Below are 112,034 nucleotides of genomic sequence, written 5' to 3' on the forward strand. Positions count from 1 at the left end.
CTGGCCACGCCGTCGCCGTCCGCGGATCCGTTGTGGCTCACCGTGCCCGGCGTGAAGATCTTCGCCGACGGCATCCCGCCGATGCGGTCCGCGTGGACGCATCACTGCTACGCCGACGGTTCCCATGGCGTGCTGCTCGTCGACGGCGATGACGACCCGGGGCGCGCGGGCAACCTCGCCGCGATGATCCGCCTCGCCCACGAAGCCGGGATGGTGGTCGCCGTGCACGCCACGGGGGATCGCAGCATCGAGGCCGCGCTCGGCTCGCTCCGCCGGGGCGACCACCTGGTGCACGGGGACCTGGTGACGGCGGACCAGCTGGCGCGGATGGCTTCCGAGGGGGTCGGCCTGACCACGCAGCCCGCGATCGCGGTGGCGATGCGCGGAATGCTGTCGGATGCACTCGGCGCGGAGGTCGGTGCCCGCGCCTGGCCGCTGGCGGAGATGCTGGACTCCGGCGTCCCGCTGACCTTGAGCAGTGACGCGCCGGTGGTCACCCCGGACTGGCGGGTGCACATCGCCGCGGCCGCCCGGATGCTGGAAGTGTCCGATGTGGACGCCACGCTGATGACCCGGCTGCTGCGCTGCTACACGGTCGCGGCCGCCGAGCAGGATGGCGCGGCGGGCTGGAAGGGATCGCTGACCGTGGGGCGGGTCGCGGACTTCTGCGTGCTGGCGGCGAATCCGCTCGAGGTCGCGTTCGCGGACCTGCCGGACGTCGGTGTCGAACTCACCGTGTCCGGCGGCCGCGTCGTGTACTCAGGTGAGCAGTTGCCCGCCGTCGACCTGGAGGCTCACCCCGGTGAGATGGCCGGCGTCGGCGGAGGCGAGGAACAGGACTGACGGCACCACGTCGGCGACGGAAGCGATGGTCCCCAACGGGATCCTCGCTTCCCACGCCGCGCGGGCGGCGGTGTCCGAGGCGAACCCGGCGGTCATCGGCGTGAGCACCGGGCCGGGCGCGACGGCGTTGACCCGGATGCCGTGCGGGGCCAGTTCGAGCGCCGCCGAGCGGGTGAGGGCCTCGACGGCGGCTTTGGTGGCCTCGTAATGGCCGAGTCCGGGGGTCGGCTGCCGGGCACCGATGGAGGTGATGTTGACGATGGAACCGCGGGTGCCCGCCTCGAGCATGTGCGCGCCGACCGCGCGGGTCATCAGGAAGGTGCCGCGGAAGTTCACCCGCATGCACAGATCGAAGACGCCGATGTCCAGTCCCACCAACGGGCCGCCGCCGCCGGCGAGGCCGGCGTTGTTGACCAGGACGTCCACCGCGCCGAACCGTCCGGTGATCAGCGCCAGCGCCGCGTCGACCGATCCCGGATCGGAGATGTCGAGTTCGACGTGCTCCGCGCCGAGCTCATCCGCCAGGTCGTGGGCCGCGCGCGCGTCGACGTCGGCGATGACCACGCGGTCGCCCGCGGACTGGAAGGCTTCGGCGACACCGCGGCCGATGCCACTGGCACCGCCGGTCACCACTACGAGTCTCTTGTTCATTCTACAATCGTAGACTAAAACTTGTTTCCGTTGCCAGCGAAAGGAAAACTCGTGCACGAGAAACAGAACGGACTGGGCTTCGCCACTTCGGCGCTGGGCCTCGGGTCCTGGAACACCTGGGACCGCATGGACTTCGACGACGCCGTGCGCCTGATCCGGCGCGCGATCGACGCGGGGGTCACGCTGTTCGACGTGGCCCACTACAACATGGGACCGCATTCCGAACAGTCGCGCACGGACATCCTCTTCGGCGAGGCGATCCGGGCCGCGGGGATCCACCGCGACGACTACCAGCTGTGCGGGAAACTCTGGCTCTGGGACTACCCGAACACCGGATTCGCCGAGCAGCTCGCGACCTCGTTCGACCGGATCGGCGTCGTCCACGCGGAAGCCGTCGTGGTCGGCGACTACTTCGGGGACCAGGACATCCCGCGGATCGTCACCGAGGTCGCGGAACAGATCCGCGTCGGCCGCTTCGACGTCTGGGGCGTGAACAACTGGCTCGCGTCGGATCTCGATCGCGCGCTGGAGTTCGCCTCTCGCGAAGGACTTCCGGCACCCTCGTTCGCTCAGCTGAAGTACAGCGTCGCGCGGCGTTCCATGGCCGAAGGTCCCTTCTACGGCCCGCATTTCGAGGCCGGACGGCTGACCTTGCAGGCGTCGGACATCTTCGAGGGCGGGGTGCTGCTCGGCAAGACCCCGGAGCGCAAGATCGGCGCGGATCCGGGCGGGATCCGGGAGTCGATCCGGGATGCCGCCTCGCGTGTCGCCGAGGTGGCCGGGGACTTCGGGGTGAGTCCTTCGCAGCTGTCTCTCGCGTTTTGTCTCGCCTACGAGCCGGTGGCGAACGTGCTGTTCGGCGTGAGCCGGCTGGCGCAACTGGAGGACAACTTGGGCGCTGTCGCGTTGGCTTCCGCGCACGGTGCGGAGGTGCGGGCGGCTCTCGAAGATCTCTGGCTGGACCGCTCGGTCGCCGCCGATGGGACCTTCTGAGGGCTGCCGGTGGTGCTATGAAAGGCCCGTTACTTGCAAAATTTGCAAGTAACGGGCCTTTCATAGCGCGCGCGAGCGGAGCGTCAGCCGAGAAACTCCAGCACGGCCGCCTTGAACTCCGGCCCCCGCAAAGCGCCGCCGTGATCCCCGGGCACCCGCACCAGCGAGGCCCCGGGCACCAGCTCGGCGAGAGTCTCGATGCCCTGGCTGATCGGATCGTCGGTACCCGCCACGAACCGCGTCGGCACCGAGACCGCACCCGCCACCGGCGAGAAAGGCTCGGCGCGCAGGTCCTCGATGCACCGGGCGAGCGCGGCCGGATTGCGTCCCGGCGCGGTGATCATGTGCGCGATCATTCCCGTCAGCGGATCCGCGGGCGCCTTCCCGCCGTCGGCGAACGCCAGCGCCGCCGCGACGTCGACGGCGCCGAACGGTTCGAACGGGCTCACCCCGGCCAGCACCAGCCGCCGGACCGGAGCCTGCGCGGGCAGTTCCCAAGCCAGCCGGGCACCGAGCGAATAGCCGACGACGTCCACTTCGGACAGACCCGAGACGAGCCGGGTCAGTTCGCCGGTGATCGCGACGGCTCCCAGCGAGCCCGCGGGAGCGGGGCTGGAGCCGTGCCCGGGAAGGTCGGGAACGAGCACCTCGCGGCCCGCGGCGGTGAGTGCGGCGGGCCATCCCGTGGTGATCCAGTCGGTGTGCCCGTCGGAGGCGAATCCGTGCACCAGCAGGACCGGCGGTCCCGAGACGGTTTGCGGAACGAACCGGCGCACGGCCAGAGAAGTAGTGGCAGACAAGGGAATCCTTTCTCAGCTGCCGGAGGGACGTCGGGTGCGCAGGCGCTGCATTTCGCTCAGCGTCCGCGCGCGGGCGTCGACGGCGATGCGCAGCGACGATCCGATGAGGTTCAGCAGGAAGACGCACACCATGATCGTCACGCCGGGCGCGATCACCAGCCAGGGCGCCTGCACCAGGTACGACCGGCCCTCGGCGATCATGTTGCCCCAGGTCGGGGTCGGGGGAGCGATACCGAGGCCGAGGAAGCTCATCGCGCCGTCCACCAGCATCGCCGCCGCGGACAGGATGACCACCTGCACCAGCGCGAGCGGCAGTACGTTCGGGAACACGTGGACGACGAGGATCTTCCGCTTGCTCATCCCCGAGACCCGCGCCGCGCCGATGTAGGCGCGGCCCGCGATCCCGAGCACCCGGCTGCGGATGACCCGGGCGGTGAACGGCGTGAAGATCACCGTCAGCGCGATCAACTCGGTCCAGATGCTCGCGCCGAGCGAGATCGCCAGCGCCATCGCGAGGATGATCGCCGGGAACGACATCCAGGCGTCCATCAAGCGCATCAGCACCGCGTCGGCCGCACGGAAGAACCCGCTGATCAGCCCGATCACCAGGCCGGTGAAGGCCGCGCAGAGGGTGATCAGGGCGGACAGCCCGAGCGACGCCCGGCCGCCGGAGACCAGCCGGGCGAGCACGTCGCGGCCGAACGAGTCCGTGCCGAGCAGATGCGCGGACGACGGCGGCAGCAGCCGGTTGACCGGGTCGGTCGCGCTGACGCTCGGCAGGAAGAACGGCAGCACGACCACGGTCAGGACGATCAGCGCCAGCAGCGCGGTGGTGATGACCAGCATCCGGTTGCGCCGGAACAGCTTGGCCGCGCGACCGGCCGAGGGCGCTTCACGCACCGGGGACGTCTTTTCCACCAGAGCCACGCTCACGAGACACGCACCTTCGGATCGAGCAGCGCGTACGACAGGTCCACCAGGAGGTTGACCAGCACGAACAGCACCGCGACGAACAGCGTCACACCCTGGATCAACGGGAAGTCGCGAGTGGACACCGCGCCCATCAGCAGATGGCCCAGCCCCGGCACGACGAAGATGGATTCGATGATCACGATCCCGCCGACCAGCATGGCGAAGTTGCTGCCCAGCTGGGTGATCAGCGGCATCAGCGCGTTCGGCAGGACGTGCTTGGTCATCACCTGCCGCTCGGACAGCCCCTTGACCCGCGCGGTGCGCAGATACGCCAGCGGCAGCTCACCGAGCAGGCTCTCCCGCAGGGTCAGCACGAACAACGCGGTCTGCCCGATGACCAGCACGGTCAGCGGGAGCACCAGCGCGGGCACCGCCGTCGGCGGGTCGGTGAACAGGTTTTCGTAACCGCTGGAGGGGAACCAGCGCAACGTCACCGAGAACACCAGCACGAGCATCAGCGAGATCCAGAAGTCCGGCATCGCCATGCCGAGCGCGGAGAGCCGGTCCAGCGCCCGCGCCACCGGATTGCGCGGCGACACCGCCTGCCAGGACGTGATCGCGACGGAGAGGAAGAAACTGATCACCGTCGACAGCACGGCCAGGGTGAGCGTCGGCAGGATGTGGTCGGCGACCACGCCGAGCACCGGCGCGTGATAGGTGATCGACGTCCCGAAGTCGCCGTGCAGCACGTTCCCGGCCCAGCTGAGGTATTGCTCCCACAGCGGACCGTTGAGCCCCATGCTCTCCCGCAGGGCGTCCACATCGGACGGTCGTGCGGTCGGGCCGAGGATGGCCTGCGCCGGGTCGCCGGGAATGAGCCGGATGACGAAGAACATCATCGTCCCGACGATGACCAGGATGATCACCAGATCGCGCAGCCTGCGCAGCAGCAGACCGGTCATGATGCCAGCCAGGTGTTCCAGAAGACGCGGTAGAAGTCGCCGTAGCCCTTGAGTTTGGGGGAGTAGGCCGCGTACAGCTTGGACTGGCTCAAGGTGATCACCGACAGCTGCTTCCAGGTGAACGCCTGGAGCTTGTCCACCACCGCTTTCGCCTGCTCGGGCGTCGTCGAGGCGTTGAACTCCGCCATGAGCCCGTCGAGCTCGGGCGAGGACGAACCGTTCAGCGTGCCCAGGGTGAGCGCGGGCATCTGCGCGGGCGAGGTCAGCGCCGAGTCGAAGAACAGCGTGGTGATGTCCCAGCCGCCCGGTTCCTTGGTCAGCGTGCCGAGCATGGTGGCGAAGTCGAAGGTGTCGATCTTGGTGTTGATGCCGATCTTCGACAGGCTGTCCTGGATCAGCACCGCCCACTTGCCGAACTCCGGGTACGAGTTCGTGGTGACGATGCGGATCGTCGCGCCCGCGGTGATGCCGACCTCGGCCAGCAGCTGCTTGGCCTTCTCCGGGTCGTGCTTCTTGTAGACCTCTTCGCCGGCGGTGGAATAGAACTGCTTGTTGTCCGGCGAGGCGAAGGCCCCGGTCTCGAGGGTGAGGTCCTTGCTGCCGCCGGTGGCCGCGTTGATCGCGGGCTTGTCCAGCAACAGGTTCAGCGCCTCGCGGGCCCGGGGGTCGGCGAACTTCGAACCGGTGTTGAAGTTCGGGATCACGACGTTGTCATTGCCGCCGGGGAGGTTGTGCACGACCACGGCCGGGTTGTTGCGCAGCGTCTCGAACTGGTCGTTGGTGGGCATGATGTGGTCCCACTGCCCGGTCTGCAGGCCGTTGATCAGCGCGTCCTGGTCGGAGACCACCTTGTAGGTCACGGTGTCCAGGTACGCGTGCTTGGCGCCAGCCTGGCCGCCCCAGTCCTCCTCGGTCCGGGACTTGTAGCCGGAGTACCGCTCCAGCACCAGTTCGCGGCCGATGTCCCAGCTCTTCAGCTTGTACGGCCCGGTGCCGATCGCCTTGTCCTGGGCGAAACCGGTCGGCGCGACGCCGGTGAGGTTCTTCGCCTCGTAGATTTCCGTGCCCGCGCCGGCGAGCTCGTTGATCAGCGGGTAGCGCGGCTGCTTGAGCTTGATGGTCACCGTCGCCGGGTCGGTCGGCGTGATCGCCTCGATGTCCGGGGTGACCAGCTGGCCGGTGCGGTGCACCTGCTGCCAGCGCTTGAGGCTCGCCACGACGTCCTCGGAGGTCAGCGCGTTCCCGTCGTGGAAGGTGACGCCCTGGCGCAGCTTGAAGGTGTAGGTGAGCCTGTCCGGGCTGGTGGTGAAGTCCTCGACCAGCATGGGCCGGGCGGTGAAGCCGCGGTCCACTTCGAACAGCTTCTCGTACATCATGTTGCCGATGTGGGCGGTCACCTGGCCGGGGTTGGCGACCATGTCGAGCGACTGCGGGTCGGTCGGCACCGCGACGTTCAGGTTGCCGCCGGGCTTCGGGGGACCGTCGGCGGCGCCACCGCCTGCCTGCCCTCCCATACACGAGCTGAGCAGCAGGACGGTCGCCAAGCCGAGGGCGGCCGAGGTCAGGGTTCGTCTCATGGGTTCCGCACTCCAGTGTGGGGGTGGGCGGGCAGTTCGGGGTTCGCCGCGAGGAGGCGGCGGGTGTAGTCGTGGCGGGCGCGAAGCCGGATCTCGTCCGGGTCACCGATCTCGATCAGTTCGCCCCGGTACATCACGCCGACGCGGTCGGCGACCGAGAGCACCAGGCTGAGGTTGTGCGTGATGAACAGGAAGCTGAGCGCACGGGTGCGCCGCAGTTCCAGCAGCAGGTTCATCACCTGGCCCTGCACCGAGACGTCGAGCGCGGAGGTGGGCTCGTCGGCGACGATGAGGTCGGGTTCGGCGGCGATCGCGCGGGCGATCGAGACCCGCTGCCGTTGTCCGCCGGAGAGCTGCGAGGGCAGTTTCTTCGCGGTGTCCGAGGGGAGACCGACCTCGTCGATCAGCTCGGTCACCCGGCGGTCGAGTTCGGCGCCGCGCAGGCCGGTGAGCTCCCGCAGCGGCTCGGCGATGATCCGGGCGGCGGTGTGCCGGGGATCGAGCGAACTCTGCGGGTCCTGGAAGATGAGCTGCGTGCGGCGGCGGAAGGAGCGCTCGTCGCCGTCGAGCCCGGACGGCGTGCACCGGTGCTCGCCGAAAGTGATGGTGCCTCCGGTCGGGGTCTCCAGCGCGCTCACCAGGCGGCCGAGCGTGGTCTTGCCCGAACCGGATTCCCCGACCAGGCCGAAGAACTCGCCGGGCGCGATCTCCAGCGAGACTTCCTTGACCGCGTGCACCTCGGGTTCGCGGCTCAGGGAGAACCGGCCACGGCGTCCGTACACTTTGGACACCGAGTCGATCACGAGCGCGGTGCCTTCGCCCGCGTTGTCCGCCTTGGCTCGGTTGAGGGGCCTGGTCTCGGTCGCGACCGCCGAATCGCCGTTCATCGCGGCTTCGAGCAGTGCTTCGGAGATGGTGGGGAAGCCGTCGCGCCTGCTCACCCCGAGCTTCGGGACGCAGTCGAGCAGCGCCTTGGTGTAGGGATGCTTCGGCGCGTGCAGAATGTCTTCTTTGGACCCGAGCTCGACCAGTTCGCCGCGGTACATCACCGCGATCCGGTCCGCCACCTGCGCGGCGACGCCCATGTCGTGCGTGATGAAGACGCACGCGGTGCCGTGGTCGCGGCGGACACGGTCGAACAGGGTGAGGATCTCCGCCTGCGTGGTCACGTCCAAGGCCGTGGTCGGCTCGTCGGCGATGAGCAGGCCGGGGTCGGCCATCAGGGCCAGCGCGATCATCACGCGCTGCTGCATCCCGCCCGACATCTGGTGCGGGTACAGGGAAAGCACCCGGTCGGTGTCGGTGAGCCCGACCTCCTTCAGCAGTCCGCGTGCCTTCGCCTCGGCCTCGCGGTGCAACGGCGTGCCCTTGCGCGCGGCCTGCCGCGGCAAGGAACCGGGCTTGCGATAGGCCTCGATCAGCTGCTTGCCGACCCGTTGGCTCGGATTGAGCGAATCCAGTGCCTCCTGGAAGATCATCCCGATCCGCGGGCCGCGGTAGGAGCGCATCTCGTCGGCGGAGAGGCGCGTGAGATCCACGCCGTCGACGGTGATCTCACCGCGGGTGAACACCGGCGCGACGAACTCCAGCAACCGGATGATCGACAAGGCCGTCACCGTTTTACCGCTGCCGGATTCGCCGACCACGCAGAGTGTCCGGCCTTGTTCGAGGTCGAACGAAAGTTCGCGGACCAGTTCGCGTTCGGTTTCGTCGGCGATCACGCCGACGGTCAGTTCTCGTAATTCGAGCAGGGTCATGAATCCCCTTTCCCGAGCCCGCCCGAAGCGGACCGCACAGCCGGGGAACGGGCCTCCGGCGGGGGTAGTTCTACGCATGTTGACACTGGGGGACGGCACTGTCAATGGGTATATTCTACGAATGTAGGAAGTTGATATCCGGCAGGTTTTGCCTGGCAGTGGGCGAAAACTTGCGCTGGATTCTTTTGTCTACGTCTGTAGACTCTCGGCGGAAACGAGCTAAGGAGGGCACCCGTGAGCGGGTCGACCAAGACTGCCGGTCCCGAGCGGATCGTGGACATCGCCGTGGGGTACATGGCGGCCAAGCAACTCTTCGCGGCGAGCCGGATCGGCCTGTTCACCGCGCTCGCCGCCGGGCCGTTGACGGCGTCCGAGCTGGCCGGGAAGACCGGCAAACCGGAGAAGATCACGCGCATCCTCGGTGACGCCATGTCATCACTCGGCCTGTTGTCCCGTGTGGACGGACATTACGAACTGGCCGCCGACGCGGCGGAGTACCTCGGCGGCGGTGAGCTCGATCTGGCGCCGTTCCTGACCTTCCTGGACACGATCAGCTACCCGCATTGGTTGCAGTTCGGTCACACGGCCGACAGCGGCGAGCCCGGGAAACTGGAAATGGACGACGCGCGCTGGGGCACGTTCATGTCCGGCGTGATGACCTACAACGCCCTGCACGCCAAGATGCTGGCCGGCGCGTTCGATTTCGGCCCCCACCGGAAGCTGCTCGACCTCGGCGGGCTGTCGAGCGCGTTCGCGGTCGAAGCCATGAAGGCCAACGAAGAACTGCGCACGACGTTCGTCTTCGACCCGGGCTTCACCGAGTCGGTCACCACCGCGGCGGCCCTGGCGGGTCTCGCGGACCGGGCGACCGTCGTCGGGGCGGAGACGCCCACCGCGCGTCCCGAGGGCGAGTTCGACCTGGTGATGGTCAACCACGTCGTGCATCGCTTCGACGCGAAGCAGAACGCGGAGATCCTGCGCAACGCCCGCGCGGCCGCGGCGCCGGGGGCGAGTTTGCTGCTGCTCGACTTCTTCCTCGACGACGACGCGCACCAGCGCCCGATCGACGCGCTGCACGCGGGGGAGTACCTGGTGATCGACGGGACGGTCGTCTACCCGGAGGCCGAGGTCCGCGAATGGCTGACGGAGGCGGGCTGGCGGGTCACCGACCGGCTCGCGCTGCCGGGCAGCCCGCGGGTGCTCGTCGCGGAAGCGGTGTGACCGTGACCCTCGATCCCGCCGTCAAGGAGCTGCTCGCCCGCAGCGAGCCGCCCGAAGCGCCCGCCTTCCCGCCGACGGCCGCCGAGTTGCGTGCCGCTTTCGCCGCTTCGTGGCAGGCTCCCGAAACGGTCGAAGAGGTCGCCTCGGTCACCGATCACGTCCTGCCCTCAGGTGTCCGGGTGCGGCTTTACCTGCCTGACGCCGCCGGGGCGGTCCCGGCTTTCGTGTGGATCCACGGCGGCGGGTGGACGATCGGCTCGATCGACGAGAACGAGGTCGCGTCGCGCGCGGTGTGCAACGCGGCGAAGGTCGCCGTAGTGGCGGTGGACTACCGGCTCGCGCCCGAGCATCCGTTCCCGGCGGCCCCGGACGACTGCTACGCCGTCGTCGAATGGCTCGCTTCGGGTGGTGCCGGGGACGCGGTGGACGCCGGCCGGATCGCGATCGGCGGGGAGAGCGCCGGCGGCAACCTGTCGACGGTGGTCTCGATGATGTCCCGCGACCGAAGCGGCCCGCCGCTGGCCGCGCAGGTGCTGATCTGCCCGGTCTACGGTCACCCGGACGACGGCTTCCGGTCCTACGCGGACTTCGCCGAGGGATTCGGCATGACGGCCGGGGCGATGCGGTTCTTCTTCGATCAGTACGTGTCGGATCCCGCCCAGCTGAACGATCCGTATCTGCTGCCGCTGCGGGCCTCGGACCTGACGGGGCTCCCGCCGGCGCTGGTGCTGACCGCCGAGTACGACGTCCTGCGGGACGAGGGGGAGGAGTTCGCGCGGCGCCTGACCGACGCCGGGACACGGGTGGAGATGACCCGGTATTCGGGGCAGATCCACGGTTTCTACGGCCTGTACACCGACCTCCCGGCTTCGCCGCGCTCGCACGCGCACGTGGCGAGCTTCCTGACCCGGGTGTTCGGCCGCGACCAGTAAGAGCTGAAGGGCGCTTTCCCCGCGTGTGATGCGGGGAAAGCGCCCTTCGTCGCGTCGGATGCGGGGAAAGTTCCCTTCAGCTCAGGGGCGGGCCAGGCGCGCGAAGAACGACTCGAGGTGCTGCCCCTGCAAAGCGATCGTCGAGAACTCCCCGGCGACCAGGCTCATCACGTTCGCCCCGGCGTTGATCAGGACGACCTCGTCGACCAGCTGCTCGTCGGGCGTCTCGGTGACGATGTCGCCGTCCTCCCGGCCCTCGGCCAGGTACCGGTGCAGCAGGCCCCGCCACGAGCGGATGTGCTCCAGGTACTTGTCCTGCAGCTTCGGGTTCGTCAGCGAAAGCTGCCAGAAGGTGAGCAGGACGCGCCCCGCGGCGATGCGGTCCTCGTCGATCGGCATCGACGAGACGCACAGCTCCCGGAGCGCGACCAGCCCGCGCAGTTCGTCCAGTTCCACGTACTCGCGCATCATGCCGAGCGCGCGTTCGTAGGTGGCCTGGATGATGTCTTCCTTGCTGGGGAAGTACAGCTTGAGCGCACCGTTGGCGAAGCCGGCCGCGGCCGCGATCTCGCGCATGGTGGCGGCCTCGATCCCGCCCTGGGTGATCAAATCCCAGGTGACGTCGACGATGTGACTTCGCCGTTCGTCATGGTCGATGATCTTCGGCATCGGCAGACCTCCCACACTGGTTCTTCTACCAGTGTAGGAGATCAGGCGCGGTGATACACGCGGTGCCCGGCGAACCACGTTTGCGTCACCTTTGTCTTGACGAGCGCGGAAGGATCGGTTTGGAACGGATCGCGGTCCAGGACGACGAAATCGGCCGATTTTCCGGGGACCAGCGAACCCGTGACGTCGCCCAGTCCCATCGCGCGGGCGGCGGCGAGGGTGAAGACCTCGACCGCTTCGGCCAGCGTGATCGCCTGCTCCGGCCACAGCGCCCCGGGGAAGGCGCCGGTCGGGTCCCGGCGGGTCACCAGGCCGTGGATGCCCTCCCACGCGTTCGGGGACTCGCTGACCGGCCAGTCCGAGCCGCCCGCGACCAGCGCGCCCTCGTCCAGCAGCGACCGGTTCGGCTGCATCCGTCCCGCCCGCTCACCGGGCAGGACCTCGGCGATGGCCGCCGGGATGACCCCGGGGACCCACAGGAACGGCGAGATGTCCGCGGCGACACCCAGCGCGGCGAAGCGCGGCAGGTCGTCGGGGTGGACGAACTGGCCGTGCGCGACCTGGAACCGCGCCTCGGTGAAGCCCTCGGCGCGGACCTTCTCGACGGCGTCCAGCGTCGCGCGCACCGACGCGTCCCCGGTGCAGTGGACCTTGGCCGAGAGCCCCGCCGCGGCCGCGGTGCGCAGCCAGCCCACGAGCTCGTCGCCCGGCATGGTGGTGGCGCCGTGATGACAGGCGCCGTGGGCGTCGTCCGGCAGGTACGGTTCCAGGAAGGCGGCGGTCCGCGTCGGCGGGACACCGTCGAGGAAGATCTTCACGAAGTCCGGCCGGTGGTGTTCGCTGCGGTACTGCCCGGCGACCTCCAGCAGCGGTGCCCCGATCGGGTCGAAACCGAAGATCGGGTCGTTGATCAGCAGCGACGACACGACCCACGCGCGCAGTTCGCCCGCGTCGTCGAGGGATTTCAGCGCGCCCAGGATGTCCGCGGAGACCCCGGCGTCCTGGAACGCGGTGACGCCGTACGAATGCAGGGTGCCGATCCCGTGCCGCGATGCCGCGACGTGCTGCTCCGCGGTGAGTGTCCGCGTCTCGCTGAGCGCCCGCTCGACGGGCACGCCCGCCGCCTCGAGCAGGACGCCTACGGGTTCGCCGGTCGAAGAGTCGCGGACGATCTCCCCGCCCGCCGGATCGGGCGTCGAAGCGGTGACGCCCGCCAGCTCCAGTGCCCGGCTGCTCACCCAGCGGTTGTGCCTGCTGTCGTCGGAGAGCATGACCGGCCGTCCGCCCGCGGCCTCGTCGAGCGCGAGGCGAGCCGAAGACCGCGAAAGGGTGCTGACCAGGGTGGACGCCCAGGCGCCGCCGACCACCCACTCGTCCGGGCCGAGTCCGGCCGCCCGCGCGCGGACCGCCGCGAGGATGTCGTCCAGGCCCGCGTCGAGGCCGAAGTTCAGCTCGAACAGGGCCGAGCGCCCGGCGAGGGCGTGATGGTTGTGCACGTCGACCAGACCGGGCATCACGAACGCGCCGTCGAGGTCGACGACCTCGGTGTTCGGCCCGCGTTCGATGTCCTCCAGGGACAGCACCCGGCCGTCCTTGATCGCCAGTGACGACGCCCAGGGCCGGGCACCGTCCACTGTGTACACCTTGGCGTTGGTGAGGATGAGGTCGGCGGTCAAGGCTCAGCTCCCGGCAGGGTCGTAAGCCTCGGGGTGCACGGTGGTGCTCAGCAGCTTGCCGTGCGCGCCGAAGGTGAAGTGGGTGGGCGTGTTCCCGGTGGCGTCCAGTCCGAAAAGGACGCCGTGCGAGCGCAGCCGCTTCGCGTCGCGGTGATCGGCGACGGTCACGGAGGCGCACGGGATCACCTTCTCCCGCCAGGCGAAGACGTAGATACCCGGCCGCAGTTCGTAGACCGAGTTCTCGTCGGTGTCCGCGAGCCCCTTCTCGGGCCCGGCCAGGCACTGCCAGGTGTACCAGTGCGGGCTGAGGTACACGTGCTCGTAAGCGTGCGCGGTGCTGTACACCCACAGCACCCGGCGCCCGACCAGCGACGTGGTCGGGGCGAGCGATTCACCGCTGGGCTCGATGCCGCCGATCGTGGCGGCCACGAAGGTCTGCGTGACCCGGGGCGCGGTGTCACCGATCTTGCTCAGCACGAGGAGCGCGCGGCCGCGGCGCAGGTCGAGCAGCAGGGTGAACGCCTCTTCCTGCCGCGCCTGCGGGTGGAACTGGACGTAGTACAGGTCGTCGTCGACCAGGAACGTCTCGCAGCGGTCGGTGCCGGTGCCGCGGTAGGTCCACTCGATCCGGGTACCGGAGAAGGCCGCGGTGAACCTGGTGCCGTCTTCGCAGGCGAGTTCGAAGGTTTGGCCGTGCAGGTCGCCGACCGTGGGGGCCTTGTTCGCGTCGAAACCGGGGGCGAGGCCGTCCAGCGGCAGCCAGGTGGACGTGTCGGACAGGGTCAGTTCGGGCATTCGAGGTCCTAGTGCTCGTGGGCGGAACAGTGATCGTCGGCTGCACCGGAGGGCAGGTCGAGGGCCGGGTTTCGGTCCAGGAAGCCGTAGGGGCGCAAGGTGAAACCGGAGTAGTCGACCGGCATGACCGGCCAGTCCTCCGGACGCGGGATGTGGGTCGGGCCGAAGACGTGCCACAGCACGAGGTCGGTGTCGGTGAGGTCCCGGTCGGCGGCGGTCCAGGCGGGCAGGCCCGCCCCGCCCGGATGCGCGTTCGGCCGGTCGCCCGCCGGGAAGCGCTCGTCCGCGCGGTACGGCGTCGCCCACAGGTGACGGGTGGCGAAGGTCGCCCGCTGGTGGACACTCGATTCCGGCTGCGCCATCAGCGTCGCGGACGGCCGGGGCACGAGCTGGTACGCCGTGGGGGTGCCGAGCCGGTTGGTCCGCTCCGAGCTGCGGATCTCCCAGACGCGCGCCTTGGCCGGATCCGCGTGGCGCTGCGCTTCCCGTTCGGTCCGCAGCGGGGTTTCCTTCCAGGTGAAGGCGTTCCCGTACGGGTTCTGCTCGCCCATCGGCACCCGCTCGACGTCGATCTCGACGAGCGAGTTGCGTTCGCCGTCGATCGCCACGTCCAGCCGCGCGCAGAACAGGTGCTGGTGCACCGGCGCGAACAGACCGGGCGCGATCTCGTTGGCGTGCGGGTGTTTCGTGCCGGAGTGCGCGGCGCCGGCGAACACGATCCCGGTGGCCTTCGCCTCCAGCTCGACGGTGCCGTCGAGGTAGAGGTACCAGAAGAACCCGTAGTCGTAGTTGCCGATGGTGGAGATGGACGAGATCACCAGGCGCCGCGAGCGGCGCACCTCGGCGCGGCCGTCGAGATCCGTGTGCTTCCACAGGATCCCGTAGTCCTCCTCGTGCATGCAGATCGCGCGCGGGATCTCGACCGGGTGGCCGTGGTCGTCGGCGACGAACGCGGGGAAGTAGTGGATGACGCCGAGACAGTCGCAGCCGAGCCGCAGGTCGTTGCCGTTCTTGCCGAGCAGGTACTCGCCCGCGTCGAAGTAACTGATCCAGAACCGGCCGGGCGCGGTGTCGCCGTAGGGCACCACCATCTCCGGTACCGACGCGCGGTGCAGCACCGACCGGTCCTGGAAGCTGATTTCGTGCAGTGTCAGGCCCTCGCGGGCGTTGAAGCCGACGCGGAGTTTCCAGCCCTCCCAGGTGACCTCGTGGCCGTCGACGGTGAAACTCGGGCCCTCGGGCTGGGTGATCTCGATCGGCTTGAGGGTGGTGCGGGCCGGGACGCCGTCGTAGCGGCCGTGCTCCGGCGGGACGGGCACGTCGCCCTCGTCCTCGACCCGGAGCACGCGCTGCTCGGTGAGGTTGATGTGCACGATCAGGCCCTCGACCGGATGCGCCCACGGGCTGTCGGACTCGTCGTCGCGCAGGAAGGTCAGCGACCGGATGACCCGGCCGGTTTCGTCAGGCCTGCCGAAGAAACCGGGCGCCAGGGGAGCGCAGAAGGCGTGCTCGATCCGGTCGGCGAGCCCACGTCGCTCCATCGCGGCCTGCCATTCCGGCGACGCCTTGGTGATCGACGCGGCGAGGTCGTACTCCTCGAACAGGTACGCGGGCTGGCCGTCGCCGCAGTCCTCGGACGAGACCAGCGCGCTCTTGGTCAGCGAGACGACGACGTCGCGGGCCTGCCCGGTCGCGGTGTCCAGGAGCGTGTACTGGACGCGCCGGTCGGCGTCGGCGTCGGCTTTGTCCGGCTCGACCGGCAGTACCGCCGGGAACCGCGTGGTCGCGGTGAGCAGGCCCTCGGCGGCCAGGATCTCGCGGCCTGCGGAGAGTTCGTCGGCGGTCAGCGGGTCGAGCGGATGCGGCCTGGTCATACTTCGCAGTCTTGCCGGTCCGCCCCCGGCTGAAAAGACCGCGCGGCCGTCGTGCGGCTGCGGACAAGAAGGATGCACTGACGGCCAACCTCCGCGAGCGGCCCGGACCGCAGGATGGCGCCATGCGACTGGATCTCGCGGGCAAGGCCGTGCTGGTGACCGGCGCGGCGTCCGGTATCGGCCTTGCCTGCGTCCAGGCGTTCCTGGCCGAAGGCGCGCGGGTCGGCGCCCTCGACCGGGCACCCGTGCCCACCCTGGCCGACGGCCTCCTGGCGGTCCACGCCGACGTGACCGACGAACGGTCGGTGGCCGCCGCGGTCGACGCCGTGGCCACCCGGTTCGGCGGGATCGACGTCGTCGTCGGCTGCGCCGGGATCTCCGGCCCGGTGGGGACACCGGTCGCCGAAACCTCGGCGGCGGACTTCACCGAGCTGATGGCGGTCAACGTCACCGGCCAGTTCCTGCTGGTCAAACACGCCGCGCCGTGGCTCACCGCGGCGAACGGCTCGGCCGTCCTGCTGGCCAGCGACTCGGCGTTCACCAGCGCGCCCGGCATGGTGCCCTACTGCGCTTCGAAGGGTGCCGTGGTCGCGATGACCAGGGCGCTCGCGGTCGATCTGCCCGGCGTCCGGGTGAACTGCGTCTGCCCGTCGGTGGTCGACACCCCGATGGCGCGCGGTGATCTCGGCGAGGCGCTCGACGATCCCGCCTTCCCGGTGCAGGCTCCTGAAGACGTCGCCGACCAGGTGCTCTATCTCGCGTCCGCGCGTTCGCGGACGATCAACGGCCAGGCCGTGCTCGCCGACTTCGGCGTTTCGGCCCGTTCGGGTTTTCCCGCTTAGAAAGGACTCACGCGAGTGAAGAAGGTTGTCGCGATCACGGGTGGCGGTACCGGTATCGGCGCGGCGGTCGCCCGCCGGTACGCCGACGAGGGCGCCCAGGTGGTGGTCCTCGGACGTCGGCGCGAGCCGCTGGAGAAGGTGGCGGCCGAAACCGGCGCGTACGTCGTCACCTGTGACGCCAGCGAACGCGAAGCGGCCGAGAGTGCCGTAGCGGAGATCGTCGGCAAGTTCGGCAGGCTGGACGTCGTGGTGGCCAACGCGGGCGGGCACGGCCTGTCTTCGGTGGTCGACACCGGTGACGAGGAATGGGAACTGGCGCTGCGCTCGAACCTGTCCAGCGCCTTCGTGTTCTGCCGGGCCACGCTGCCCTCGCTGGTCGAAACCGGTGGACAGGTGGTCATCGTGTCGTCGCTGGCCGGGTTGTTCGCCGGGCCCAACGTCGCCGGGTACACCGTTGCGAAGCATGCCCTGATCGGGCTGACCCGCTCGATCGCCCGCGACTACGGACCGAAGGGCGTCCGCGCGAACGCCGTCTGCCCCGGCTGGGTGCGGACCCCGATGGCGGACGGCGAGATGGACCAGTTCGCCGAGGCCGCGGGCTTCACCGGCGGGCATGCCGAGGGCTACCGCCGGGTCACCGCCGAGGTCCCGCTGCGCCGTCCCGCCGAGCCGGAGGAGATCGCGTCGATCGTGCGGTTCCTGGGCTCTTCGGAGTCGTCGTACATCACCGGCGCGGTGATCGTCGCCGACGGCGGCGCACACGCCGTCGACCTCCCGACGCTGGCCTTCGAACGGGCGGGCATGGGCTCTTAGCCGTTAGGTGGCTCGAAGTACATGAAGGCCCCCTTCCTTGCGTTAGGCGCAAGGAAGGGGGCCTTCATGTACTTCCCGAAAGGTGCTATTCGCCCAGGTAGGCCGAGTGCAGGGTGCCGGGGGAGTCCAGCAAGCCCTGCGCGGAACCCGTATAGGTGACACGTCCCGAAGAGACCACCAGCGCATCGCTTGCCACGCCGAGGGCGAGGTGCGTGAACTGCTCGACGAGCAAGATCGCGGCACCTTCCTCGGCGAACCGCGTCACCATCGGCAGCAGCCGCGTGAACACCACCGGCGCGAGGCCGAGCGACATCTCGTCGATCAGCAGGAACGACGGCCGCGCGGCGAAAGCGCGGGCGAGCACCACCATCTGCTGCTCGCCCCCGCTGAGCAGCGCCGCCGGCGAGTCCCGGCGTTTCTCCAGTTCGGGGAACAGCTCGAACAGTTCTTCCGCCCGCGCGCGGGTGCGTGCGGTGAGCATCAGGTTCTCCAGCACGGTCAGGCCGCCGAACACCGCGCGACCCTGCTCGATATGCGCCAGGCCCCGCCGCGCGCGGTTGACCCGCGACTGCTTGGTGATCTCGTCGGATCCGATGTGGACGGTCCCCGCCGAGGCGGGCACGACGCCGGAGACGGCCTCCAGCAGGCTGGTCTTCCCGGCGCCGTTCGGCCCGACGAGCGCGGTGATCCGGCCCGGTTCGAGGGTGAGGTCGACGTCCCGGATCACCGGTCCCGCGCCGCGGGTGACGGTCAGCCCCGCTATCCGCAATGCGTTCACAGCAGCTCCGTTTCACCCATGTACGCCTTGAGCACGGCCGGATCGGCGAGCACTTCGGCCTGGGGTCCCGACGCGAGCACGCGGCCGAAGTCGAGGACGGTGATCGTGTCGCAGACCGAGCGCACCAGATCGAGGTCGTGCTCGATGAGCAGCACGGACACCCCGAACCGCGCGGGAACCTGCCTCAGCCGCTCCCCGAACGCGACGTGCTCTTCGTGCGGGAGGCCCGCGGCCGGCTCGTCGAGCAGCAGGACCCGGGGCCGCGCCAGCAGATGCCCGACGACCTCGACCAGTCTCCGGGCGCCGACGTCCACTTGCGACAGTGGCGTGCGGGCGGCCGGACAGCCGAAGAAGTCCAGGGCGTCGCCGATCTCGTCGGCGGTGATCCGTCGCCTGGCGAGGAACTTGAGGTAGGCGCCGACCGTCAGTCCCGGCGGGACCCGGTCCTGCTGGAACGTCCGGCGCAGCCCGGCTCGGGCCCGGTTCGACGGCGACCCGGTCAGCGGCTCGCCGCCCAGTTCCACCGAGCCCTCGGCGTTCGGCAGGAACCCGCTGATCGCGTCGACCAGCGTCGACTTGCCCGCGCCGTTGGGCCCGATCACGCCGAGCACCCCGTGCTCCGGCACGGCGATGTCCACCGAGGACAGGGCCGCCACGTGCCCGAAGTTCACGCTCAGCCCGCGCACGGTGAGCACCGGCGGGCCAGGGGGCTTGGACTCGATCTCCACGGCCCCGGCGGCGAGATCGAGTTTCGCCGGTTCCTTTTTGGACCGCCGGTACCAGACCTGCCGCACCGTGGTTCCCAGGTTCCCGCCACTGGCCAGTGCCTGGACACCGAGCACGCCGAACACCACGAAACCCCAGTCCTGCGGGATTCCCCAGCGTTTCAGCAGTTCCGGCACGCCGACCCAGAGCACCGCGCCGAACACGGCCATGTCGATCAGATGCGCGCCCGACATGATCGCCAGCACGTACAGCGCCAGCGACTGGATCGCGGTGAAACTGGCCGGAAACGCCAATCCGACCTGCCCGGTGAGCAGGCCACCGCTGATCCCGCCGAGGGTGGCGCTCACCGCGAACGCGGTCAGCTTCGACGTCCGCACGCTCGTGCCCGCGGCCGCCGTCCCGCGCTCGGAGAACGCCACCGCCTGCCAGGCGCTGCCCCAGCGCCCGCGACGGAGGAAGTACACGGCCAGGCAGCACAGCACCAGCACCACGACGGCCAGCTGGAAGTAGGACCGGTCGTCGGAGAAGGCGTCCGGCCGTTCCACCGAGATCCCGCCGGAAACACCGGGGAACTGGAGCTGGACCAGCGCGAGGTCGGCCGCGGCGGCGAGCCCCAGCGTGACGACGGCGAGGTTGATCCCGCGCAGCCGCAGCGCAGGGAGCCCGACGAGCACCCCGACCACTCCCGCGGCGAGCCCGCCGAGCAGCAGCCAGACGAGGAACCCGCCGGGTGCCTGCGCCTCGTTCAGCGCGGACACCGTCCAGGCACCGACGGCGCCGAAGGTCAGCTGGCACAGCGAGATCATCCCCGCGCTGCCGGTGACCACGCCCAGCCCGAGCAACGAGATCCCGGCGACGACGGCGCTCATGCCCAGATAGACGAAGTACCCGTCGAGCCCGACGCTCAGTCCGTAGCCGACCGCGATCGCCACCAGGGCGACCACGAACGGCACCCCGGTGCGTACCCCGCGCTGTTCAGCGAGCCGCATCCCACACCTCCTTGCGCTGCGACCAGAGCAGCAGCGCGACGATCACTGCGAACGGCAGGAAGTACCGCACCACCGAAAGGCCGTCGACCTGCGCGGCCGCACCCTGGATCAGGCCGAGGCCCAGTCCGCCCGCGACAGCGAGGTCGAGGCGGCGGAACCCGCCGAGCAGGGCCGCCGCGGACGCCGGGACCACCAGCATCGCCAGCGACGTCGCGTCGTTCGACTGCGACGGCGCGACGATCGAGATGACCAGCGTGCTGACCACGCCGGTGACCGCCCAGACCGCGATGCTGAGCCGTTTCGCCGGGATGCCCAGCAGTTCCGCCGTCGTCGGGCGTTCGGACAGTGCCCTGAGCTGGACCCCTGCCGAGGTCCGGCTCAGGACGATCTTGCTGGCCACCGCCACCAGCACCGCCAGCGCGACGGTGACCACGGTGACCTGGCTGATCACCACCCCGCCGACGGTGAGCGCCGGGCCGTCCAGGATCGGATGGAACGGCTGCGGTTTGTTGCCGAACAGGATGAACGACAACGAGATCAGCAGGAGCAGCACGGCCACGGTGACCGCCGAGCGGGTGCCGGTGTCCGCCTCGGCGAGCCAGGTGGACACGATCCAGCCGAGCAGTGCGCTGAGCAGTCCGCCGAGCAGGATCCCCGCGATGGTGGCGAGCCACATCGGCAGTCCCCAGCCGACGGACAGGAACACCGCCACGTAGCAGCCGAACATCCCGGTGGCCGACTGGGCGAAGTTCACCACCCGTACCAACCGCGACATCAGCGTCAGGCACACCGCCAGTACCGCGTACAGTCCGCCGGCGGCCAGGCCGGCCAGCGCTCCCTGCAGCATCGTTTCCTCCTGTTACTTCTTGGGAATCCGCAGCCAGTCGTTCGCCACGAGCTCCCATTTGCCGGTGCCGGAGGCGAGCTTGATCGGCCAGCCCGCGGTGTTGTCGTGGTGTGTCTGGCCCGGTCCGAAGACATACGGCGTGCCGACCATCGGATCGGTGATCGGTTTCATCTCGCGCAGCGCCTTGGTCACCGACTCGCGGGTGACGTCACCGCTGATCCCGCGGACGACTTCGAGGAAGTACTTCGCCGCCAGGTAACCGCCCTGGCTGAACGACGTCAGGGGGATGTTGTTCTTGGTCATCAGGTCGTGCCAGTCCTTGTTCTGCGGGCTGGCCGTGTCGGTGAACGGGTAGAACTCGGCGGGCACGTACACCCCGGCGCCCGCGTTGGTGACGGCCTTGGCGTAGTTCTCGCTGTAGACACTGGTCAGCAGCAGCCAGGTGACGTCGTTCCAGCCCTGTGCGGCGGCGGCCTTGAGCTGCCCGATGGAGTCCGGCTCGACCGGGTTCACCGTGATCGCCTTGCACCCGGCGTTGCGGGCCTTGACGATGTAGGAGGTGTAGTCGGAACCGCCGTAGGGCACGGTCGCGTCGAGGTACTTGAGCTTCTTGCCGGTGATGGCCGTCCACTCGTCGATCGCCGCCTGGTACGAGGGCAGCGTGTTGCCCGCGATCTCCAGCAGCGCGCAGATGTCGTTCAGCTTCAGCGTTTCCGAGCCGTAGAGCAGCGTCAGCGTCATGTCGTGGTACGGGCCGACGTTGGCCGGGGCGATGTTGGGGCTGGAGAAGCACGCCGGGTCCACGCCGATGCCCTGGATGGACAGGATCTTCTGCTGTTCGTAGTACTTGTTGTTGATCTCGCACTCGATGAGGCTGGACGAGCCGACCAGCGCGACCGCCTCGTCGCGGCCGACGACCTCGCGGGCCGCGGCCGCGGCGGCCGCTGGGTCACCCTTGTCGTCCAGCGCCTTGTACTCGATCTGTCTTCCGTTCACGCCACCGCTCGCGTTGGCCGCGTCGAAGACGGCCTTGGCCGCCTGGGAGGCTTCGGGGAACGTGGCCGCGCCGCTCAGCGCGTTGACCGAGCCGACCTTGATCGGGCCGCTCGCACCGCTTTCGGCCCCGGCACAGCCCGCAGTGGTGAGCAGGACCGCCGCGGCGAGGGCGACGAGGCGCCGCGCGGGCTTCACCGGTTCTCCGAATCGTTCATGGCGTTCACGACGGGCGCGGAGTCGACGATCTGCTCGAACGAGGTGACCTTGCCGCCGTCGAACTTCCACACGTGCGCGACCCTGGCGGTGAACGAGCGACCGGTCTCGCGGTGCTTGCCCTGGTAGGTGCCGATGCCGATCACCGTGTCACCCGCGTCGGCGAGCTCGCCGAGGGCGAAACCGTAGCCGTCCCAGTCACGGGCGATCGCGCCGAAGACGTTGTCCCGCACCTCTTCCGGACCGGTGTAGGTACCGGCGTAGGGGAATCCGGCCGCCTCCGTCCAGGTGGTTTCGGGACCGAGCGGGGCCAGCATGCCCGCCAGATCGCCTCGGTCGCTCGCGGCGTAGTGCGCGGCGATGATGTCTAAATTGGACACTTGAAGCTCCTTAGACCGGTTGCGCGTCGGGGTAGGCGACGGCGCCGAGTGGGTAGATGTGCCCGCCCGCGCGGGAGTGTTCGGACCGGCCGTCGCCGGTGATGCCGAGGAAGACGCCGGTGGTCTTCAGCGCGTAGCCGAGGTCGTGCAGCCACACACTGGCCACGGCGATGCGGAATTCGCGGAAGCAGAACAGGTAGAGCCCGTCCTGGAACTTCCACACCGTCGACAGGTCCATGTCACCGTGGCCGCGCTGCACGCCTTCGAGGCATTGCCAGGCATAGCGTTGCGACGACACGTACACGTGCTCGTAGAGGTGTTCCGGGCTGTAGCGGTAGATGTTGCGCTTGCCGATCAGGTCGCGCGACGGCCCCGGCCGCTCGCCGGTCGGCATGCCCGCGTCGGTGGTGCCGGACCAGAACGTCTGGGAGACACGGGGAACACCCTCGACGTCTTCGGTGCCGATCACCGAGCGCACGGCGAGCGCGCGATGTGTCGTCGTGGAGAAGACGACGGTGAGTGCTTCACCTTCCACGCTGGCATGGGGGAGATTAACGAAGAAAACGTCTTCCCGGACGGCGACCGCGTCGTACGGATCCTTGATGCCGTTGCAGGTGACGGTTTCCGCGTCCTCGAACCGCAGCGCGAGCGCCGTCCCGTCGTCGAGGGTGACGGTGAGCTCGCGTCCCGACAGGTCCGCGTTCGGCAGGCGATAGGTGGCTATTCCGGCGGCGAACTCGTCATAGGTGCGCCACTGTTCCTCGGGTGCTTCGGGCATGCGGTCATCGTCGAGGCGACCGCCCCGGCGGGGCCAGCTGTCACGCGCTGGGCGGCAACAACCGATCGCTCACGGTCAAGCCGCGGCGCAGTTCGCTCGGCGAGCAGCCGAATTCCGTCTTGAACACCCGGCTGAAATGCGGCGCGTCGACGAAACCCCACTTCGCCGCGATGGCGGCGACGGGCCGTGAAGCGTGCACGGGGTCCAGTAATTCGCGGCGGCAGTGTTCGAGGCGACGGGTGCGGATCCAGCCCGAGACGGTCGTCCCCTGTTCGTGGAAGAGGCCGTGCAGATGCCGGGTGGAGATGTAGTGCTCGGCGGCGATCTGCGCCGGGCCGAGGTCGGTGGAGGAGAGGTTCGTGTCGATGAAGGCGAGGACGCGGCGCATCAGTTCGTGGTGTGGTCCGGCCGTCGCGCGGGCGAGATCGAGCTCGCTCGCGAACAGCGTGGCGAGCAGGTCGACCGCCGTATGCGCGAGCCGGACGCCCGCCGGACCGCCGAGCTGGTCGAGGTTGCTGCCGAGTTGCGCGAGGAAGGGCACCACGACGTTGCCCATACCCCGCTTGCCCGACATCGGGACCGCGGTCAGCTGGCCGACCAGATCCCGGGGGAGATCGATGAGCCGCTGCGGGAACATCACCACGAGCGTGCGGAAATCCTCTTCGAACGCCAGGGAATACGGCCGGTGCGTGTCGTACAACGCCACGTCACCGGGGCGCAGCATCGCCTCGCGGTTGTCCTGCACCAGCAGCCCGGTCCCGGAGAGGATCAGGCTCAGCTTGTAGTAGTGCCTGTCCGCCCTGGCGATGAGCTCGGGCGTCCGCTCGACCACGTGCGCGGACGCGGTCACCTCGGTCAGCTGGACGTCGTCGGCGCCGCACGAGCGGATGCGGCCGCGGAAGTGGTCACGGTGCTCGCTCGTCACGTGCAGCGGCACGAAGGAGTGTGACACCACCGTGCGGAAATCAGTGAAATCTCGCGCGACCATGGTCGTGGTCGGGTCGGCGGTGGCGGTGGTCACGAGGTCACCTCGCAGCATCGGGGGGTGAATTTCATATACGATAAGCGATACGATGCTGCCGGGCAATGATCGCGGCGCGGTCAGTCGGCGAGGCGGAACAGGAGAGTCCTGGGGTCGACGTCGACGGGTACCACCGTGCCCGTTTCGTAGCGGCCGACCTCCTCGGTGAGCACCCGTGCGCTGAACGGGGTCACCCCGGGACCGGTGACGACGAGATCGACGTCGTCCGCCGGAGTGCTCACCTCGCCGACCCAGATCCGCTTGCTGGAAACGACTTCGGCGGTCGCGCGGACGCCCGTCCGGTCGAGCGCGCGGTGGGCCTCGCGGGCCTTGGCGTTCTGCCAGAGCTGAGAACCGACGGTCGCCAGGCCGCCGATCGTGAACACGATGCCCATGGCGAGGACGACCAGGCCGTCGTCATCACCGGGTGCGAAGTGGGTACTGATCCACAGCAGGGCCGGGCCGATCAGGGCCAGCACGGTCATGAAGAAGCCCATCAGGCACCCGAACCCGGTGAAGACGGGCAACTCCGGCGCTTCCTTGCCTTCGCGGTCCGTCGTCACCGGCGAGACGTTACTGACCGGTTTTCCCGGCCGGTCCGGTAAAAATCCCCGCTTGGCGGATCAGACGGTGAGGACGAGCTTGCCCCGGAGGTGCCCGCCGTCGAGCAGCCGGTGCGCGTCGGCGACGCGCTCGAACGGGAACGTCTCCTGCACATGGACCCGGAGCTTGCCCTGCTCGGCGAGCTCGACGAGACCTCGCAGGGCGACCGGATCGGGGTCGACCGCGACGCCGCTGAAGTGCACACCGGCCGCCTCGTACCTGGCGGCGAGTTCCGCATCCTCCTCGGCGACCGCCGTCACCAGATGACCACCTGGGCGGAGCACGCCGAGCGACCGCTCGACGGTGTCGCCGCCGATCGTGTCGAAAACGACGTCGATGTCGCGGACCGCCTCGGCGAAGTCGACCGCCGTGTAGTCGATCACCTCGTCGGCGCCGAACTCCTCGACGAACTCCCGCTTGCTTCCACTGGCGGTCGTGATCACGTGCGCGCCGAGCGCTTTCGCGATCTGGATCGCGACGTGACCGACCCCGCCACCACCGCCGTGGATCAGGACGCGGTCGCCCTCGCTCACGTCGGCGAGGTCGACGAGGCCCTGCCACGCCGTCAGCCCGACGACCGGCAGCGCCGACGCCTCGACGTGCGAGAGCGACGCCGGTTTGCGTGCCAGGTGCAAGGCCGGCGCCGACACGAATTCGGCGTACGCGTTGGCCGCCCTCGGGAACAGCGGCATTCCGAACACTTCGTCGCCGGGCCTGAACCGCCAGGTCTGCGGCGCCTCGTCGACCACACCGCTGATGTCCCAGCCGAGGACGAACGGCGGCTCGCCGAGCAGGGGGAATTCGCCGGCGCGCAGGCGCGCCTCCAGCGGGTTCAGCCCGATCGCCTTGACCCGGACGAGAACCTCGGTCGGAAGTGGCCGGGGCACGGGCGCGTCCACGAAGGTGAGCACTTCGGGACCGCCGAGTTTCTGCTGGGTGATGACTCGCATGACGCCAAGTTAGGTTCCCGATAGGAACCCGCAGGTACCTTTGACGCCGTGAGCGATTTCGGTTCCGGTGGTCTCTTCCTCGCCGACTGTCCGGCACGTCTGGCGGTCGAAGTGATCGCCGACAAGTGGACGGTGGTCGTGCTCGCCGGACTCAGCGAGGGCCCGGTGCGCCACGGCGAGCTGGTCGACCTGATCGGCGGCATCTCCCGCAAGGTGCTCACCCAAACGCTTCGACGGCTCGAAGCGCACGGACTCGTCCGTCGTCACGCGTATGCCGAGGCGCCGCCCCGCGTCGAGTACGAACTCACCCCTCTCGGCGCGACGCTGATCGACCCGATCCACATCCTGACCGAGTGGGCGAGGGCGAACGGCGACGCCGTGCTCGAAGCGCTCGACGCCGATCCCGGGGGCCATCGTTAACCGCGGTTGTGCCGGGCCAGTGCGTCGAAAGACCGCTTGCGCTCGAACCGGTACGGCGACAGTTCGTCGTGATGCCGCTCCCGCAGCGTCTTCACGAGGCTGAACGACGCCATGTCGTAGTCGTGCTCCGGTTGTGACGGATGATGCGGCAGGTTCGGCGCGATGAACGTGTACACGTGCGCGCCCCGCAGGCCCGCCGAGTCGAAAACGCGTAACAGGCGGGCGATGTGGTCGGCTTGTTCGCTTTCGTTCCGCACGTGGCCAGGCTTGATCTCGGGCGGATCCTGCTCGTAGTCGATGATGTCCCAGCCCATTCCGCCCGCCTGCGCGGCTCCGGTGAAGGTGCACGAGCCGAACTCCAGCACCATCACCGGTTTGTTCCACCGCCGGTACTGCGCCAGGTCCTTTGTGTACTCCGCATCGGTGGCGAAGTACGGGTAGTAGTCGATTCCGACGATGTCGAAGAGGTTCCAGTCGATCGGCTCCAAGCCGCCGACCGCCGCGTAGGTGATCCGCCCGCGGAAGTTCCGGCGGGCGACGTCGGCCGCCCGCGCGACGAAATCGGCCAGCCGTTCCATGATCTTCGGCCATTCCTCGGGCGGGATCGTGGCCATGTTCGCGAGCCGTTCCTGGAAGGTCTCGCCGGGCACGATGCCGGGAGTGAAGATGAAATGCTCGCAGCCGGTGACGAACTTGACGTCGTCGCCGTGCCGCAGCCGCTCGGCCTGCCGGGCGGATTCGGCCAGATGCTCGAGAACCTGGTCCTGCGGGTGGTCGTAGAGCCTGGGCTGGACGTACACCTCGATGCCGCGTCGCAGTGCCGCGGCCGTCGTCTCGGTGAGCCTGCCGATCTCGGTGCCGAAGGCGGTGATCGACGGGCAACGCAGCTCGTCGGCGATCACCCGGATCTCCTGTTCGAGCAGTCGTCTGTTCCAGCGCACCCGGCTCAGCGGCTCGCCCGCGGCGTGCAGGACTCCGGTGTCGTAGGCGACTCCGCCTCTGAGCCGGCGTGGTTTGCCCGCGGCCTCGGCCGTGCCCCCGCCGAGACCCGTCACCGCCACCGCGCCCGCGACGGATTTCAAGAACGTCTTGCGACTGATCATGACTTTCCCCTCGCTAGTTGCTCAACTAGGCTCCTGTTCATGCAACCAGAAAATGAGTCGGGCGACCAGGGGAAGCGCTCGTTCATCGAGGAGGCCAGGCGCGGGCAGATCGTCTCGGCGGCCATCGAGACCATCGCCGAGATCGGTTACGCGAAGGCGTCCTTCGTGCAGATCGCGCGGCGGGCGGGGATCAGCCCGGGGCTGATCACCTACCACTTCACCAAACGTGAAGAGCTGATGAAGCAGGTCATGCAGACCGTGCACACCTCGATGGACAAGGCGCTGAGCGCGCGTGCCGAAGGAGCGGAGAGCTACGCCGCCGCACTGCGCGCCCTGATCGAGGGCTTCGTGTTCTACTTCGCGGAGCGGCCGTCCGAGATCATCGCGATCGGCCAGATCGCCACGGCGTCGAGGGATGCCGAAGCCGCGCGGAGCTGGTTCGAGCATCAGAGCGCGAAGACGCTGGCCGAACTGGAGGAGATGTTCCGCGAGGGGCAGCGGCTCGGCGAGTTGCGGGAGTTCTCGCCGCGGGTGATGGCCGTGTCGCTGATCGCCGCGATGGAAGCGGCCCCTGCCGAACTGCTCACGAGACCGGACACCGATGTCCCGGGTTACGCGCGGGAACTGGCCGACCTGTTCGAACGCGCCGTGAGCCGCCCGGGTAGCGAGGCGAGCAGTTCGTAGGACCGTCGGCGGTCGGCGTGGTGGAAGAGCGGCGTGGTCACCATGATTTCCGCGGTGCCGGTCTCGTCGAGAATCCGTTGTAGTTTCGGGATGAGTGTTTCGGGGCTCCCGGTGAGCACGGCGCCGGAGCGTTTCGCGATTTCCGCGCGATCATCGGCGGTGTAAGGGAATGCTGCGGCTTCCTCGGGGCTGGGCAACCGGACGCGGTTGCCGCGGAGTCGGCTGAGCACCTTCAGGCGCGTGGACCCGGCGAGCCATTCGGCGCGTTCGTCGTCCTCGGCGGCGATGACGGAGACGCTGACCAGATCCGCCTTGACCGGTGCGTCCGGTGCCAGGTGGTGCGCGAAGGCGTACTTGATGCCACGTTCGGCGGCGAGCGTCGCGCTTTCGGGGAAGCGGCCGAGCAGCCACAGTTCCGGGATGTTGCCGCCGAGGACGAAGATCGCCTTCACTTCGGCGTCCTCGGGCGGGTTCAGGAATTCCCGGAGTTCGTCGAGTTGCACGCCGAAGTCCTTTGTCCTTTGTGGACGTAAGGCCGCGGAAGCCGCCTTCGATCCACCCGGCGCGCGTCCGATGCCGAGGTCGATCCTGCCGGGATGCAAGGCGGCGAGGGTGCCGAACTGCTCGGCCACCACGAGCGGCGCGTGATTCGGCAGAAGCACCCCGCCCGCACCGAGTCGCAGCCGTCGCGTGGCGTTCGCGAGGTGGGCGATGAGAACCGCCGGCGCGGCATCGAGCCCTGGACGATGGGGGAGGTGTCCAGGACCGAGAGAGCCGGGAGCGTGGCGGAGGCCATTCGGTACTTTCTCGTGAGTGGTAAGGACGGTTCTAACCGTCCTTACCACTCACGAGGCTGTCAGGCGAGTGAGGCGGGAAGCGTTTCGAACCCGCGCAGGATCCGGGTCTCCCGCCGCCGCGCCCCACCCTGGAGCCGCAGATCGGGGAAGCGCTCGAAGATCGACCGCAGCCCGATCTCGCCTTCCATCCTCGCCAGCGAAGCGCCGAGGCAATAGTGCCGCCCGGCGCCGAACGACACGTGGTCCCGCGCGTTCGCCCGGGTGACGTCGAAGGCGGACGGGTCGTCGAAGATGTCCGGATCGCGGTTCGCGCCCGCGAGCACGGTGCTGACGATCGCCCCGCGGCCGATGGGCTTTCCGCCGATCTCGGTGTCGCGGGCGCACAACCGGCCGGTGAGCAGGACGGGCGGGTCGTAGCGGAGGATCTCGTCGGTCGCGTTGCTCCACAACTCCGGGTTCCCGCGCAGTTTCCCCAGCTGATCCGGATGCCGGGCGAGCAGGGCGATGCCGTTGCCGAGAAGGTTGACGGTCGTCTCGAATCCGGCCGCCAGCACCAGTCCCGCCGTGGCCTTGAGTTCCCGCTCGGTCAGGCCGACGCCGTCCTCGCGGGCGGCGATCAGCTTGCTGAGCAGGTTGTCGCCGGGATTCGCCCGCAGTTTCTCCAGATGCAGGGTGAGCCACGAGTCGAATTCGGCCAGCGTGGCTTCGACGGTCCGGAAGGTCCGCCACGGCAGCCCCAGGTCGAGGCTCGGGGCCGCGGCGCCGCCCAGCGCGAGCACCTTGTCCCGTTCTTCCGGCGGGACACCGAGGATCTGGCTGATGACGGTGACCGGCAGGAGCCCGCAGTACTGCTCGACGAGGTCGACGGGACCGTCCGGGTCCAGGCTGTCGAGCAGTTCGTCGGCGATGGCCTGCGTGCGGTGCCGCAGCTGTTCGACCGCGCGGGCGGTGAAGACGCGCGTGACGAGCTTCCGGTAGCGCGTGTGGTCGGGCGGTTCGCTGGCGAGCAGCGACGGCGGTTCGATCGGATGGATCAGCCCGGACGCCGACCAGGCGACGAGCCGGTTGAGCAGCGGGTTGTCCGGGACGAACCGCACGGATTTGAACGCGTCGCTGGTGAGGATCTCCTTGCAGGCCGAATGCCGCGTGGTCACGTGCCCGACCCGGGTGGTAGCGATGGCGCCGTGCGAGCGGATCTCGTCGAACAACCCGGTCAGGTCCGTGCCGCCGCTCGCCTCGACCGACAGCCTGCCCTGGAGATCGCCCCGGCGCGCCGCGGCCCGCAGGGCCAATCGGGGGATCGCGTGGCCGATGCTCCAGCGGGTGACCGGTTTGGCTATCTCCTCCGCCCGGCGCCGGAGGTTCCGGGCGGGAGCGGTCTTGAGTGCGAACATCAGGACTCCGTCCGTGCGGGTCCTTCGAAGGTATCGGAACGACGTGTCAGTAGCGAGTGGCCCGACATCTGCGGGCCGGGGTTTCCCTCGGTAATGTTCTGCACTTCCGGCGGGCCGGGGGAGTGCTTGTGGGCGGCTACGGGTTCGACATCGCACTGGTCGCGGTGCTGGTGGTGGTCAACGCGGTGTTCGCGGGCAGCGAGATGGCGCTGATCTCGTTGCGCGAGGGCCAGTTGCGGGCCTTGGAGCGGGACGGCCGCGCGTCCGCCCGGACGCTGGCGCGGCTGGCGCGCGACCCGAATCGCTTCCTCGCCACGATCCAGATCGGCATCACGCTCGCCGGATTCCTGGCCTCGGCGACAGCGGCGGTGTCCCTCGCCGAACCCGTGGTGCCGCTGTTGAGCTTCCTCGGCGACGCCGCCGGAGCGGTGGCCGTCGCGCTGGTGACCATGGTCCTCACGTTCCTGACCCTGGTGCTCGGAGAGCTGGCGCCGAAGCGGCTGGCCATGCAGAACGCGCTGCGGTGGGCGCTGCTGGTGGCGCGTCCGCTGAACCTGTTGTCGACGATCTCGAGGCCCGTGGTGTGGGCACTGAGCGCGTCGACGAACTTCGTCGTGCGGGCGCTGGGCGGACGGGCGGAAGCCGATCCGGACCAGATGTCGCCCGAGGAGCTCCGGGAACTGGTCTCGGCGCAACGCGGTCTGAACGCCGAGCAGCGCATGATCATCAACGGCGCACTGGAGATCCACGAACGACGGCTGCGGGAAGTGCTCGTTCCCCGCCGCGCGGTGTTCACGCTCGCGGCCGAGCTGGACCTCGAGTCGGCGCGGCGGCAGCTGGCCGAGTCGGGCCACTCCCGGGCGCCGGTCGCCCGCGGCGGACATCTGGACGACGTCGTCGGCGTGGTGAGCCTGCGCGATCTGCTCGAAGACCGCGACGATCTCGCCGAAGTGGTCCGCCCCGCCGTGGTGTTCCCCGATTCGCTGCGGGTCTCGGACGCGCTGCGCAGCTTCAAGGCCGAGCGGGAGCAGATGGCGCTGGTCGTCGACGAGCACGGCGCCGTCGCGGGCATGGTCACGCTGGAGGACCTGCTGGAGGAGATCGTCGGCGAGATCTACGACGAGACCGACCGTGACGTGCTGGCCGTCCGCGACGGCAAGGACGGTTCGCTGGTGCTGCCCGGCACGTTCCCGGTGCACGACCTCGTCGACGTCGGGGTCGAGCTGGGCGACGCGCCGCCGGGGGAGTACGCGACGATCGCGGGGCTGATCCTGGTGATCCTGGGCCGGATCCCGGAGAAGCCGGGCGACCGGGTGGTGGTCTCCGGCTGGACGGCCGAGGTGCTCGGCGTCGAGCATCACGCGATCACGCGCGTGGCGCTGCATCGTGGGGCGAATGCGGAGCGGTGAGTTGCGCCGGGCGCCTCCGGTTGGCAGCGTGCCCGGTGTCCCACCACGAAGAAAGGTGTCCCGATGCCGGAAGACCAGCCCGATTTGAAGCCTCGTTCACGCGACGTGACCGACGGCCTGGAGCGCGCGGCCGCCCGCGGCATGCTCCGCGCGGTCGGGATGGGCGACGACGACTTCGCCAAACCGCAGATCGGGGTGGCGTCCTCGTGGAACGAGATCACCCCGTGCAACCTGTCGCTGGACAGGCTCGCCAAGGCGGTCAAGAACGGCGTGCACGCGGGCGGGGGCTACCCGCTCGAATTCGGCACGATCTCGGTGTCCGACGGTATTTCCATGGGGCACGAGGGCATGCACTTCTCGCTGGTTTCGCGCGAGGTGATCGCCGACTCCGTCGAGACGGTGATGATGGCCGAGCGGCTGGACGGTTCCGTGCTGCTGGCGGGCTGCGACAAGTCGCTGCCGGGCATGCTGATGGCCGCGGCCCGGCTCGACCTCGCCTCCGTTTTCCTTTACGCCGGCTCGATCATGCCCGGTCAGGTCGACGGCCGGGACGTCACGATCATCGACGCGTTCGAGGCCGTCGGCGCCTGCCTGGCAGGCAAGATCACCCGTGCCGAAGTGGACCGGATCGAACGCGCGATCTGCCCCGGTGAGGGCGCCTGCGGTGGCATGTACACCGCCAACACGATGGCGTCGGTGGCCGAGGCACTCGGCATGTCGCTGCCCGGATCGGCCGCCCCGCCCGCCGTCGACCGGCGCCGTGACGGTTTCGCCCACCGGTCGGGGGAAGCCGTCGTCGGCATGCTCCGCCAGGGCATCACCGCGCGGCAGATCATGACCATGGAGGCGTTCGAGAACGCCATCGCCGTCGTGATGGCGCTGGGCGGCTCGACCAACGCCGTCCTGCACCTGCTCGCGATCGCGCGCGAGGCCGAGGTCGATCTGCGCATCGACGACTTCAACCGCATCGGCGACAAGGTCCCGCACCTCGGCGACCTCAAGCCGTTCGGGAAGTACGTGATGAACGACGTCGACAAGGTCGGCGGCATCCCCGTGGTGATGAAGGCGCTGCTCGACGCCGGGCTCATGCACGGCGACGTGCTCACCGTGACCGGCAAGACGATGGCCGAGAACCTCGAGGGCATCGCACCCGACGGTCTCGACGGCGAGATCATCCGCCCGCTCGACCGCCCGATCCACAAGACCGGCGGGCTGACCATCCTCAAGGGATCGCTGGCGCCGGAAGGCGCGGTCGTGAAGTCGGCGGGCTTCGACGAATCGACCTTCACCGGCACCGCGCGGGTGTTCGACGGCGAACGAGCCGCCCTCGACGCGCTCACCGAGGGCAGGATCGTCGCCGGTGACGTCGTCGTCATCCGGTACGAAGGACCCAAGGGCGGGCCGGGCATGCGCGAGATGCTCGCCATCACCGGCGCGATCAAGGGCGCCGGGCTCGGGAAGGACGTCCTGCTCATCACCGACGGCCGGTTCAGCGGCGGCACGACCGGCCTCTGCGTCGGCCACATCGCGCCGGAAGCCGTCGACGCCGGGCCGATCGCGTTCGTGCGCGACGGGGACCCGATCACACTCGACGTCGCGAACCGGACCCTCGAAGTCGAGATCGCCGACATCGAGGCACGCCGGGAGGGCTGGGCGCCCAAGCCTCCGGCGTACACGCGCGGTGTGCTCGGCAAGTACGCCAAGGTCGTCCAGAGCGCCGCGCACGGAGCCGTTTGCGAGTAAGCCGACCAAGGAAGGTTCCGTGTTGAATCAAGTCGTGAATTAATAACCGGCATGCGACGGTTCACCACGGTCCTCCTTGGCACGCTCGCTTCCCTCCTCCTCGTGACCGGCACGGCCTCCGCCGCGCCGCCACAGGCACTCGACTGGTCGGCGCCCTGGCCCGACCGGATCTACGAACCAGCCTTCGACTACGACGGCGACGGTTGCTACCCGACCCCGGGGATCGGCCGTGACGGCACTCTCGCGCCAGGACTCGCGCTGGGCGGCGACGTCAACGGCCAGTGCCGCGACCTGTCCGATTTGGACAACACCAACGCGTACTCCCGGGTGAAGTGCAACAACGGCTGGTGCGCTTACCTGTACGCGCTCTACTTCGAGAAGGACCAGGCCGCGCTGGGCCCCGGGAGTGCCGGTCACCGGCACGACTGGGAGCACGTCGTCGTGTGGGTGCAAGGCGACTGGGGCAGGTACGTGTCCACGTCGGCCCACGGCAAGTACACGACCAGGCATCGCGACCAGGTCCCGTGGGACGAGACGGGCAAGCACCCCAAGGTGATCTACCACAAGGACGGGATCGGCACGCACTGCTTCCGGCACGCGGGCTTCGGTGAGGAGCCGGAGAACCACAAGAAGCAGTGGCAGTATCCGCCGCTGGTCGGCTGGGACGGCTACCCGCCGGGCCTGCGCGACAAGCTGACGGGGCACGACTTCGGCAGCGCCCAGCTCGGGATCCGGGAGTCGTCGTTCAACGGCGAACTCGCCAAGGCGAAGCCCGCCGGGATCCCGTTCGATCCGAACGCCTGACGCCGGGCTGAAGGGCCCCTTCGTCGCATCCAATGCGGGGAAGGGGCCCTTCAGTTAAGCGGCAACTAGCCATGATCCTGGCTGGTCGAGTATCTGGCCCCTTACTCCGGGCGGGTCCAGATCTTTTCCGTGATCTGCGTGGCCAGGGTTCGTGAACGTTCCTCGATGTCTTCATCGGTCCATCGAACGTGCTCGGCGAGAAGCTGTTTGTTCAGCATCAGCACGCTGTGCTGATTGATGCCGTTTCTCTTGCTTTGCTTCTGATCGACGTTGTCCCAGGCGTTGTTGGACAGAATCGGGTTCAGCTTGCTCGTGAGCAAGGTGAGGTTTCCGAGTTTCTGAACGCGACGCTCGCGCTGCTGCCGGGCTACCGGGTCGTCAGCGACCCCCGCGCTCCAATTCTTTTGCCAGCTGACCGGCATGAGGTGTTCGACGGTCAGACTGGCTCGTGGGCAATGCGCTTCTTCGCTCTTCGAGGACCTGTAGCTGTCTTCGAGGGCTTCCAGGATCATGCGTCCCCGGCGCCGGGGAATCATCACGGAATAGAAGCGAATCTGCCGCAGGCTGTCGATCACTTCGACGTCGTGTGGCCAGCGCCGTGAATCCCCGGTCTGCTCGGCCAGGAAACGCCGGGTGGCGACACCCACCTCCGAGGGATCCTGAAGACCGAGATGCCTGATGAGCTCGACGACGACACTGTTGGTGTCGGCCAGCGTCGTGCGGCACAGCATGCGCCTTACCAGCCAGCTTTCGACCGCCTCCAAGGACTGGTCACGAGCGTGAGGCGGGACCGAGGAGCCGGGACGTAGAAGCCAGAGCAACAAGGGCATAGTCGCGGCGATGTCCATGACCTCGATGACCCGGTAATGGAAAGTGCCGGGTACCGACCGTGGTGGATGGCTGTCGAGTTGCCGGTAACACTGAGCATCGCTCTTTAGCTCCGCGAGCACGCTTCGAACGTCGGTGGCTTGTGCGAGCACATGGTCACGGAAGTCCGCGAAAATCCGATCCGAGGGCACCAGGTGAGCTCGCCGCATGGTGAGCCAGTAATTGAGGAAGACGTCGATCCGTGGTCGGTTCAATCGCCCTTGGCGGAGCTCCTGACGCCAGAAGTCACCGGACAACGCGGCCCAGTAGTCCTGGTCGAGCTGTTCGGTGTCGAGGTGCTGACGCTCGGCGGCTTGAAAGACAGCGTTCTTCACCAGATCGGCCGCCAAGAGGGGGCTGCCTCGGTCGTTGAGCGCTTCGAAGATCGCTTGTGCGTTGTCGCCGGGTTCGAGATCGATCACGACGAGCTTCAGATGCCGCGCCAGCGTCGTGGTGAGTGCACGCAGCCGATCGGTTGCGTTGTTTTCGTCGCCTTCGAGGGCCCAGTCCCGAATGCGTTCGCGCAGGAAGACGATTGCCTGGCTGACGCGGTGTTCACCGGAGTCGTTGCCCGGATCGTCGTCCATGGCATGCTGGAACGGCGCTCGGTCGGCCAAGATCGGCCAGACCTTCAGCAGTTCATCATCCTCTTCGATGATGTGCTCTGGATTGCGGACGAGTGCCTTGAGCAGGGCCGCGTCCCGTGGACGGCCGTGTTTCTCGGCGACCTGGCGTACCGCGTTCAGCAGCAGTTGGAGGGTGATGAGCCGCTGTTGGCCGTCGATGACATGCCGTACCTGGATATAGCCGGCGGGGTTCGATTGCTGGTCGAGGACGACGGCGCCCAGGAAATGGGCGGACACTTCAGTGGGCTGAGTGAGATTCTGCGTCTCGAGGAGTTCATCGGCGACCGCGCGGACGTCTGCCCAAAGCGGCTCCCATTGCTTCTCGATTTCCCACACATACGGCCGCTGGAACACCGGGATCACGTAACGGACTTGCGGTTCGAACAGTTTTTGCGGCGTCAGCGTGTTGGCCTGCACTGAATCTCCCCTAGGGCGTCGACTGGAGCTAGTTGCCAGTCGGTTGGCGGCCACGGAGCGTTACGCCGTCGCGGCCACGGCCGAGCCGCCCTACCTATCTCGCCGGGCAGGTTGGACGATGGCGCGGGCGAGGTTCTGCCCGAGGAGAAGGCGATGGCGTGCGCGCTCGGCGAGCGGGCCGGGCGACTGGGGGAATAGGACGGGGCGTGCCTGACCACAGCGAGCGCGAGATCGCCGTCCTGGTCGGCGAAGTGCTCTTCAACCGGGAGATCGTGATGGAGCTGGTGCTCTCTGCGTGCACCGTCGAGACGCTCGTGCAGCACATCATGACCAAGCTCGGCGCGGGCAACCGCACGCAGATCTCGACCTGGGTGACCACCACGAACGGGTGATCCATAGGCCAAATGGACGCGAGTACGTAATTCACCCGATGTGCCCCGCTACTCCGCGGTAGCAGACTCGGCGGCCCGACGATTCCCGCTGCCCCGGAGGTCGACGATGACCGCGTCCCACGCTCCAGTCCGCCCCGCCCCCACCCCCGTCCGCGCCACCCCGGCCCGCTCCGCCGCCCTCGTGATCGCTCGCGCGGTCGTCGACGGCATCCGGCATTCCCTGCCCGAGCACGCGCCCCTGTTCGACACGCGTGCCACGGAGTTCGTCGCGCTGGTCCTGGAGTACGACGCGATGGACTCCGCGCTGGGCATCGCCGCCGGCGCGGACGCCTTCCGGGAGCTCGGGGTCGCCGAGTACGCGGCGGGCAAGGGCTTGGACCGGTTGTCGCGCGCCTACCACTCGGCGGGACGGGGCGCTTTGCCCGTGCTGGCCTCGTTGTCACGGCAGCCCGGGGCCGGATCGGCCCTGATGGACACCGGGGTGGAGGCCCTGCTCCGCTGCGCCGACGTCCTGATCCGGCTTTCCACCACCGCCTACCGCGCCGCGCACACGCCTTCGGTGGCCGAGTTGCGCCGCGACCTGCTGAAGGAGATCTTGAGCGGCCGACCGCCCGCGAAGTGGGTCGCACTCGCGGCCGAGGCGGGCTGGGTCCCGCCCGCCCGGGTGGTCGCGATCGCCGCGGAGCCCGGGGCGGTCCGCGCCTCGTTCGGCCCGGAGGTACTGGCCGACCTCACCGGCGAGTACCCGCACCTCCTGGTGCCCGACGACGTCGAGATCGGCGGCATCCTGGCGGGGACACGGGCGGCGGTCGGGCCCGCGGTGGCGCCCGCCGAGGCCGCGGCCTCCCTGCGGTGGGCCCGCCGGACGCTGGAACTGGTCCGGCGGGAGGTGATCGAGGACGGCCCTCTCGTGCGCTGGTCGGATCACCTGACCACGCACTGGCTCTTCGCCGACGAGGTGCTCACCGGCGCGCTCGTCACGCGGAGCCTGGCGCCGATCGCCGATCTGCCGCCGAACGAGCGCACCAAGCTCGCCGAAACCCTCGAAGCCATGCTCGCCGCCCGCGGCGGGGCGCCCGAGATCGCGAACAACCTCGGCGTCCACCCGCAGACGGTCCGCAACCGCCTGCGCCGTCTCCGTGTCCTGTTCGGTGCCCGGCTCGACGATCCCGAGGAGCGGCTGGACCTGCGGATCGCCTTGCGCGCCGATCTTCTCGCTTCCGAATCGGCCCGCCCGGCCACCCCGATCAGGGCGGCGTGAGCCTCAGGCCGGGTCCGCGGACCGGGTCACCCACGTGGCGACCTGGACGCGGTTGGAGTAGCCGAGTTTGGTGAGGATGTGGTCGATGTGGGTGTCGACCGTGCGACGGGCGATGCCGAGCCGGTCGGCGATCTCCTGGTTCGTCAGCCCCTCGGCGACCACGTGCGCGATCTCGGTCTCGCGTTTGGTGAGCACCTGCGCGGCCTGTTTCCGTGGTGCGAGGGACCGCTCTTCGAGGGCGTACGCGATGGCGTCGCCGGTGGGCATCGCGGCGCCGTCGGCGAACTCCTTGATCGCGACCTCCCACCCGAGCGCCGCCGTCACGGCGTCGGTGTCGGCCTGCAGGGGTTCGGTGAACGCCTCGTACCGCGTCGGCCACGCGCCCACCGTGCGCCAGACGTTCATCGCGGCGCCCTGCAGGATCGCGGCCCGGTTGGGGCGTCCGGTGCGGGCCGCGCAGCCCGCCAGGACGGTGAGCGTGAACCCGACGACGACCCGGTCGTCCACCCGGGGGTGCAGGCGCAGGATCTGCTCGCAACAGCGGCTCGCCACGGAGAGATCACCCTGCAGGTACTCGGCGGCGGCACGCGACCACAGTGCCCAGCCCCGCCAGAAGACCTCGCCCCGCCGCTCGCAGCGCTCGACGGATTCGGCGAGCACCGCCCGGCCCCGGTCGATGTCGCCGTCCAGCCAGACGGCCAGCCCGTGGTTGTAGCTCGCCCAGAGGTCCGCGCCCTCGTCGCCGTGGGCGCGGAAGAGGTCGATGGCCGTGCCGAACAGACGCGACGCCTGGGGCATGTCGTTGCCGATCAGCGCGGCGTAGGCGCGGACGTGGAGCACGTACGCGGCGGCGAGTTCGTCACCGCCGGCCTCGGCTTCGGCGGCCGCCCTGTCCACCATGCTCCGATAGGCGGGCAGGTCGCCCTGCACCAGCGCCAGGAAACCGGACAGCCACAGCCCGTGTGCCCGCTCCGGGACATCCGCCGCCGCGACCTCGTCGAGCCGCCGGACCCACATCCGGCCCTCGGTGTTCAGCCCGCGGACGATCCAGAACTCCTTGACGTCGCGCATCATCCGCAACCCGATGGCCGCGTCCTCGGGACCGCCGGTGCAGAAGTCGAGGGCCACGCGCAGGTTCGCGTGCTCGCGCCGCAGCCTGCCGATCCAGCCGAGCTGATCGGTCTCCAGCCACTCGGCGGCATACCGGCCGGCGAGTTCGGCGAACCAGTCACGGTGCCGTTTCCGGCGCTCCGCCGTCCCGCCCGTCTCGCTCAGCCTGTCGACGCCGTACTCGCGCACCGACTCCAGCATGCGGTACCGCACGCCGCCCGGGTACTCCTCGCGCAGCAGGATGGACTTGTCGAGCAACCCGTCGACGACTTCGAGAACGCGTTCGGAGGGCAGTTCGCCACCGGAACAGACCTGTTCGGCGGCGTCGAGGTCGAAGCTGCCGGAGAACACCGATGCACGCGCCCACAGCAGGCGTTCGGGACCGGTGCACAGGTCGTGGCTCCAGTCGATCAGCGCCCGCATGGTCTCGTGCCGTTCCGGCCGCCCCCGCCGGTCCTTGGTGAGCACGGAGAACTGCCGGTCGAGCCGGTCGGCCAGCTGGCGCAGGGACAACGCCCGCGCGCGGACGGCGGCCAGTTCGATGGCCAGCGGCAGCCCGTCGAGCCTGCGGCACAGCCGGATCAGCGGCTCGACGTCGTCTTCGGTGAGCCGGAACGACGGCGCCACCGCGGTCGCGCGGTCCACGAACAGCCGGACGGATTCGTCGTTGACCGCCCGTTCGAAGGAGTCGCCCTGCTCCGGTACCGCCAGCGGCGGCACGGGCAGGACCCGCTCGCCCGCCACACCGAGGGACTGCCTGCTCGTGGCGAGCACCGTCACCTGCGGGCATTCCCGGACGATGGTGTCGGCGAACCAGGCGCAGCTGTCGACCAGATGCTCACAGTTGTCCAGAACCAGCAGCAAGCGGCTAGCCCGCAGCGCCTCCACGACGACCTCGATGGCCGGTTTCGCCGAACGGTCGCCGAAACCGAGCACGTTCGCCACGGTCGGCACCAGCAACGCGGGTTCCCGCAGCTCGGCCAGCGACACGAACGCGACCTCGTCGGCGGTCGCCTCACGGTGGGCCGCCGCGATCCGCCACGCCAGCCTGGTCTTGCCCACGCCGCCCGGCCCGGTCAGCGTGACCAGCGAAGAGACCTCCAGCAGGCGCCGCGCTTCGCCGGTCTCGACGTCGCGGCCCACGTAGCTGGTCACTTCGGTGGGATCGCCCGACCACCCCGAAAGCGAGCCAACTCCGTCCGCCATGCACTCTCCCGCGATCGACGAGCCCCGCGACTTCCGTCCGATGTAGACGGAAGTCGCCCGGCTGCGGATCCTAGCGGACCGGCATTCCCCTAGCGGGACACTTGCTTGCCACGGTCGTGCGCCCAGCCCGCCAGTACCACTCCGGCAGCCGCGAGCAGCAGGAACACGATCAGCCTGCCGCTCCACTCACCGGGTACCCATTCGAACGCTCCCCACAACTGGATCGCCGAGTGGTCGAAGAGGCTGCGGATGGCGGCCTGCGCGAAGACGGCGACGGCCACCATCCCGAAGACCTGCAGCCCCAGATAGCCGCCCTTGGTCATGCTCCCTACCTCCCGTTTCGCGATCAGGGCCCAGCATCGCCGGGAGAGGCGGCCGGCACATCGGCGCCGCGTCGCGCGCCTTCTCCGACCAAAGTCGATCCCGGGCGCGACCGAGGTCGGAGCCGGGATCGTCCCGTGTCCGCATGCGCCGCCGCGGCCGGGTCGACCATGATGGGCCGGTGATCACCGACGCCGCCACCGCGCCGCCCGTCCGGCTGTGGGGGCAGGCCTGGCGCCTGCTGGCCGCGGCCGCGATGGGCGTGCTGATCTGGATCGTCACGGCGTCGCAACTGCCGGTGGGGGCGACGGGACCGAGAATCGACTGGATGATCACCGGTGATCCGCTGATCGCCCTCGCCTGCCTGATCGCGCTGCTGTGGCGTCGACGGTTCCCCGTCACGATCACGCTCTCGGTCATCCTCGCGTCGACGGTTTCGGTCCTGGCGGGCGGTGCGTCGTTGCTGGCGCTGTGTTCGCTCGCCACCCGGCGGCGACCGGTCGAGACGGCGGTCGCGGCGGTGCTGACCGCGATCACCGCGGTGCTGACCGCCGACTTCTACCCGCATCGCGAGTCGACGGGGCCGCTGTGGCTGGTGATCAGTCTCCCCACCTTGATGGTGGGCATCGTGGTGGCCGTCGGCGCCGCGATCGGCGCGCGGCGGGAGGAAGTGCGCTCCCTGCGGGAACGGGTCGAGAGCGCGGAACGGGAGCAGGCCGCCCGCGCCGCCGAAGCACGGATCGTGGAGCGGCACCGGATCGCCCGCGAGATGCACGACGTCCTCGCGCACCGGGTCTCGCTGGTCGCCATGCAGGCCGGTGTGCTGGGGCACCGCCCGGACCTGCCCGCCGACCAGGTCGCCGAACTGGCCCGCGGCATCGCCGAGGGGTCCCATCAAGCGCTGGAGGAACTGCGGGACGTGCTCGGGGTGCTGCGGGCGAGCCCGGACGAGCTGGAGCCGCCGCAACCCTCGCTCACCGACCTGCCCGCGCTCGTCGCGGACGCCCGGGCACTGGGGCTGGACGTCACCTTGACGATCACGACGGCGGGCGAGCCGCCCGACGCGATCGCGAGGACGGTTTACCGGATCGTGCAGGAGGGGCTGACCAACGCGGGCAAACACGCGCCGGGAGCCAGGGTGGCGGTCACCGTCGAGGGGACGGCAGGCGACGGCTTGCACGCGACGATCCGGGATTCCGGTGCGGCGCGGAAGATCGCGGGCCCGCCCGTTTCGGGATACGGCCTGCTCGGCCTCTCCGAGCGAGTCGAGCTGGCAGGCGGCGAACTGGACCACCACGCGGAGCCCGGCGGCGGGTTCGTCCTCGCCGCGCGGCTACCGTGGCCGGTCCGCGAAGGGAGCGAGTGAATGGACAGCGAGCGGATCCGGGTCGTGCTCGTCGACGACGAACATCTGGTGCGGATGGCGTTGCGGCTCATCGTCGACGGCGAACCCGACCTCGTCGTGGTCGGCGAGGCTGCCGACGGCGACGCCGCGGTGGCCGTGGTGGGGGAGCAGCGGCCCGACGTCGTCCTGATGGACGTCCGGATGCCCGGGCGCGACGGGCTCAGCGCGACCGAGGAGATCCTCAAGCTCCCGGAGCCGCCGCGGGTCCTGGTGCTCACCACGTTCGACTCGGACGAGATGGTGCTGGGCGCGCTGCGCGTCGGCGCGCTCGGGTTCGTCCTCAAGGACACCCCGCCGCCCCGGATCCTGGCCGCCGTCAGGACGGTCGCCACCGGGGAACCCGCGCTCTCGCCCGCGGCCACGGCACGGCTGATCGCCGCCGCCACCGGACCGCATTCGTCCGACGCGCGCCGGGCGTCCCGCGGCACCGCCCGAGATCTGCTGGCCACCTTGACCGACCGCGAACGCGAGACCGCGGCCGCCATCGCCGACGGGCTGTCCAACACCGACGTCGCGCGGAGACTGGACATCACCGTCGCGACGGTGAAGGCCCACACGAGCAGCATGCTCGCCAAACTCGGTGTCGAGAACCGGGTCCAGATCGCCCTGCTGGTCCGCGACGCCGAGGGCTGAAAACTTTTTCGGGCGCCGTGTCGAATCCGCCGATTCCCGGTCGACGTAGTGTCGAAAGCAGTTCGGATCGACCAAGGAGAAACCAGATGCGCACCCTGATCGCCACCGCGTTCGTCTCGCTCGACGGCGTCGTCGAGGGGCCCGGCGGGGAGCCGGGCTACCGCAACTCCGGCTGGACCTTCAACGGCATCGAGTTCGACGAAGCGGCCTACGAACTCAAGGGCCGTGAGCAGGGCGAGGCCACGGCGATGATGATGGGCCGGGTCAGCTACCAGGCGTTCTCGCCGGTGTGGCCGGACATGACCGCAGAGTTCGCCGGCTACAACGCGATGCCGAAGTACGTCGTCTCGAGCACGCTTCGCGAAGACGAGCTGGTCGACAACTGGGGTGAGACCACGATCCTGCGTTCGCTCGACGACGTCGCCAAGCTCAAGGAGACCGAGGGCGGGCCGATCATCGTCCACGGCAGCGCGGAGCTGAACCGGAACCTCGCCGACGCGGGCCTGATCGACCGCTACCACCTGCTGCTGTTCCCGGTCCTGCTCGGCGCGGGCAAGAAGCTGTTCAGCGACACGGACAAGGACAAGCAGAGCCTCAAGCTCGTCGAGAGCGAGGCCTACGGCAACGGTGTCCAGAAGCTGGTCTACGACGTCGTCCGTTGAGCGGGTCGCCGGTCTCGGCCTGCTGGGCTGTGAAGACCTCCTGATGGCGCGATACGACTGGGCCGTGAGTGGCGATTCGGGTTAGGGCCGAGGGTGTTTGGTCGCCTACCGGCTTCTGGCTGCGGTCGTTCGCCGGGCCGGGTCGTGAAGGGCCCCTTGCCTACCTTGAGCGTAGTGATGGAGGCCTTCACTACCTCCCCAAGTACGTGATGGCCCCCTTCCTTGCGTCTAGCGCAAGGAAGGGGGCCATCACGTACTTCAAGCGACCAGGGCGCCGGTTCCGTGTGGGTCGCAAAGCGGCCAACCAGACATTCACCTACCTGAAGTGTCCCGAGTGGACAGTCGGGGGTGCGGCCACGTCAGCCGTTCCCGGTGTCGCGAAAGCCACTTTTGCGACGTCTGATGTCCCGAAAGTGGCTTTCGCGACACGGCCGCCGGCCGCGCACGCGACTCGACGTTCTTAAAGACGCCCGTCACTCCTCGGGGTTGCTTTCGGGGGATCAACATCATCTTCACGCATCTTCCCGGCGTACGTGGGCATCTTTCCCAGTGAATTCGATCAACGTGAATCGACCACCGAGCGGGAGGAGATGTCATGAACGTCCAGGTGAAGAAGGCCGCCACGGCGATGACCGTCGGGGGACTGGTCGCGGGCGGGCTCCTGGTCGCGGGCGGCGTCGCCGGGGCGATGCCGAGCGACAAGCTCTGCGGTGCCTCCGACGTCGAGGTGTCCGTGACGCCGGACCCGTCGCACGCGGCGGGCCACGAGGCTTACGTCCTCACCTACACCGCGGCTTCGCCGACCACGAACTGCAAGCTGCAGGGCGCGCCCACCGCGCTGACGTTCGTCGCCGACGGGCAGCTGATCGACGACGTCGCCGCCGTGCCGGACGCGACCGCGGCGAACGCGGCACCGGTGAACCTGCGTGAGGGGCGTCCGGCCGTGTCGCGCATCGTGCAGGCCTCGGCCGCGGCGCCGAACCCGCGCACACCGACGACGATCACCTTCGACCTGCCGACCGGGCCGGGTGGAGTTCCCGTCGTCGCGGACTGGCCCGCCGGGGAGCCGCTGAAGGGTGCCACCGTCCAGGTCACCGCCGTCACCGCCTGACTTTCGCCGATCGAGGGAGGAAACCATGTCCAGCAAGCAGATCAAGCGTTGTTCCCTGGGTGTCGCCGTGTTGACCGGAACGCTCGCGCTGACGGTGGCCGGTCAGGCGGAAGCCGCCACGCCGCGGTGCGCGACGGCGGACCTCGCGGTCTCCCTGGGTGAGCCGAAGCAGCTCGAAGAGGCGACAGGCCAGTACGACGTTCCGGTGACCTTCAAGAACATCTCGTCGCACACCTGCGGCCTGCACGGGGTGCCCGGCGTCGACCTGGTCGGCCCGGACGACCCGAACGGGCCCGTCTACCACCTGCCGCGCGTGGACAACGGCGTGCGGGTCAACGAGGTGCCCGCGGGTTCGACGGCGACCGCGACGGTCACCGTCCTGACGCAGGAACCGGGTTCGGTCGGCAGCGGGGGCTCGACCTCTTGGACGCCGGCGAAGCTGGTGACCATCCCGCCTGGTCAGACCGAGGCGCTGAGCGCGGACTGGCCGTCCGGTCTGCCGGTGCTGAGGCAGGACGCCGCCACGCATCCGGGCAGCTGGGTCAACGGAATCCTCGCCGACCCTCCGGTGAGCTGACCGGGCGAACGGGTCAGAGGGACGGGCAGGGCCAGGCGAGCCGGACGATCGTCCCGGTGGGTGTGCTCGTCACCGAGGCCTCCGGTGCGAAGGCGCGGATGATCGGCAGGCCCCGCCCGCCGTCCGGGCGGCGCCCGTCGCGCCAGCGGCCCTCGTCGGCGACGGTGATCTTGACCTGCTCGTCGGCGTACGCGGCGGTGATCGTCATGAGGTTGTCGTCGGTGCCGTCCGGATAGGCGTGCTTGACGACGTTGGTCATCGCCTCGTAGGCGGTGAGTTTGAGATCCTCGGCCAGTTCACGGGGGAGACCCCGTTCGAGGGCCCAGTTCGCCAGGACGTCCCGCAACGCGGCGGCCTGGGCGGGGACTGCGGCGACCTGGAGGACCAGCTCGTCGGCGCTGTGCCGCACCGGCTCGTCGATCGGCATCACGGAGCTTCTCCTCCTCGTCCGCCGCGGTCCACGACCGCCGGATCTACCGTCAAGGCTAAGGCACCGCCGGGATCGGGGTGCGAGTGCCGCGCGGGCGGGGGCCGCCATCCGATATCTTCGGGACTGGCGGGGTGCCGATCGTGAGGGAGTGTGACGGTGACGAGCGGAGACGGCGACAGCCGGGAGGTGCCGTTCTCGGTGACCGTCGCCAGGCCGGATGACGCTCAGGTCGTCATCGCGGTGGCGGGGGAAATCGACCTCACGACGTCCGAAGATCTCAAGGAGAGCTTCGAGGAGGCGCTGGAACCGGTGCCCGGCCGACTCGTCGTCGACCTGGAAGACGTGGAGTTCTGCGATTCCACCGGGCTGGCGACTTTGGTCCGGATCAACGACCGGTGCGCCACCCAAGGTGTCGACCTGAGTTTCCTGCCGTCGCCGACGATCCGGCGACTGGCGCTGAAGACGGGCCTCTCCACTTTGCTGCCACTCGCCGGATCCTGAGCGCCCTCGCGGCTCAGATTCCGTGCGCGGGCAGGGCTTTCGGCACTTCGCGGAGTGCGGTGGCGAGGTGGCGGTACACGGGAATGTGGGCGTCGACGCCGAACAACTGCAGCAGCCGCAGTACCGGCCGGGTGCTCGCGACGACACCCGTCGTGCGGTGTTCCGCGTGACCGCGGGCGGCGGCCGTTTCGATGACCCGCAGCCCGGCGACGCCGAGGAAGGTGACCTCGGTGAGGTCCAGCACGGTGGCGGCGGGCAGATCGCCCCGCAGGGCGTGCTCGAGCCGTCCGGCGGTGGCGAGGTCGATTTCGCCCGCGGCAGAGACGACGAGCAGGTTTTCACTCCATCGGGTGCGCCGGACGCGCAGCAGATGGTCGTCCGACGGGCGCGGCTGAGGAACGGTCGCGTGGACGACGGTTTTCAGGGCGGGGCCGTCGCGGCTGCCCCGCGTGGACGGAATTCGGTCGGTCATGATGCTGGTCTCCCGGATAGCCGGGACGAGACGGACAACGGGTAAGCCTGCACAACGGCTGCGCAAGTCAACTCGCCCCCGCGTCGCCCTGTGAAAGAGCTGGGCCGCGGACATGCGGGTCGTTCGCGCGGGCTGGTGGACTCAACCTCACGTACCTGTCACCGTACGCTGCTCACCGCGCCTGGCAAGACCGCGCCGGGTGAACAAGGGGATTCACCTTCGCGCATGGTCACTCACGCAAGGCATTCTCCCAGGTGAGACCCCACTTTTCCAGCGGGTGCAACGCGTCGAGGAGTTGTTCGCCCAATGGTGTCAGCGTGTAGCCGTCCTCACCGATGGTGACGATGCGGGCTTCGGTGAGCTCGCCGAGCCGGGTGGTGAGCACGCTTGACGACATGCGTTCACAGCGCCGCTGGAGTTCGCGGAATCCGACCTGGCCCTGGCGCAGCTCCCAGATCACCCGCAGCGTCCATCGGCGTCCCAGCAGGTCGAGGGCGGCCATGAGCGGGCGGCCGGTTTCGGAGCCGCGGACCGGTCGTCCTGGGCGCGGGATCGGGTCTTCGGGCATCACACCCCCTTGTGCTTCGACTTTCGAAGCAGCATAGTGGTTCGAAAGTCGAAGCAATCGAGGTGGCCATGGCACGGATCGCGCCGCTCACCCCGCCCTACGAGGCGGACGTCGAAAAGGCACTTCTCAAATGGATGCCACCCGGTGTGGCGCAGGAACCGTTGGCGCTGTTCAGATTGCTGCAGCACCACCCGGAGCTGGCCTCGCGAATGCGTGTCCTGGGCGCCGGACTGCTCGCGCACGGGGAATTACCCGCGCTGGACAGGGAAATCGTCATCGCGCGGGTGACCGCGCGTTGCGGATGCCGCTACGAATGGGGTGTCCACGCCGCGGTTTTCGCACCGGTGGTCGGGCTGACACCGGAACAGGTCGAAGCGACCGTCTCCGGCGATCCCGCACATCCGGCCTGGTCGGTCCGGCATCGCGCCCTGATCGCCGCCGTCGACGAACTCCACGACACGGCAACGGTTTCCGGCGACGCGTGGGCCGCGCTCGCCGGGCACTATCCGGAGACGCAGCTCCTGGAACTCCTCGTGCTCGCGGGCTGGTACCGGACGATCGCCTACGTGGCCAACGGCATCGGTCTGGAGGAGGAGCCGTGGGCGGCCCCGTACCCCGATCGCTAGGAATGGTGCGAGTCGATTTCCCTGGTGTCGTCCCGTTCTCGCTTCGAGGCCCGCCATGAGGCGAGAGTGCACAGGAGTGCCGCCACGAAGCCGAGCGCGGTGAGTGTCCCGGCCCAGACGGCGCCGGTGCTGGCGAGAAGGTAGAGCTGGATCAGGGCGGTGCACGTGTAGACGACCGCCAGGCCCAGCCAGAGCCGTTGCGCCATCATCCCCCGTCTCCGTTCGCAGGTACCGGGTCAATCGCAACGAGGCGGCATGTGGTTACAGCCTGTTCGAAAGCGGTGGTTTCCTGGCGGTGGGCGTCAAGTACCGGTCACCCGGAAGAAGTCCACCAGCCCGTCCCAGGACTGCGAACTCCGCCGCCGCTCCCACCACGTCCGGAACGGCGTCGACGCCATCGCGTGCCGCGTGTACGACGTCATCACCGCGCGGTACACGTTCTCCGCCTGGTCCCACGTCATCCGCTCCTTGCGCCACGCCAGCACGAGCCGCATCCGCATGGGGTCGTCCTTCAGCGGGCGGACGACCATGCCCGGCAGTTCGGGCGCGGTCGGTTCCACGAGTTGCACCGCCTGCCCGGCGGCGATCAGGTGCCGTCCGCCGCCGTTGGGGCATTCGAAGCGGATCCGAGGCGTGAACCCGGCGCGGTGGGTCGCCGCGCGCAACGACGTCAGCGAGCCGTCTTCGGGACCAGGCGGCCCGATCCACGCTTCGTCGGCGAGGTCGGCCAGGTCGACCTCGAAGCCGTCGGCGAGCCGGTGCCGGGCGGGAAGGCCGACGAAAACGGGCAGCCACGAGAACAGCACCCGGTGTCCCAGATGCTTCGCCAGCGGCACTTCCTGGTCGTCGGACATGGCGATGACGGCGATGTCGAGGGTCGCGCGGGCCAGCGCTTGGGCCAGTACCGCGCTGGACGGTTCCACATGGACGGTCACGTCCAGCCCCGGCAGCGCGTCGTCCAGCCGTTCGACGAAGGTGGGCAGACAGTCCATTTGGGACGATCCGAGCCGGACGGGGCCGTCGCCGAGCGCGCCGAGGAGGTCGCTCTCGAAGCGGTCGAACTCCACGAGCAGGGTCAGCGCGCGGCGCAGCGTCTGCTCGCCCACCGGGGTCGGGGTCACGCCGGTATGACTCCGCACGAACAGCGGCGCGCCGATCTGCCGTTCGAGCCGCTGGAGCAGCGAGGTCAGCGACGGCTGGGACATGCCCAGCGCGGCGGCCGCCTGCGAGAGGCTGCCCGCTTCGGCGATGGCGCAGATCGCCCGCAGGTGCCGGATCTCCAGGGCCATAGGCGGAGTCTATCGCCGCCGGTCATTACGGCCGGACCGTTCGCGGTGTGAGGGTGCGGTCAGAAGTCCGACTACCTGAAGGGGGAGCCGATGACCGGCGACCGAACCCGGCCGGATCTGCGCGCGCTGCTGGCCGCCAAGGGGTTCCGGAACTGGATCAGTGACGGCTGGGAGCCCGCCGACGACGTGGTCGAGGTGCTGCCCGGCACCGCCGAGGCCGCCGCCGCTCATCGCGGCAGGCTGTCCGCGGAGCTGCCCGGACGGCGGATCGCGCTCGCGGCGGGCCGGGCCGTGGTGCGGTCCAACGACACCTTCCACGGCTTCCGGGCAGACAGCGACTTCGTCTGGCTCACCGGCTGCCAGCGTGAGGGCGCCATCCTGGTGCTGACTCCGGCAGGGGACAGCCATCACGCCACGCTGTACGTCCCTCGGCCCGCCGAGGCGGACGAGCCCGACTTCGTGGGCGACGCCGACACCAGCCCGCTGTGGGTCGGCACCGCCGCCGGGCCCGCCGCGTACGGGCAGGCGCTCGGCATCGACTGCCGTCCGCTGGAGGACCTCCCGCACGGTTTGCGCGGGCGGAACCCGGGCGTCCTGGCCGGTGCCGGGGTCCACCCGGCGCTCGACGCGTTCGGCTTCGGTCACAGCGAACAGCTCCGGACGGTTCTCGCGGACCTGCGCCGTATCAAGGACGACTGGGAGATCGGCCAGTTGCGCGACGCCGTCGACGCGACCGCCCTCGGGTTCGCCGACGTGCTGGCCGCGTTGCCCGAGGCGGTCCGCGGCGGCGGGGAACGCTGGCTGCAGGGCACTTTCGACCGGCGTGCCCGCACCGAGGGCACCGGTCCCGGCTACACCTCGATCGTCGCCGCCGGGCCGCACGCGCCGATCCTGCACTGGACGCGCTGCGACGGCCAGGTGACCGAGGACAGCCTGCTGCTGCTCGACGCCGGAGTCGAGCTGGAGTCCCTGTACACGGCCGACATCACCCGCACCTTCCCGGTCGGCGGGGAGTTCACGACGGCTCAGCGCGACGTCTACGAACTGGTGCACAAGGCGCAGGTCGCGGCCCTGGCGGAAGTGCGCCCCGGTCAGGACTTCGCCGCCTTCCAGACGACGGCGCTGGGGGTGCTCGCGGCGGGGTTGCACGATTGGGGCCTCCTCCCGGTGTCGGTGGACGAAGCGCTGTCGCCGGACGGGCAGCAGCACCGGCGCTACATCGTCTGCGGTACCGGCCATTTCCTCGGGCTGGACGTCCATGACTGCGCCGCCGCCCATCCCTCCGGCTATCGCGAGGGCACCTTGGCGGAGGGGATGGCGCTGGCGGTGGAGCCCGGCCTGTACTTCCACGCCGGCGACCGCACCGTGCCGCCCGAACTGCGCGGCCTCGGCGTCCGCATCGAGGACAACGTCGTGGTCACCGGATCCGGGCACGACCTGCTCTCCGGCGGTTTCCCATCGACCGCCGACGAGATCACCGCCTGGGTCCGGGCGGCCAGGACCTAACCCCGCCACCCGCGCCCTTCGGTCCCTCCCGAACGCTATGAAAGGCCCGTTACTTGCAAAATTTGCAAGTAACGGGCCTTTCATAGCACGCGCGCAGGGGCTGGACGAGGGACTTCTCCTTCAGCTCCTGTCAGTACGAGATGGTGTGCCCGGTGAGGATCCGCCGCGCCGTACCGGTCGTGGACAGGCCGGCGGCGGGCCTGTCCTCGGTGAAGTACTCACGGAAGTCCTGGCTGAAGTCCCGGGTCATCAGCGCGATCGTGCGGTTCCAGTTCCCGCCGTCCGGCCCGTTCGCGGCCCACAGGTCCAGCAGGGAGGAGCCGACCCGGCCCTGCACGGTGTCGCCGCGGTCCCAGCCCGGCGTCGAGGCGTCGTTCTGGAAGCTGGAGGAGTTGCCGTTGTCGTAGACGTAGCGATAGTCGCCGAGGGCGTAGGCGGCGACGGCGTCCGCGAAGCCTTCGGTCCACGCGCACGACTCCGAACTGTGCTTCTCGATGTAGTGCGGGTTGCAGTCTTCGACCACGGGGAAGCCGCGCCCGTAGAGCTGCCACTGCAGCCAGTGCCCGGCTTCGTGGAGCACGAGGTGCTTCGAATCCGGCATCGTGTTGCCGAGGAAGACGTAGTTCGTGTTCGGGTAGTCCCAATAACCGCCGTCGGCGACCTTCGGATCCCAGACGAAGGTGATCCGGTCGCAGCGCCCGTCGGACTGGCGGCTCGTCCAGCAGGACGAGCTGGGGTTGGCGCGTTTCCAGTAGAGGACGTTGAGCGTGTCGACCACCTTCCACGCCCGCTGCAGACCGGAGGGCACCTTCACCGTGCCGAGGTCCTGGGTGCCGGACACGTTCGTGCGGCGTGCCGAGTCGAACGTGTAGTCGGTGGTGTCGTTCGCGGCCTTGACCACTCGCCACAGGGAGGTGCTGCTCGACCGGAACCTGACGTACGCCTCGGTGAGGGAAGCCGGGTGGCAGGCGGAGAACCGGCCGTCGGACGCGCCGGTGATGCCGCCGGAGAGCCGGGCCGCCGCGCCGGAGCCGGTGCGGCCCCACAGCTCCCAGTTCGCGTTCCGCGCCACCTGCGTGCGCACGGGTTTGCCCGGGCCGGCCTCCGCGTCGAGATGGTCGAAGGCGAGTGTGCCGGTGAGACAGGCGTTCGCGGCAGCGGTGGCCGGTGCGGTGGTCACGGCCGCGGTCAGTCCGAGAGCGGTGACGAGCACCGCGCCGAACGCGCGAAGCCGTCTTCCGGCCGATGAGGATCTACGGATCAGCTGCACGGGGATCTCCTCGCTCGAGGGATACGGAGATAGGGCGGTGTGGCCCGTGACCCTGTGTCGACGGTGACACACCGGTTGGTGAAGGAGTTTCATCGCGGCCGCCATCGCCCACCATCGCGTCGCCCCATCGGCCGCGGCTATGCCCTCCCCGCCGGGAGGCGTGTCATGATGTCCGCGAACTCGATCGGCAAAGCGAACGATTCGCCGTCCGGTCGTACGGTTTGACGAACGACAGGGGAGAAGCGGTGGAGGACGAGACGCCCTCGATCCGGGACATGCTGGCGGTCAACCTGCGCGCGGCCAGGGCGGCGAGGGGCCTTTCGCTTTCGGAGCTGTCCCGCAGGTCGGGGATCGGCAAGGCGACGCTGTCGCAGCTGGAGTCCGGCGGCGGCAATCCGACCATCGAGACCGTGTTCAGCCTGTCCAGGGTGCTGGAAGTGGCGATCTCCGATCTGCTCGACCATCGCGCGGGCGGCGCGCTCACCGTGGTGCGCGGTGCCGACGTCGAGGTGCTCAGCGGCGAGGGAGTGGATCTCCGGCCGCTGCGCCGGATCGAGACCGGTGACGGCGTCTTCGAGGTGTACGACCAGGTCGTGCGCGGCGACGCGCCTCAGCGGTCGCAGGGGCATGTCGGGATCGAGCACACCGTCGTGCAGTCCGGCTCGCTACGGGTCGAGGTGGCGGGCAAGACCGTCGAGGTCGGCCCTGGTGACTACGTGGCCTTCGATGCCCGTGAGCCGCATTGCTACACCGCGCCCGACGGGCCGGTGCACTCGGTCCTGCTGCTGCAGTATCGCGCCGACGAACGGCTCGACGGCAGGCCGCATCCCGTGCTGAAGGGCTGACCGCTCCCCAGGTATTGACACCCCTCCGGGAGGGAACCTACTCTCCGATCGTTCGCTTTACCGAACGCTGGAGGGTCGATGAACCGAACGCGTGTGGTCGTACTCGGCGCGGGTATCGTCGGCGCCGCGTGTGCCCGTGAGCTGAGCCTGGCGGGCTTCGACGTCGTGGTCGTGGATCGCGGCCGTCCTGCCGGGGGCACCACTTCACACGGTGAAGGCAACGTCCTCGTCTCCGACAAGGGGCCGGGCGCCGAACTCGAACTCGCGAAGCTTTCGGTCCGAATGTGGCCGCGTGTCGTCGCCGAGATCGCCGACGAGGAGGCGCGTGCCGCCGCCGCGATCGAGTACGACCCCAAGGGCGGCATCGTGGTCGCCACCACCGACGACGGCGCCCGCGCCCTCACGTCGTTCGCCGGGACGCAACTCGGGGTCCGCGCGGAACCGTTGTCTCCCAAGGAACTCGCCGATGCCGAGCCCGCGCTGACCCGCGAGGTGACCGCCGCGTTCCTCTACCCGGAGGACGCTCAGGTCCAGCCCGCGGGCGCGGCACTGGCCCTGCTGGGCTCCGCGCTGCGCCACGGCGCCCGGCTGCGGTCCGATACCGAGGTCATCGGCGCGTCCGTCCGAAGTGGACGGATCACCGGTGTCCGCGTGCCCGGCGAGGTCATCGAGGCCGACGTCGTCGTGAACGCCGCGGGCCCGTGGGCCGGTCAGGTGTCGGCGCGCCTCGGCGCCCCGATCGCGATCCGCCCCCGCCGGGGCGAGGTGCTGGTGACCACCCCGATGCCCGGCGTCGTCCGGCACAAGGTCTACGACGCCGATTACGTCGGCGCGGTCGGCGCGGACTCGGGCGAACTGCAGACCTCCGCCGTCGTCGAGTCGACCTGGGGCGGCACCGTGCTGATCGGCTCGTCCCGCCGCCGGGTGGAGTTCGACGACGCCATCCGCCCCGACGTGCTGAGCGCCATCGCGGTCAAGGCCCTGCGGCTGTTCCCGTCGCTCGCCGACGCGGCGATCATGCGGGCGTACGGCGGTTTCCGGCCCTATGTGGACGATCACCTCCCGGTGCTCGGCGAGGACCCGCGGCTGGGAAACCTGTGGCACGCCACCGGGCACGAAGGCGCCGGAATCGGGCTGAGCGTCGGCACCGCGCGCCTGCTGCGCGAACTGCTCACCGGGGCGGAGCCCACGATGCCCGTCGGAGAATTCACCGTGGATCGTCCCGCGGTACTGGCCGGGGTGGCCGCGTGAGCGGCAGGCCGATCCGGATCACCGTCGACGGCGAAGCCCTGACCGGGATCGCGGGCCAGAGTGTGGCGGGAGTGCTGCTCGCCGCGGGCCGGATCTCCTGGCGCACCACGCGGTCCGGTGCGCCGCGCGGCGTGTTCTGCGGCATCGGCGCGTGCTTCGATTGCCTGCTCACGGTCAACGACGTGCCCGACGTCCGCGCGTGCCGCCGTCCGGCCGCCGACGGCGACGAGATCCGCACCCAGTCACGGGAGGAGAACGCGTGAGCCGCCATGTGGTGATCGTCGGCGCCGGGCCCGCCGGACTCGCGGCCGTCGAGCACGCCTTACGGGCCGGTGCCCGTGTCACGGTGCTGGACCAGGCGCAATCGCCCGGCGGCCAGTATCACCGTATGCCGCCGGAGGCCTACGCGGCACAGCATGGCGGACCGGAGTTCACCCGGCGCCGCCGTCTGCTCGCGCATCCGAGGTGCCAGTGGTGGCCCGGCGCAGGCGTCTGGGCGTTCGACCGCGCGGAGCACCGGGTGCACGTCCTGCGAGGACAGTCCGACGGCGGCGGACGACAGCGGCTGTCCCTCGTTCCGGACGCGCTGATCCTCGCGACCGGCGCGCACGACCGCACCCTGCCGTTCCCCGGCTGGGAACTGCCCGGCGTGTACACCGCGGGCGCGGCGCAAGCGCTGGCGAAAGGGGAGCGGGTCGCGATCGGCGGGCGGGTACTCGTCGCCGGGGCCGGGCCGTTCCTGCTGCCGGTCGCGGAATCGCTGCTGGACGCCGGGGCCGAGGTGGTCGCGGTCCTGGAGGCGAACCCGTTCGCGACCGTCCGGAAAGGATGGTCGGCGCGACCGTGGCGGTTGGCCGCCCACGCGGGCAAGGCGGGCGAACTGGCCCGCTACGCCGCGACATTGGCCCGCCATCGTGTCCCGTACCGGTTCGGCCGGGCCGTGATCGAAGCGCGGGGCGCGGACAGCGTCCGCGAGGTGGTGACCGCCGAGGTCCGCGCGGACTGGTCGGTCGTCCCCGGCACCGAGCGGACGTACGAGGTCGACGCGGTCTGCGTCGGCCACGGATTCGTCCCGCAACCCGAACTGGCCGTCGCCGCGGGCTGCGCACTGGACGGTGGTTTCGTCCGGGTCGACGACGGCCAACGGACCACAGTGGACGGTGTCTTCGCCGCGGGCGAGATCACCGGTATCGGTGGCGCGGTCACCGCCGCGGCCGAGGGCGCGGTGGCGGGTCGTGTCGCCGCGGGGGAAACGCCCGGCCCGGCCTTGGTCCGTGCCCGCGACCGCGCCCACACGTTCGCCGAACGCCTCGCCACGGCGCATCCGATCGGCACGGCCTGGCGACGCTGGCTTCGCGAAGACACGATCGTCTGCCGGTGCGAGGAAACCACCTACGGCGAGCTCGTCCGCGCGACCGCCGACCCGGCCTGCCCCGGCCCGCACGCGCTGAAACTCGGCACCCGGGCGGGCCTCGGTCCGTGCCAGGGCCGGATGTGCGGTCCGGCCGTATCCGAACTCTGCGGTGGTACCGAACGGCACCACCGCCCGATCGCCCAGCCGATCCGGCTCGGCGAACTCGCCGCCCGAACCGAAGGAGAACCTGAATGAGCACCCCCGACCTCGGTGGCGTCGTCGTCGCGACCGCCCTCCCGTACCGGGCGGACGAATCGGCACCCGCCGGGCTGGCCGTGGATTACGACGCCTACGCCGCGCACTGCCGGTGGCTGATCGACAACGGCTGCCGGGGCGTCGGCCCGAACGGCTCCCTCGGCGAGTATTCGTCGCTCACCGACGACGAACGCCGCCGCGCGGCCCGCACCGCGATCGAAACCGTGGGGAAGGACGGCATCGTCGTCGTCGGCGTCCACGGTCCCGGGTCCCATCAGGCCAGGCACTGGGCCGAAATCGCCGCCGAAGACGGCGCCGGCGGCCTGCTGTGCCTGCCGCCCACGATGTACCGCGCGAACCGCGGTGAAGTCCTCGCCCACTTCGAGGCGGTGGCGTCGGTCGGCCTGCCGGTGATGGTCTACAACAACCCCATCGACACCAAGGTCGATCTCACCCCGGCACTGCTGGCCGAGATCGCGGCGATCGACAACGTGGTGGCGGTCAAGGAATTCTCAGGTGACGTCCGGCGGGTGCTGGAGATCCGCGAGCAGGCGCCGGGCCTGGACGTGATCAGCGGCGCCGACGACGTCGTGCTGGAAAGCCTGCTGATGGGCGCGACAGGCTGGTTCGCCGGCTTCCCCAACGTGTTCCCGGCCGAGTCGGTGCGCCTGTTCGAGCTGGCGAGGGCGGGGAAACTCGAGGAGGCCAGGGCGCTGTACGAACCGCTGGTGGCCGCGTTCCGCTGGGATTCGCGCACCGAGTTCGTCCAGGCCATCAAACTCGGCATGGACCTCGTCGGCCGCTACGGCGGACCCTGCCGTCCGCCGCGCGGACCGCTGACCGACGAGCACCGCGAGCAGGTCACCGCCGACATGCGCCGCGCGCTCGCCTCGCTGGGGGTGGAGTAGGTGCGGTCGATCCGGTCGATCACCGCCGTCGATTCGCATACCGAGGGCATGCCGACCCGGGTGGTGACCGACGGGGTCGGCGTCATCCCCGGTGACACCATGGCCGAGCGCCGCCGGTACTTCATGGAGCACCTGGACCACCTGCGGCGGTTCCTGATGAACGAGCCGCGCGGCCATTCGGCCATGAGCGGCGCGATCCTGCAGCCGCCGGCCAGGCCGGACGCCGACTGGGGCGTGGTGTACATCGAGGTGTCGGGCTGCCTGCCGATGTGCGGGCACGGCACGATCGGTGTGGCGACGGTGCTGGTGGAGACCGGCATGGTCGAGGTGACCGAACCGAAGACCGTGGTGCGCCTCGACACCCCGGCCGGGCTCGTGCACGCCGAGGTCGAGGTCCGGGACGGCCGGGCCGAACGGGTCAAGCTGCGCAACGTCGCGTCCTTCCTCGCCGAGCGGGACGCGTCGGTCGAGGTGCCCGGACTCGGCGAGGTGCGCTACGACCTGGCCTACGGCGGCAACTTCTACGCCATCCTCGAACTGTCCCAAGTGGACATCCCGTTCGAGCGCGCGGAGAAGGACCGGATCCTCGCGGCGGGACTGGACATCATGGCGGCGATCAACGACCAGCGCCCGCCGAAGCATCCGGCCGATCCGCTGATCGGCGGCTGCAAGCACGTCCAGTTCCTCGCCCCGGGTTCGGACGCCCGCGCGTCGCGGAACGCGATGGCCATCCATCCCGGCTGGTTCGACCGGTCGCCGTGCGGCACCGGCACTTCGGCCCGGATGGCCCAGCTGCACGCCCGCGGCGAGCTGGCGCTGCACACGCCGTTCGAGAACAGCTCGTTCATCGGCACCACGTTCACCGGTGAGCTGGTCGCCGAGACCACCGTCGGGGGTGTCCCGGCCGTGGTGCCGGAGTTTTCCGGGCGCGCGTGGATCACCGGTAACGCCACCTACCTGCTCGACCCGGACGATCCGTTCCCGGCGGGCTTTGTCCTCTGAGCTGAAGGGGCCTTTCCCCGCATGCCATGCAGGGAAAGCGCCCTTCGCCGCATGCGACGCGGGGAAAGGCCCCTTCAGCCCCGGAGAGAAAAGGAACCAATGAAGGAAATCGTCCAGGCGGCGGAGATCGCCGGTGCGTGGGCCGCCACCGACCCGAAGACGCGCGCGGCGGTGATCACCGGCGTGGCCGACGCGCTGGACGCGGCGGGCCCGGAGCTGATCGCGATCGCCGACGCCGAAACCCGGCTGGGGACGAAACGGCTGACCGGCGAGCTGGCCCGCACGACGTTCCAGCTGCGCCTGCTCGCGGCCGAGAGCGGTTCGTCCTACGACGTCCGGATCGATCGCGCCGATCCGTCGTGGCCACCCGGCCCCCGGCCGGACCTGCGCCGGTATCGCACGGCGGTGGGACCGGTCCTGGTGTTCGCCGCGAGCAACTTCCCCTTCGCGTTCAGCGTGGCGGGCGGGGACACCGCGGCGGCATGGGCGGCCGGATGCCCGGTGGTGGTCAAGGCGCACCCGGGGCATCCGGAACTTTCCCGCCGGACGGCGTCGATCGTCGTCGAGGCGCTCGGGCGGTGGGGTGCGCTACTCGGTCTCGTCGAGGGGGAAGCCGCCGGAGTGGAGGCGCTGCGGCATCCGGCGGTCGCGGCTGCGGCCTTCACCGGATCGGTGGCGGGCGGGCTCGCGCTGGCGCGGATCGCGGCCGACCGGCCGGTGCCGATCCCGTTCCACGGCGAGCTCGGCAGCGTCAATCCGGTGATCGTCCTGCCCGGTGCCGCCGAGGCCCGTGCCGAAGAACTCGCGACGGGCTACGCGGGTTCGCTGACGCTGGGCAACGGCCAGTTCTGCACGAATCCCGGCCTGGTGTTCGCACCGTCGTCGGGGCCGTTCGTTGATCTTGTCGCCGAACGCCTGCGAGCGGTGACGGCGGGGTCGTTCTTGAACGATCGCATCGCCTCCGGCTTCGAGACCGTCGCGGAGCGGCTGTCCGCGATTCCGAGGATGCGTGAGATCGTCGGGGGAGCCGGGGCCCGGCTGCTCGAAATCGACCTGGCCGATTTCGTCCCCGACGTTGCGGAGGAGTGTTTCGGCCCGCTGGGCGTGGTCGTTCGGTACTCGCGGCTGTCCGACGTCGTGCCGATTTTGGCGGCACTCCCGGGTCAGCTCACGACGACCGTGCACGCCTTGGACTCGGAGGCGGGCGACGCCGAGGCCCTGCGCCCGGTGCTGGCCGACCGCAGCGGGCGGATCCTGTGGGGCGGGTGGCCGACCGGGGTCGCGGTGACCGCCGCGATGCAGCACGGCGGCCCGTACCCGGCGACGACCTCACCGGCGTCGACGTCGGTCGGGACGGCGGCGGTGGACCGCTTCCTGCGGCCGGTGTCCTATCAGGACTGGCCTTCGCACCTGCTGCCCGAACCGCTGCGGGACGACAACCCCTGGGGCGTCCCGCAGCGCTTCTCCTGACCCCGCGTTTCGTCCTCTGGTTGCGATACATGCACGCGCAACTACCGCAACCAGAGGACGAAACGCGTCAGGCGGAGACCACCGTTCCACCCTGGATGACGTGCCGGAAGCCCTTCGGCTCGGCCAGGACGCCGATGTCCTCCAGCGGATCCCGGTCGAGGACGAGCAGATCCGCGTGCGCGCCTGGGGCCAGCGTGCCGATCTCGCCGGTCAGGTTCAGCAGGTCGGCCGCCGTCGACGTCGCGGAGCGGATCACGTCCACCGCGGGCTGGACCTCGCCGCGCAGCCGGAATTCGTGGTTCTGGTGCCGGTGCATCCCGCCGAGGAGATCGCTGCCGTACACCAGTTTCACCCCGCCCCGGTCGGCCTTTTCGAGCGCGGCCATGCCCGCGCCGAGGACGTCGTCGACCTTGCGCCAGCTGGATTCCGGCAGCCCGTGCTCGCGTCCTTCCTCCTTCAGCGCCCAGTACGTGACCAACGTGGGCACGAGGTACGCGTCGTGCCGGAGGAACAGCTCGACACTGAGGTCGTCGATCAGGTTGCCGTGCTCGATCGACCGCACGCCCAGCTCCAGCGCGCGGTTCACCGCACGGGCGGTGTAGGCGTGGGCGGCGACATAGCGGTTGGCCGCGTCCGCCTCCTCGACGATCGCGCGCAGTTCCTCGGCGGAGTACTGCGTCGAGTCGACCCGGTCGGTGGGGGAGGCGACGCCGCCGGAGGCCATCACCTTGATGTGGTGCGCTCCCTTGCGCAGTTCGTCGCGCGCCGCGGCGCGGACGGCGTCGACACCGTCGGCGACGCGGCCGAGCCCCGCGCAGCACGGGTGGTCGTCGCTGACGTTGGCGCCGCGGGTCCGGCTGTCGCCGTGGCCGCCGGTCTGACTCAGCGCGCGCCCGCAGAACAGCAGGCGGGGACCGCGGAACAAGCCCTCGGCCTGTGCGTCGGCGAGACCGTAGTCGGCGCCGGACGCGTCCCGGACCGTGGTGAAGCCCCGGTCCAGCATCAGGCTCATGGTGCGGGCGCTGTGCGCGGTCACGTAGGACGGTGACGACGCGGGGAGCGACCCCAGATCCGCTGTCGAGGCGGTCACGTGCACGTGCGCGTCGACGAGTCCGGGCAGCACGAACGCGCCGCGCAGGTCCTCGGTCCGGACGTCGCCCGCGGCGAGACCCGTGCCGGTCTCGACGATCCGGCCGTCGGCGCACCGGAGATCGCCCTCGGTGTACTCGCCCGTGACCGGGTCGAGCAGACGGGCGTTGCGCAGCAGCAGTGAGCCGTTCATCGGGCCTCCAGGATTTCGCGCAGGGCGGGCACCGCCAACGGTGCCAGAGATCGGGCGGCGGTGACGGAATCGTCGTCGTAGCTGCCTTCGGCGTCGAGGATGTTGAGGACGCCGAGCGTGCGGCCGTCGTCCACCACCGGCACGTTGATCACCGCGCCGCAGCCGAGCCGGTCGATGAGTTCGTGGTCGGCGAAGATCTCCCGCACCGCCGCGCTGTCGGGCCCGAAATAGGGTTCCTGTCCGGTGATGCACCGCTCCAGCCAGCCCGCCGCCACCTCGACGGTCTTTTCGCCGCCGACCGGGTACTCCGCCGGGTGGCTGCTGTGCACGCGGCGCAGCGCCCGCCGTTCGGGCACCCAGGCCAGCACGGTGAACAGCCTCACGCCGATCGTCGCTCGGGTCTTGTCCTCCACAATGGACAGCGACACGGTCACTTCGTCATCTCCTTGGCGGTTTCCACGGGCGCGCCGTGTTCGGTCAGTTCTTCCAGGGAACGGCCGGCGGTGGACAGGCCGAACACGACCACGCACACCACCCCGGCCGCCAGGACGGCGGTGGTCAGGCCGAAGACGCCGGCGAAGCCGAGGCTCGCGGCGGACAGGCCGATGATCGTCGGGGCCAGGATGCTGCCGAGCCTGCCGAACGCGCTGGACAGGCCGGTGCCGCTGGCGCGGATCCAGGTCGGGAACACCTCGGGGGTGTAGGAGTACACACCGGCGTAGGTGCCGTTGAGGAAGAACGACAGCACCGCCCCGGCGAGGGTGATCGACCACGGCGCGTCCATCTGGCTCAGCCAGAACGCGCTCACCGCCGAACCCGCGAGGTACAACGCGATGGTGTGCTTGCGGTCGAGCCGTTCCGACAGCCAGGCCGCGGAGAAGTACCCGGGGATCTGCGCCAGGTAGATGATGATCGAGAACTCGAAGCTCTTGGTGACGGTGATCCCGCGCTCGACCAGCAGTGTCGGGATCCAGGAGAAGAAACCGTAGTAGGAGAACGTGATCACGAACCAGACGGTCCAGATCACCGCGGTCCGGCGTGCCATCGCCGGGCTCCACAGGAACTTCAGCGCGCTGAACAGGTTGACCTTCGGGGTTTCCTTCGCGGGCTGGACATCGGTCTCGGCCACGGTCGGAAGTGGTCGCCCGGTCGCCTTTTCGACGTCCCGCTCCAGTTTCGCGACGATCTTCTCCGCCTCGGCGTGACGCCCGTTCGCGACGAGGAACCTCGGCGATTCCGGCAGGGACCGACGCCACCACAGCAGCATGACGATCGGCAGCGCGGTGATCAGCTGGGCGACCCGCCAGCCCTCCGGCACCGTCGGCACGACGAACCGCCCGATCAGCGCGGCCATCACGAAGCCGAACGAGAAGAACCCGGCGAGCGCGCCGACGAACCAGCCGCGTCGCTTCGCGGGGACGAATTCGGACAGGAACGGCGCGATGATCGCGCTTTCGGCACCCGCACCCGCCCCGGCCAGCACCCGGGCGCCCAGGAAGATCTCGTAGTTCGGGGAGAAGGCGGCGAGCACCGAGAACACCGCGTAGAAGGCCAGCGCGTACATCATGACCTTCTTGCGGCCGACGCGGTCGCCCAGCAGGCCCGCGGCGATCGCGCCGAAGAGGAAGCCGAACGGCGTCGCCGAACCGATCAGCCCGAGCTGCCCGTTGTCGAGACCCCAGACCGCTTTCGCGCTCGGCAGGAGGAAGGCGACCACGGCGGAGTCCATGCCGTCGAAGGTGTAACCGAGCCCGCCGATGAGCAGGAGCAGATAGTGGGGACGGCTCAGCGGGAGCCGGTCCAGTCGAGCCAGAAGCGTCATGGGGAACGCCTTCCGTGGTTCGGGCGACGAGGAGTGCGGACAACGTATACTGCGTTTCCGTAAAACTGCAATGGTTGTTGCAGGTGGTTCGACGGGCACGATGCGTTACCGTGGCGCGGTCGAGGGAGGGTGTGTGTGACAGAGACGGGAACCGGTGACGGTTTCGAGGCGTGGCTTCGGGATCGGACGCCGGAACGCGGCCTGCGGCCGAAGTCGGCCGCCGTGCTCGAAGTGCTGGTCTCGCAACCGCGCCGGGCGTCGTTCGGGTCGACGGCCGAGCTCGCCCAGCTCGCCGGGGTCAACGTCGCCACCGTCACCCGCACCGCGCAGGCGCTCGGTTTCGCCGGCTGGCCCGCGCTGCAACAGGAGTTGCGGGCGCGGTACATGTCGTCGCTGAGCGCGCCGCAGGTGGCCGAGGAACACCGGGACGTGGACTCGCCGGGCTCGGCGTCGCTGCGCCGCGACCTCGACAGCCTCGCCCTGCTCAACCGGCGGGTCACCGAGGACGAGATCCGCAACGTCGCCGAGGCCGTCGCCGCCGCACGCCGCACGCTCGTCATCGCCGACGGCAGCTATGCCGCCGTCGGGATCGCGTTCGCGCACAACGCCCGGCTCGCCGGATACGACGTCCACGCGATCACCGCGGGCGACGCCGAACTCGCCAACGCCACGGCCAAACTCACCGCCGACGACGTGCTCATCGCGATCAGTTTCTGGCGCCTGTACGAAAGTACGGTGCTCGCCGCGGACGAGGCGAAGGCGAGGGGAGCGCGCGCGTTCGCCATCACCGACGCGGCCAGCCCCGCGCTGGCGGGCGCCGTCGAGCAGGTGCTGATGGTGCCCGCCGAAGGCGTGACCTTCTTCCCGTCGCTGACCGCGGGGATGAGCCTGGTGCAGGCCATCGTCGCGCAGCTCGCCGCCGTCGATCCCGTTCGCACCGGCGAATCCATCGAGGCGGCCGAAGCCATGTGGTCGCGGTTCGATCTGCTGCATCGCCGTCCGGGATCGGCCGAAAGACCAGTGCCGAAAAGGCCGACCGGTCGAGGCACCTCCGCCGGATGACCGATCCGCCGCACCCCGCCGGGAAGCGATCCTGGTTCCAGGCCGCCGGAACAGGCGGTACGGGGATCGAGGAGGCCGAAATGACGATCATCGCGACTTTGGGCGCATACGCCGGGCTCGCGCTGCTGGCGCTGATGGCGGCGACCCCGCTGCTCGTCGAACTCGACCAGCGCTTCCCGGTCACCCGCCGGGCGAAGACGGTCGAACGGGAGCGCCGGATGCCCGCCTCGCTCGCGTCGGCGTGACGCAGAGCACAGAGATCAGCCCGGGACTACCTCACGTGAGTGATTCCGGAACCGTCAAGTCGTAACTTTGTGTCGCGTTGTGGAACGCTGAGTGACGTGACCGTGGATTTGTGCACCGACAGCCACTCCGCCGACCCCTTCGCGGAGTTCCGGCGGAACGTCGACGAGCTGACCCAGGCGTACATCGACGCCTGCCGTCAGGGGCGCAGTCCCGGCGACGCCACTCTCGACCTGTTGCAGCGGATCCACCACGAAGACCGCAATTGGGTCGTCGTCCACCTGACCTTCGCCATCGCCGCGCTCGCGCACCAGCGAGCCCTCGCTCCGGCCGAGTCCGTCACCCGGCCAGGTGGCGTAACGGGTGCGCCGGAGCGAGCGTTGTTAGCTTCCGCGAGTGACTGATCCGACCGTCTCCGCGGTCATCGCGGTGTTCGCGGGTTTCGTGCTCGCGGGCATTCTGGCCGTCCCGTACATCGCGGCGAGCTACCGGCGCCGCGGCGAACTCGGGCTGTGGCGGGTCCTGCTGGTGTTCGGGTTCCTGGTCTACGCCATGTCACTGTGGACGTACACGTTGCTCCCCATCCCGCAGACGACGGCGGCGTGGTGCGCCGAGCACGCGACGAGTCACCTGCAACTGCGCCCGTTCCAGTTCGTCGCCGACATCCGCCGCGAACAGAGCGGGGCGGGCCTGCGCGCGTTCCTGCGCAATCCCGCGGTCCAGCAGGCGGTCTTCAACGTCGCCTTGTTCGTGCCGCTGGGCATGTTCGTCCGGCATCTCTTCCGGCGCGGTTTCGCGGTCACCGTGGCCCTCGGGTTCGCGGTCTCCCTGTTCATCGAGTGCACCCAGCTCACCGGGGTCTGGTTCCTGTTCGACTGCCCGTACCGGCTCGCCGACGTCGACGACCTGCTGACCAACACCCTCGGCGCCGCCGTCGGCTTCGGCCTCGCCCCGTTGCTGCGGCTGCTGCCGGGCAACGAGCCGTCCGCGCCGCCGGGAACGCCGCGACCGGTCACCGCGCGCCGCCGTCTGCTCGGGATGGCCGTCGACTTCGTCTCGGTCGTGCTGCTCGGCACCACCATCGGGATCGTGACGACCCTGGTGGCGGGCGACCCGAACACCGTGGTCGCGGCGCTGACCACCACCCTGCTGCCCGCCGTGCTCCTGTTGTTCGTCATCCCCGTCGCGGGCAACGGCGCCAGCTTCGGCCAGCGGATCGTGTTGCTGCGGCCCGCCGGGCCGGACGGTGGGAAGCCCGCCCTGTGGCGGATGATCGTGCGATTCCTGGCCGGGTCCGGCGGCTACTTCACGCTGCTCACCCTGGCGTCCGCGGTCAACAGCGGATTCGAGCCACTGGCGAACCTGTTGTTCTTCGTCAGCGGCATCCTCGCGATCCGGCCTCTGGGCCACAAAGGACTGTCCGGACTGGTCGCCGGACTGGAGATCGTCGACCTGCGCGAAATCGAGAGCCCGGACCGGGAGCCTGTCGTCGACGTGCGCGGTGGCCCCACACCGCCACTCACCTGATCGGGTCGACCCTGTCGTTCACGCGAGTCATTCCGCCTGGCAGGAGGCGCGGGCCTGAACACTCCCCGGGTGGACGTGGAGTCGATGGATGACGTGGCCGACTGCCTGCTCTCGGTGGCTTGGAACATTTTCCCGCTGATGGGGAAACCGCCGGCGAGCCCGGGGGACCGGCCGGAGGAGATCCGTTCCTTCCTCGTCGACACCTGTCACGACGCCGGGCTGCGGGCCCGGGAATGGGCGGCGGCGCACGGCGCGGGAACAGCGGCGGACCGCCGTCCCTTCCTGCGGCTCGCGGAGATCGGGGCGGACGCGAACCTGTTCCTGGGCATGGTTTCCGGCACGCTGGTCACCGATCACGAGCGGATCCGCCGCCGATGGGCCGAAATCGAGACGATGGTCGGCGAAGCACGCGAACTCGCCGGGGAGATCAAGGGGCGGCCGTCGCATCGGCCGCCCCTCTTCGGTGATCAGTCCCTTTCGAGGGTCAGGTCGTAGCGATTGAGCACCTCCTTGACGGGCTGGAAGAAGGTGGTGCCGCCTTCTTCGCAGTCGCCGGAGCCGCCCGAGGTCATACCCTGTGCCTGCACCAGCTTCGTGCCGGAACCCGAGGACGGACGGCTGACGTACGAGCCGCCGGAGTCGCCCGGTTCGGCGCAGGCGCTGGTCTGGGTGAGGCCTCGCACGATGTTTCCGTTGCCGTAGTTCACCGTCTGGTCCAGCGCTTCGACCCGCCCGCACTGCCACTTGGTGGTGATCCCGGACCGGCAGACGCGGCCGCCGACGGCGACGACCTCGGAGCCTTCGATCCGCACGTCGGTGCCGTCCCCGTACCGGTCGACCCGGGGCGGGGTCGAGACGTCGGAGTGGGTCACCTTGACGGTCCCGTAGTCGTTACCGGGGAAGGACGACTTCGCGACAGGGCCGATCGTGCCGTCGACGCCGTGCACGGTGCCGCCGAGTTCGGTGCAGTGGCCCGCGGTGATCACGAAATGATCGTCGTCGTCATGGGCGTTGAACCCGACCGAACAGGCGCCGCCGTTGAAGTAGAGACCCTGTCCGCCGACCACGCTCCACAACGGCCGTGGCGCGCTCTTCACCTGGTCCACCCGGACCGGGACCCCGGTGGCCGCAGCCCAGGCCCGGCCGGCGGAATCGCCGCCGGCCACCTCGACCACGACCTCGTTCGCGGGCGCGTCGACGTACCAGCCGGCGACCGAGCCGGGAAGGCCGGCGGTTCTGTCGTCCAATGTGGACTGGATCTTCTTCAGTTCGGCGGAACTGTGCTTCATCACCTTCGGGATCGCGCCCGCCGAACGGATCGTGGCCGAGCGGCTCGCGTCGGTGGTGCCGACGACGAGTTCACCGGTCGTCGTGTCCAGCCAGGAGCCGGCGAACGCGGCGCCGAGCGAAGCGCCGATCTTCTGCTGCGAGGCGGCCAGCGTGGCCGGACCCGCCGTTTCGTTCAGCACCGGTGTCGCCGCCGAAGCCGGGGTCGCGAAGGCGGTGACGGCTGCCGCGGCGCCTATCACCGCGGTCATGGTGCGCAGAGGACGTCGGATCACGAAAACCTCCATGGGATTGCGGAATTCGTTGCGGGGTGTGTACTGAGAAGCGCCTCTCGTCCGACGTTACGACAACGGGCTATCGGCCGAATGCCGCCATTTGAGTTGCACCGGCAATTCGCCTTACCGGCTCAATGGAACGGGGATTTCCCGGCATTGCTCACTCTTGTGAGTGGAGCTTGCCCGAATTGCCGTCCCCGGTTCGTCCAGTCGAACACGACAATAAGCGACCCTCGGCCACCCGTTCGGGAAAAGGGGACGAACGACGGGAACGGCGTATCACCTGATTGTGTCCGGCGCTGAACCCGTTCGCCCTCCTTGGTGACGAACGCGTCTCTTTCGTTCACCAGCAGGAAAGGAGTCCCGACGTGAACATCAGGCCGACGGTGAGCGCGGGCGGGGCGAACAACGCGAGGGTTCCGCCCGCGACGGCCCGCACCCGGTCCGGCAACCGGGACGGACCGCAGGGGTGCCGGGCGAGCCATCGCAAGCGGAGCGCGGTGTCGCCGCCTTCCGAGGCGTGGATCGACAGCAGGGCCGAGCGCACGGTTTCCGGTCCGTGACCGGTCGCGGCCGCCCGGTCGGCGGCCAGTTCGACGAGGAGGCGGACCGCGCCGGGGAGTTCGCGCATGAGCGGGACGAACCGCAACGTGCGGCCGAGTGTTTCGGCGCATCCGGCCAGCAGGTGATGCCTTCCGCGCAGATGCGCGCGTTCGTGCTCCAGTACCGCGTTCAGTTCCCGGGAGGTGAGCCTGCCCGCCAGGCCCCGGCTGGCGACGATCAGGCCGTCGCGGCCGCCGAGGCTGTAGGCGATCGGCCGCTCGTCGGGCACCCACAGCGTCGCGATCGGCCGCTCGTCACGGGTGCCTGTCAGCCTGAGCGCGTCCCGGTGACGCCGGTGCAGCAGGGTGCTGCGTTTCCTGCGGTGGGCCCAGGTCACGGTGAGCCGGGTGGCGGCGATCACGACGACCGCCCCGGCGAAACCGCCGACGAGGGGATCGAGACCGGGCAGGCCGCTGTGCCCGACCGCCGCCCAGCAGTCGTGGAGGAACCGGGTGATCGCCGCGGCGGGACCGTGGTCCGGCAATACGAGGAGAAGGACGGCACCGAGAGTGCCGGCGAGCACGCCGAGGGCGGTCAGCAGCCACCACGCGAGCGCCGTACCGGGACTGATCCCACCGGCGGTCAGCCTGCCGAGCAACCGGGGCGAGCACCAGCCGATCACCGCGACACCGAACAGGAGCACCGCCGCCAGGATCATCGCTTGGGCTTCCGTCGCAGCGCCCGTCGCAGGATGTCGGACTCCTCTTCGGTGACCGAGCGCGCGAAATGCAGCAGCACCGATTCCCGGTCCTCCGAGGAGTCGAGGAGTTCGCGCAGGCTTTGCGCGGTGGCTTCCTCCCGGGTCGCCACGGCGCGATAGCGGTAAGCGCGATTCTCCATTTCGCGCACGACCCATTCCTTGCGGTGCAGATTGTCCAGCACCGTCATCACCGTGGTGTAGGCGAGTTCGCGATCCCGGTTGATCGCCTCGAGCACCTGGCGGACCCGCAAGGGTTCCGCCGAATTCCAGAGCACGTCCATCACCGACGCTTCGAGCTCGCCCAGCCGTTGCATGACACCTCCGCACGGAAGGATACTGCGTGCGCCGCGGTCACCCGACGATGCGCCGCGCGCCCATCAGATGCCCGTCGCCCTTGACCGACCGGACGTCGACCAGCTGACCCTCGGTCGGCGCGTCGACCATCTTGCCGTTGCCGACGTACATGCCGACGTGATGGATCGCTCCCGGATCGCCGGTGCCGTCGTCGTAGAAGACGAGGTCTCCGGGGACGAGCCGGTCCAGCGGGACGGCCTTTCCCGCGGTGTACTGCTGACGGCTGGTGCGCGGAAGCGAGACGCCCGCCTGCTTGTACGCCCACGACGTCAGACCGGAACAGTCGAACTCGCCCGGTCCGGTGGCGCCCCACTGGTATTCCGAGCCTCGTTTGGACAGTGCCGCCTGGAGCGCGTCGTTGGCGGCGCCGGGCGGCCCGAGATAGGAGCCCTTGTCCTGGACCTTGCCGAGTTTCGCCTTGTCCGACGCGGGCAGGTCACCGAGCGCGTTCCTGACCTCGACGATCCGGCTGTCGAGGTCCTCTTTGCGGGTGCGGACCTGGTCCAGTGCCACGGTCGCATCGTTCGCCGCGAGCTGGGCCGTCTCCCGCGCGTTCGCCGCGGTGGTGCGGGCGGCCTGCGCGGAACCGAGCGCGTCGCGCAGGCCGTTCAACGCCTTGGCCTTCTCTTCGGCCAGTACCGACAGTGCGGACGAGCGGTCGAGGAACTCCTGCCTGCTGCCGCTGTCGAGCAGGAGGACGGCGTTGCCGAGCTGGTGGCCGTTCATCGCGGACCGGGCGATCGCCTCGACCTGCGGCCGGAAGCGATCGATGGCCGACTGCGCCCGCGTGAGATCGCCGTCGGCCCTGCCCAGGGCGGCCGTCGCCTGGTCGCGCTCGGTCTCGCGGGCCTTCAATCGGTCCTGTGATTCCAGCAGATCCTCGTCGGCCTTGGCCGCCTGCGCGCCGAGTTCCTGGTAGCGCCGCATCGGGTCCTGGCCGTCCGGTGGCGGTGCCGGTTGCGCGCTCGCGGGGAGCGCGCCGAAGCCGAGAATCATGAGGGCGGCGGTGGCGGCGAGGGGGTGCCGCGGCGAACGCCGGTGGGGTGTCACGGGTGCCGAATCTCCTGTCGCACAAGTTCAACTATCGCGCTTAGTAGTACGGGGACCGGTGTGAGCGCCCGGTGAAGTCCTACTAGGTCAGTTAGTACTAGGCGTCATGGGAGTTCGAGTCGATCTTTGCTACGGTGGGAACCGTGAGTGTCTCTCCGGCTACTCTTCGTCGGCTCGTGGTGGCCTTGCTGCTGCTGGTCGTGGCGGGAACGCAGTCGTACGGCTGCCTCGACGGGCCCGGCGAAACGGCCGTCGTCGCGGCGGCCTCGCACGATTCGTCGTGCCCGCCGAGCGAGGGACACCTGCACTCCCGACCGCTCGCCGCGGTCGCGGTGCGAAGCGCCGCCTCGCCGTCCACCCCGGATTCTCTGCCTCCGCTCGCCTCGTCACCCGTCCTTTCGTTCCCGGTGAGGGAGCGCCCCCGGTCGATCGCGTTCGACCGGAGTGGCCCCCGGATACTCACCGAGCTGTGCGTCTCCCGGACGTGACCGTTCCCGCGCCGGTCCGGTCCTGTTCGCACAGCACAGAAAGACGAATCCTCGATGAACGCTGTCCTCCCTCATGAACTTCTCGCGCCTTCCCGCCTCCTCAGTACCGCCGCGCGCTGCGTGTCCCCGGCGCTGGCCGTCGGCAATACGCCCGTGCTGTGGATCGACGAACGGCTCGCCGGTTCCGGCAAGGGCTTCTGGGCCAAGCTGGAGGGTTTCAACCCCGGCGGCATGAAGGATCGCCCCGCGTTGCACATGGTGGGAGCGGCCAAGGCCCGCGGCGACCTGGCGGACGGCGCGATGATCGTCGAGTCGACCAGCGGGACGCTCGGGCTCGGGCTGGCGCTGGCCGGGATCGTCCACGGCCATCCGGTCACCCTGGTCACCGATCCGGGGATGGAGCCCATCGTGCGGCGCATGCTCACCGCGCACGGCACCCGGGTCGACCTCGTCACCGAGCCCCATCCGGCGGGCGGCTGGCAGCAAGCGCGCCGGGACCGCGTCCAGCGGGTGCTCGAGGAGCGGCCCGGCTCCTGGTGCCCCGATCAGTACCACAACCCGGACAACGTGGCCGCGTACGCGACCTTGGCCGACGAACTGGCCGCGCAACTGGGCCGGATCGACGTCCTGGTGTGCTCGGTCGGCACCGGCGGGCATTCCGCCGGGACCTTCCGCGCGCTGCGGCGGTACTTCCCGCATCTGCGCCTGGTCGGCGTGGACACCGTCGGGTCGACGATCTTCGGGCAACCCGCCACCACGCGGCTGATGCGCGGGCTCGGTTCGAGCATCCATCCGCGCAACGTCGATTACGACGCTTTCGCGGAGATCCACTGGGTGGCGCCCGCTGAAGCGGTCTGGACCTGCCGCCGTCTCGCCGCCGCCCAATACGCGACCGGCGGCTGGAGTGTCGGTGCGGTCGCCCTCGTAGCGGCCTGGCTGGCCCGTACGCACGATCCGGACGTGCGGATCGCCGCGATCTTCCCGGACGGCCCGCAGCGCTACTTCGACACCGTCTACAACGACGAATACTGCGCGGGGCACGGCCTGCTCGACGTCGTCCCGGCCGGGGAACCGGACGTCGTCGGCCATCCCGGCGAGCGGGTGGTGGAACGCTGGACCCGGTGCCGCACGATCGTGGATCCCGCGCTGTGACGGGGTTTCCGGCACGATTCCGGTCCTTCGACCGGCCGAGCAAAGTGCTGATGGTCAACCAGTTCACCATCAACGTCGGTTTCTACATGCTGATGCCGTACCTCGCCGGCTATCTCGCGGGCCCGCTGGGACTGGCGGGCTGGGCCGTGGGCCTGGTGCTGGGCATCCGCAACTTCTCGCAGCAGGGCATGTTCCTGGTCGGGGGCACACTCGCCGACCGGTTCGGCTACAAACCGCTCATCGTCGCCGGATGTGTGCTGCGGACGGCGGGTTTCGCGTTGTTGAGCGTGACGTCCTCGCTGCCGTCGCTGATCGTCGCGTCCGCGGCCACCGGTTTCGCCGGAGCCCTGTTCAACCCGGCTGTCCGCGCCTATCTGGCGGTGGACGCGGGGGAGCGGCGGCTGGAGGCCTTCTCGGTGTTCAACGTGTTCTACCAGGGCGGGATCCTCGCGGGCCCGGTGGTCGGGCTGGCGTTGACGGCCGTCGACTTCCGGCTGACCTGCCTGGTCGCCGCCGCGGTCTTCGGTGTTTTGACCGTGGTGCAGGTGCGGGCGCTGCCCGCGCACGAAAGCGAGGGGGAACGGTCGTCGATCTGGGCGGATTGGCGGGTCGTCGCCGGGAACCGCGCCTTCCTGCTCTTCGCGCTGGTCATGATCGGCTCGTACGTGCTCTCCTTCCAGACCTATCTGGCACTTCCGATGGAGGCGCGCCGGATCACGGGCTCGGAGACGTCGGCCACCGCGCTCATCGCCGGGCTGTTCGTGATCTCGGGCGGTCTCGCGATCGCCGGTCAGCTCAAGATCACCGCCTGGTTCAAGAACCGGTGGTCGCCCGGCACGTGTCTCGCCTTGGGGATGGTGTTCATGGCCGTGGCGTTCGTCGCGCCGCTGACGGTCGCCAGGGCGGGTCCGGTCACGGCCGGGGCGGGGCTGCTCGTCTCCGCCGCGCTGCTGGCCGTCGGCACGGTCGTCGTCTTCCCGTTCGAGATGGACACCGTCGTCCGGCTGTCGGGTGACCGGCTGGTCGCCACGCACTACGGCTTCTACAACACGATCGTCGGCGTGGGCATTCTGCTCGGGAATCTCTTCACCGGTACGGTCTTCGACCTCGCGCGCCGGGCGGGCTGGCCGGAGATCCCCTGGCTCGCCTTGACGGTGCTCGGTGTCGCCTGTGCGGTGGGGCTGCGTGCTCTCGACCGGGGCAGGCGCCTGGTCTCGGTGTAGTGCCGTCGCGAAGGCCACCGGACGCCGGTGGCCTTCGCGACGGTGTCAGACGAGCGTCTTCCAGTAGTCCCAGAAGGCCTGCAGGACCGCAGCGCCGATGACCGCGTACCAGACCACGAGGACCACGCTGTGGTAGCGGACGACCATCCGTCCTTTGTGGAGGTTGTGCAGGGTCGTGTACCAGAAGACGGCGATGGTGACCGCCCAGACGACCATGCAGTACGGGCAGAGCGCGCCGATGACGTAGAGACTCTGGAACATCAGCCAATGCACGAAGACGACGCCGAGCAAAGAACCCGCTTGCAGGCCCAGCCAGTACCAGCGAGGGAGCCGTGCGCCGGCCAGCACCGCGACACCGGTCGTCACGACCACACTGAACCCGGCGATCCCCAGCAACGGATTGGGAAAGCCGAACAGGTCCGCCTGCGGGGTCTTCATGATCGATCCGCAGCTGAGGACCGGATTGATACTGCAGGTCGGGATGTAGGAGAAATCCTTGAGCAGCTTGATCTTCTCGATGGTGAGCACGAACGCCGCCACCAGGCCGACGGCGCCGCCGGCCAGCAGCACCCACGGCGTCACCCGGGTGGCGAAGGGCGTCATTTCGCCAGTTCCTCGTCGATGACGGCCTTGAGAGCCTGATAGGACGGCGACCCCGAGAACTTGACGCCGTTGACGAAGAAGGTCGGCGTGCCCTCGACGCCGATGTTCGCACCGTCGGTGCGGTCGGCCACGACCCGGCCGAGCGTGACCGGATCGTCCAGCGCGGCCTCGAACGCGGGCAGGTCAAGGCCGAGCTCGCGTGCGAAGCCGAGGAAGGTCTCGCGGTGGGAGACCCGCTGGTCGCCCCATTGCGACTGCCTCTCGAACATCAGGCGGTACATCGGTTCGAGCTTGCCCTGCTTGCCCGCGGCCTCCACGGTCCGCGCGGCGAGCTCGGCGTTCTGGTGACTGGGGATGGGGAAGTAGCGCATCACGAAGGTGACGCGGTCGCCGTACTCGGCACGCAGCCGCTCGACGCCGGGATACGCGGCGCCGCACGCTTCGCACTCCAGGTCGAGGAACTCCACGACGGTCACCTTGGCACCGGCCGGATCGGACAGACGATGACTGTCCGGCCGGACCAGGATCGACGCGGGTACCGCGGGAGGCGCGCCGTCGGCGCCTGCCTGCGCGGCCGGGGCGTCCTCGCCCAGCCTGGTGAAGACGAGCAACGCGGCCACCACCGCGATCACGACGGCCACGACCGTCAGGGAAACCTTGGCGTTCTTGGTCATTCTGCTGAGTCCTTAGCTCGGATCCGGGCAACTGAAGGCGTGGGGCATGACCGGTCCGCCCTCGATGTGAGGGCGAACCTGTCACGACCGGGGCTGCCGATCAGGTGCGGGAAACGCAGAGCTGGACGAGAAGAGGTGTCGCCGTTGGACGTTCGAACGCCCGGGTGCCCGGCGGCACGCCCGCTGTCGCGGGCCGGCTGCGCCGGACGAGCACGAGGAGAGCGGCCAGCAGCGCCGCGCCGATCCCCGTGACGTCGTCGAGGTGGTTGTGCGGCGGTTCGGCCGGGACCAGCCAGGCGGCGTGGTCGGCGCTCAGGTGGGACGTGGCCGGGTCGCATTCGTTCGCCGGGTTCGTGGCGTGGGTCGTTTCGGCGGCGAACAGGGGAGCGCAGGGTGAGCCCGCCGCCGCGGCGCCGTCACTGCACAGCGCGCTCTGCAGCAGGGCGACAGCGGTGAGCACGGCCAGCACGGCGAGAAGCCGCGCGGCCGTCGTCGCTGTCTTTCCGCCGGGCACGGACAGCAGGATAAAGGTGACCTTGTAAAGCCACGGCGAGTTCGGGGGCCTTCGCGCGGCCCAGGGCGCGTGAGGGGAACTTTGAGGGACCCAGGGTCCCTCAAGGCGTCCTTCACGGACTGCGATCATGACGCACTTGCGGGATGGACCGGCCGCTATACAGTGGTCGCGATCCGTGAACAGTGCCTGCCAGTGGCGTGACGAGCAATCCGAAACTACTGAAAGGACCACCCTCCGTGCCGAGGTTCAAGAATGTTCTCGCTGTGCTCCCGGTCTCTGATCATGCCGCCGCGGTAGCTTGGTACAAGCAGTGGATCGGTCGTGCCCCCGATGCCGAGCCCATGGAGGGCGTCGCGGAATGGCAGCTCGTCGAAAACGCGTGGATCCAGGTCGCCCACGCACCGGAGGCCGCAGGGAAGGGTTCCGTGGTGATCGGTGTCGAGGACATCGATGAAACCGTCGGCACTCTCGACGCCCAGGGCGTGAAATGCGGCCCCATCCAAGACTACGACTTCATCAAGTTGTCCGATGTCGCGGATCCGGAAGGCAATAAGATCAACTTCGTCTGGGAGAACCCGAATTACCGGCCTCCGGCTGAGTAGGTCGAAGCGCTGAACTTCCGTGAAGGCCTCCTTACCTACCCTGAGAGTAGGTAAGGAGGCCTTCACGGTTAGTCGCCCTTGTCATCCTGTCGGCGGGGTCCACAGTAGACGGTCCGACGCTGCTATGGCCGGGCCCACAAGGCCGTGCCCGAATCTCTGGCGGCTCGTCCAAAGTGCTCTGTTTCGGCCGGGACACATACTGGCGCCCCATCGGACGCCGAGGTCCCGGAGGTTCCAGTCAGCATGAGCGCAGCCGCGTCCTTCGTGCCGGACGAAGTTTGCCGAAAGACATTGTGCGATCTGTCGTTCGCCACGGGCCTGTCCGTGGCGGTCACCGACCGCGAGGAAGTCGTCTCGTCCGGAGTGTTCGGTCACGCCGACCAGGCCGCCGGTTCGCCGGTCACCGGGGACACGCTCTTCCAGATCGGGTCGATCACCAAGGGGATGACCTGCGTCCTGCTGTTGCGTGCCCGCGATGCGGGCCTCGTCGACCTGGACTCCCCGGTCACGGCCTACCTGCCGTGGTTCTCCGTGCGATCGAGCCACGAGCCGATCACGCTCCGCCACCTGATGACGCATACGGCGGGGATCATCGCCGGTCCGGACGTCTCCCCGGACGCCACCTTCGAGGTGTGGGCGCTGCGGGACACGGAGGCGACGACGCCGCCGGGAACCTGGTTCCACTACTCGAACGCCGGGTACAAGGCGCTCGGCCTCGTGCTGGAGGCCGTCCACCGGCGGCCCTATCACGAGCTTCTCGGCGAGTTGCTCGCTTCACTCGGGATGCACACCTCCGCACCGGCGGTCACCCATGACCTCCGGTCGCGCCTGGCGGTGGGGTACGAACCGCGCTACGACGACCGTCACCCCGTCCGGGAAGACGGCGTCGTCCCCGCGACCTGGATCGAGAACGCCACCGCGGACGGCTGTGTCGCGGCGACGGCGAGAGACATGACGGCCTGGCTGCGGCTCCTGATCGGCAGGGACACGGGGCAGGTGAGGGAGATGCTCACGCCCGCCATCCTCGACGAGGAGGACTACCCGGGCTGCGCGTACGGGCTCGGCATGCAGGTCGGTGACCTCGACGGCCGTCCGCACACCTGGCACACCGGCGGGATGATCGGCTACCACGCGGCGATCGCCTGCGATCTCGACGCGGGGATCGGGGCCGCCGTCCTGGCCAACGGTGTCGGACCGTGGCTGGACTTGGCCGTGCACCTGGTCGCGGCCGAGCGGGCGGAGCGTGACGGTGTGCCGTCGCCCGAGTTCACGCCGCCGCTGAAGAAACCTGCTCCACCGCCAGCCGCGGAGAACCCGCCGGAGCGATGGGCGGCCTTGGTCGGGCATTACCGCTGCCACAACCCCTGGCTGTCGAATCTCCACGTCCACACATCCGGGGACAAGCTGTGGGTCTCGGTCTGCGGCGGCGAGCCGGAACAGCTCGTTCCCCTGTCGGACGGTGCCTTCCGCGTCGGATCCGACGAGCGTTCGCCCGAGCGGCTGCGTTTCGACGTCGTCATCGACGGGGCCGCGATCCGCGCCGACTACTCCGGATGTCCCCTGTACCGCACGTTCACCCCGTAGGTGGAATCGATGAGAAAAGCGTTAGCGGCACTCGCCGCGGTGCTCCTGGCCTGCAGTGGCCTGAGCGCCTGCGCCCGTGCCGGAAGTCAAACCGCCGACGGTGACATCTACCGCCTCGGCTCCGATCAGGCCATCGACTCGATGAACCCGTTCGTCTCCGTGGTGACGACGGCGTTCGCGGTGTACGAGCAGATCTATCCGACGCTGGTCCAGCTGGATCCGGAAGGCAGGTTCGTCGCCGAGTTCGCGAGCACCTGGACCACCTCGGAGGACGGGCGGACCTGGACCTTCCGCACGCATCCCGGTGCCACCTGGTCGGACGGCAAGCCGCTCACGGCGGCCGACGCGGCGTGGACCTTGAACACGATCGCCGCGTTCAAGGACGGGCCTACCGCCGGCCTCGCCAACTATGTGTCCGATTTGGACGAAGCGAGCACGCCCGACCCGAACACCTTGGTACTGCGGTATTCCCGTCCCGTCGCGAACGTGCTCAACCGGCTCATGAGCGTGCCGATCCTGCCCGAGCACGTCTGGCGCGAGTACGCAGGCGGCGACGGGGAGGCGCTGACCACCTTCCCGAACAACGCCCCGGTCGTCTCCGGTGGTCCGTTCGTCCTCGTCCGGCACGTGCCCAAGCAGGTCGCCCTGTTCAAACGCAATCCGGCCTATTACGGACCGAAACCGCATATCGCGGGTTTCGGGATCCAGTTCTTCAGCTCCGACGACGCGATGATCACGGCACTGAAGAGCCGCCAGCTCGACGCCGTCCGGACGGTACCGTCCACTTCGGTCGCCAATCTCGAGTCCGCGGGGTTCGAGGTCATCTCCTCGCCGGGACTGAGATTCGAGAGCATCACCGTCAACGCGAACCCGAAGCAGCGACCCGAGCACCGGGAGCTGGCCGACCCGTTGCTGCGCCAGGCCTTCGACCACACGATCAACCGCGCGCAGATCGTCGAGACCTCGTTGCTCGGACACGGCCGCCCCGGGGCGTCGATCATCCCGCCGGGTACCGCGAACTGGGCCGACCGCTCGCTCCAGCCGACCCCGTTCGACCTCGGCGCCGCGAACCGGCTGCTCGACCAGGCCGGCTACCGGCGGGGCCCGGACGGGACCCGGATCGCGAACGGCCACCCGATGGACTACCCGGTCATCCTGCCGGAGGACACGTACGGCGGCGCGGGCCTGCGCTCGTTCCAGATCATCCGGTCCGACTTCGCGAAGATCGGCGTGCGCCTCACCGCGAAGCTGCTGGACAACGCGGCGGCCAACGAGGCGGTGATGGCCAACGAGTCCCAGGACTTCGCGATGACCATGTGGGGCTGGAGCGGCGGCACGGGCGATCCCGACGACACGCTCAACTACCTGACCTGTCAAAGCTGGGGGATCCTCAACGACACCGGGTACTGCAGCGAGGAATGGGACGACCTGTACGCGCGGCAGGGTGCGGCGATGACGCCCGCCGAACGGCACGGGATCGTCGACGAGATGCAGCGGCTCGCCGCCCGCGAGCGGGTGCTGCTGGTGATCGCCTATCCCGATTCGATCGAGGCGCATTCCCGGGAGTGGGTCGATCTCCCGCAGGTGGGCGGCAACTCGTTCTCCTCGGAGTCGAAGATCCCGCTTCTTTCCGTGCGACGGGCGGGCTGAGCCATGCGCGTCCTGGAGTACGTACTGCGCCGCGGGATCTTTTCCCTGGTGACGATCTTCCTCGCGATCACCGGCAATTTCTTCCTGTTCCGGGTGCTGCCCGGCGACGCGGTGAGCAATCTGGCCAAGGTGCCCCATTCCACCCCGGAGCTGCAGCACGCCCTGATGGTCCGGTTCGGCCTGGACAAGCCCAAATGGGACCAATACCTCATCTACCTGAAGAACCTGCTGCACGGTGATCTCGGGGTTTCCTTCACCTATCAGGAATCCGTGAGCCACCTCCTGCTGGACGACCTCGAGAACACGGTGGTGCTGGCCGGTGTCGGCACGCTGGGAGCGATCGTCATCGGGATCCTCTCCGGCGTCATGTCGGCCTGGCGACGATCCTCCCCGCTCGACCACCTCAACACCGGCGTGGCGACCCTGGTCTATTCGTTCCCCGCGCAGTGGCTCGGCCTCGTCCTGCTCATCCTCTTCGCCGGGGTCCTGCCGGCGGGCGGGATGTCGGACCAGTTCCTGTTCGAGAGCCCGCCGTTCTGGCAGCACGCGGCGGACGTGGGCGGTCACCTGGTCCTGCCCGCGGCGACCATGATCCTCACCGCGTACGGCGGCTACACGCTGGTCGTCCGGTCCTCGGTGCTGGAGACACTCGGCGAGGACTACGTGCTGACAGCGCGGGCGAAGGGGATTCCCGCCCGCCGGGTCGTCTGGCGTCACGCCGTCCGCAACGCCCTGCTGCCGATCGTCACCATGGTCGCGCTCGACCTCGGCTACGTGGTGGGTGGCGCGGTGCTGGTCGAGGTGATCTTCAGCTGGCCGGGCCTCGGCATGGCCACCTTCACCGCGATCGGCCAGCGGGACTACCCGATGATCCAGGGCGCTTTCCTGATCCTGACCGTCTCGGTGATCCTGCTGAACTTCGTCGCCGATCTGGTCTGTTTCCGACTCGACCGAAGGGTGAGCGCATGAGCGTCCGCATCGGTGACACCGGGGCCAACAGCCGGGCTGGGATCTTCCGCAAAGTGCTGCGTGACCACAAATCCGCGGCGGTCGGGCTGGCGCTCATCGCGCTCTTCGTGCTGGTCTCGATTCTCGCGCCCTATCTTTCGCCGTACAGCGCGGTCGAGAGCAGTTGCGCCGTCTTCGAACCCCCGTCCGCGCGGCATTGGCTCGGCTGCGACGACGGCGGCGTCGACATGGTTTCCCTGCTCATGCACGGCGGGCAGACCTCGCTCGTCGTCGCGTTCACCGCGACCCTGGTCTCGATGGCGATCGGCGGCACGGTCGCCATCGTGGCGGGCTACTTCGGGGGCTGGCCCGACACCGTCCTGATGCGCGTCACCGACGTCCTGCTGGTCCTGCCCGATCTGGTGCTGGCGATGGTGATCGCCGCGGTGTGGGGGCCGAGCCTGTTCCACGTGATCCTGGTGATCGGCCTGCTGCAATGGACTTCCACCGCCCGGATCGTCCGCGCCGAGGTGATGTCGTTGCGCGAACGGGCTTATGTCAAACGCGCGAGAGGACTCGGCGCGAGCAACGGCCGGGTGATCGTCCGGCACATCCTTCCCCATGTCGGACCGCTGCTGATCGCCAACACCGTGCTGACCGTTTCGGCGGCGATCTACCTGGAGACCTCGCTGGCCTTCCTCGGCCTGCAGGATCCCAGCGTCACGACCTGGGGCACGATCCTGGAACACGCGTTCGCGCGGACCGCGATCAGTTCCGGTGCCTGGTGGGCGATCGTGCCCGACGGTTTCGTCATCGCCGCGGTGAGCATCGGCTGCTTCCTGCTCGGGCGGGCCATCGAAGACGCGCTGAACCCCCGGCTCAAGGTCTCGCATCTCTCGGGGCGGCGCTGGCGTCTGCGTGCCCTCGTCGCGAAGGGGGCGAACGCCCGATGAGCGTGTTGGAAGTCAGCGATCTGCACGTCTGGTTCGATCTGCCGCACGGCGGCCAGGTCCACCCGGTCGACGGCGTGAGTTTCGCGCTCGAGCCCAGCGAGCGGTTCGGCCTCGTCGGAGAGTCCGGCTGCGGGAAGACCACCACCATCCTGGCGTTGATGGGACTGCTCCCGGCGACCGCGTCGGTCGCCGGCCAGGTCCGGATCGACGGCACGGACATCCTGGCCGACGGCGAGGATTCGGTCCGCGGCCACCGCTGGCGGGACATCGCGATGGTGTTCCAGGGCGCGATGAACGCGCTCAACCCGGTCAAGACGGTGGGCTGGCAGATCGCCGAACCGATGGCCCACCACGGCGTCGCCCGAGGGAAGCGGGCCCGCGAACGGGTCCGGGAACTGCTCGAACTCGTCGGCATCCCCGCCGCGTCCGCGAATCGCTATCCGCACGAGTTCTCCGGTGGCATGCGCCAGCGGCTCTCCATCGCGATGGCGCTGGCGTGCGAGCCGAAGATCCTGCTCGCCGACGAACCGACGACGGCGCTGGACGTGATGGTCCAGGCGCAGATCCTCGAACTGCTGACCCGGCTGACCGACGAACTCGGCATGGCGCTGGTCCTGGTCACCCACGATCTGCCGGTGGTGACGCAGTTCTGTCACCGGGCCGCGGTGATGTACGCCGGGAAGATGGTCGAGGACGGTCCGGCGGACGAGCTCACGTCGGCCTCCCGGCATCCGTACACCCGGCTGTTGTTCGCGGCCACGCCGGATCTGTACGGGCGGGAACCGCTCGTCTCCATTCCCGGCGCGCCGCCGAGGCTGGACGCCGAGATCACCGGCTGTGCCTTCCGGCCCCGGTGTGACGTGCCGATGGACCGTTGTGGCGGCGAGCATCCGTTGCTGCGCACCGCCGGGCCCGGCCATCGCGCCGCCTGTTTCCGCAACGAAGAACCGGTGGAGTCACGATGAATCAGGCCCTGCTCGAGGTCGAGGACCTCGCGATCCACTACCCGGTGCGGCGCGGCGTCGTCCAGGCGCTGGCCAGACGTCCCCGAAGCGTCGTGCACGCGGTGGACGGCGTCAGTTTCCGCCTCGGCCGCGGCGAGATGGTGGCCGTCGTCGGCGAGTCCGGCTGCGGGAAGTCCACCACCGCCTCGGCGATCTGCGGGCTCGTCCGGCCGACGGCCGGATCGGTCCGGCTCGACGGCGCGGAGATCAGCGGGCTTTCCGAGCGCGCGAAACGACCCGTCCGCCGCCGGGTCCAGATGATCTACCAGGATCCGTACGAGTCACTGGATCCGTTGTGCCGGGTCCGGGACATCCTGGAGGAACCGATGCTGATCCACGGCATCGGTGATTCCAAGGAGGCGCGCGCCACCTTGATCGAGGAGTCCCTCGAACGCAGTGGACTCGCGCCTGCCAAGGCCTTCCTCGACCGCTACCCGCACGAGCTCTCCGGTGGCCAGCGGCAACGGGTCGCCATCGCCGCCGCACTCGTCCTCGATCCCGACGTCCTGCTGGCCGACGAACCGGTTTCGATGCTGGACGTCTCCGTCCGCGCCGGGGTGCTCACCTTGCTGGACACCCTCCGCAAGGACCGGGACACGGGGATCCTGATGATCACCCACGACCTGTCCACGGCCGCGCATTTCGCCGACCGGATCGTCGTGATGTACCTCGGCAGGATCGTCGAACAGGGACGCGCCCACGACGTGGTCCACCACCCCAAACATCCCTACACCAAGGCATTGCTGTCCGCCGTGCCCAAACGGGAGCCGGGGGAGCGGACGAAGCCGCGGTTGCTCACCGGCGAGACCCCGGATCCGGTCGACATCCCGCCGGGATGCCGGTTCCGTTCCCGCTGCCCGGTCGGCGAAAACGACTGCGAGGTCTCGGATCCGGCACTGCGGGCCGGACCGGAGGACGCGGATTCCGGCCACGAAGTCGCTTGCCTGCACGCCTGATCTCGTGAGTGGTAAGGACGGTTCTAACCGTCCTTACCACTCACGAGGCCCACTCGAGAAAGGACACACAGTGCCTCCAGAACTCGTCATCCGGGGAGGTTCGGTCGTCGACGGCACGGGAGCCCCCGCCCGTCGCGCCGACGTCGCGATCGCCGGAGATCGCATCGAAGCCGTCGGAGAGCTTCCCGACTCCGGCTGCCCGGTGCTGGACGCCGAGGGCTGCGTGGTCGCGCCGGGGTTCATCAACGTCCTCAGCCACGGCTACGAAACCCTGCAACTGGACCCCCGGGGCCTTTCCGATCTGTACCAGGGGATCACCACGGAGATCTTCGGCGAGGGACGGTCGCTGGGACCGGTCACCGGCAAGATGGCCGACATCGTCGGCGGCGAGCCGCAGCAGTACGGCGTCCGGACGAGCTGGCCCCGCCTCAGTGAATTCCTCGGCGACCTCGAGAAGGCCGGGGTCGGCATGAACGTCGGCAGCTTCGTCGGCGCGGAGAACCTGCGGATGCCCTTCGCCGGCAACGAGGACCGGCCGCTGACCGACGACGAACTGGCCGCCGCCTGCGAGCTGCTCGACTCCGAGCTCGCCGACGGAGCCCTCGGCGTGGGATCCGCGTTGATCTATTCGCCGGGAAGCTATGCCTCCACCGAGGAACTGATCGCGTACGCGCGGGTCCTCGCCCGGCACGACGCGCTCTACATCTCCCACATCAGGGGCGAGTCCGACAGGCTCCTGGAGTCCGTCGACGAACTCATCCGGATCGCGAGGGAGTCCTCCGCCCGGGCGGAGATCTACCACCTGAAGGCGTCCGGCCGCGAGAACTGGCCCGCGATGAACAGCGTGTACGAACGGGTGGAGGAGGCGAGAACGGCCGGGATCCAGGTGACCGCGGACGTCTACCCGTACGAGGCGGGATCCACGTTCCTTTCGGCGTTCATCCCGCCGAAGTTCCACGAGGGCGGCCACGGCGAACTGGCCGCCCGGATCGCGGACGGGGAGACCAGGGCCGCGATCAAGACGGCCATCGGCAGCCCCGGGACGGACTGGGACAACCTGTACCTCGGATCGGGCGGCGCGGACGGGATCCTCCTGCTCGGCGACGGAGACCTCAAAGGCAGGACACTCGCCGAGGTCAGCGCCACCTGGGGCGACAGCGACCCTCTCGACACCCTGCTCGACATCGTCGCCGCGCATCCGAAGCTCCTGGTGGCCGAGTTCACCTCGTCCGAGGCACACGTCCTGCGCGCGCTCCGGTTCCCGTGGGTGTCGGTGTGCACGGACTCGGAGGCCCTCGCCGCGGAGCCGCCGTTCACCGACACCTCCATCCATCCCCGCACGTACGGCGCTTTCGCCCGCGTGGCCGGACGCTACGTCCGTGAGGGAGTGCTGACCCTCGAACAAGCCGTGCGGTGCATGACGAGCCTGCCCGCGGAGAACCTCAGGCTGGCCGATCGCGGCGTGGTCCGCCCCGGGGCTTTCGCGGATCTGACGGTCTTCGTGCCCGAAGAGGTCCAGGACAACGCCACCTACCTCGAGCCGCACCGGTACGCCGACGGCATGCGCCATGTCCTGGTCAACGGCCGTATCGCGTTCCAGGACGGCAAGCCGACCGGGACGCTCGCCGGACGGGCGCTCCGACGGCGCCGGTGACGCTCACCAGCCGAGCTGATCGCCCAGCCGCAACCGCAGCCACAGCACCAGACGCTCGTCCGGGTCGGCGAGATCGAAGCCGAAGATCTCCTCGGCGCGGGACAGCCGGTACCGGATCGTGTTCGGGTGCACGGAAAGCAGGCTGGACGCGGCCGCGGTGTCGCTGTTGGAGTCCAGGTAGGCGAGGAGGGTGGACGCGTAGGTCGTGCCGTGCTCGAGGTCGTGGGCCCGGATCGACGGCCCGAGCCTGCGGGGCAGCGCCTCGTGCGCGACGAGGATCTGGGCCAGAGCGGACAACGTCGCGCCTGCCCACACCTCGTCGATCGAGGCCACCTGACAGGCCTCCGGCTCGCCCGGCCGTTCGGTGAGCGCACGGAGGACCAGGTCCGCGTCGGCGCGCGAGTTCGCGATCGAGCGGAGGTCGGGGACCAGCGAACCGAGACCCGCTTGGACCCGCACCCGCAGCGCGCCGTGCGCTCGCCGGGCTATCCCGGCGACGAGATCGCGGTGCGCGTTCGGCCCCGGCCCGCCCGGCAACAGCGCGTAGACCGTGCCGTCGATCAGCGCGCAGCCGTGTTTGCCGTAGTGGGCCTCGCAATGCAGGCTCACGAGGTCGGCGAGCCGGGTGGCCGCGTGGACCGCGAGCACCTCGTCGGCGTCTTCGGGACCGATCGCGAACGCGGCCACCGCCACCCCGGCGTTCGGGTCCAGGCCGAGTTGCGGGGCCACGACGGTGACACTGCCCGGGTCGGCGAGCAGCCGCCGCACCAGGTCCGCGCGACGGCGCCGGACGGCGTCGTCCGCGGTCCGGGCCGCGAGCAGATGCAGCGCGGCGATGTCCGCGGCGTCGAAGAGGGCCTGCTCGGCGGCCTGATCGAGACCGTTCTCCGCGTCGACGACCCAGATCGAACCAAGTACCTCGTTTCCGGCGCGCACCGCGACCCCGAGGCGGGGGAGACCGCCGGGAATGGGCGGGAACCGGCAGGTGCGCCGAGTCTGGGTGAGCGCCTGGTACTGCTCGTCGTAATGGTCCGGGGCGTCCGGCACCTGGAGGCCGAGAATGCCCTGGCGGCGGCCCTCGTCGATGCCCTGACCGGGCAGCGTCGAGTAGGAAAGGATGCGCCGGTACGGATCCTCGATCGTGGTCGCCCCGCCGACCATGCCCGCGATCGCGTTGGCCAGTGCGAAAAGATCGCCGACGGCCGGGCTGCCGGTGCCTTGCGTGGCCCGCGCCGCGGAGGCGAGGGCCGAGGAGATCATGGCGTCGAGATGGTGCCATGCCACGGCTTCGTCGGCGGCGAGCAGAACGAGACCGGACCGCTGTGCGGCTTCGGCCAGTTCCGCGACCGGCTCGCCGAAACTCTTCACCACCACGCACGCGTGACCGGCCTCGGCCGCGGCTTCGACAAGGTCTTTCGCCTGGGGTTCGGCCGTGCCCACCCCGACGGCGAGCAGGATCGCGCCCTTCACCGGAGGCAGCGGGGAACGCCGCTCGTGGATGAGCACGCTCGAGACCGGGACCGGCCGGTCCGGCAGCGCGGTCAACGGCCGGACCAGGGAAGCGCCCAGTGCCTCGAGGACCTGTCCGAGGTCCGGTTCCTCAGTGTCGAGCATGTTCACCTCTTTAGCCGGTCGCACAAAACATTCACGAATTCTCTGGACCGGCGCTCGTAGGCGGGTGGCCAGTGTGGACGTGAGGCTGTCAGCATGCACCTTCCAGGCAGGGCGCCGCGGGCCGCCCCGACGACAGTACCCACGGCGGCCCGGGCGAGTGCCGTCGAAGTCGCCGCGCGTGCCGCGACCCGTGCGGGTGTCCGGATCCGGCTGGCCGAAGACCTCGCCACGGTCGAGGCGGTTTCGCGTTTCCTCGCCGGGGTATGGCAGACACCCGAACATCAGCCACCACTCGGGGTCGACGCGTTGCGCGCCTTCGCGCACGCCGGCGGCGCCGTGCACTACTCCAGCGACGGAGACGAGGTCATCGCGGCCTCCGTGCTCTTGTTCTGCCGACCCGCTTCCCGAGCCGTCTACTCGATGATCGCCGCCGCGCGCACGAGTGATCGCGGAGTGGGTTTCGCCCTCAAACAGGCGCAGCGGGTGTGGGCGCTCGACCACGGCGCGACCGCCATGATCTGGACCTTCGATCCGCTGGTGAGCCGCAACGCCCACTTCAACCTGGCCAAACTCGGCGCGACCGCCGGCGAATACCGGGTGAACTTCTTCGGCCACATCGACGACGGTGTCAACGGGCACGACGAGACCGATCGGCTCACCGCCGTCTGGTCACTCGCCGAGCCGCGGCCGGATCACGTCATCGGGCCCGACTTCGGGAGCGTCGAAGTCGACGCGGCCCGCGCGCCGGACGGCAGGGCGCTCAGCGCCCGCGACGAAAACGGTCACTGGTGCCGGGTTCCCGCCGACATCGTCGCCACCCGCCGCGAGGACAGGGAACTCGCGGCCGAATGGCGGGAAGCGGTCCGCGGTGTCCTGCTCCCGGCCTTCGACGCGGGTTTCACCGTGACCGGCTTCAGCAGGGCCGGCTGGTACCGCCTGACCAGAACGGAGCAGCCGTGAAGATCGAGCTCGTCGAACTCATCGAGGTCCGCCTTCCCCTCGTCCGTCCTTTCAGGACTTCGTGCGGGATCGACACCGAGCGGCGCACCCTGCTGCTGCACGTGGTGACCGACGCCGCCGAAGGCTGGGCGGAGTTCGGGGGAGATCCCGAACCGATGTACAGCGCGGAGTTCGCCGCCGGGGCCGAACGTGTCCTCGCCGATCACCTCGTGCCGAGGGTCACCGCACTGGACCGGCCGACCGCCGCCCGGATCGCCGGTGCGATGGCCCCGGTCAAAGGCAACCCGATGGCCAAGGCACTGCTCGAAACCGCGATCCTCGATGCCGAATGCCGTGCCCACGCGATGCCGCTGGCGACCTACCTCGGCGCGGTGCGCGACCGCGTCGCCGCGGGGGTGTCCGTGGGGATCACGGACACGATCGCGGACCTGCTGGAAACGGTGTCCGGCTATCTGGAGCAGGGCTACGTCCGGATCAAACTCAAGATCGAACCGGGCTGGGACCTCGAGCCCGTCCGCGCCGTCCGCCGAGAGTTCGGTGACGGCACCGCGTTGCAGGTCGACGCGAACACCGCCTACTCGCTCACCGACGCCGAACACCTGCGCCGCCTCGACGACTTCGGCCTGGTCCAGATCGAACAACCGCTCGCGGAGGACGATTTGCGCGGCCACGCCGAGCTGGCGAAGCTGCTGCGCACACCCCTCTGCCTCGACGAGTCGATCCACTCCGCGCGCGACGCCGCCACCGCGATCGCGCTGGGCGCCTGCCGCATCGTCAACATCAAGCCCAGCCGGGTCGGGGGCTACCTCGAGGCCCGCCGGATCCACGATATCTGTGTGGCGCAAGGGATCCCCGTCTGGTGCGGCGGAATGCTCGAGACCGGGATCGGCCGCGCGCAGAATCTCGCGCTCGCCGCGCTACCTGGATTCGTGCTGCCGAACGACATCTCCGCCTCCAGCCGCTACTACGCCGAGGATCTCACCGAAGCGTTCCGGCTCGACGGCGGCTCACTGTCCGTTCCGGACGGTCCGGGCAGCGGAGTGACCGTGCTACCGGCGGTGCTCGATCGCTACGCCGTCACGACGCGGAAGTTGTACCCACTGTGAAAGGAGACATCATGCGAGGTTGGACCACTGTCGCCGCAACCTTGGCGGTCACGGCTTCCTTGGTGGCGGTGCCCGTCTCGTCGTCCGCGGCGCCACGATGCGACACCCAACCCATCCAGACCGCGTTGGGATTACTGAAGAAGGCCGGTATCCCCGGGGTCTCCGTAACGGTGAAAAGCCCGCGCTGCGGGGTGTGGACCGGCGGCGTCGGTGTCGCCGACCGGGCGACGGGCCGCAAGGTCACCGGCGGCGAACACAGCCGGATCGGCAGCAACACCAAGACCTGGACGGCCACGGTCGTCCTCCAGCTCGTCGGCGAAGGCAGGATCGACCTCGACGACACCGTCGAGGATTTCTTCCCGAAACTCATCCGCACCAAGGACTACGACGGGCGCAAGATCACGGTCCGGCAGCTCCTCCAGCAGACGAGCCGCCTGCCCGACTTCCTCGACGCGCCGTTCTGGGAAGACGAGGAAGCGCACCGCTGGGATCACATCGAGCCCCTGCAGACGGTCCGGCAGGCGCTGGCCCTGCCCCCGCCCGACGACCGGGCCCCGTCGGGCTTCGCCTACTCCAACACCAACTACAACCTGGCGGGCATGATCGTCACGAAGGTGACCGGCCGCAGCATCGGCACCGAGATCACCCAGCGGATCATCAGGCCCCTCGGCCTGTGCGGCACCAGCTGGCCCGGCGACCGGACCACGCTCCCCAAGCCGGAACTGCGGAGCTACGTGGTCAGGGACGGGGCCTTGGCGGACAGGACGGAATGGAACACGTCCGACGCCGACGCGTCGGGAGCGCTGATCTCGACCGGCGCCGACGCGACCGTCTTCTGGAACGCGCTGCTGACCGGGAAACTGCTGGCGCCCGCCCAGCTCGCCGAGATGAAGAAGACCGTCGACGACGGCTCGGGCGAGGGCTACGGCCTGGGCGTCGAGCGCTACGAGCTCACGCCGGGTCTCGTGACCTGGGGGCACAGCGGCGGGATGCCGAGCGGCCACGAGTTCAGGAACGCCGTCACCGAGGACGGCCAGCGGTCCGTGACCTTCCTGATCAACACGGACGAGTACAAGTGGCAGGACGTCGACGTCGCCATCGGTGACCTCGTCCGCGACATCCGCTGACCGGTGTCTTGACAGCTCCCGGCGTCGTTCATACATTCATACAGGCGTTGTCACTTTGTATGAATGACGCTGGGAGCTGATCCGCATGCGACTCGGCAAGACCGCTGTCGTCCTCGGTGGCAGTGCCGCCGGCCTTTGCACCGCGGGCGCACTCGCCCCCTACTTCGACCAAGTCCTGGTGCTCGAACGGGACGAACTGCCCGCCGAGGCCGAACACCGGCGCGGAGTGCCGCAGAGCAAACACCCGCATTTCCTGCTGAACTCGGGCCGCCGCGCGATCGGCGAGCTGTTCCCCGGGTTCGAGGACGACCTCATCGCCGCCGGGGGACTGCATCTCATGCCGTCCATGGACGCCGCCTATCTCGACGGGGCGGGCTGGTCGGCGCGGAAACGCAGCGCGATGACGATGATCTACAGCTCGCGGATCCTCATCGAGCGCGTGCTGCGCGACAAGGTCCGTGCCCTGCCCGGTGTCGTGATCCGCGAAGGCGTGACGGTGAGCGGGCTGACCACCCGGGACGGCGACGTCACCAAGGTCGGGTTCTCCACACGCGACGGCGATGAGCACGTCGGCGCCGATTTCGTGGTGGACGCGATGGGCCGGGGCTCCTCGGTCGGCGCCTGGCTGGCGGCCGCCGGATGGCCCGAGCCCGAGGTGCGGACCCTCGATGCCAAGGTCACCTACACCTCGCGCTGGTACGACCTGCCGTCCCGCGACGAGCGGCCCGCGTCCTGGTGGTGGCGGCACCTGGTGATCATGCCGACCCCCGACAAGGGCGCGCATCCCGCCGAACACGAGTTCCTGGTCAACTTCTTCCCCATCGAAGAGAACCGCGTCATCGCGTGCATGGGCTCGTGGGGACTCGAGATGCCACGCACCACCGAGGCGTTCGTCGAGTCGGCCCGCCGGGTGCGGGCACCGTTGTTCGCGGCCGCGATGGACCGGTCCACCCCGACGTCGGAGGTGCACCTGACCCGGTCGACCGGCAACAAATGGCGTCGCTACGACCGTCTCCGCACCCCGCCGGGGCGCCTGGCGTTCGTCGGTGACTCGATCTGCGCGTTCAACCCGTTCTACGCGCAGGGAATCAGTTCCGCCGCGGGTTCGGCGCTGCTGCTGCGACGGCACCTCGCCCGCGCGGATCGTCTCGACGTGCGATTCTCCGCCCGTTTCCTGGCCGCGCAGCGGAAACTGCTCGCCGTGCCCTGGAGCCTGGCGATGGCGAGGGACCAGGGATACGCCTGTGCGGTGGGTACCGAGAAAGCGGGGGAGTGGAAGCGACGTCTCCTCGCGGCGGTGTCCGGCCCGGCGTTCCGGCTCATCGTCGGCGCGGCCCGCGAGGACGACGTGGTCGACGAGCACTTCGCGAAGGTGTTCAACCTCGACGAGTCACTGCGCGACATGATGACCAACCCTCGGGTGCTCGCGGGGCTCGTGCGGTACCGGATCCGCGCCGCGCTGGGGCGGCACCGGGTTCCCTTCGACTTCGACGCCCGGGCCGAGCCGCCGGTCACGGACTACTCACCGGCATCCCGATGAGCGCCGTCTGCGGGCCGGACGCGGAGGCCGTCACCCGCGGGCTCGGGTTCGACTGCCACGACGTTTCGCCCTGGTTCTCGATCCGCCCTCCGTGGGAAGCGGCTCACTGGACGATGCCGCTGCTGGAACTGCTCGTCATCGGCGGCGCCGTCTTCGCGCTGGTGCACGCGATCCGCCGTCACCGCGCGGGCGATCCGGTCAACCTGGCGCTGTGGTGCGCGTCCCTGGTGTACCTCTTCGTCATCGAGCCGCCGTTGTACTTCCCGGAGTGGTTCGGGCTCGAGCGGCAGTACGGATTCATCTTCGCCCACAACCGGTTCAGCGTGCAGTTCATGGCGGATCGGCTGCCGCTCTACATCGTGGCGTTCTATCCGATGATCAGCCAGCTCGCCTACGAGCTCGTACGGTCACTCGGGATCTTCCGCGCCCGCGGCGCGCTGATCGGATCGGTGGCGGTCGCTTTCGCCTGTCAGGTGTTCTACGAGGTCTTCGACCACCTCGGGCCCCAGCTGAAATGGTGGGCCTGGAACGGGAACAACCGGATCGTCAACCAGCCCGCGCTGGCCGCGGTGCCCATGAACAGCATGCTGCTCTTCGCCTCCGTCTCGATGGGGGCGATGACCTACCTCGTCGTGCGCCTGACCGGCACGCGGCGCGGATGGCCGCTCGCGGCGCGCATCCTGCTGGCCGGTGTGCTCACCCCGCTGACCATGGCGATCGCCGGCATCCCGTCGAACCTCGTCGGCGGGAACATCACCGCGCAGGCCTGGGTGCTCGGCGCCGAACTGGCTCTGCTGTGGCTGGCAGGCACGTGGATCTTCGTCCGGCATCGAGGCCCTGGTGAACCCCTGTCGGTCTTCGCCAGGTTCTATCCCGCCGTCTACCTGGGCGTCATGGCCGTGTTCTGGCTCGGCGCCCTGCCTTCCTTCCTCTCCGCCGAGGACGGCACCCCGATCGGCAGTGGCCTCTACGCGCTCGCCTGCTTCCTCGGCGCCGGGCTGATGCTCGCCGCGCTGTACCGCGTGCGGCGCGAGGCACCTGCCGCCGTCTGAGCTTCTCCTTCGGGGAAGATGGGGTCATGGGGCACCATGGATGGCAGGGCAACCCGCCCGGGACCGAGCGCGAGGCGCGCCGCCGGATCGTCGAGGCGGCGACGGCCTGCATCGACCGCGTCGGCCTCGCCAAGACCAGCCTCTCCGACGTCGCCGCGGAGGCCGGCATCACCCGGCAGACCGTCTACCGCTACTTCGCGAGCCTGGCCGACATCCTCGGCGCTGTCGCGCTGGACCGCGTCGAGGAGTTCGCCGGGCGGATGGAGCGGCACCTGGCCACGTTCGGCACCGCCGCCGAGGTCGCCGTGGAATCCGTGGTGTTCGGCGTCCGGGCGGTTCCCGACGAGCCGTACCTGGGACTGCTGCTGAAGGCGGGCGAAGCCGACGTCTTCACCGTGGCTGTCACGTCGTCGCAGTCCTTCGCCCTCGGCGCGAGGATCCTGCGGAACGTGCCGGTCGATTGGACCGCGGCGGGTGTCGAGTCCGATGAGGACTTCGAAGGGCTCGCCGAGATGCTGATGCGGCTGTTCCTGTCGTTCCTGCAGTATCCCTCAGAGCCTGCGCACACCGATGCGGAGTTGCGCTCGCTCGTTCGTCGCTGGGTCGGGCCGTCGCTGGGCGGCTGACCCGGCTCGCTGAAGCGGAATTCAGCCGTTGAAATAGCACTGGAAGAGCAGATCGTCCAGCCGGATCGTTCCACCCTGTCCCGTGGTGCCGTAGTCGACGGTTCGGACGAGCACCGAGGTCCTGCCGTTCAGATTCCATCGATCCGTGTACAGCTGCTGGTAATTCTGGCTCCCCGCGTACATGGCCGATTTCCGGTAGAGCATGGTCCCGAAGAGGTCCCAGATCTCGATCGCCACTTCCTGGCGAATGACCAGCGGTTGTATCCAGACGGCGGCTGCGCAGTTCGTTTCCGGCATGCCGGAAACCGAGCCGGTGCGGACCTCGATCTGCTGGACCGACCAGCCACCCGGCTGGGCGCCGAGCCAGCCGGAGTTGTTGCCGCTGCGAGCGTTGGCAGGCATGTTGATGTTGAAGCCGCCGGCAGGCGAGTGGCTGCCGAAGATGGCCCATTTCGCCGCTGGATCGACTTCGAAGCCGTCCTGGAACTGCATCACTCCGGCGTGCGCGGTCCCGGTGCCGAGGGACGTCAGTAGCGTCAGTGCCGTGGCGGTCGCCAGCAATCGTCTGAGCAGCCTGCGGGTCCTCTGGTGTTTCGGCATTCTTGTCAGCCCCCTGTACGCAGTGATTCGGAGTACGAGTCGAATTTACATTTCGACAGGCGGCTTGAAACGTCCTGAATGGCGACTTAGGGGCGGCGACTTCTGCCTTATCAGGCAGGGAATCGCCACTCACGACCAACCCGACCAGACACGCCCCCTTGTCTCTTCCCCAAGTCACCACCCCCACAACTCACCTGGCCGGAGCGTGACTCGGGTGTTCTGCGCGGCCGCCGTCCCTGGTGTCGCGAAAGCCACTTTCGCGACGTCTGATGTCCCGAAAGTGGCTTTCGCGACACGGGCACTGGGCACGGGGTCGTCTGGGCTGACAGTGTTGCGAAACGGATCGGGCTGGTCGCGGCGACGACCGCGGCCGGCCTGCGGGTGGGCGAGCCTGCAGATCGAGCGGGACGCCAAGTCCCACTGGAACTGCGACAACCTGTCCGGCGACCACCGGCGGACGCTCAAGTCCGGCGATGACTCGAACAACTACTGGAAGGACACCGACTGCGTCCGGTCGACCAAGTGCAAGGTCATCTTCCGCGGCGAGTCCTACAACCCCGGTGAGTGGATCCGGCTGTACAACCCGACCTAGTTCTACAAGGTCAACTGCTGACCGGGCATGACCCGGGTGATCGCGCGGTGACCTTGCCACCAAATGGTGCCGGACACCGCGCGATCACCCGTTGACTGGGAGTTTAAGAACCTTTTACACTGCGATCGTTAGGAAACTTACTTAACGAAGCGACTCCGGCCGACCCGACGCCGCCCACGCCGGTACTCGCGACTCCGCAACGTCGAGGAGTTCGCATGAAACGGAGAACACCCCTGGCCGGTGTCGCGGTGGCGACCCTGGCCTTGCTGGGGCAGACACTGATCTCTTCGGGTACCGCCGCACAAGCGGAATCTCTGCTGTCCGCGGGCAAACCGACCACGACCTCGTCGGTCGAGGGTTCCGGCTTCGAGGGCGCCAACGCCGTCGACGGGAGCGCCACGACCAGGTGGGCGAGCGAGGAGGCGGTCGATCCGCAGTGGATCGCCGTGGACCTCGGCAGCGCCGCGACCATCACCAAGGTCAAACTGACCTGGGAAGCCGCCTACGCCAAGACTTACAAGATCCAGGGCTCGGCCGACGGCAGGACGTGGACCGACATCAAGTCGGTCACCGGCGGTGACGGCGCCGTCGACGAACACCCGGGCCTCAACGCGTCCGCGCGCCACCTCCGCGTTCACGGTACGGCCCGCGGCACGACCTACGGCTACTCGTTGTGGGAGCTGGAGGTCTACGGCGACCGCGTCGGCGGCGGCGACACGCAGGCGCCGACGGTGCCCACGGGCCTCGCCGCGACGGCCACCACCGCGGACAGCGTCACCCTCGGCTGGACCGCGGCGACCGACAACGTCGGGGTCACCGAGTACGAGGTGCTGCGCGACGGGACCGTCGTCGGGACCACGGCGGCGACCACCTACACCGACAGCGGGCTGGCGTCCGGAGCTGAGTTCGGCTACTCCGTGCGAGCACGGGACGCGGCGGGCAACGTCTCCGCGGCAAGCCCGGTGATCAGGGCCGCGACCAAACCCGGGGGCACCGGCGCCGTCACCATCGCGCTGGCGGGTGACATCGCCAACCCCGAACTCTTCTCCACGCACCAGGGAACGGCGAACCAGGTCGCCAGGATCAACCCGCAGTACGTGCTGACCGTGGGCGACAACCAGTACCACAAGGGCACCATCTCCGAGTACCGCGCCCACTACGACAAGACGTGGGGCAAGTTCAAGAGCATCACCAAACCCACGACGGGCAACCACGAGTGGGACGACCAGCTCAAGGGATACAAGGAGTACTTCGGCGCGATCGCGTACCCGAAGGGCTTGCCGTACTACAGCTACGACATCGGTGACTTCCACTTCGTCGCGATGGACTCGAACCCGATCTACACCGGCGGTGGTTCCGAACAGGTGGCCTGGCTGCGCGAAGACCTGGCGAAGAACACCAAGTCCTGTGTCATCGGGTACTGGCACCACCCGCGCTTCAACTCGGGGAACTCCGGTGACAAGAAGCAGATGGCGCCGCTGTGGAACGAGCTGGCCAAGGCGAAGGCGGACGTGGTGTTCACCGGGCACGACCATCATTACGAGCGGACGAAGCCCTTGGACGTCAATGGGCACGTCGACGAGGCGAACGGCGTGCGGTCGGTGATCGCCGGCATCGGTGGCGACTACCTCTACACCGACTACAAGGCGCGCGAAGGGGTCGAGAAGATCCTCGCCAAGCACGGCGTGATGAAGCTGGTGCTGAACGGAAAGTCGTATTCCTGGGAGATCTACGACACCGCCGGGAAGGTGCTCGACAAGGCGGGTCCGTACACCTGCCGCTGACGGCCGCGGTCCGGTGCCGTACGCGGCACCGGATCCGGCTTGCTGTCCACGACGACGTAGGCCCATCCAGGAGTACAGGTGAATCGAATGGTGAAGCCGGGCATCGCCGCGATCGCGGCGATCGTCCTGCTCGCTCAGCCCGTGACCGCGTCCAGCGCCCCGGCCGGACCGGTGGAATCACTGCTGTCGGTCAACAAACGCACCACCACGTCCACGGTCGAGAACGAGAGTTTCGGCGGCGCGCTCGCCGTCGACGGTGATTCGACGACCCGCTGGGCGAGCCTGGAGGGCGATCCACAGTGGATCGCGGTCGACCTCGGCGGTCCCGCGAACATCAGCCGGGTCAAGATCTTCTGGGAATCGGCCCACGCGAAGGACTACCAGGTCCAGGCATCCGACGACGGCCAGACCTGGCGAGACGTCAAGGCCGTCGTGGGCAGCGACGGCGGCCTCGACGAGTTCGCCGGCCTGAACACCTCCGCGAGGCACGTCCGGATCTTCGGCACCGCACGGGCGACCGAGTACGGATACTCGCTGTGGGAACTGGAGGTCTACGGCGTCCGGACCGGCGACGGCGACATCCAGCCGCCGTCGGTGCCGACCGGGCTCCGGCAGAAGTCGTCCACCACCGAGAGCATCACGCTCGGCTGGAACCCGGCGAACGACAACGTCGGTGTCGTCGAGTACGAGGTGCTGCGCAACGGCAACGTCATCGGCCGGTCGGCGACGACCTCCTACACCGACACGTCACTGGCGTCGGGTTTCGACTTCCAGTACGCGGTGCGGGCACGGGACGCGGCGGGGAACCTGTCCGGATCGACCTCGCCGGTGAAGGCATCGACCCGGCCTTCGGCGTCCGATGGCATCGTCATCGCCCTCGCCGGTGACATCGCGAAAGCGGAGCTGCCGTCGGAGCACCAGCGGACGGCGGAGCTGGTGAGCAAGATCAAACCCCGGTACGTGCTGACGGTCGGCGACAACCAGTACGTCGACGGCACCATCGAGGAGTTCCGGTCCTATTACGACAAGACCTGGGGCAAGTTCAAGCGGATCACCAAACCCACGCCGGGCAACCACGAGTGGAACAACGATCTGGCGGGATACAAGCAGTACTTCGGGAAGATCGCGACACCCAAGGGAAAGCCGTACTACAGCTTCGACGTCGGTGCCTTCCATTTCGTCGCCCTGGATTCGGACCCGGTGTACAACGGCGGCGGTGCCGAACAGGTGGCGTGGCTGCGCAAGGACCTCGCGAGGACCAAGAAGTCCTGTGTCGTCGGATATTGGCATCATCCGCGGTTCAATTCCGGGAACGCCGGAGACGCGAAGAGCATCGCGCCGCTGTGGAACGAGCTGGCCAAAGCGAAGGCGGACGTCGTCTTCGCCGGGCACGATCACCACTACGAGCGGACGAAGCCCCTGGACGTCAACGGGCATGTCGACGAGGCCAACGGCGTGCGGTCGGTCATCGCCGGGATCGGCGGCGACAGCCTTTATCTCGACTATAAGGCCCGTGAAGGTGTCGAGAAGATCTTGGGCAAGCACGGGGTGATGAAGCTGGTGCTCAAGGGGAAGACCTATTCCTGGGAGATCATCGGCACCAACGGGGAACTGCTCGACAAAGCAGGCCCGTACCGCTGCCGGTGACGGGAAAAGGAGACGGCGTGAAGCTTCCGGTGAAGTTCGTCGTGGCAGTGGCGGGTGTCGTCGCACTCGCCGCCGCCTCGGTGGTGTACGTGGTGCAGGCCAAGGCGAACAGCCCCGAGCGGCAGACGGCCGACGTGGCGATCGAGGTGGATTCCGCACAACCCGTTCTGCTGGGGGAGCCAGGAAGGCTGCTGTTCCGCAACGGTGCTCCGGGGCCGGGATACGGCAACGTCGCTTCGGTCCCCGTCTTCGAACCAGGGAGTCCGCGACGAATCAGTTCGCTCGCTTGTGAGCGGTTCTACACCGCGGCGGACGGCGGCCTGTGCCTGGCGAAAGAACCCACGCCGATGGCCGGCGCGGTCGCCCGGTTCGTCGACGCCGCGCTAGGCGAGGTCAAGCGGGTGGACGTCCCCGGGATCCCCAACCGCGCCAAGCTTTCGCCCGCCGGCCGGATGGGCAGCTGGACCACGTTCGTCACCGGCGACTCCTACTCGAAACCCGGCACCTTCTCGACCCGGACGGCCATCATGGACCGCGAGCGGAACGAGCTGTCGAGCAACATCGAGGGCATCCCGCTGCGGATCGGAGACGAGCAGCACCGCGGCGAGGACGTCAACTACTGGGGTGTCACCTTCGCCCCCGACGAGCGGACGTTCTTCGCCACGGTCGCCACCGGCGGGCGGACATTCCTGGTGCAGGGCGACAACGAGGCGTGGAAGGCGCGCACCCTGCGGGAGAACGCGGAGTGCCCGTCGCTGTCACCGGACGGCACGAAACTGGCGTTCAAAAAGCGCGTGGCGGATGGCGATGTCCGGCCCTGGCGCGAGCACGTGCTGGACCTGACCACGATGCGGGAGACCCCGCTCGCGGAGACGCGCAGCGTGGACGACCAGGTGGTCTGGCTCGACAAGGACACGATCGCCTACAGCCTGCCGCGGGGGAGCGGCAAGGAAAGCGACATCTGGTCCGTGCCCGCCGACGGCACGGGAGGGGCGCGGCTGCTGGTTCCCCTGGCGTCATCGCCGTCGGTCACCGTTGGCGCTCGGTAGCCCGGAATTCGCGCGTTGGAAGAAGAGGGTCGCTAAGCACTGATGGCGGAGTGAGGCCGCCATCCTCAAGATGCCTTCCGGACCGAGGTTCATGGATAGGGTGAACCCGGGATATCCAAAAGGGAAAGGCATTGTGCATGACGAGTCGGTTCGAATGGGTGACCATCGACAGTGTGGATCCGCGGCGGCTGGCGGATTTCTGGTGCGACGTTCTGGGGTACGTCGTTTATGCGGACAAGAACGGTGCCGCGGTCGAGATCGGGCCCGATCCGGAGGAGCCGGATGAACAGCGGTTGGCCGCGTTGCGTGGCGGGCCCGCTGTGCCGAGCATGGTCTTCGTCCGTGTTCCCGAGGCCAAGACCATCGTCAAGAACCGGCTGCACTTCGAGGTCTGCCCGATCGACAGCGACCAGCAGACCGAACTGGAGCGGTTGCTCGCGCTCGGTGCGTCCAAGACGGATGTGGGACAGGGAAACGGTCGGTCCTGGGTGGTACTGGCCGACCCGGAAGGAAACGAGTTCTGCCTGGCACGCAGCCTCGCGCCGGGGGAGTTCGACCTGTAGCCCGGAATTCCCGGTCCCGCTGTCCGGCCGGCACAGGGAGTTTCTTCTTTCGCCCCGATGGCTTTTGATCACTCGTCAGGCTGACTCCGGTTGTGCCGCAGGCCGTGCGGCACTGGACTGGTCACAGGTATCCAGTCTCCTGTGGACGGAAGGACATGACCATGTTTGGCTGCTCACGCCGTAAGCAGGCCGGCGTGCTGATTTCCGCGGCTGCGGCCATCTTGGTTGCCGCCCCGGTCGTTTCCGCGGCTCCGTCTGCGGTCGTTGCGGCCCAACAGCCGGCGGTGAAGAGCGGTGATGCGATGTACACCGTCTCGCCGGGACCCGGTCGTGAACCGTACTATTGCTCAGCGGGGTTCGCGATCCTCGTCAAGGGCGTCCGGTACATCCTCACGGCCGGGCATTGCACCGAACACGGGCTCGACTGGCAAGGCATCGGCCCCAACGTGGACACGCACTTCCCGGTGACCGATTACGGCCGTGTCCGGGACCTCTCCGGCTCCGGGCACAGCCGGGTCAACCTCTACGACGGCGGCACCCAGCGGATCCTGCGGGCGGGCATCCCGCAGGTGGGGCAAACGGTGTGCAAAAGCGGCATGGCGACGAAGAAGACGTGCGGGAAGGTCCTCGGCCTCAACCAGACCGTGAACTACGGCAAGGGCAAGCAGGTCATCGGGACGATCGCGACCGACATCCCGATCGAGAGCGGTGATAGCGGCGGCCCGTTGTTCGCTGGCGGCGTCGGCTACGGAGTGCTGTCCGGCGGGAACAGTCAAGTCAGCTTCTTCCAGCCACTACGGTCCGTGCTCGCCGCCTACGGCGCCACCCTGGCCTGAGAGGCATGCCCGGGAGAGAGATCCGGGACGGGCTTGCCGTGGCTTCCGCGCTGTGCGTCGCTAGATCCGTTCGAAGATGAGGTCGAAGTCCTTGCGCCAGGTGGATCCGTGGTCTTCGGATGCTTCCCAGCGTGCGGTGATCCGGTCTGGTTGGACGTCCGCGATGAAGCGTTGGTGCATGTCGGGGTCCTGGCGATCCAGGTGCCAGCGTGTGCCGTCGAAAGTCATGGCGAAGACCCGGCAGACACCTCGCTCGTCGTGGTAGAGGGCTGTGTAGGTGTCGCGGGCGTCGCTACGGCCGAGAACCAGGACCATCTCGCTCGCGGCCTTGTCGTCGTCACCCATGGTCCAGCGGAGAACCACGAACGCGTCACCGAGCCACTCGACCGTCGCTGAACCAGGCACCTCCTGGTCGGCGGGGTCCAGGAACCAGGCGTTGCACAGCGTTGTCCGCCACGAGCCGACCAGGACGTCCAGTTGCCGCATGGCCTCGTTACGCATGGCTATCTCCCTGACATCGGGCCCGAGCTCGAAGGAGTCTCGCGGGGGACTGCCTTTTCTGCGCCGAGGGACTTCAACCCAAGACTATCGGCCCTGAAAAAGAAAGAGCCCCTGGTTTGTACCTCAGGTACAAACCAGGGGCTTCGTCTTCCGGTCGGGCTGACAGGATTCGAACCTGCGACCCCTTGACCCCCAGTCAAGTGCGCTACCAAACTGCGCCACAGCCCGGACCCGTACTCCGTGGAGTGCGATGTGAGTACTTTAGCGGGTCCCGAACAGGGCCTTGCAACCAGGGGTCACTGTGTGTCTGAGCTGGGAAAACGGACCGTGAGGGCCGCCCTGCCGCAATCGGGCGGCCCTCACGGAGTCACTGTGGGTTGTCGGCGTGCGTGAGGGTCTGCCAGGAGACGAACAGGCTGTTGGTGCCCGCCGGGCGCTGGCGCAGGGTGAGGGCCTCGGTGTTGCTCATGGTGTGCCCGAGGCGCGTGTGGAGGTGGTTGTAGCCGACCTCGGTGATCGGGCCGAGGCCGAGCTTCAGGCTGCCGCCACAGAGCCACGACGGGACGGCCGCGCCCATCTGGTACTTCGCGTGGAAGCCGAGGCCTTCGCGGAGGCGGTCGGCGATTTCGGGGTAGAGGTCCTGGCCCTGGATGCGGCTGGTTTCGGCGAAGTTCGCGATGGCGGCGAGGCCGTAGCCGGTGTGGGTGAAGTCGCGGCAGGTCTCCTGCGAGAGGCCGTTGACGAACGTCGTCTGGCCTTGCCAGTACTTCACGATCTTGTCGCGGGTGTCCAGGCCGCTGCCGGGCGCGGTCTTCGGGAGCGCGCCGTCGCTGGTCAGGTAGAGGTAGGCGGGGACGCGGGTGCGGAACTTCGCGACGGCCTTGTCGTAGCTCGCCTTGTCGTCGAGGAACACCGAGATGCCGATCGCGGCCTCGGTCATGCTGAGTTCCCAGTTTCCGTTGCTGTGACTGCCGTTGATCACCTCGGGCAGGTACACGTTCCGGAGCATGGTGCCGAAGCGGCCGGAATTCGGCCAGCCGGTGTAGGTGTGCTTGATGATCTCCGCCGCGCGCGGCCATGAGGAGGCCGACCATGCCGATTGCAGGGGAGCGTTGCTGTTCGTGTGGTCCTTCAAGACCGCGGACCAGGCATCCATGATCTCGATCGCCTTCGTCGCGTATTTCGCGTCGCGTGTGATGTACCAGGCGAGGGAGAGGGAATACGCGGCGATCGCGTCTTGCCGTTCATCGGTACAGCCGAGATTCGGGTTCGAATAGGGGCCGCATTCGACGACGGCGCGCGGTTTCGGTGACCGGGACAATGAGGCGTACGAGCTCGACATCATCGCGTCGTACGCCTGTTTCCACGGTTGCGCGCCGGCCTGGACCTTGGTGCGCACGAAGTCCAGTTGCGGGCGGCTGACCAGTACGCCGGGGTGGGTGAACGTGGCCGGTGCCGCTTGCGCAGGGGCGCTGAGAAGGCCCAGTGCCAACGGGACGAGCGTGGTCAGGGCGAGCAGTTTCCTCGGTAGGGACATGGTTCTCCTCGGGCGGGTGTGAGCCAGGTCACCGGCGGCGCGTGATTCAGTGTCATGGTCTGAACCAGTTGCGTCAAGACCTTAATTCGCCCTCAAAAGAAAGGAGTTCCCGCTGATCGGAATCAGTGCCGCCAAGGACCGACGAATGCCGGGCTTCCGATCGGATAGCTGCCGATCAAGCGCCAGGTCGCGAGTTCGTAGGCCTGGACCACGTGCTCACTCTGCGACGCGACATAACAATGCTCGCCGACAACGGAGAAATGCCGCGGCCATTCGCCGGTCCCGTGATCGGCGACGGCCTTCGGGAGGACACCGTCGAAAGCGAACTCCGTGATCGTTTCGGGGCCCCGGTTCGACATGAGGAGCCGATCGCCGTGCAGAACGAGCTGTCCTGGGAGGTTCTCGCCGCCGGGCTCGAGCGTCGCGGGGATCGAGTTCTCCACGGAGAACGTGCCTGGCGGTTCTTCGCGCATTGTCACCAGCGAGGCGGCCAGTTCGCCGACGACGTAAGCGTGGTTCGTGCCCGGGCGCCGGACCAGCTGCCGGGGGCCGGTCCCGGCGGGCAGCGCCGACACCGAGACGGGGATCAGTTCGCCTTCCTCGCCGAGGCGGTAGCTGCGGATCTCGTCGGTGCCCAGGTCGACCGCGCTGACCAGCGTCCCGGTCTCGTCGACCACGGCCATGTGCACGTGTGCGGCTTCCTGCCGCTCCGTGTCGGGTCCGGTGCCCTCGTGCTGGACCAGCGCTGTGCGCACGGTGGGAACGCCGTCGGGCCCCAGCGCGAACGCGGCCAGGCTGCCGCCGCTGTAGTTCGCGCACACCAGGAAGCGGCCATCGGGAGTGATCCCCAGGTGGCACGGATCGGCCCCGCCGGTCGGGAGCGAGTTCAGGGCCTCGAGGGTGCCGTCCTCGCCGACCGCCACGGTGGTGATCGCGCCTTCGGCCGTTTCGTTCGCGGCGTAGAGCACCGGCAGCGTCGGGTGCGGGGTCAGCCAGCTCGGCGAGTCCAGTTCGAGCGAGCCCGCCGGGGTCAGTCGCCCGGTCCGCCTGTCGCGCCAGAAGGTGCCGATGCCTTCGCCATCGCCGTTGCTCGCGGCGGTGTAGGAGCCGACGATGAGCAGTGTCCGGTCGTCGTTCGCAGGAGTCACCAGGCACACTGTGCAGCAACCCGAGGTGGAGGTGAATCCCTTTTGACCACATCCTGTGCGATCGTTTCGGGAGCGGCGTCCGGTATCGGCGCGGCCACCGTCGCCCGCCTGGCCGCGGCCGGCCACACCGTCGTCGGCGTGGACATCAGCGAGCAACCCGGGGCGGAACACAGCGTCGTCGGCGATGTGTCCGACGAAGACACCTGGCAGCGAGCCGTGGACCTCGCCGAGCAGACCTGCGGCGGAGTCGATGTCCTGGTCAGCAACGCGTTCACCGCCGTGATGGCGCCACTGCACGAGCTCGGCCGGAAGGACTGGGACCGCCAGCTGGACGTCAACCTCGCGGGCGCCTACCTCGGCGCCAAGGCCTGCCTGCCGTCGTTGCGGGAGCGTCGGGGGTCGATCGTGCTGGTCTCCTCGGTGCACGCCCTGATCGGGTTGCCCGGGAGGCCCGCGTACGCGGCGAGCAAGGGAGCTTTGGTCGCGCTCGGCCGTCAGCTGGCCGTGGAGTACGCGCCTGACGTCCGCGTGAACTCGGTGCTGCCCGGTCCGATCTTCACCCCTGCGTGGGACCGCGTGTCCGAGGCCGATCACGCCCGCACCGTCCGGGCCACCCCTGCGGGAAGGCTCGGAGATCCCGCCGAGGTCGCCGAAGTGATCGCTTTCCTGGCCTCGCCGGCGGCCTCCTTCGTCACCGGGACGCAGCTGGTGGTGGACGGCGGCTGGTCTGCGACCAAGGACTCGATCTAGGAGCCCGGGGTGCCGGTGACGAAACACCGGCACCCCGGGAACCGTTACTTCAGTGAGTTGTCCACTGTGGTCATGAGGGATCCGGTGTCACCCGACATCTCCCATGCCATGACTCCGAGCAGTCCTCTGGTCTTGAGCCAGGCGACCTTCTGCTGGATGGACCAGGCGTCGTCGAAGGTCCACCATTGCCCGCCGTTGCCCGTGTAGCACGCCGTGGCCACGGCCGCGGTGTCGTGCTGGACGGTGCAGTTCGGGACACTGGCCAAGAGATTCGCGTAGCCACGAGTACCTGCTTCCTCGGGGAACTGGCCTGGCGCGGCTCCGGTCGCGCTCTGCCATTCGCCCTTCTTGCCGCCGTCCGCGACCCCTTGCCATCCTCGCCCGTAGAAGGCGAGCCCGAGGGTCAGTTTCCGTGGATTGGCCCCGGCGTTGGTGTAGGCGTTGATCGCCGACTCCACACTGAACTTGAAGTTGTACGGGTCGTCCGCGTCGGCGTAGAGGTTGCCCTGATGGCCGGTGCGGTTCGGCTCCCACGAGTTGTCGCTGCCCGAGCCGTGGAAGTCGTAGCCCTGCACGTTGGCGACGTCGAGGTAGTCGAAGATCTTCGGGATCTCCCAGCCACCGCTCACCTTCGCCGGGTCGGCGGGGGTGAACGCCTGCAGTTCGTACCGCTTGCCGGTGGTGGCGCCGTAGGCGTCCATCTGTGTGCGGAACTCGGCCAGCAGGGCCGTCAGGTTCGTCTTGTCGTTGGCGCTCCAGTGGTTTCCGGGGTGCCCGTCCGGACTGCCCGGCCACTCCCAGTCGATGTCGATGCCGTCGAAGATGCCCGCGGCCGTTCCCGGCCCGCCGGCCCCGCCGTACGCCTTGATGTTCCCCTTCAGGTAGGTGTCGATGCACGACGCGACGAACTTCTGCCGTGACGCGGGGGTGGCCGCGACGTCGGAGAAGTACTTCGAGTAGGTCCAGCCGCCCAAGGAGATGAGAACCTTCAGATTCGGGTTCTTGACCTTGAGCTTCTTGAGCTGGTTGAAGTTGCCGCGCAACGTTTCCCAGCCGGTGTCGCCGACGCCGTCGACGGACTGGGCGGCGGACATCGGCCGTGAGTAGTCGGCTTCCGCGTCGCCCGCGCCGTCGCCCTGGTTCGGGTCCTGGGGATTGGACGTCGTTCCCTTGGTGACACCCGAAAGGCAGGTGTGGTTGACCGGGTCGATGTTCCCGAAGGCATACAGCAGATGCGTCAGCTTGCTCGCGGATCCGTTGGTCACCAGGTTCTTGACGAAGAACTGGCGGCCGTAGATACCCCACTGGACGAAGTAGCCGACCCGGGCGTACCCGTTCACGATGTCGCCGGTGCGAGCGCTGACGGCGGCGCTCGCGGCGGAGACGTTGTCGTACCCGTCACGGGCTTTGACCGTGAAAGAGTACGAAGTGGACGGTGAAAGCCCGCTCACCGTCGCGGTCGTCCCGGCCACCGTGGTGACGAGGTCCGCGCCGCGGTAGACGTCGTAGGAGACGACGCCGGTGTTGTCGGTGGACGCGTTCCACGCCAGGGAGACCGAGCTCGACGTGACCGCGGTCGAGCGGAGGTTCGACGGCGCCGTCGGTGCCTGGGTGTCGTCGCCCGGGTTGTTGGTGGTCACCGCGAGCGCCGGGGTGGGCGGGGACTTGGCGTCCTTCCGGTCCTTGGCGACGACGGTGAAGCTGTAGGCCGTGTTCGGCGTCAGCCCGGTGATCCGTGCTTCGGTGCCGGTGACCGACGCCGCCAGTGTGGTGCCCTGGTAGACGTCGTAGCCGGTGACGGGCAGCGAACCCGGTGCCGCCGCGTTCCAGGCCAGCGCGGCGGTCGTGGTCGTCTTGGCCACGAGGCGGAGGTTGGCCGGGGTCGACGGCGGGGCGTCGCCCGAACCGTCACAGTTGGCGTCGTCGATCCGGCACGTGGTCGGGTTGACCGCCGTGCTGAGCCGGAACGACGGGCTGTACGGGTAGGTCGAACGGCCCGGCGCGAGGGATTTGATGTAGTACGCCGGGACGAGGGTGACCTGGTTGCCCGACTGGGAAACAGTGGCGTTGGAACCGCTCGTCGCGGTCACGCCGGCGGGGACGGTGAAGGTGATGGACCAGTCGGCGACGGTTTCGCTGCTGGGGTTCGTGACGGTGTACTCGCCGGTGGTCCCGGTCAAGGTGAAGGCGGCGCGGAGGCGGCCCGCCGCCATCGCCGGAGTACCCGCGGCCACGAGGAGCCCGGCTGCGAGGAGTGTCACGGTGAGTGCGCTGAGTAGTCGTTTTCTGGTGCGTCTCATGGCGGTTCTCTCCAAAAGAGGCGGCGAGACTGACCTGTGCTGAAACTGGCGCGTGTGGTCTAGACCACACTTGAATGTAGCGCGGCTCGCATAAAAGGTCTAGACCGATTCGTCGGTCGTGAACCTGTTCGGCCCCGCATGCGGACAACAAGTGACACTGACTGACGGCGAAGGGCGGTTCATGAGTTCATCTGGGGCGGATCCGGGGGACTGGGACGACGCGGAACTGATCGCGAGGTCGGTGACCGCGCCTGAGTGGTTCTCCGCGATCTTCGACCGGCATGCCGCGCACATCCACCGCTACCTGGTCAGACGCGTCGGCCCGGCCGCCGCGGAGGACGCGCTGGGGGAGACGTTCCTGGTGGCGTTCCGCAAACGCGAGGGGTACGACACCGAGCGCCGCGAGGCCCGGCCTTGGCTCTACGGGATCGCGACCAACCTCGTGGCGCAGAGGCGTCGTGACGAGGTCAGGGAGCTGAAGCTCCGGGAGGCTCTCGGCCCGCCACCCGACGAGGAAGGGCACGCCGAGCGTGTCGCGGATCAGGTGACGGCCGAGGCGATGGGGAAACTGCTGGACTCCGCGCTGGCGGAACTCGCGGACGGCGACCGGGACACGCTCACGCTGTTCGCGGCGGAAGGCCTGAGTTACGAGGAAGTGGCCGCCGCGCTGGACATCCCGCTCGGCACCGTCCGCTCGCGGCTGAATCGCGCGCGCCGGAAGGTCCGGGAAGCACTGGGGCGCCCGGACATCACGACTTCGAAGGAGATCGCCAACCATGGATGAACTGAAGCTGATCGCCGAGCGGACGGACTCGGTGCCCCTCGCGGAATCCGGCGTACTCGGCCCGGCCCGCGCGCGCTTGATGGCCGAGATCGCCGCCGCCGAGACGGAAAACGTGGTGCCGCTGAAGAAACGGCGGCGCTGGGTCTGGACCGGGGTGGGAGCGGCAGGTCTGGCCGCGGCCATCACCGCCGTCGTGGCGCTCACCCCGGCCGGCCTGGAACCGCCCGCGGCCACGGCGGACCCCGAGGCCGTGCTGCGCAGTGCCGCCGCGGCCGCGCTGAAGACACCGGACACACCGCCGAAACCGGACCAGTTCGTCTACACGAAGACCAAGCAGCCCGACGGTGAGCGGGAATCGTGGATTTCGGCGGACGGTACCCGCGACGGGATGATCAGGAGGGCGGACGGAAGTTCCTTCCCGCTTCCGGGCTGCCGGAACGGGCAGGCGCAGGCGTACAAGGGCGAGGAGCCGATCGAGGGTGTCACGGAGCCGTGCACGCCACGGCCCGGCTACCGGGCGGATCTCCCCACCGACGCGGACGCGATGTTCGCCTACCTCAACGCCGACCACAGCGGCGAGAAGGGCGACTACAACGCGCTGGGCAAGGACGTCCTCGCGCTGGCGAACGAAAACCACCTTCCGCCCGCCGTCCGGGCGGCCCTGTACGGCGCGGCGGCCAAGGTTCCCGGGCTTCGCGCCGTCGACCACACCAAGGACGCGGCGGGCAGGCCCGGTGTCGGCATCACCTGGCCGCTCGGGCCGCATGACGACCCCAAGGTGGCGAAACCGGTCGTGATCGTCTTCGCCGCGGACACTTTCCAGTACCTGGGCACGAATTCGACCGCCGCGACCGCGTCCGGTGTGGTGGACGCGGTCGGTCAGCGGCCGTAGCGGATCAGCGGCCGGTGAAGGTCGCCTTGCCGGGGCCGTCGGCGAGGAACGACTTCACCGCGCCGCGCAGGTCCTCAGTGTCGAAGAGCCCGGCGGCGATCGTCGTGATGTGCTCGTTCGCCTCGGCGACGCCGCCGTGCTCGTAGTGTTCGAGGACCTTCTTGGTGGCCGCGTGCGCCCTGGTCGGCCCCTGCGCGAGGTCGTCCGTGAAAGCGCGGACGGCCTCGTCGAAACCGTCCGCCGGGAGCACGCGGTTCACCACGTTCCAGCGTTCGAGGGTCGCGGCGTCATAGGTCGCGCCGGTCATCACGAACTCTTTCGCGCGGCCGACACCGGCGCGGGCGGCGAGCCGCTGGGTTCCGCCCATGGTCGGCGTCAGGCCGACGACCCGTTCGACGAGCCCGAACTTGGCCTTCTCGGTCGCGAGGATGATGTCGCAGGCGACAGCGACCTCGAAGGCCCAGGTCAGGCACAGGCCGTGGGCGGCGAACACGGTGGGGAACGGGAGTGCGGCGATCCGGTCGGGGATCGCCAGCATCTCGTCGAAGAGCACCTTCGCCTCGGCCGCGGAGGACTGGGCGTCGAACAGGGAGACGTCGACTCCGCCGCTGACGATCTTGCCCTCGGCCCGGATGATCGCCGCCCGCGGCGGGGTGGCCTCCAGATCGCCGATCGCCTCGCCCAATTCCTGCTGGAGTACCGCGGTGTAGAGGTTCAGAGGCGGCGAAGCGATGGTCAGGACGGCGACGTCGTCCTCGCGGTCGAGGTGGATCGAGGTGGCCAAGGCGGGGTCCCTCCGTAGATCGTTTTCCGTGACCCTAGCCGGAGGCGTCCGCGAGTTCGTCCCATTGGGCCTGTGCTTCTGGTCGCCATTCGACGTGCTGCCGGTGGAAAAGGTCCGCCGCGCGCACGCCGCTCCAACCGTCGGGGAGCAGTTTTAGCGGAAGACGGGGATCGAGGAACGGGAAGCTGCGCCATTCGTGGACGAGTTCGGTCTGCGCGCGCAGGATGCCGTGTTCACCGGAGGGGTGGGTGCCGGTGAAGCGGTCGATGAAGTCCTCGTAACGGTCTTTGAGGTCGCTGAGATCCCAGGACCGCGCGACCATCGTCTCTTGGTCGCCGACGTCGCCGTACGCGGCGGTGAACGACATCGCCTGCGCGTCGAGGCCGAGTTCCTGCACGATCTGCTGGGCCTCCCGCTGGCGGCTGAGATCCGGGCTGACCCAGACGCCCGCCACCGGCGAACCGAACCCGGCCCAGGTCAGGCGGGTGCGCAGCCGGTGCCGGAGATCCCGCTTCGCTTCGGGGACCGAGACGATCAACATCAGCCAGCGGCCGTCCCAGTCCTTCTCTTCGTTGCCGAAGGCGTATATCCGTTCCGCGCCCTCGGTCATGAGGCGCCTGCCTGGTGGGGTGAGAGACCAGCGCACTCTTCGTCCGACCCGTTCGGAGACGACCCAGCCCTCGGCGGAGGACCGGGCCAGCGCCTGCCGCGCGGACTTCTCTTCGATGTCGAGCACTCGCAGCGCTTCGACCAGCGTGGACGTCCAGATCGCCTGGTCACGAGGCAGGACGTACTCGCCGAGGATCGTCATCAGCAGCGATCGCGCGCTGGCATGACTGACTTCCCGCCGCCTGCTCATCGTCGGCCTTCGGGCACCGCCTTTCTGCTGGTGGACGACGGGGACCGGGGTGGCGGAGTCCGCCATTTGCTGTCACCGACCTCAATGCTCGGGGATTCGTTCGGGTCCAGAAGAACAACCAGGTTACCCACGTTCCGTGATCGCTTGGATACTTGCCACTCTTCCGAGGGACCACGAGTCGTTCAATCGGTCCCCGTAGACTTACTGATCTCATGAGCGCCACACTCGTTGCCAAGGATCTCGCCGCCGGCCACGGCGACCGTGTTCTCTTCTCCGGTCTCGACCTGGTCGTCGCCCCGGGCGAAGTGATCGGTCTCGTCGGTGTGAACGGCGCGGGCAAGTCGACCCTGCTGAAGACTCTCGGCGGCCTCGTACCGCCGGAAGAGGGAAGCGTCCGGCTGAACCCGCCGACGGCCACCGTCGGTCACCTCCCGCAGGAGCCGGACCGCCGTGAGGGGGAATCCGTCCGCGCGTTCCTCTCGCGCCGCACCGGCGTCACCGCCGCGCAAGCCGCGCTCGACGCCGCCACGGAGGCGCTGACCGCGGGCGAATCCGGATCGGACGACGCCTACGGGATCGCTCTCGATCGCTGGCTCGCGCTCGGCGGGGCCGACCTGGACGACCGGGCGGCCGAGGTCGTCGCGGACCTCGGGCTCACGGTCAACCTCGACCAGCCGATGCTGTCGCTGTCCGGCGGGCAGGCGGCGCGGGCGGGGATGGCCTCGCTGCTGCTGAGCCGCTACGACATCTTCCTGCTCGACGAGCCGACGAACGACCTCGACCTCGACGGGCTGGAGCGGCTCGAGCGGTTCGTCACCGGGCTGCGCGCCGGGACCGTGCTGGTCAGCCACGACCGGGAATTCCTCGCGCGCACGGTGGACCGCGTCGTCGAACTCGACTTCGCCCAGCAACAGGTGCGGACCTACGGCGGCGGTTACGAGTCCTATTTGGAGGAACGCGCCGTCGCGCGGCGGCACGCGCGCGAGGAGTACGACGAGTACGCGAACACCAGGGCTTCGCTCGAGGCCCGTGGCGCGATGCAGCGTTCGTGGATGGAGAAGGGCGTCAAGAACGCCCGGCGCAAGGCCACCGACAACGACAAGGTCGGCCGCAAGTTCCGGAGCGAGGCGACGGAGAAGCAGGCGTCGAAGGCCCGCCAGACGGACCGCATGATCGAACGCCTGGACGTCGTCGAGGAACCGCGCAAGGAGTGGGAACTGCGGATGGAGATCGCCGCCGCGCCCCGGGCGGGAGCGGTCGTGGCGACCCTGCGCGGTGCGACGGTGCGACGGGACGGGTTCACCCTCGGTCCGGTGGACCTGCAGATCGACTGGGCGGACAAGGTCGCGATCACCGGGGCCAACGGCGCCGGGAAGTCGACCCTGCTTGCCGCCCTGCTCGGCCGGATCGTGGTCGACGAAGGTGCCGCGTCGCGCGGCTCCGGTGTCGTGGTCGGCGAGGTCGACCAGGCGCGGAAGCTGTTCCTCGGTGACCTGCCGCTCGTCGAGGCCTTCGCCCGCGAGGTCCCGGAGCTCGCCGACGCGGACGTGCGGACTCTGCTGGCGAAGTTCGGCCTGAAGGCCGCGCACGTCCTGCGGCCGGCGGCCACGCTGTCGCCGGGGGAGCGGACGCGGTCGGCGCTGGCGCTGCTGCAGGCGCGCGGCGTCAACCTGCTGGTGCTCGACGAGCCGACCAACCACCTCGACCTGCCCGCGATCGAGCAGCTGGAGTCGGCACTGGCGGAGTACCCCGGGACGCTGCTGCTGGTGACGCACGACCGGCGGATGCTGGACGCGGTCGCGACGACGCGGCGGCTGGAAGTGGCCGACGGGAAGGTCACCGAACTCTGAGCATCTAGAGGACTGGTTGCGGTAGTCGGCATCACGTACTACCGCAACCAGAGGACTAAACGCGGTCCACCTCGGTCAGCCCTTGGTCGCGCCGCCGGTGAGTCCCTTCACGAACTGCTTCTGCAGTGCCAGGTAGAAGATCAGCACCGGCAGGGTCGCCAGGAACATCAGCGCGAACACACTGCCGAGATCGGCCTGGTACTGGCCGATCGACCGGTAGATCCCGGTGGTGACCGTGGTCCCCTGGCTGGGGCCGAGGATGATCAGCGGGTCGATGAAGTCGTTCCAGATCCACACCCCGAGGAAGATCAGGACGCTCGCCGTGGCCGGGCGCAGCAGCGGGAACACGATCCGCCAGAACACCTGCCCCCTGCTCGCCCCGTCGAGCAGGGCGGCCTCTTCGAGTTCCACCGGAACCCCGCGGATGAACCCGGTGAACACGAAGACCCCGAACGGCACGTAGTACCCGACGTTGAACAGCACCAGGCCTTGCAGCGTCGCCATCATCCCGGTCAGCCGGAGCACTTCGGTGACCGGGATCAGGATCACCTGCGGCGGGATCATCAAACCCGCCAGCAGGATCAGCGCGAGCACCTTGGTCCATCGCTTGGCAGAGCGCGCCAGGTAGTGCCCGAGCATGGCCGAAAGCACCGTCAGCACGATGATCGAGAGCAGGGTGACGAGCATGCTGTTCGCCAGGCTCACCCAGAACAGGCCGTCGGGCCGGGTGAGCACGGCGTGGAGGTTGGTCAGCGTCGGTGGCAGCGGGACCGACGCCGGCTCCTGGGCGATCCGATCGCCGGGTTTGAAGACGTTGACGAGCACGTAGTACAGCGGCACGAAGAAGATCGCGCTCACCAGGATCGCCGCGGTGGGGCGCAACCAGGAAAGCCGTGAACCGTCCACTGTGGTCACAGGTCGACCTCCCGCCGCCTCAGGAACCGCAGCACGATCGTGGTCAGCGCCGCCACGATCACCAGCATCACCACGGCCATCGCGGACGCGTAGCCGACATGGTTCGCGTCGAGGCCGGTGGCGAGGACGTTGAACGCGATGGTGGCGGTGGTCCCCGAGCCCGGCCCGCCGTTGGTGACGACCTTGACGTAGTCGTAGGTCTTGAACGCCGAGATCAGCAGGACGACCGTGTTGATCGTCAACGACGGCGCGAGCAGCGGCCAGGTCACCGCGCGGAACCGCCGGACCGGCCCGGCGCCGTCGATCTCCGCCGCCTCCAGCAGTTCGGCCGGGACGCCTTGCAGGCCCGCGAGGTACACGACCACGCAGAACCCCAGCATCTGCCAGCACACGATCGACGCGACCGAGTACAGCGCGAGATCCGGATCCGACAACCAGCCCGGCGGATGGTCGACACCGATCGCGCGCAGGAAGTCGTTCACCGGGCCCCGGTCGTCGAGCAGTTTCGTCCAGATGATGCTGACCACGACCGAGCTGAGGATCACGGGCGTGAAGAACACGCTCCGCAAAGCGTTGTACAGCCAGCCTTTCCGGTCGAGCAGCAACGCGACGCCGAGACCGAGCACGTTCGGCACGACCACCACGATCACGGTCAGGATCGTGGTGACCCGGAGCGCGGTCAGGAATTGCTCGTCCTGGAACAGCAGCTTGTAGTTCTCGAAACCCACGAACTCCGAAGGCGGGTTGAACGGGTTGTGGTTCGTCAGGCTGTAGCCGAAGCTGATGAGGATCGGTGCCATGACGAAGCAGAGATAGATGAGGACACCGGGTGCGCCGAACGAGGCGAAGTGCCACACCCTCGGCAGGATCGGTTTTCTCCGCATCGTGGCGTCAGCGCGCCTTCGCCCACTCGGCGTCCAGGAACGCGCACACGTCGGCCACCGTCTTGCGGCCGGTGATGACGTCCTGGGCGGCCTGGTAGACCTTGTCCTTCATCCCCGGCAGGAGACCGTCGTCCGCGGTCTCCCAGCTGAAGGCGTTCACGACAGCGTTCTTCGCCACGGCTTCCCGGTAGAGCTCGTAGCCCGCCTTGAAGACCGGGCCCGCGTCGGACGGCGGCGTGTACCCCTTGATCGCGGGGAACAGGCCGTCGGCCTTGACCGAGGCGTCGATCTGCTCCTTGTCGAGCTGGAAGGCGAGCGCGAACTTCCTCGCCGCGTCGAGGTTCGGGGACTTGGCGTTCACGACGATGCCGCCGCCGGTGTAGGCGGGCACGACGAGTTTCCCGTCCTCGGTGGGGAAGTTGAAGACGCCGATGTCGAACGACGGCTTCTTGGCGTCGGCGCTGGCGGCGAACCAGTTGCCCATCGGGTACATCGCGCCTTCGCCGTCGAGGAACGCCGCTTCGGTCGCCGAGTAGTCCCGCGAGACCTGCGTCTTGTCGACGTAGCCCTTGGCCACCAGGTCGGCGAACTTGCCGAACGCCTGCTGGAAGGCCGGGTCGGAGAACTTGACCTTGTCGGCCCGCCGTTGGGAAAGCCAGTCCGGGGTCTTGCCGTAGACCTCGACACTGACCAGTCCGTCCAGCAGCATCGCGGACGGAAACCCCTCCTTGCCGCCGCCGATGGTGAACGGCGTGATGCCCTTCGCTTTCAGTTTCTCGGACGCGGCAAGGAGTTCACTCCAGGTCTTCGGTGCCGACGCGATCCCGGCGTCGGCGAAGAGCTTCTTGTTGTAGTAGATCGGCGGGATGGTCTGAGTGTTGGCGGGCAACTGGTGGTGCCCGCCCTTGATCGGGTTGGCGGCCGGGAACTGGAAGTCCTTGAGCTCTTCGGGCGTCCACGCGTAGAGGTTGCCCGATTCGGCGAAACCGGCCGAGTCGACGGCGATGGCGACGTCGGGGAACTGCCCGGACTGCAGCAGTTGCTTGGCGTACCCGGTGCGATCGGTCGACGGGGCGACCAGCTTTTTCACGGTGAGACCGGGATTCCGGTCCGTCACGCGTTTGATGGCGGCGTCCCAGTAGGACGGCGGCAGGTTCGGTGTTTCGAACGTCAGGAAGGAGATCTCGCCGCCGGAAGCCCCCGTCCCGCCGCCGACCGCGCAGCCGGTGAGGCTCGC

Annotated in this window: 112 protein-coding genes and 1 tRNA gene (2 of these 113 cut by a window edge); 60 read left to right on the forward strand and 53 right to left on the reverse strand. The window is 69.0% G+C overall.

From position 1 onward, the window contains the following. Positions 1-843 carry the 3' portion of an amidohydrolase gene (locus tag ACLJPX_RS03440; protein ID WP_410598677.1) on the forward strand. 537 nt of this gene lie to the left of the window's left edge, so the window shows 843 of its 1,380 coding nt (coding positions 538-1,380); its start codon lies beyond the left edge, outside the window; it ends in the stop codon at positions 841-843. On the opposite strand, the gene ACLJPX_RS03445 is transcribed toward ACLJPX_RS03440, so the two are convergent. Continuing rightward, positions 760-1,476, reverse strand: coding sequence for an SDR family NAD(P)-dependent oxidoreductase (locus ACLJPX_RS03445; RefSeq protein WP_101608229.1), 717 nt, complete (start codon positions 1,474-1,476; stop codon positions 760-762). The genes ACLJPX_RS03440 and ACLJPX_RS03445 overlap by 84 nt on opposite strands. A gap of 69 nt (positions 1,477-1,545) precedes the next feature. Here ACLJPX_RS03445 and ACLJPX_RS03450 point away from each other — a divergent pair, with 69 nt between their 5' ends. Beyond that, on the forward strand, positions 1,546-2,487 hold the full coding sequence (locus tag ACLJPX_RS03450) for an aldo/keto reductase (protein WP_410598678.1): 942 nt from the start codon (positions 1,546-1,548) through the stop codon (positions 2,485-2,487). 83 nt (positions 2,488-2,570) lie between these two features. Here ACLJPX_RS03450 and ACLJPX_RS03455 read toward each other — a convergent pair whose 3' ends face one another. The 5 genes from ACLJPX_RS03455 to ACLJPX_RS03475 are packed head-to-tail and all read right to left on the reverse strand — an operon-like array spanning position 2,571 to position 8,495. Further along, positions 2,571-3,269: an alpha/beta fold hydrolase gene (locus tag ACLJPX_RS03455; RefSeq protein ID WP_101613224.1), complete on the reverse strand. Its 699-nt coding sequence runs from the start codon at positions 3,267-3,269 to the stop codon at positions 2,571-2,573. Positions 3,270-3,299: 30 nt separating this feature from the next. After that, on the reverse strand, positions 3,300-4,220 hold the full coding sequence (locus tag ACLJPX_RS03460; RefSeq protein ID WP_410598679.1) for an ABC transporter permease: 921 nt from the start codon (positions 4,218-4,220) through the stop codon (positions 3,300-3,302). Further along, positions 4,217-5,161, reverse strand: a complete 945-nt coding sequence (locus ACLJPX_RS03465) for an ABC transporter permease (protein ID WP_410598680.1) — start codon at positions 5,159-5,161, stop codon at positions 4,217-4,219. The genes ACLJPX_RS03460 and ACLJPX_RS03465 overlap by 4 nt, the downstream gene beginning before the upstream one ends. Further along, entirely contained in the window at positions 5,158-6,738 is a 1,581-nt protein-coding gene (locus ACLJPX_RS03470; protein ID WP_410598681.1) for an ABC transporter substrate-binding protein, read from the reverse strand. The genes ACLJPX_RS03465 and ACLJPX_RS03470 overlap by 4 nt, the downstream gene beginning before the upstream one ends. Further along, on the reverse strand, positions 6,735-8,495 hold the full coding sequence (locus ACLJPX_RS03475) for a dipeptide ABC transporter ATP-binding protein (RefSeq protein ID WP_410598682.1): 1,761 nt from the start codon (positions 8,493-8,495) through the stop codon (positions 6,735-6,737). Before ACLJPX_RS03475 ends, ACLJPX_RS03470 begins: the two co-directional genes overlap by 4 nt. Positions 8,496-8,729: 234 nt before the next feature. On the opposite strand from ACLJPX_RS03475, the gene ACLJPX_RS03480 reads away from it, so the two are divergent. Both ACLJPX_RS03480 and ACLJPX_RS03485 read left to right on the forward strand, forming a co-directional pair. Then, positions 8,730-9,716, forward strand: coding sequence for a methyltransferase dimerization domain-containing protein (locus ACLJPX_RS03480; protein WP_410598683.1), 987 nt, complete (start codon positions 8,730-8,732; stop codon positions 9,714-9,716). Then, complete coding sequence (locus ACLJPX_RS03485) at positions 9,713-10,648, forward strand: alpha/beta hydrolase (RefSeq protein WP_410598684.1); 936 nt, start codon at positions 9,713-9,715, stop codon at positions 10,646-10,648. The genes ACLJPX_RS03480 and ACLJPX_RS03485 overlap by 4 nt, the downstream gene beginning before the upstream one ends. Positions 10,649-10,729: 81 nt before the next feature. Here the strand turns inward: ACLJPX_RS03485 and ACLJPX_RS03490 are convergent, their stop codons facing one another. Genes ACLJPX_RS03490 through ACLJPX_RS03505 form a run of 4 tightly spaced genes read right to left on the reverse strand, consistent with a single transcriptional unit; the run spans position 10,730 to position 15,662 of the window. Beyond that, a complete protein-coding gene (locus ACLJPX_RS03490) occupies positions 10,730-11,317 on the reverse strand; it encodes a TetR/AcrR family transcriptional regulator (RefSeq protein WP_410598685.1) in 588 nt (195 codons plus the stop codon). A 41-nt stretch (positions 11,318-11,358) separates the two neighbouring features. Further along, entirely contained in the window at positions 11,359-12,993 is a 1,635-nt protein-coding gene (locus ACLJPX_RS03495; protein ID WP_410598686.1) for an amidohydrolase, read from the reverse strand. Between the two features lie 3 nt (positions 12,994-12,996). Then, on the reverse strand, positions 12,997-13,788 hold the full coding sequence (locus ACLJPX_RS03500) for a molybdenum cofactor biosynthesis F family protein (protein WP_410598687.1): 792 nt from the start codon (positions 13,786-13,788) through the stop codon (positions 12,997-12,999). 8 nt (positions 13,789-13,796) lie between these two features. Then, positions 13,797-15,662 carry a primary-amine oxidase gene (locus ACLJPX_RS03505; protein WP_410598688.1) on the reverse strand — a complete coding sequence of 622 codons (1,866 nt, stop codon included), beginning with the start codon at positions 15,660-15,662 and terminating at the stop codon, positions 13,797-13,799. A gap of 122 nt (positions 15,663-15,784) precedes the next feature. Here ACLJPX_RS03505 and ACLJPX_RS03510 point away from each other — a divergent pair, with 122 nt between their 5' ends. Together ACLJPX_RS03510 and ACLJPX_RS03515 are read left to right on the forward strand one after the other, a co-directional pair. Next, a complete protein-coding gene (locus tag ACLJPX_RS03510) occupies positions 15,785-16,504 on the forward strand; it encodes an SDR family NAD(P)-dependent oxidoreductase (protein ID WP_410598689.1) in 720 nt (239 codons plus the stop codon). 15 nt (positions 16,505-16,519) lie between these two features. Then, positions 16,520-17,317 carry an SDR family NAD(P)-dependent oxidoreductase gene (locus ACLJPX_RS03515; protein ID WP_101608216.1) on the forward strand — a complete coding sequence of 266 codons (798 nt, stop codon included), beginning with the start codon at positions 16,520-16,522 and terminating at the stop codon, positions 17,315-17,317. An 85-nt stretch (positions 17,318-17,402) separates the two neighbouring features. Here the strand turns inward: ACLJPX_RS03515 and ACLJPX_RS03520 are convergent, their stop codons facing one another. The 9 genes from ACLJPX_RS03520 to ACLJPX_RS03560 all read right to left on the reverse strand — a co-directional run bounded on the left by ACLJPX_RS03520 (position 17,403) and on the right by ACLJPX_RS03560 (position 25,598). Continuing rightward, positions 17,403-18,095, reverse strand: coding sequence for an ABC transporter ATP-binding protein (locus ACLJPX_RS03520; RefSeq protein ID WP_410598690.1), 693 nt, complete (start codon positions 18,093-18,095; stop codon positions 17,403-17,405). Beyond that, positions 18,092-19,810 carry an ABC transporter permease subunit gene (locus tag ACLJPX_RS03525; protein ID WP_410598691.1) on the reverse strand — a complete coding sequence of 573 codons (1,719 nt, stop codon included), beginning with the start codon at positions 19,808-19,810 and terminating at the stop codon, positions 18,092-18,094. The genes ACLJPX_RS03520 and ACLJPX_RS03525 overlap by 4 nt, the downstream gene beginning before the upstream one ends. Beyond that, on the reverse strand, positions 19,797-20,657 hold the full coding sequence (locus ACLJPX_RS03530; protein ID WP_410598692.1) for a branched-chain amino acid ABC transporter permease: 861 nt from the start codon (positions 20,655-20,657) through the stop codon (positions 19,797-19,799). Before ACLJPX_RS03530 ends, ACLJPX_RS03525 begins: the two co-directional genes overlap by 14 nt. A 12-nt stretch (positions 20,658-20,669) precedes the next feature. Further along, the gene (locus tag ACLJPX_RS03535; RefSeq protein WP_410598693.1) at positions 20,670-21,848 is read right to left on the reverse strand and encodes an ABC transporter substrate-binding protein; all 1,179 of its coding nucleotides are present in this window, start codon (positions 21,846-21,848) and stop codon (positions 20,670-20,672) included. Beyond that, positions 21,845-22,246: a nuclear transport factor 2 family protein gene (locus ACLJPX_RS03540; protein ID WP_410598694.1), complete on the reverse strand. Its 402-nt coding sequence runs from the start codon at positions 22,244-22,246 to the stop codon at positions 21,845-21,847. Before ACLJPX_RS03540 ends, ACLJPX_RS03535 begins: the two co-directional genes overlap by 4 nt. A 10-nt stretch (positions 22,247-22,256) precedes the next feature. Beyond that, entirely contained in the window at positions 22,257-23,024 is a 768-nt protein-coding gene (locus tag ACLJPX_RS03545; protein ID WP_410598695.1) for a MoaF C-terminal domain-containing protein, read from the reverse strand. Positions 23,025-23,064: 40 nt separating this feature from the next. Beyond that, positions 23,065-24,063: a helix-turn-helix domain-containing protein gene (locus tag ACLJPX_RS03550; protein WP_101607468.1), complete on the reverse strand. Its 999-nt coding sequence runs from the start codon at positions 24,061-24,063 to the stop codon at positions 23,065-23,067. Between the two features lie 62 nt (positions 24,064-24,125). After that, a complete protein-coding gene (locus tag ACLJPX_RS03555) occupies positions 24,126-24,608 on the reverse strand; it encodes a hypothetical protein (protein WP_410598696.1) in 483 nt (160 codons plus the stop codon). Positions 24,609-24,668: 60 nt separating this feature from the next. Next, on the reverse strand, positions 24,669-25,598 hold the full coding sequence (locus ACLJPX_RS03560) for an NADP-dependent oxidoreductase (protein ID WP_410598697.1): 930 nt from the start codon (positions 25,596-25,598) through the stop codon (positions 24,669-24,671). A gap of 48 nt (positions 25,599-25,646) precedes the next feature. On the opposite strand from ACLJPX_RS03560, the gene ACLJPX_RS03565 reads away from it, so the two are divergent. Then, a complete protein-coding gene (locus tag ACLJPX_RS03565) occupies positions 25,647-26,018 on the forward strand; it encodes a winged helix-turn-helix transcriptional regulator (RefSeq protein WP_410598698.1) in 372 nt (123 codons plus the stop codon). Here ACLJPX_RS03565 and ACLJPX_RS03570 read toward each other — a convergent pair. Then, positions 26,015-27,121 carry an abortive phage infection protein gene (locus ACLJPX_RS03570; RefSeq protein ID WP_410598699.1) on the reverse strand — a complete coding sequence of 369 codons (1,107 nt, stop codon included), beginning with the start codon at positions 27,119-27,121 and terminating at the stop codon, positions 26,015-26,017. The two genes, ACLJPX_RS03565 and ACLJPX_RS03570, sit on opposite strands and share 4 nt — an antisense overlap. Positions 27,122-27,160: 39 nt before the next feature. Here ACLJPX_RS03570 and ACLJPX_RS03575 point away from each other — a divergent pair, with 39 nt between their 5' ends. Further along, the gene (locus tag ACLJPX_RS03575; RefSeq protein WP_410598700.1) at positions 27,161-27,805 is read left to right on the forward strand and encodes a TetR/AcrR family transcriptional regulator; all 645 of its coding nucleotides are present in this window, start codon (positions 27,161-27,163) and stop codon (positions 27,803-27,805) included. On the opposite strand, the gene ACLJPX_RS03580 is transcribed toward ACLJPX_RS03575, so the two are convergent. Beyond that, positions 27,733-28,650 (reverse strand): MsnO8 family LLM class oxidoreductase, encoded by a 918-nt coding sequence (locus ACLJPX_RS03580; RefSeq protein WP_410598701.1) that lies wholly within the window; start codon positions 28,648-28,650, stop codon positions 27,733-27,735. The two genes, ACLJPX_RS03575 and ACLJPX_RS03580, sit on opposite strands and share 73 nt — an antisense overlap. 11 nt (positions 28,651-28,661) lie before the next feature. Continuing rightward, a complete protein-coding gene (locus ACLJPX_RS03585) occupies positions 28,662-29,996 on the reverse strand; it encodes a cytochrome P450 (protein ID WP_410598702.1) in 1,335 nt (444 codons plus the stop codon). 128 nt (positions 29,997-30,124) lie between these two features. On the opposite strand from ACLJPX_RS03585, the gene ACLJPX_RS03590 reads away from it, so the two are divergent. The 3 genes from ACLJPX_RS03590 (at position 30,125) to ACLJPX_RS03600 (ending at position 33,952) form a co-directional block, all read left to right on the forward strand. After that, positions 30,125-31,405 (forward strand): hemolysin family protein, encoded by a 1,281-nt coding sequence (locus ACLJPX_RS03590; RefSeq protein ID WP_410598703.1) that lies wholly within the window; start codon positions 30,125-30,127, stop codon positions 31,403-31,405. 63 nt (positions 31,406-31,468) lie between these two features. Next, complete coding sequence (ilvD, locus tag ACLJPX_RS03595) at positions 31,469-33,148, forward strand: dihydroxy-acid dehydratase (RefSeq protein ID WP_410598704.1); 1,680 nt, start codon at positions 31,469-31,471, stop codon at positions 33,146-33,148. Positions 33,149-33,199: 51 nt separating this feature from the next. After that, complete coding sequence (locus ACLJPX_RS03600) at positions 33,200-33,952, forward strand: NPP1 family protein (protein ID WP_410598705.1); 753 nt, start codon at positions 33,200-33,202, stop codon at positions 33,950-33,952. A gap of 101 nt (positions 33,953-34,053) precedes the next feature. Here ACLJPX_RS03600 and ACLJPX_RS03605 read toward each other — a convergent pair whose 3' ends face one another. Further along, the gene (locus tag ACLJPX_RS03605) at positions 34,054-35,862 is read right to left on the reverse strand and encodes a DUF262 domain-containing protein (protein ID WP_410598706.1); all 1,809 of its coding nucleotides are present in this window, start codon (positions 35,860-35,862) and stop codon (positions 34,054-34,056) included. A 206-nt stretch (positions 35,863-36,068) separates the two neighbouring features. Here ACLJPX_RS03605 and ACLJPX_RS03610 point away from each other — a divergent pair, with 206 nt between their 5' ends. Together ACLJPX_RS03610 and ACLJPX_RS03615 are read left to right on the forward strand one after the other, a co-directional pair. Then, entirely contained in the window at positions 36,069-36,254 is a 186-nt protein-coding gene (locus tag ACLJPX_RS03610) for a helix-turn-helix domain-containing protein (protein WP_410598707.1), read from the forward strand. Between the two features lie 106 nt (positions 36,255-36,360). Then, complete coding sequence (locus tag ACLJPX_RS03615) at positions 36,361-37,515, forward strand: helix-turn-helix domain-containing protein (protein ID WP_410598708.1); 1,155 nt, start codon at positions 36,361-36,363, stop codon at positions 37,513-37,515. Between the two features lie 3 nt (positions 37,516-37,518). Here ACLJPX_RS03615 and ACLJPX_RS03620 read toward each other — a convergent pair whose 3' ends face one another. Both ACLJPX_RS03620 and ACLJPX_RS03625 read right to left on the reverse strand, forming a co-directional pair. Continuing rightward, on the reverse strand, positions 37,519-39,831 hold the full coding sequence (locus tag ACLJPX_RS03620; protein WP_410598709.1) for an ATP-binding protein: 2,313 nt from the start codon (positions 39,829-39,831) through the stop codon (positions 37,519-37,521). A gap of 89 nt (positions 39,832-39,920) precedes the next feature. Next, complete coding sequence (locus ACLJPX_RS03625; protein WP_410598710.1) at positions 39,921-40,154, reverse strand: hypothetical protein; 234 nt, start codon at positions 40,152-40,154, stop codon at positions 39,921-39,923. A 179-nt stretch (positions 40,155-40,333) separates the two neighbouring features. On the opposite strand from ACLJPX_RS03625, the gene ACLJPX_RS03630 reads away from it, so the two are divergent. The 5 genes from ACLJPX_RS03630 to ACLJPX_RS03650 all read left to right on the forward strand — a co-directional run bounded on the left by ACLJPX_RS03630 (position 40,334) and on the right by ACLJPX_RS03650 (position 44,540). Beyond that, positions 40,334-41,518, forward strand: coding sequence for a sensor histidine kinase (locus ACLJPX_RS03630; protein WP_410598711.1), 1,185 nt, complete (start codon positions 40,334-40,336; stop codon positions 41,516-41,518). Then, the gene (locus ACLJPX_RS03635) at positions 41,519-42,190 is read left to right on the forward strand and encodes a response regulator (RefSeq protein ID WP_101607485.1); all 672 of its coding nucleotides are present in this window, start codon (positions 41,519-41,521) and stop codon (positions 42,188-42,190) included. An 86-nt stretch (positions 42,191-42,276) separates the two neighbouring features. After that, entirely contained in the window at positions 42,277-42,852 is a 576-nt protein-coding gene (locus ACLJPX_RS03640; protein WP_410598712.1) for a dihydrofolate reductase family protein, read from the forward strand. A 595-nt stretch (positions 42,853-43,447) separates the two neighbouring features. After that, positions 43,448-43,963, forward strand: coding sequence for a DUF4232 domain-containing protein (locus ACLJPX_RS03645; protein ID WP_410598713.1), 516 nt, complete (start codon positions 43,448-43,450; stop codon positions 43,961-43,963). 25 nt (positions 43,964-43,988) lie between these two features. Further along, entirely contained in the window at positions 43,989-44,540 is a 552-nt protein-coding gene (locus ACLJPX_RS03650; RefSeq protein WP_410598714.1) for a DUF4232 domain-containing protein, read from the forward strand. A gap of 13 nt (positions 44,541-44,553) precedes the next feature. On the opposite strand, the gene ACLJPX_RS03655 is transcribed toward ACLJPX_RS03650, so the two are convergent. Continuing rightward, positions 44,554-44,967 (reverse strand): ATP-binding protein, encoded by a 414-nt coding sequence (locus tag ACLJPX_RS03655; RefSeq protein WP_410598715.1) that lies wholly within the window; start codon positions 44,965-44,967, stop codon positions 44,554-44,556. A gap of 159 nt (positions 44,968-45,126) precedes the next feature. Between ACLJPX_RS03655 and ACLJPX_RS03660 the strand changes: the two genes are divergently transcribed. Further along, complete coding sequence (locus ACLJPX_RS03660) at positions 45,127-45,471, forward strand: STAS domain-containing protein (RefSeq protein ID WP_410598716.1); 345 nt, start codon at positions 45,127-45,129, stop codon at positions 45,469-45,471. A 13-nt stretch (positions 45,472-45,484) separates the two neighbouring features. On the opposite strand, the gene ACLJPX_RS03665 is transcribed toward ACLJPX_RS03660, so the two are convergent. Both ACLJPX_RS03665 and ACLJPX_RS03670 read right to left on the reverse strand, forming a co-directional pair. After that, positions 45,485-45,943: an STAS domain-containing protein gene (locus tag ACLJPX_RS03665; protein ID WP_101607491.1), complete on the reverse strand. Its 459-nt coding sequence runs from the start codon at positions 45,941-45,943 to the stop codon at positions 45,485-45,487. A 229-nt stretch (positions 45,944-46,172) separates the two neighbouring features. Beyond that, entirely contained in the window at positions 46,173-46,511 is a 339-nt protein-coding gene (locus ACLJPX_RS03670) for a winged helix-turn-helix transcriptional regulator (RefSeq protein ID WP_410598717.1), read from the reverse strand. Between the two features lie 68 nt (positions 46,512-46,579). On the opposite strand from ACLJPX_RS03670, the gene ACLJPX_RS03675 reads away from it, so the two are divergent. Further along, positions 46,580-47,137, forward strand: a complete 558-nt coding sequence (locus ACLJPX_RS03675) for a carboxymuconolactone decarboxylase family protein (RefSeq protein ID WP_410598718.1) — start codon at positions 46,580-46,582, stop codon at positions 47,135-47,137. Here ACLJPX_RS03675 and ACLJPX_RS03680 read toward each other — a convergent pair. Together ACLJPX_RS03680 and ACLJPX_RS03685 are read right to left on the reverse strand one after the other, a co-directional pair. After that, a complete protein-coding gene (locus tag ACLJPX_RS03680) occupies positions 47,134-47,346 on the reverse strand; it encodes a hypothetical protein (RefSeq protein ID WP_101607493.1) in 213 nt (70 codons plus the stop codon). The two genes, ACLJPX_RS03675 and ACLJPX_RS03680, sit on opposite strands and share 4 nt — an antisense overlap. Positions 47,347-47,439: 93 nt before the next feature. After that, positions 47,440-48,426, reverse strand: coding sequence for a LysR family transcriptional regulator (locus ACLJPX_RS03685; RefSeq protein ID WP_101607494.1), 987 nt, complete (start codon positions 48,424-48,426; stop codon positions 47,440-47,442). Between the two features lie 90 nt (positions 48,427-48,516). Between ACLJPX_RS03685 and ACLJPX_RS03690 the strand changes: the two genes are divergently transcribed. Next, complete coding sequence (locus ACLJPX_RS03690) at positions 48,517-49,932, forward strand: aminopeptidase P family protein (protein ID WP_410598719.1); 1,416 nt, start codon at positions 48,517-48,519, stop codon at positions 49,930-49,932. Positions 49,933-50,062: 130 nt separating this feature from the next. Here ACLJPX_RS03690 and ACLJPX_RS03695 read toward each other — a convergent pair whose 3' ends face one another. Continuing rightward, positions 50,063-51,202, reverse strand: a complete 1,140-nt coding sequence (locus tag ACLJPX_RS03695; RefSeq protein ID WP_410598720.1) for a metalloprotease — start codon at positions 51,200-51,202, stop codon at positions 50,063-50,065. Between the two features lie 245 nt (positions 51,203-51,447). Between ACLJPX_RS03695 and ACLJPX_RS03700 the strand changes: the two genes are divergently transcribed. The 7 genes from ACLJPX_RS03700 to ACLJPX_RS03730 all read left to right on the forward strand — a co-directional run bounded on the left by ACLJPX_RS03700 (position 51,448) and on the right by ACLJPX_RS03730 (position 58,287). Continuing rightward, positions 51,448-52,047 (forward strand): helix-turn-helix domain-containing protein, encoded by a 600-nt coding sequence (locus tag ACLJPX_RS03700; protein WP_168214308.1) that lies wholly within the window; start codon positions 51,448-51,450, stop codon positions 52,045-52,047. 78 nt (positions 52,048-52,125) lie between these two features. Then, positions 52,126-53,298 carry an NAD(P)/FAD-dependent oxidoreductase gene (locus ACLJPX_RS03705; protein ID WP_410598721.1) on the forward strand — a complete coding sequence of 391 codons (1,173 nt, stop codon included), beginning with the start codon at positions 52,126-52,128 and terminating at the stop codon, positions 53,296-53,298. After that, complete coding sequence (locus tag ACLJPX_RS03710) at positions 53,295-53,561, forward strand: (2Fe-2S)-binding protein (protein WP_410598722.1); 267 nt, start codon at positions 53,295-53,297, stop codon at positions 53,559-53,561. The genes ACLJPX_RS03705 and ACLJPX_RS03710 overlap by 4 nt, the downstream gene beginning before the upstream one ends. Continuing rightward, a complete protein-coding gene (locus tag ACLJPX_RS03715) occupies positions 53,558-54,907 on the forward strand; it encodes an FAD-dependent oxidoreductase (RefSeq protein ID WP_410598723.1) in 1,350 nt (449 codons plus the stop codon). The genes ACLJPX_RS03710 and ACLJPX_RS03715 overlap by 4 nt, the downstream gene beginning before the upstream one ends. Further along, positions 54,904-55,815 carry a dihydrodipicolinate synthase family protein gene (locus ACLJPX_RS03720; protein WP_410598724.1) on the forward strand — a complete coding sequence of 304 codons (912 nt, stop codon included), beginning with the start codon at positions 54,904-54,906 and terminating at the stop codon, positions 55,813-55,815. Before ACLJPX_RS03715 ends, ACLJPX_RS03720 begins: the two co-directional genes overlap by 4 nt. Further along, positions 55,816-56,817, forward strand: a complete 1,002-nt coding sequence (locus ACLJPX_RS03725; RefSeq protein WP_410598725.1) for a proline racemase family protein — start codon at positions 55,816-55,818, stop codon at positions 56,815-56,817. A gap of 99 nt (positions 56,818-56,916) precedes the next feature. After that, on the forward strand, positions 56,917-58,287 hold the full coding sequence (locus tag ACLJPX_RS03730) for an aldehyde dehydrogenase (NADP(+)) (protein ID WP_410598726.1): 1,371 nt from the start codon (positions 56,917-56,919) through the stop codon (positions 58,285-58,287). A gap of 67 nt (positions 58,288-58,354) precedes the next feature. Here ACLJPX_RS03730 and ACLJPX_RS03735 read toward each other — a convergent pair whose 3' ends face one another. The 3 genes from ACLJPX_RS03735 to ACLJPX_RS03745 are packed head-to-tail and all read right to left on the reverse strand — an operon-like array spanning position 58,355 to position 61,391. Next, a complete protein-coding gene (locus tag ACLJPX_RS03735) occupies positions 58,355-59,569 on the reverse strand; it encodes an amidohydrolase family protein (protein ID WP_410598727.1) in 1,215 nt (404 codons plus the stop codon). Beyond that, positions 59,566-60,003 (reverse strand): GAF domain-containing protein, encoded by a 438-nt coding sequence (locus tag ACLJPX_RS03740; protein ID WP_101607504.1) that lies wholly within the window; start codon positions 60,001-60,003, stop codon positions 59,566-59,568. The genes ACLJPX_RS03735 and ACLJPX_RS03740 overlap by 4 nt, the downstream gene beginning before the upstream one ends. Next, positions 60,000-61,391, reverse strand: a complete 1,392-nt coding sequence (locus tag ACLJPX_RS03745) for an MFS transporter (protein ID WP_410598728.1) — start codon at positions 61,389-61,391, stop codon at positions 60,000-60,002. The genes ACLJPX_RS03740 and ACLJPX_RS03745 overlap by 4 nt, the downstream gene beginning before the upstream one ends. Positions 61,392-61,526: 135 nt before the next feature. Between ACLJPX_RS03745 and ACLJPX_RS03750 the strand changes: the two genes are divergently transcribed. The 5 genes from ACLJPX_RS03750 (at position 61,527) to ACLJPX_RS03770 (ending at position 64,718) form a co-directional block, all read left to right on the forward strand. Then, positions 61,527-62,453 (forward strand): MurR/RpiR family transcriptional regulator, encoded by a 927-nt coding sequence (locus ACLJPX_RS03750; protein ID WP_410598729.1) that lies wholly within the window; start codon positions 61,527-61,529, stop codon positions 62,451-62,453. Further along, positions 62,450-62,698 carry a hypothetical protein gene (locus tag ACLJPX_RS03755; protein ID WP_410598730.1) on the forward strand — a complete coding sequence of 83 codons (249 nt, stop codon included), beginning with the start codon at positions 62,450-62,452 and terminating at the stop codon, positions 62,696-62,698. Before ACLJPX_RS03750 ends, ACLJPX_RS03755 begins: the two co-directional genes overlap by 4 nt. A gap of 96 nt (positions 62,699-62,794) precedes the next feature. After that, positions 62,795-63,100, forward strand: a complete 306-nt coding sequence (locus ACLJPX_RS03760; protein WP_410598731.1) for a hypothetical protein — start codon at positions 62,795-62,797, stop codon at positions 63,098-63,100. Continuing rightward, on the forward strand, positions 63,093-64,223 hold the full coding sequence (locus tag ACLJPX_RS03765; RefSeq protein WP_410598732.1) for a VanZ family protein: 1,131 nt from the start codon (positions 63,093-63,095) through the stop codon (positions 64,221-64,223). Before ACLJPX_RS03760 ends, ACLJPX_RS03765 begins: the two co-directional genes overlap by 8 nt. 84 nt (positions 64,224-64,307) lie before the next feature. Then, on the forward strand, positions 64,308-64,718 hold the full coding sequence (locus tag ACLJPX_RS03770; protein ID WP_410598733.1) for a hypothetical protein: 411 nt from the start codon (positions 64,308-64,310) through the stop codon (positions 64,716-64,718). Here ACLJPX_RS03770 and ACLJPX_RS03775 read toward each other — a convergent pair. From ACLJPX_RS03775 to ACLJPX_RS03790, 4 genes are all read right to left on the reverse strand, one after another. Beyond that, positions 64,691-65,785, reverse strand: coding sequence for a S1 family peptidase (locus ACLJPX_RS03775; RefSeq protein ID WP_410598734.1), 1,095 nt, complete (start codon positions 65,783-65,785; stop codon positions 64,691-64,693). The two genes, ACLJPX_RS03770 and ACLJPX_RS03775, sit on opposite strands and share 28 nt — an antisense overlap. Before the next feature lie 343 nt (positions 65,786-66,128). Continuing rightward, positions 66,129-67,046 (reverse strand): M56 family metallopeptidase, encoded by a 918-nt coding sequence (locus tag ACLJPX_RS03780; protein WP_410598735.1) that lies wholly within the window; start codon positions 67,044-67,046, stop codon positions 66,129-66,131. After that, on the reverse strand, positions 67,043-67,402 hold the full coding sequence (locus ACLJPX_RS03785; RefSeq protein WP_101607512.1) for a BlaI/MecI/CopY family transcriptional regulator: 360 nt from the start codon (positions 67,400-67,402) through the stop codon (positions 67,043-67,045). Before ACLJPX_RS03785 ends, ACLJPX_RS03780 begins: the two co-directional genes overlap by 4 nt. Before the next feature lie 37 nt (positions 67,403-67,439). Beyond that, entirely contained in the window at positions 67,440-68,492 is a 1,053-nt protein-coding gene (locus ACLJPX_RS03790) for an NlpC/P60 family protein (RefSeq protein WP_410598736.1), read from the reverse strand. A gap of 143 nt (positions 68,493-68,635) precedes the next feature. Between ACLJPX_RS03790 and ACLJPX_RS03795 the strand changes: the two genes are divergently transcribed. From ACLJPX_RS03795 to ACLJPX_RS03805, 3 genes are read left to right on the forward strand one after another with little or no spacing between them, the layout of a single operon-like run. After that, positions 68,636-68,980 (forward strand): hypothetical protein, encoded by a 345-nt coding sequence (locus tag ACLJPX_RS03795; RefSeq protein ID WP_410598737.1) that lies wholly within the window; start codon positions 68,636-68,638, stop codon positions 68,978-68,980. A 54-nt stretch (positions 68,981-69,034) separates the two neighbouring features. Then, complete coding sequence (locus ACLJPX_RS03800) at positions 69,035-70,132, forward strand: PLP-dependent cysteine synthase family protein (protein ID WP_410598738.1); 1,098 nt, start codon at positions 69,035-69,037, stop codon at positions 70,130-70,132. After that, complete coding sequence (locus ACLJPX_RS03805) at positions 70,129-71,355, forward strand: MDR family MFS transporter (protein ID WP_410598739.1); 1,227 nt, start codon at positions 70,129-70,131, stop codon at positions 71,353-71,355. The genes ACLJPX_RS03800 and ACLJPX_RS03805 overlap by 4 nt, the downstream gene beginning before the upstream one ends. A gap of 45 nt (positions 71,356-71,400) precedes the next feature. Here the strand turns inward: ACLJPX_RS03805 and ACLJPX_RS03810 are convergent, their stop codons facing one another. The 3 genes from ACLJPX_RS03810 to ACLJPX_RS03820 all read right to left on the reverse strand — a co-directional run bounded on the left by ACLJPX_RS03810 (position 71,401) and on the right by ACLJPX_RS03820 (position 73,146). Further along, positions 71,401-71,958, reverse strand: a complete 558-nt coding sequence (locus ACLJPX_RS03810) for a vitamin K epoxide reductase family protein (RefSeq protein ID WP_410598740.1) — start codon at positions 71,956-71,958, stop codon at positions 71,401-71,403. Beyond that, positions 71,955-72,632, reverse strand: coding sequence for a DsbA family protein (locus ACLJPX_RS03815; RefSeq protein WP_410598741.1), 678 nt, complete (start codon positions 72,630-72,632; stop codon positions 71,955-71,957). The genes ACLJPX_RS03810 and ACLJPX_RS03815 overlap by 4 nt, the downstream gene beginning before the upstream one ends. 100 nt (positions 72,633-72,732) lie before the next feature. Further along, positions 72,733-73,146: a hypothetical protein gene (locus ACLJPX_RS03820; protein ID WP_410598742.1), complete on the reverse strand. Its 414-nt coding sequence runs from the start codon at positions 73,144-73,146 to the stop codon at positions 72,733-72,735. Positions 73,147-73,382: 236 nt separating this feature from the next. Here ACLJPX_RS03820 and ACLJPX_RS03825 point away from each other — a divergent pair, with 236 nt between their 5' ends. From ACLJPX_RS03825 to ACLJPX_RS03860, 8 genes are all read left to right on the forward strand, one after another. Beyond that, positions 73,383-73,748 (forward strand): VOC family protein, encoded by a 366-nt coding sequence (locus ACLJPX_RS03825; RefSeq protein WP_410598743.1) that lies wholly within the window; start codon positions 73,383-73,385, stop codon positions 73,746-73,748. A gap of 243 nt (positions 73,749-73,991) precedes the next feature. After that, positions 73,992-75,332: a serine hydrolase domain-containing protein gene (locus tag ACLJPX_RS03830; protein WP_410598744.1), complete on the forward strand. Its 1,341-nt coding sequence runs from the start codon at positions 73,992-73,994 to the stop codon at positions 75,330-75,332. Between the two features lie 9 nt (positions 75,333-75,341). Further along, a complete protein-coding gene (locus tag ACLJPX_RS03835) occupies positions 75,342-76,982 on the forward strand; it encodes an ABC transporter substrate-binding protein (RefSeq protein WP_101607520.1) in 1,641 nt (546 codons plus the stop codon). A 3-nt stretch (positions 76,983-76,985) separates the two neighbouring features. Further along, entirely contained in the window at positions 76,986-77,951 is a 966-nt protein-coding gene (locus tag ACLJPX_RS03840; protein ID WP_410598745.1) for an ABC transporter permease, read from the forward strand. Then, a complete protein-coding gene (locus tag ACLJPX_RS03845) occupies positions 77,948-78,883 on the forward strand; it encodes an ABC transporter permease (RefSeq protein ID WP_410598746.1) in 936 nt (311 codons plus the stop codon). The genes ACLJPX_RS03840 and ACLJPX_RS03845 overlap by 4 nt, the downstream gene beginning before the upstream one ends. Further along, complete coding sequence (locus tag ACLJPX_RS03850; protein ID WP_410598747.1) at positions 78,880-79,848, forward strand: ABC transporter ATP-binding protein; 969 nt, start codon at positions 78,880-78,882, stop codon at positions 79,846-79,848. The genes ACLJPX_RS03845 and ACLJPX_RS03850 overlap by 4 nt, the downstream gene beginning before the upstream one ends. Then, positions 79,845-80,843, forward strand: a complete 999-nt coding sequence (locus ACLJPX_RS03855) for an ABC transporter ATP-binding protein (RefSeq protein ID WP_410598748.1) — start codon at positions 79,845-79,847, stop codon at positions 80,841-80,843. The genes ACLJPX_RS03850 and ACLJPX_RS03855 overlap by 4 nt, the downstream gene beginning before the upstream one ends. Before the next feature lie 70 nt (positions 80,844-80,913). Beyond that, positions 80,914-82,497: an N-acyl-D-amino-acid deacylase family protein gene (locus tag ACLJPX_RS03860; RefSeq protein ID WP_410598749.1), complete on the forward strand. Its 1,584-nt coding sequence runs from the start codon at positions 80,914-80,916 to the stop codon at positions 82,495-82,497. 3 nt (positions 82,498-82,500) lie between these two features. Here ACLJPX_RS03860 and ACLJPX_RS03865 read toward each other — a convergent pair whose 3' ends face one another. Next, positions 82,501-84,111, reverse strand: coding sequence for a helix-turn-helix domain-containing protein (locus tag ACLJPX_RS03865; protein ID WP_410598750.1), 1,611 nt, complete (start codon positions 84,109-84,111; stop codon positions 82,501-82,503). A gap of 93 nt (positions 84,112-84,204) precedes the next feature. Here ACLJPX_RS03865 and ACLJPX_RS03870 point away from each other — a divergent pair, with 93 nt between their 5' ends. The 6 genes from ACLJPX_RS03870 (at position 84,205) to ACLJPX_RS03895 (ending at position 90,522) form a co-directional block, all read left to right on the forward strand. Further along, complete coding sequence (locus tag ACLJPX_RS03870) at positions 84,205-85,071, forward strand: hypothetical protein (RefSeq protein ID WP_410598751.1); 867 nt, start codon at positions 84,205-84,207, stop codon at positions 85,069-85,071. Beyond that, positions 85,068-86,177, forward strand: coding sequence for an o-succinylbenzoate synthase (menC, locus tag ACLJPX_RS03875; protein ID WP_410598752.1), 1,110 nt, complete (start codon positions 85,068-85,070; stop codon positions 86,175-86,177). The genes ACLJPX_RS03870 and menC overlap by 4 nt, the downstream gene beginning before the upstream one ends. 11 nt (positions 86,178-86,188) lie before the next feature. Further along, positions 86,189-87,304, forward strand: a complete 1,116-nt coding sequence (locus ACLJPX_RS03880) for a serine hydrolase domain-containing protein (RefSeq protein ID WP_410598753.1) — start codon at positions 86,189-86,191, stop codon at positions 87,302-87,304. Positions 87,305-87,389: 85 nt separating this feature from the next. Then, positions 87,390-88,844 carry an FAD-dependent oxidoreductase gene (locus tag ACLJPX_RS03885; RefSeq protein ID WP_410598754.1) on the forward strand — a complete coding sequence of 485 codons (1,455 nt, stop codon included), beginning with the start codon at positions 87,390-87,392 and terminating at the stop codon, positions 88,842-88,844. Beyond that, positions 88,841-89,896 (forward strand): hypothetical protein, encoded by a 1,056-nt coding sequence (locus tag ACLJPX_RS03890; RefSeq protein WP_410598755.1) that lies wholly within the window; start codon positions 88,841-88,843, stop codon positions 89,894-89,896. The genes ACLJPX_RS03885 and ACLJPX_RS03890 overlap by 4 nt, the downstream gene beginning before the upstream one ends. A 26-nt stretch (positions 89,897-89,922) precedes the next feature. Next, positions 89,923-90,522 carry a TetR/AcrR family transcriptional regulator gene (locus tag ACLJPX_RS03895; protein WP_410598756.1) on the forward strand — a complete coding sequence of 200 codons (600 nt, stop codon included), beginning with the start codon at positions 89,923-89,925 and terminating at the stop codon, positions 90,520-90,522. A gap of 21 nt (positions 90,523-90,543) precedes the next feature. On the opposite strand, the gene ACLJPX_RS03900 is transcribed toward ACLJPX_RS03895, so the two are convergent. Next, positions 90,544-91,122, reverse strand: a complete 579-nt coding sequence (locus ACLJPX_RS03900; protein ID WP_410598757.1) for a hypothetical protein — start codon at positions 91,120-91,122, stop codon at positions 90,544-90,546. Between the two features lie 331 nt (positions 91,123-91,453). On the opposite strand from ACLJPX_RS03900, the gene ACLJPX_RS03905 reads away from it, so the two are divergent. From ACLJPX_RS03905 to ACLJPX_RS03930, 6 genes are all read left to right on the forward strand, one after another. Further along, entirely contained in the window at positions 91,454-91,714 is a 261-nt protein-coding gene (locus ACLJPX_RS03905) for a hypothetical protein (RefSeq protein ID WP_410598758.1), read from the forward strand. A 215-nt stretch (positions 91,715-91,929) separates the two neighbouring features. Beyond that, positions 91,930-93,498 carry a discoidin domain-containing protein gene (locus tag ACLJPX_RS03910; RefSeq protein WP_410598759.1) on the forward strand — a complete coding sequence of 523 codons (1,569 nt, stop codon included), beginning with the start codon at positions 91,930-91,932 and terminating at the stop codon, positions 93,496-93,498. 87 nt (positions 93,499-93,585) lie between these two features. Further along, complete coding sequence (locus tag ACLJPX_RS03915) at positions 93,586-95,145, forward strand: discoidin domain-containing protein (protein ID WP_410599088.1); 1,560 nt, start codon at positions 93,586-93,588, stop codon at positions 95,143-95,145. 17 nt (positions 95,146-95,162) lie between these two features. Beyond that, positions 95,163-96,194, forward strand: a complete 1,032-nt coding sequence (locus ACLJPX_RS03920) for a hypothetical protein (protein WP_410598760.1) — start codon at positions 95,163-95,165, stop codon at positions 96,192-96,194. A gap of 137 nt (positions 96,195-96,331) precedes the next feature. Continuing rightward, a complete protein-coding gene (locus tag ACLJPX_RS03925; RefSeq protein WP_410598761.1) occupies positions 96,332-96,757 on the forward strand; it encodes a VOC family protein in 426 nt (141 codons plus the stop codon). 284 nt (positions 96,758-97,041) lie between these two features. Further along, positions 97,042-97,593, forward strand: coding sequence for a S1 family peptidase (locus tag ACLJPX_RS03930; protein ID WP_410598762.1), 552 nt, complete (start codon positions 97,042-97,044; stop codon positions 97,591-97,593). A 60-nt stretch (positions 97,594-97,653) separates the two neighbouring features. Here ACLJPX_RS03930 and ACLJPX_RS03935 read toward each other — a convergent pair whose 3' ends face one another. The 4 genes from ACLJPX_RS03935 to ACLJPX_RS03950 all read right to left on the reverse strand — a co-directional run bounded on the left by ACLJPX_RS03935 (position 97,654) and on the right by ACLJPX_RS03950 (position 100,779). Continuing rightward, a complete protein-coding gene (locus ACLJPX_RS03935; protein WP_410598763.1) occupies positions 97,654-98,094 on the reverse strand; it encodes a hypothetical protein in 441 nt (146 codons plus the stop codon). Positions 98,095-98,248: 154 nt separating this feature from the next. Continuing rightward, positions 98,249-98,322 (reverse strand) — tRNA-Pro (locus ACLJPX_RS03940). Between the two features lie 139 nt (positions 98,323-98,461). Then, positions 98,462-99,631: an alginate lyase family protein gene (locus tag ACLJPX_RS03945; protein ID WP_410598764.1), complete on the reverse strand. Its 1,170-nt coding sequence runs from the start codon at positions 99,629-99,631 to the stop codon at positions 98,462-98,464. Positions 99,632-99,753: 122 nt separating this feature from the next. Then, positions 99,754-100,779 (reverse strand): lactonase family protein, encoded by a 1,026-nt coding sequence (locus tag ACLJPX_RS03950; protein ID WP_410598765.1) that lies wholly within the window; start codon positions 100,777-100,779, stop codon positions 99,754-99,756. 42 nt (positions 100,780-100,821) lie between these two features. On the opposite strand from ACLJPX_RS03950, the gene ACLJPX_RS03955 reads away from it, so the two are divergent. After that, positions 100,822-101,529 carry an SDR family NAD(P)-dependent oxidoreductase gene (locus tag ACLJPX_RS03955; protein ID WP_410598766.1) on the forward strand — a complete coding sequence of 236 codons (708 nt, stop codon included), beginning with the start codon at positions 100,822-100,824 and terminating at the stop codon, positions 101,527-101,529. Positions 101,530-101,573: 44 nt separating this feature from the next. Here the strand turns inward: ACLJPX_RS03955 and ACLJPX_RS03960 are convergent, their stop codons facing one another. After that, complete coding sequence (locus tag ACLJPX_RS03960) at positions 101,574-103,742, reverse strand: glycosyl hydrolase family 18 protein (RefSeq protein WP_410599089.1); 2,169 nt, start codon at positions 103,740-103,742, stop codon at positions 101,574-101,576. Positions 103,743-104,010: 268 nt separating this feature from the next. Here ACLJPX_RS03960 and ACLJPX_RS03965 point away from each other — a divergent pair, with 268 nt between their 5' ends. Both ACLJPX_RS03965 and ACLJPX_RS03970 read left to right on the forward strand, forming a co-directional pair. After that, positions 104,011-104,613: an RNA polymerase sigma factor gene (locus ACLJPX_RS03965; RefSeq protein WP_410598767.1), complete on the forward strand. Its 603-nt coding sequence runs from the start codon at positions 104,011-104,013 to the stop codon at positions 104,611-104,613. Then, positions 104,606-105,505 (forward strand): CU044_5270 family protein, encoded by a 900-nt coding sequence (locus tag ACLJPX_RS03970; protein WP_410598768.1) that lies wholly within the window; start codon positions 104,606-104,608, stop codon positions 105,503-105,505. Before ACLJPX_RS03965 ends, ACLJPX_RS03970 begins: the two co-directional genes overlap by 8 nt. Before the next feature lie 4 nt (positions 105,506-105,509). On the opposite strand, the gene ACLJPX_RS03975 is transcribed toward ACLJPX_RS03970, so the two are convergent. Together ACLJPX_RS03975 and ACLJPX_RS03980 are read right to left on the reverse strand one after the other, a co-directional pair. After that, positions 105,510-106,289 carry an enoyl-CoA hydratase/isomerase family protein gene (locus ACLJPX_RS03975; RefSeq protein WP_410598769.1) on the reverse strand — a complete coding sequence of 260 codons (780 nt, stop codon included), beginning with the start codon at positions 106,287-106,289 and terminating at the stop codon, positions 105,510-105,512. A gap of 34 nt (positions 106,290-106,323) precedes the next feature. Continuing rightward, entirely contained in the window at positions 106,324-107,214 is an 891-nt protein-coding gene (locus ACLJPX_RS03980) for a PaaX family transcriptional regulator C-terminal domain-containing protein (protein ID WP_410598770.1), read from the reverse strand. A 146-nt stretch (positions 107,215-107,360) separates the two neighbouring features. On the opposite strand from ACLJPX_RS03980, the gene ACLJPX_RS03985 reads away from it, so the two are divergent. Continuing rightward, positions 107,361-108,998 (forward strand): ABC-F family ATP-binding cassette domain-containing protein, encoded by a 1,638-nt coding sequence (locus ACLJPX_RS03985; protein ID WP_410598771.1) that lies wholly within the window; start codon positions 107,361-107,363, stop codon positions 108,996-108,998. Between the two features lie 75 nt (positions 108,999-109,073). Here ACLJPX_RS03985 and ACLJPX_RS03990 read toward each other — a convergent pair whose 3' ends face one another. The 3 genes in view from ACLJPX_RS03990 to ACLJPX_RS04000 are tightly spaced (at most 7 nt apart) and all read right to left on the reverse strand, a layout consistent with a single transcriptional unit that may run on beyond the window. Beyond that, positions 109,074-109,913 carry a carbohydrate ABC transporter permease gene (locus ACLJPX_RS03990; protein WP_410598772.1) on the reverse strand — a complete coding sequence of 280 codons (840 nt, stop codon included), beginning with the start codon at positions 109,911-109,913 and terminating at the stop codon, positions 109,074-109,076. Then, positions 109,910-110,797, reverse strand: coding sequence for a carbohydrate ABC transporter permease (locus ACLJPX_RS03995; protein WP_410598773.1), 888 nt, complete (start codon positions 110,795-110,797; stop codon positions 109,910-109,912). The genes ACLJPX_RS03990 and ACLJPX_RS03995 overlap by 4 nt, the downstream gene beginning before the upstream one ends. A 7-nt stretch (positions 110,798-110,804) precedes the next feature. Beyond that, a protein-coding gene (locus ACLJPX_RS04000; protein WP_410598774.1) for an ABC transporter substrate-binding protein crosses the window boundary here: on the reverse strand, positions 110,805-112,034 show its 3' portion. Its footprint extends 42 nt past the window's final position; 1,230 of the gene's 1,272 nt are visible here — the last part of the coding sequence; its start codon lies off the right edge, out of view; its stop codon occupies positions 110,805-110,807.

Source organism: Amycolatopsis sp. lyj-90, assembly GCF_046549035.1.
Taxonomy (GTDB): Bacteria; Actinomycetota; Actinomycetes; order Mycobacteriales; family Pseudonocardiaceae; genus Amycolatopsis.

Bases quoted from the DNA above. Each gene is read 5' to 3' on its own strand.
- ACLJPX_RS03465 (WP_410598680.1), bottom strand. From the start codon at position 5,161: ATGACCGGTCTGCTGCTGCGCAGGCTGCGCGATCTGGTGATCATCCTG.
- ACLJPX_RS03470 (WP_410598681.1), bottom strand. From the start codon at position 6,738: ATGAGACGAACCCTGACCTCGGCCGCCCTCGGCTTGGCGACCGTCCTG.
- ACLJPX_RS03475 (WP_410598682.1), bottom strand. From the start codon at position 8,495: ATGACCCTGCTCGAATTACGAGAACTGACCGTCGGCGTGATCGCCGAC.
- ACLJPX_RS03490 (WP_410598685.1), bottom strand. From the start codon at position 11,317: ATGCCGAAGATCATCGACCATGACGAACGGCGAAGTCACATCGTCGAC.
- ACLJPX_RS03500 (WP_410598687.1), bottom strand. From the start codon at position 13,788: ATGCCCGAACTGACCCTGTCCGACACGTCCACCTGGCTGCCGCTGGAC.
- ACLJPX_RS03505 (WP_410598688.1), bottom strand. From the start codon at position 15,662: ATGACCAGGCCGCATCCGCTCGACCCGCTGACCGCCGACGAACTCTCC.
- ACLJPX_RS03510 (WP_410598689.1), top strand. From the start codon at position 15,785: ATGCGACTGGATCTCGCGGGCAAGGCCGTGCTGGTGACCGGCGCGGCG.
- ACLJPX_RS03525 (WP_410598691.1), bottom strand. From the start codon at position 19,810: ATGCGGCTCGCTGAACAGCGCGGGGTACGCACCGGGGTGCCGTTCGTG.
- ACLJPX_RS03530 (WP_410598692.1), bottom strand. From the start codon at position 20,657: ATGCTGCAGGGAGCGCTGGCCGGCCTGGCCGCCGGCGGACTGTACGCG.
- ACLJPX_RS03545 (WP_410598695.1), bottom strand. From the start codon at position 23,024: ATGCCCGAAGCACCCGAGGAACAGTGGCGCACCTATGACGAGTTCGCC.
- ACLJPX_RS03550 (WP_101607468.1), bottom strand. From the start codon at position 24,063: ATGCTGCGAGGTGACCTCGTGACCACCGCCACCGCCGACCCGACCACG.
- ACLJPX_RS03560 (WP_410598697.1), bottom strand. From the start codon at position 25,598: ATGCGAGTCATCACCCAGCAGAAACTCGGCGGTCCCGAAGTGCTCACC.
- ACLJPX_RS03570 (WP_410598699.1), bottom strand. From the start codon at position 27,121: ATGATCAGTCGCAAGACGTTCTTGAAATCCGTCGCGGGCGCGGTGGCG.
- ACLJPX_RS03575 (WP_410598700.1), top strand. From the start codon at position 27,161: ATGCAACCAGAAAATGAGTCGGGCGACCAGGGGAAGCGCTCGTTCATC.
- ACLJPX_RS03585 (WP_410598702.1), bottom strand. From the start codon at position 29,996: ATGTTCGCACTCAAGACCGCTCCCGCCCGGAACCTCCGGCGCCGGGCG.
- ilvD (WP_410598704.1), top strand. From the start codon at position 31,469: ATGCCGGAAGACCAGCCCGATTTGAAGCCTCGTTCACGCGACGTGACC.
- ACLJPX_RS03600 (WP_410598705.1), top strand. From the start codon at position 33,200: ATGCGACGGTTCACCACGGTCCTCCTTGGCACGCTCGCTTCCCTCCTC.
- ACLJPX_RS03615 (WP_410598708.1), top strand. From the start codon at position 36,361: ATGACCGCGTCCCACGCTCCAGTCCGCCCCGCCCCCACCCCCGTCCGC.
- ACLJPX_RS03620 (WP_410598709.1), bottom strand. From the start codon at position 39,831: ATGGCGGACGGAGTTGGCTCGCTTTCGGGGTGGTCGGGCGATCCCACC.
- ACLJPX_RS03625 (WP_410598710.1), bottom strand. From the start codon at position 40,154: ATGACCAAGGGCGGCTATCTGGGGCTGCAGGTCTTCGGGATGGTGGCC.
- ACLJPX_RS03635 (WP_101607485.1), top strand. From the start codon at position 41,519: ATGGACAGCGAGCGGATCCGGGTCGTGCTCGTCGACGACGAACATCTG.
- ACLJPX_RS03640 (WP_410598712.1), top strand. From the start codon at position 42,277: ATGCGCACCCTGATCGCCACCGCGTTCGTCTCGCTCGACGGCGTCGTC.
- ACLJPX_RS03645 (WP_410598713.1), top strand. From the start codon at position 43,448: ATGAACGTCCAGGTGAAGAAGGCCGCCACGGCGATGACCGTCGGGGGA.
- ACLJPX_RS03650 (WP_410598714.1), top strand. From the start codon at position 43,989: ATGTCCAGCAAGCAGATCAAGCGTTGTTCCCTGGGTGTCGCCGTGTTG.
- ACLJPX_RS03655 (WP_410598715.1), bottom strand. From the start codon at position 44,967: ATGCCGATCGACGAGCCGGTGCGGCACAGCGCCGACGAGCTGGTCCTC.
- ACLJPX_RS03665 (WP_101607491.1), bottom strand. From the start codon at position 45,943: ATGACCGACCGAATTCCGTCCACGCGGGGCAGCCGCGACGGCCCCGCC.
- ACLJPX_RS03670 (WP_410598717.1), bottom strand. From the start codon at position 46,511: ATGCCCGAAGACCCGATCCCGCGCCCAGGACGACCGGTCCGCGGCTCC.
- ACLJPX_RS03675 (WP_410598718.1), top strand. From the start codon at position 46,580: ATGGCACGGATCGCGCCGCTCACCCCGCCCTACGAGGCGGACGTCGAA.
- ACLJPX_RS03680 (WP_101607493.1), bottom strand. From the start codon at position 47,346: ATGATGGCGCAACGGCTCTGGCTGGGCCTGGCGGTCGTCTACACGTGC.
- ACLJPX_RS03685 (WP_101607494.1), bottom strand. From the start codon at position 48,426: ATGGCCCTGGAGATCCGGCACCTGCGGGCGATCTGCGCCATCGCCGAA.
- ACLJPX_RS03690 (WP_410598719.1), top strand. From the start codon at position 48,517: ATGACCGGCGACCGAACCCGGCCGGATCTGCGCGCGCTGCTGGCCGCC.
- ACLJPX_RS03705 (WP_410598721.1), top strand. From the start codon at position 52,126: ATGAACCGAACGCGTGTGGTCGTACTCGGCGCGGGTATCGTCGGCGCC.
- ACLJPX_RS03720 (WP_410598724.1), top strand. From the start codon at position 54,904: ATGAGCACCCCCGACCTCGGTGGCGTCGTCGTCGCGACCGCCCTCCCG.
- ACLJPX_RS03730 (WP_410598726.1), top strand. From the start codon at position 56,917: ATGAAGGAAATCGTCCAGGCGGCGGAGATCGCCGGTGCGTGGGCCGCC.
- ACLJPX_RS03735 (WP_410598727.1), bottom strand. From the start codon at position 59,569: ATGAACGGCTCACTGCTGCTGCGCAACGCCCGTCTGCTCGACCCGGTC.
- ACLJPX_RS03745 (WP_410598728.1), bottom strand. From the start codon at position 61,391: ATGACGCTTCTGGCTCGACTGGACCGGCTCCCGCTGAGCCGTCCCCAC.
- ACLJPX_RS03755 (WP_410598730.1), top strand. From the start codon at position 62,450: ATGACCGATCCGCCGCACCCCGCCGGGAAGCGATCCTGGTTCCAGGCC.
- ACLJPX_RS03770 (WP_410598733.1), top strand. From the start codon at position 64,308: ATGGATGACGTGGCCGACTGCCTGCTCTCGGTGGCTTGGAACATTTTC.
- ACLJPX_RS03780 (WP_410598735.1), bottom strand. From the start codon at position 67,046: ATGATCCTGGCGGCGGTGCTCCTGTTCGGTGTCGCGGTGATCGGCTGG.
- ACLJPX_RS03785 (WP_101607512.1), bottom strand. From the start codon at position 67,402: ATGCAACGGCTGGGCGAGCTCGAAGCGTCGGTGATGGACGTGCTCTGG.
- ACLJPX_RS03800 (WP_410598738.1), top strand. From the start codon at position 69,035: ATGAACGCTGTCCTCCCTCATGAACTTCTCGCGCCTTCCCGCCTCCTC.
- ACLJPX_RS03810 (WP_410598740.1), bottom strand. From the start codon at position 71,958: ATGACGCCCTTCGCCACCCGGGTGACGCCGTGGGTGCTGCTGGCCGGC.
- ACLJPX_RS03815 (WP_410598741.1), bottom strand. From the start codon at position 72,632: ATGACCAAGAACGCCAAGGTTTCCCTGACGGTCGTGGCCGTCGTGATC.
- ACLJPX_RS03830 (WP_410598744.1), top strand. From the start codon at position 73,992: ATGAGCGCAGCCGCGTCCTTCGTGCCGGACGAAGTTTGCCGAAAGACA.
- ACLJPX_RS03835 (WP_101607520.1), top strand. From the start codon at position 75,342: ATGAGAAAAGCGTTAGCGGCACTCGCCGCGGTGCTCCTGGCCTGCAGT.
- ACLJPX_RS03840 (WP_410598745.1), top strand. From the start codon at position 76,986: ATGCGCGTCCTGGAGTACGTACTGCGCCGCGGGATCTTTTCCCTGGTG.
- ACLJPX_RS03845 (WP_410598746.1), top strand. From the start codon at position 77,948: ATGAGCGTCCGCATCGGTGACACCGGGGCCAACAGCCGGGCTGGGATC.
- ACLJPX_RS03850 (WP_410598747.1), top strand. From the start codon at position 78,880: ATGAGCGTGTTGGAAGTCAGCGATCTGCACGTCTGGTTCGATCTGCCG.
- ACLJPX_RS03855 (WP_410598748.1), top strand. From the start codon at position 79,845: ATGAATCAGGCCCTGCTCGAGGTCGAGGACCTCGCGATCCACTACCCG.
- ACLJPX_RS03865 (WP_410598750.1), bottom strand. From the start codon at position 84,111: ATGCTCGACACTGAGGAACCGGACCTCGGACAGGTCCTCGAGGCACTG.
- ACLJPX_RS03870 (WP_410598751.1), top strand. From the start codon at position 84,205: ATGCACCTTCCAGGCAGGGCGCCGCGGGCCGCCCCGACGACAGTACCC.
- ACLJPX_RS03880 (WP_410598753.1), top strand. From the start codon at position 86,189: ATGCGAGGTTGGACCACTGTCGCCGCAACCTTGGCGGTCACGGCTTCC.
- ACLJPX_RS03885 (WP_410598754.1), top strand. From the start codon at position 87,390: ATGCGACTCGGCAAGACCGCTGTCGTCCTCGGTGGCAGTGCCGCCGGC.
- ACLJPX_RS03890 (WP_410598755.1), top strand. From the start codon at position 88,841: ATGAGCGCCGTCTGCGGGCCGGACGCGGAGGCCGTCACCCGCGGGCTC.
- ACLJPX_RS03895 (WP_410598756.1), top strand. From the start codon at position 89,923: ATGGGGCACCATGGATGGCAGGGCAACCCGCCCGGGACCGAGCGCGAG.
- ACLJPX_RS03900 (WP_410598757.1), bottom strand. From the start codon at position 91,122: ATGCCGAAACACCAGAGGACCCGCAGGCTGCTCAGACGATTGCTGGCG.
- ACLJPX_RS03910 (WP_410598759.1), top strand. From the start codon at position 91,930: ATGAAACGGAGAACACCCCTGGCCGGTGTCGCGGTGGCGACCCTGGCC.
- ACLJPX_RS03915 (WP_410599088.1), top strand. From the start codon at position 93,586: ATGGTGAAGCCGGGCATCGCCGCGATCGCGGCGATCGTCCTGCTCGCT.
- ACLJPX_RS03925 (WP_410598761.1), top strand. From the start codon at position 96,332: ATGACGAGTCGGTTCGAATGGGTGACCATCGACAGTGTGGATCCGCGG.
- ACLJPX_RS03935 (WP_410598763.1), bottom strand. From the start codon at position 98,094: ATGCGTAACGAGGCCATGCGGCAACTGGACGTCCTGGTCGGCTCGTGG.
- ACLJPX_RS03945 (WP_410598764.1), bottom strand. From the start codon at position 99,631: ATGTCCCTACCGAGGAAACTGCTCGCCCTGACCACGCTCGTCCCGTTG.
- ACLJPX_RS03960 (WP_410599089.1), bottom strand. From the start codon at position 103,742: ATGGCGGCGGGCCGCCTCCGCGCCGCCTTCACCTTGACCGGGACCACC.
- ACLJPX_RS03965 (WP_410598767.1), top strand. From the start codon at position 104,011: ATGAGTTCATCTGGGGCGGATCCGGGGGACTGGGACGACGCGGAACTG.
- ACLJPX_RS03970 (WP_410598768.1), top strand. From the start codon at position 104,606: ATGGATGAACTGAAGCTGATCGCCGAGCGGACGGACTCGGTGCCCCTC.
- ACLJPX_RS03980 (WP_410598770.1), bottom strand. From the start codon at position 107,214: ATGGCGGACTCCGCCACCCCGGTCCCCGTCGTCCACCAGCAGAAAGGC.
- ACLJPX_RS03985 (WP_410598771.1), top strand. From the start codon at position 107,361: ATGAGCGCCACACTCGTTGCCAAGGATCTCGCCGCCGGCCACGGCGAC.
- ACLJPX_RS03995 (WP_410598773.1), bottom strand. From the start codon at position 110,797: ATGCGGAGAAAACCGATCCTGCCGAGGGTGTGGCACTTCGCCTCGTTC.